This window comes from Dyella japonica DSM 16301 (genome assembly GCF_001010355.1).
In the GTDB taxonomy this organism is placed as follows: domain Bacteria; phylum Pseudomonadota; class Gammaproteobacteria; order Xanthomonadales; family Rhodanobacteraceae; genus Dyella; species Dyella japonica.
On record NZ_JPLA01000002.1, the window covers coordinates 1 to 101,308 of the forward strand.

Sequence of the window (101,308 nt, forward strand, 5' to 3'; positions counted from 1 at the left end):
CCCCAACCCCCTGACCTTTGACACTGTCTCCCCCGTGACTTGCGGCCTAGCCTCAAAAGTCCGAGATACCGTCCGGGTAGCCCTTGGAGCCTGTCTCACGCAAAGACGGGTGCCAAAGGCTGCACGCATTGGTTACCACCATCGGCTGCCGAACGCGGCCCACGACCCACAGAGGGAATTCCATGACCAAACCGTATATGAAGCCCATTGCGCTCGCCGTGAGCCTGGCGCTGTCGCTCAGCGCCTGCGGCAAGCACGACGATGCCGAAAAGGCCCCGGCCGCCAGCAGCACCGCGCCTGCCGCCGCCAGCACCGCCGCCATGGCGGCTGCCGCGCCCAAGAGCGTGTTCGACATCGCCGACCTGGACACCAATACCCAGGCCTGCCAGGACTTCAACGGTTTCGTCAACAGCAAGTGGGTCGCCGCCAACCCGATCCCGAACGACCGCAGCCGTTGGGGTGCGTTCGACAAGCTGGCCGAGGACAGCCTCAACACCCAGCACCAGATCGTCGACGACGCCGCCAAGGGCGCCGCCAACGCGCAGGCTGGCTCGATCGAGCAGAAGATCGGCTACCTGTACGCCTCGGGCATGGACGACGCCGCCATCGAAAAGGCCGGCTTCGATCCGATCAAGCCCAAGCTCGACGCGATTGCCGCGCTGAAGTCCGGCAAGGACGTGGCCGGCTACCTCACCCAGAACTTCACCACGGGTGACATGCAGGTGTTCCAGTTCGGCTCCGGCGCGGACTTCAAGGACGCCAAGATGCAGATCGGCTTCACCCAGCAGGCCGGCCTGGGTCTGCCGACCAAGGACTACTACACCGACGCGAAGTACAAGGACATCCGCGACGCCTACGTCGAGCACATCGTGAAGGTGCTGGAACTGACCGGCGTGTCGGAAGCGGACGCCAAGAAGCAGGCCGCCCAGGTGCTCGCGTTCGAAACGCAGCTGGCGGCCGCCTCGCTGGCGCCGGTGGAACTGCGTACCCCGGAAAACCAGTACCACTTCGTCACCCTGAAGGAAGCGGACAAGATCACCCCGCACTTCAACTGGGAAGATTTCTTCAAGGCCCAGGGCGTGACGGTCGACAAGGGCTTCTCGCTGTCGCAGCCGAAGTTCTTCGCCCAGTTCGACAAGATGCTGGCCAGCACGCCGGCCGACCAGTGGCAGGCCTACCTGCGCTTCCACACCATCGACGACGCCTCGCCGCTGCTCAGCAAGGCCTTCCAGGACGCCCGCTTCGACTTCTACGGCAAGACCCTTTCCGGTCAGCCGGAACAGAAGCCGCGCTGGAAGCGCGTGCTCGGCGGCGTCAACGAGTCGATGGGTGAAGCGCTCGGCCAGCTGTACGTGGCCAAGGTGTTCACGCCCGAAGCCAAGCAGCGCGCCGAAGAGCTGGTGACCAACGTGCGCAACGCGCTGAAGGCCCGCATCGAGAATCTCGACTGGATGAGCGCCGAGACCAAGGAAAAGGCCGTCGCCAAGTGGAATACCTTCCTGCCCAAGATCGGTTACCCGGACAAGTGGCGTGACTGGTCCGGCCTGGACATGAAGCAGGGCGACTACTACGGCAACGTGATGGCCGCCGCCAAGTTCAACTACCAGTACGACCTCAACAAGATCGGCAAGCCGACCGACCGCAAGGAATGGGGCATGACCCCGCAGACGGTCAACGCGTACTACAACCCGACTGACAACACGATCAACTTCCCGGCCGCGATCCTGCAGCCGCCGTTCTTCTATGCCAACGGTGACGACGCGATCAACTACGGCGGCATCGGCGCCGTGATCGGTCACGAAGCCAGCCACGGCTTCGACGACGAAGGCAGCCAGTTCGACGGCGAAGGCAACAACGTCAACTGGTGGACCAAGGAAGACAAGGCGAAGTTCGAGGCCCGCACCGCCAAGCTCGTCGCGCAGTTCAACGACTACACGCCGATCAAGGACAAGCCGGATGCGCACGTCAACGGCCAGCTGACCCTGGGCGAGAACATCGCCGACCTGGGCGGCCTGAACGTGGCGTACGACGCCCTGCAGGAAGCGCTGAAGAAGAACCCGCAGGAAGCCGCCGAGAAGATCGACGGCTACACCGAAGACCAGCGCTTCTTCCTGAACTGGGCCCGCGTGTGGCGCGGCAGCGTGCGCGAGAAGGAAGCCCTGCTCCGTCTCAACACCGACCCGCATGCACCGGCCTCGCTGCGTGCGATCGGCGCACCGTCCAACATGGAAGCCTTTGCTACGGCCTACCAGTGCAAGCCGGGTGACACCATGGTGCGTTCGGGCGATAAGCAGGTGAAGATCTGGTAAGTCTTCACCGCTGACGTTTGGACGTCTGCAACAAGAAAGGGCGCTGCATCATGCAGCGCCCTTTTCTTTTGGACGTCTCTTCAAATTCGCGAAGACACCTGTGGGAGCGCACCCTGTGCGCGACGCAGCGCAACGGCGATATCGATGCATGCGGTTGTCGCGCATAACTCCGGCGACTCGCGTTCTGTAGGAGCGCACTTGTGCGCGACCGCACCCTCCAGGCAATACCGTTGCATGAGGCCGTCGCGCACAGGGTGCGCTCCCACAGGGAAGCGGCGTGGCAGCTCTACCTTCCGCGCATCCGACGCACTTCGTACGCCTTCAAATGCGCATACGCCGTCCGCAGCATCGGCAACGCATCCATCGCCGCATCCGAACGCGCCAACAAATCACCCACGATATGGTCGGCCTCGATCGCCCCGCCCTGCTCCAGGTCGCGCATCATCGAGGCACTGAGGGCCGAGCCCTTCTCGGTGAGCACGCCACGCGCACGCGCCATCACCGCGTCGCTCGGTGCACGCCCGTTGTGCTCGGCCACGCTGCGGCAATCCTCCAGCAATTGCAGCGTCGCCTGCTCACCGCCGGACGCCGCCATGATGTCGCCCACCGGCGCGCGCATCAGGCAGGTGATGCCGGCGAGTGAGGCGAGGAATACCCATTTGTCCCACATGTCCTGCAGGATGGTGGTGCTCAGGCGCGGCTCGAACTTGGCGTTGGACATCGCGGCGAGGATGCGTTCGACGCGCTCCGAACGCGAGCCGTCGCGTTCGCCGAAGGTCAGGCTGTGCGACTGGTTGAGATGACGCACCTTGCCTTCGGCATCGAGCGTTGCCGCGATCACGCACTGGCCGCCGAGCACACGCTGCGCGCCAAAGCGCGCATCGAGCAGGTCCAGATGCCGCATGCCGTTGAGGATGGGCAGGATCACCGTCTGCGGTCCCACCGCGGGGTCCATGTCGTCGATCACCTGCGGCAAGTGATAGGCCTTGCAGCTCAGCAGGATCAGGTCGTAGGGCTCGCGCAGTTGACCGGCCTGCACCGTCGCCGGATTCGGCAGGCTGGCGTCGCCAAAGCTGCTGCGTATCACCAGGCCGTGCTCGGCCAGCTGCGCCGCGCGCTTGTCGCGCACCAGGAACGTCACATCCTGCCCGCTCTCCAGTAGGCGCCCGCCGAAATAGCCGCCAGTGGCGCCCGCGCCAATTACCAGGGTCCGCATCGTTCGACTCCTCGCCAACAAGGGGGAAGAGGGTACGCCATACCGGCGCTCCCGCCCCTCCCCACCTTGGTCTGAGGGCCAGGACAGCAAAATTCTTCGCAACTAATTGCAACTCATTCTCATTGCCAATAACATTTACCGAATGTTGGCCGGCGGGTTCTTGCAGGTGATGGACCACCCGATCAGGCAACAAGGCTTCCCAACCCCTGTTCCCCCGACTTATGCCGCCATCGACGCCCGCCGCCGCTACTCGTCGATATGCCCCGGTCAGCCTCGGCTGATCGCCCCACTTCCCCGACGAGCTACCCATGGCCCACATTAAGAGCCGCAAGCACCCCGTAACGCGCAATGCACTGAGTGTTGCGACCGCCACCCTGATGACCGGCCTGGCGATGACCCACCCTGCCCTGGCGGCGGACACGCCGGCGGATGTCGCCACCACCAACACCACCACCTCGCCCACCGGTTCGGCAAACTCACCCAAGAACCTGGCCGGCGTATCGGTGGAGGCTTCGGCGGTCAGCGACTACAAGATCGACAACCTCTCCTCGTCCAAGTACACGCAGCCGATCCTCGATACCACCCAGACGGTGACCGTGATCAGCAAGGACCTGTTCCTGCAGCAGGGCGCCACCACGCTGACCGAGGCGCTGCGCAACACGCCGGGCGTGGGTACCTTCTACGTCGGCGAGAACGGCACCACCTCCACCGGTGATGCGATCTACATGCGTGGCTTCGATACCTCGGGCAGCATTTTCGTCGACGGCGTGCGCGACCTGGGCACCATCTCGCGCGACATCTTCAACACCGAATCGGTGGAAGTGATCAAGGGCCCGGCCAGCACCGACAACGGCCGCACCGCGCCCACCGGCGCGATCAACATGGTCAGCAAGCAGCCGGAGCTCGGCAACGGCGTGAGCGCGACCGTGGCCTATGGCAGCGCCGACCAGCGTCGCGCCACCGTCGACTGGAACCAGGTGGTCAGCAGCACGTCGGCCTTCCGCCTCAACGTGATGGGCCAGGACTTCGGCGTGCCGGGTCGCGACAAGGTGGAGAACAACCGCTGGGGCGTCGCACCGAGCTTCGCGTTCGGCCTGGGCACAGCCACGCGCGTGTATCTCGACTACATGCACATCAAGCAGAACAACGTGCCTGATGGCGGTGTGCCGACCATTGGCCTGCCCGGCTATTCCAGCCCGGACCCGAAGCGCCCGTTCCTCACCGACGCGCCGGAAGTGGATTCGTCCAACTTCTACGGCACCACGGCCGACCACGACCACGTGAAGGCCGACATGTTCACCGCGCGCATCGAGCACGACATCAACGACCAGATGGTGTTCCACAACACCTTCCGCTGGGGACGCACCACCGAGGATTATCTGCTGACTTCGTTCATGGGTACCGCAGCGAACCTGCTCACGCCCAACCCGAACGATCCGTCCACCTGGACCATCGCGCGCAGCAATCCGACGTTCAAGCATCAGTCCAACCGCATCATCACCGACCAGGCCAACCTCACCTGGAATTTCCAGACCGGCGCCATCACGCACAACCTCAGCACCGGCATCGAGCTGACGCAGGAAAAAGCCACCACCATCGGCATCGTCCCGCTCAACGGCACGACCTGGCCGGCGGCCAATCTGTATGACCCGAACTGGGACGTGAAGGGTCTGATCTACGGCCAGAACGGTGCCTACACGGATGGCCAGACCGATACCGCCTCCGCCTATGTGTTCGACACGCTGAAGTTCAACGAGCACTGGCAGGTGAACAGCGGCGTGCGCATGGACCACTACAACACCGATTACTCCAGCGTGGTGGCGTGCGGCGCGAAGAACGGTCCGACCTGCGGCACGCTGCCCACCGGCGCGCCCGTGCCGGGCCTGACCACCAGCGTGGGCGACAACCTGTGGAACTGGAAGCTCGGCGTGCTCTACAAGCCGATGCCCAACGGCTCGTTCTACGCCAACTATGCCGTGTCGGCCGAGCCGCCCGGCGGCAATACGCTGACCTTCAGCAGCTCCACCAACAGCCTGGACAATCCGAACCTGCAGCCCGAGCGTGCCCGTACCTACGAATTGGGCACGAAGTGGGAACTGCTCGACCAACGGATCCTGCTCACCGGCGCGCTGTACCAGACCACGGTCAGCAACGACCTCGTGCAGGATCCGGTCACCCTGCTCTACTACCAGATCGGCAAGAAGCGGGTGCAAGGCGTGGAGTTGAGCGCCGTGGGCAAGATCACCGAGAACTGGGCGGTGACCGCCGGCTTTACCACCATGAATGCGAGCGTGCTCAGCGGCAGCGCCGTGGCACAGGATGGTTCGTCCGACCTGGCTTATACGCCGAAGAAGGCCTTCACCAGCTGGACCAGCTACCTGCTGCCGTTCGGCCTCACCATCGGCGGCGGCGCGCGCTACAACGGCGAGATGCTGCGCGGCACGGATGGTGCGATCGGCACGCCGGCGTACACGGAGGCCTATTGGGTGTTCGACGCCATGGCCTCGTATCCGATCAACAAGCACTTCGACCTGCGCCTCAACCTGTACAACCTGTTCGACAAGGACTATGTCGCGGCGGTCAACAAGAGCGGCTACCGTTACACCCCAGGCACCCCGCGCTCGGCGATGCTGACGGCCAATATCCGGTTCTGATCAGGCACTGCTGATCGAGCGCAACATGGCCGTCCCGATGGCAGTCGGGACGGCCACGTCACTCTTTCACGTCGAGGCACGCCATGCTCTTGCATATCCCGCAGATCCTGGACCAGGCGCAGGTACGCGCCATCCGGCAGGCACTCGACCAGGCCACCTGGACCGACGGGCGCGAGACCGTCGGTGCCCAGGGCGCCCAGGTGAAGCGCAACCTGCAACTGCCGGATGCCTCGCCGGTCCGCGCCGAACTGGCCCGCATCGTGCTCGATGCGCTCGCACGGCATCCGCTCTATCACGCCGCCACGCTGCCGCTGCGCACCCTGCCGCCACGCTTCAATCGCTACGAAGGCGGCGGGCAATACGGTTTCCATGTCGATGGCGCGGTGATGTCCCTCGCCAACGGCGAACAGCTGCGCAGCGATATCTCCTGCACGCTGTTCCTGGCCGAACCGGAGGAATACGACGGCGGCGAACTGATCATCAGCGACACCTACGGCGAGCACGAGGTGAAGCTGCCCGCCGGCGACATCATCATCTATCCCTCAAGCAGCCTGCACCGCGTGGCGCCCGTCACGCGCGGCGCGCGCATCGCCGCATTCTTCTGGGTGCAGAGCCTGATCCGCGACGACGGTAAACGCCGCCTGCTGTTCGAACTGGATGCGTCGATCCAGGCACTGACACGCAGCAACGCCGATCCACAGGCGCTGCTGCAGCTGACTGGCGTTTATCACAACCTGTTGAGGCAGTGGTCCGAGACCTGAAGTCGTAGCCAAAAAAAGCCCCGCCGAAGCGGGGCTCTTCATTCCATGCCACCCGAACTTACTGCCAGCAACCCGCCGTAGTCGGCGAGCGGGTGCCGGCTTGATCCAGCGTCAGCGCGCCACATTGGGTATCGCGCTTGAGCTGCGCCCCGATGGGCGTGGCCTGAATCGTGTAAGACGTTGCCGAGGAGGCCGGCACGGTATACGCGTAGTTGGTTCCGGTTTGCGATGCCGCCGCGCAGCCCAGCACCAACGTTGCCGGCGACGTAGTGATCGGATTCGGCGTCCCGGCCGCCGTTCCCGAACTGGCCGGAACCTGGTCATAACGCAGGTTGGTGGTGTAGTAGCGCTCCATGTAATTGGAGTACTCCGACAGGCAACCCTCGGCGGCCACGCGGTTGGTCTTGGTGACCTGTTTGATGTAAGAGGGCCATGCGATGGCTGCCAATATCGCGATGATCGCCACCACGACCATCAACTCGATCAAGGTAAAACCCGCCTGCAAATACCCACCCGTCGGGTTGCGTCGATTCAAGCTCACGTTGCTCATGGGTTCACCAGTTCCTTCCAGGAGACGCGCTGCGGAACACCTGCGGCGCCGGAGGTGTTCAAGCTGGACGTTGTACCGTTATCAAAGCTCATCAGCATGTCGCCCCCCACGAAGATGGGATTGTTGGGCAACGCGCTGAAGCCCACACCCGCCACCGGCAAGGTTTTGCCGCCAACCGTGACGGTGCCATTGCCACCATTGGGCAGGAAGAAGCTGCCGCTCGGGTTAGTACCGGTGAACGGATCGACCGCCATCACCCAACCGCTGCCCGACGCATTGCAGATATCGGAGCTGCTTGCCGCCGTGGGAATGCGCGTGGTACCCAGCAACAGGTTGCCCTGGAATTGGTTGGGCGTGACCATGCGTTCGCCCTGCGCGTTGTACTTGGACACATTGCCATTGCTGTCGAGAACGGGCTGCTCCAGGTTCATGTACCAACCGCGCTTGCCAGCCATATCGCTGGGTACAACGTATGTGGTCACGGTGCGCGTCCCCAGAGTGGGTGGCGTGGCATCGGCATTGCCGTCCACTTCCGAAGTGATACTGCGCTGCACCATGCTGGCATCGGTCGTCGACACAGGCAGCTTGGGCATGACAGGCGCCGATGTCCCGGTCCCGACCTTCGTCGCAGCCGTTGGTTGCACGATCACGCCATACCAGGTCTGCACCTGTTTATTGGTGGTGTCGGAACTGGTCAGGTACTTGCCAGTGCCAAAAAATACCCACACGTAGCCCGTCACCGGGTCGCGGCCAGCCAGCATGCCCGACGTGATGGGCTGGGGGGCAAGATTGGGATCGGTCGGATCGACGGCCGTAAATTCCAAGGTGCCCTTCGTCGTCAAATCAGCTGCCCAGGTAGTCGTCGCGCTGGAGCCCGTGCCGGTGGTGCTCGCAGTGGACAAGGGGAGCATCCATACGTTGCCGCCCAGATCCCCGGCATAAGCTTCGGTACTGATGCCGTTGGCCGGGTTGTCCATCCAGGTCACCGGTGCAGCAAGACCAAGGCCGCCGCCATCCGTCGTGTGCACGCTGAGGGTGCCGTTATACAGATTGAACTCCAGCAGGGCCGCGGTGCCACTGCTGCTGTTGTAGCCATTGCCTATGAGCACCTGCCAGTCGTCCGTGGTGCCGGCATCCTGCACCTTGGCGATGACCGGCTTGCCCACCATCTGGCCGATGTAGTTGCTGTTGGTGTTGCCGTCGCCAGCCGAACGTTCCCACAGCGGCGTGATGTTGCTCGGATCGGTGATATCCAGCGCATACACCGCCATCGCCTGGCCTCGACCCGTGGTGCCGACCAGAACGGTATGCCAGGCCGAACTGTAGAACGCATCCGCAATGGTCAGCTCACCATCGTTGAAATACTGATGAGGTGCGGAACTGTCCGTCGTCGAACCGTATTTTTGACTCGACAGCGACTTGATGGTGTTCGCGCCGCCCGCCGTGATGACCGCACCCGGCAGGTAGGCGTAGACCTCCACGCCCGTGCTGGCATTGAACGCATGCAGCATGCCGTCGTTTGCGGCAACGAAGACCAGAGGCGTACGCTTGGACGCTGCACTCTGGGTCGTGGTGGTGCCATTGGTGGTGCCGACCGCGAAAGCCTGGAAGGAGTTATCACCAGTTGTCGCCGTATTGATGATGCCCTTGAACGATTGGTTTTCGAATTCGTTGGGGTTGGGTGCGCCGGCATAAACCGGCTGCGAATCCACGATGTCTCCCATCGGCGTGTTGCGAGTGCGATAAGTGCCGCCCTTCGCCTGTTCCAGCGTGTTGTCGCCGCGAAGGTAATTCACCATCGCCACCTGATCGGCCGCAGTGCTCCCCAACGCAGACAATTGCGCGGAGGACAAGGCCGGCGGCGAGCTGCCGCTGGCAGAAAAGTTCACGAAAGTACCGGACGACGACGACGATGGCACAAAGGTCACTACTTTCCGGTTGGGATAGGTGCTGATCGTACCGTTGACGGTGGCGCTCCCCATCAGCTTGGCCGATGCAGACCACGAAGGCGTCGTGCTGATGGCTCCGGTGCTCGAGTCGACCGCCAGCGCCTGCAGGTCACCCGTCCACTGCACCGTGCGGTACTGCGCCTGATAGGCCACCGTGCCCGTGGTGAGCTGGGTGGAATTGGCCGCAAGGCTGGCGCCGCTGCCCGTTCGCGCAGCGGCTCGATTGAGCGCATTGGTCAGACCACTGGCGAAGGTCTGCGGATTGGTGGCGGAATAGAAACCACCGTGACCGTTTACACCCGCGTGTTCAAGATCGGCAATGTTGTTGATCGTGTTGGACGCGGGAGTCGGCCAACTGAAACCGGTGAGCGTCGTATTGCCGCTGATGGCACCAAAAATGTCGTCCGGGGTGGGAGGCGAGTTCCCCGACGAGGACGTGCCGGCAATACCCGTCGGAGTGAAGCCGAGGCCCATGGTGAAGGTAACCATGTGCTGCCAGAACGCCGGGTCATCATTGCTGATGGGCACTTCGTTGTTGATGCTGGGGGTGCTGTTGTTGCCGTCGGTAAGATCGTGCTCCCAGTAATACAGAGCCACATCGGCCAGCGATGGATTACTGGACGACGGGCTATTACCTCCGATATTGCCACCTGCAAACGGCACGCCCGGCTTGCTTCCCGCCGTGGTTGGCCACGACTGATTGTTGGGTCCGGAAATCTGAGGCCATTTCGCGTTACTTGCACCCGCGATGCTCGACGACGTGTAACTCTCGTTCCAGAAACCGTCGGTGGTCAAGATGGTATAGGACTGGCGACAGGCAATATTGGTGGGTGGGTTAAGCGTGCCATAGCCAGGATCCGTCGACAGCGTCGACCAGGGCTGGCTCGTCGTGTAGTAGTTGCCAACGGCCGCCAAGGCCGCGCGCAAGGGCGTTGAGTTGTTCGGACTCAGCTTCGTCACCCAAGTCCAGAAATTCGCTCGCTGGACGCCCGTCGTTGCGTCGCCGAAAGGTTGCACCTGCGCAAGATAGTTACTGTTTTGCGTCGGCGTGGAAAACGGATAGTTGCTCGTGATGTTCGAGCTGATCCAGCTCGCAGCGCTGCCATTGATCGAACCAAAACCCACACGGAACGACTGGTCTACGGAGGAGAACGCCGTCATCAGGCCGCTCTTGGCCATCAGGATGCGCGTGTGGTAGTACGCAAACCAGTTGGCGATGTTGGTACCCGCCGCCAAGGTGATGGTGTTGCCAGATGCATCCTTGGTCGGCGCCGAGACACCGGTGGTATCGCTAGCCAGCACACAGTTGGCTGGCGTTGGTGCATAAGCGCAGTCGCCGGAATTCTGCGCCACGTAATGGACGGTGTAGGGCCCGGCGGCAGCACCCGTCGAATACTGGAAGAAGTTGACCGTTACCTGGGTCGTGGTTGGGTAGTTGAAAGAGCAGGTACCCTTTGTCCACTTTCCGGTGCTTCCGGTTGTTCCGGTGAACTGATAGTTGGTGTAGCCCGGGTACCCACTAGCCGTGCTCTGACAAACCGCGTCCGCATAAACGACATTGCTGCCAGAACCTGTGGATCTCACGGTCTGGCTATAGGTGCCCGTCGCAGGAACGCTGTGCGTGGTAGACGTGTTGAAAGCGATACCGCCATTGCCAGAGCAAGAACCCGAATCGTTGCACTCGTACGAACCGTTATACGTAAACAAATTGACCAGGTTCGGCGACGTGGCAATGCCATTCTGCGGCACGCTACTCATGTCGGTTTGATTAGTGTAAGCCGTGCCGCTCGCTTGAGGCGGTGGCGTGTAGATCACCAACGGGTTGTAGTAAACACCGTTGTTGTTGGCGTCGATTAACGCGGCATTGTTGGTGTTGCTCTTCAAATAGGTGAAATCAGGCATGTAGTCAGCTGCCATCGATCCCGAGTCGTCGAACATCAATACAATGTTCGGCGGAATCGTGGGCTGCACCGTCAACGGTTGCTGATCCACTGTTACTGCCCATGCCGGCATGTAGAAGGAACCCAGCATCCCTACGACCAGCATGGCGCCCAGCGCCCTGATGGCGGAGCTCCTGCGACGTGGTGCGTGCGGCTTCGTGTTCATCGCGATTTTTCCTGAATTCAATCGGGTTCTCGCCTGCCGAAGAGGGCGGCGAGCGCGGTAAAGGATCAGCCCTGCTTGACGATGGCCTGGATGGTGACCACGGCGCGGTCACCCACCACAGCGGGGTCGCCGCTGCGTGCGGTGATGCGGTAGAACACCGCCGTACCGGAGGTGCCCTGCACGCCGTAGTTGCGCGAGTTGCCGGTCTGGCCGAAGCCGGTATTGGTGGTCTGGTCCACCCAGTTGCCCATGTTCTCGACCACGAACTGCGGCTGGCTGGCGGCCGTCACGGTGGCGGTGTAGTTGCCCGCCGCCGTGCCTTTGGCCACCGTATTGATGTTGCCCGAGGGCAACGTCGGGTCGTTGAATGGGTTGGGCAAGCAGGTGATGCCGCCCGCCTGGCAGTTGTGCCAGATGATCGAAGGCTGGGTCGGGATCAGCGCACTCGCTGCGCGCACCGCCGCTTCGGCGCTCTGGAACGCCTGCTCACGGTCGTACTGATTGGCGGTCATTCTCTGCTGCATGATGGTGCCGTGCACCGCAGCCAGACCCACCATGGTAATCAGCAACAAAAGGATCAGCGCCACGACCAATGCGACGCCGCGCTGCGCGCGGGCGCCGGCCGACGGCGGACAGGTGCGATACGAAGGAAAAATATTAGGCGCGCTCATCTCATAGCACCCGGTTGCGCATGGTGGTGGTGGAAGTGAATTGCCGCACAAGCGGGGCAGCGTTTTTGACGTCCGCCCGACCATTCGCGCTCTGCAAGGTCAGCGTGGCCTGCGCGGCATTGACCGTTGGCCAATTGCCACCCACGCCGGCGGCATTGGTGAAGGCCACCCCTGCCGACTCCAGGTAGGTGATTTGCATGTTGGTGACGTTGCGCACCATTTCCTGCGGCGTGGCCACCGACACGCCAGCGGCGGTGTACGTCACCGGCAGGCGGTACAACGACGTTCCGCCAACGCCGTTGCTGCCGATGTACCAGTCGACGGCAGTCATCAGGTTGATGCGCGCATTGGGCAGAAAGGTGTACGCATTGCCCGAGCTGCCACATTGCGTCGGGTAGCCCAGGCCCGAGGTGCAATTGCCGGGCGCCGGCGTGGTCGTCGTGGCGACTCCGACCGATGTTCCGCCGTACGACGTGACCTGCACCAGCGTGGCATGGTCAAAATCGCACACCATGATGATGTCGCCAGCGGCCAATTGCGTGGTCGCCGCATTGATGTTGAAGGCTGCAGGGTTGCCGGACGCGCTGCCCACCGACACATCCGTATTGGCCGTACCAAGCACACGCACCGAACTGGTCTTGGCGACCGGAGCACCGTTACCCGTGATGCCGGCCAGCGCAGGGTCTTGGGTGGCATCGTCGAATCCCTGCAACGGCACGGCCCAGTTGGCGTACCAGAGATTCGCGCTGTTGTTGATCACGTTGGCAACACGACCGCTGGTGTTGTCGCAGCCGGTAAAGCCCACGTCGCGCAGGTCGCGCGTCAACATTTCGAAGGCGGTGCGCGAGCCGTTTTCCACGTCGCCCAGTGCTTCGTTGGTCCGATACGTCTGCTGGCCGGCGAGGAACACGCTGGTGACGCCACCGATCACGATCGCACCGAGCAGCATCGCCACCATCAGTTCGACCATGGTGAAGCCGCGCGCAAGTCGCGGATAACGGCGCTGTTGCCTACGGGTCATACGCTGCTCGCTCATAGCATGGCCTGCGTGACGACTTGCTGCGTCGGGCTGCTGTTCAAGCCCGCACGACTGTCGTCGAACTGGATGGTGACGGTGCAGAAGGCGGAGGGTGTGCCGGGCGCAGGCTCACAGTCGATCGTGCCGATCGTGCTGGCGCTGACGCCGAGCGGAGCGAGGCTGACGTTGCACCATTGATTGAGCTGGACGCTCGCCAGGCTTCCCGCTGCCGCAGGGCAGGCATTGGCTTTAACAGGGCCGTTATAGGCCTTGCCCACGGCACTATTGAGATCGGCGCGCATCGCATCAAGAATCGAATAGCTCGCCACCGTGGCCATGCTGCGCGCCATCGCACTATTGTTGGTGGACAGCGAGCGCGCCTGTAGTGCCGCGATGCCAATGAAACCGATGGACAGCACCAGCACGGCCACCAGTACTTCGATCAGACCTACGCCGGATTGACGGGCGGCCATCGGGCGTGACCCCGGGCGACGTCCGAACCGGACCAATGGGATGCGCTGCGTCATGGGCAACTCGCCACGGTGGTGGGAGGGAGAGAGGTGATGATGCTGCCGGTGGCCATGGTGACCTGGATATCGTTGTTGGTTTTCAGCGCCGTCGAGCAAAGCTCCACCACCGTGTTGCCGGTGCCACTGCCGAAGGGCGTGGTGGATCCCGGGGCATAGCCGACGCCGGTGCCGTTGAAGCGGATCGCTGCGACGCTGCGCACCTGGATGGAAGGGATCGACAGCGCCGCCGGCGCTGCAAGCAAGGTGGAGGTAGTGGTCGTACCCGTAAGCACGAACACCGCACCGGCATTGGTGGCGCAGGCGCTGCCCAGGGTATCGGTGGTATTGGTGCTCGCCAGGTTGCTGCAGAACTGCACCGAGCCGTTGCGCTTGATCGCTTCCATCCGCGCAGTGTTGAGCGCGCCGATCAAGGCGTTGGCTCCCGTCGTCAGCCGGTTGCTGTTGATCAGGTTGCTGAAGTTAGGAATCGCAACGGCAAACAGGATGGCCGCCACGACCATCGTGATCACCAGCTCCACCATGGTGAAGCCCTGCTCGCGTTGTACGGATGCCTGCTTACCGCGTGGCACAGGCCGTCGCTTGGCAAGCTTGCCAAAGTCCATTCGATTCACGTTGCCCCCTACCCCTGGATCCATCAACGGAGCACTCCGTCGACGAGAGGCCGGCGCGCATGCCCGACCCGTGTAGGCGAACTGTACTCACGTGCTTAGTGGTAACCAGCCGTCAGCCGACGATTGGGGGCATCTTTCCGATAAGCGGTCAGCACCCGCCGCGCATTGGTGACGGCCATCACTGAGGCATTGAGCAGCCGGCGACGGTTTCGCTAGGCATCCACAACCACTGAGCGGATAATTGGCGGTCCTTGCAACTGGCAGGCCCCTCCCCCTGATGTTTGTTCCCGGTCAACGATGGATTTCCACCGCCGAGCCCGAGCTCGGCCTCGGCACTGTGCTGCGCGTCGAAGGGCGTGGGGTGCAGGTATTGTTCGCCAAGGCGGGGGTGCTGCGCCCTTACGCGGTCGACTCGGCGCCCCTGGTGCGCGCGGAGTTTCGCCCCGGCCAGCGCGTGGCCGGCAAGGGCCTGGCGTTTCTGGTCGAACGGGTGGAAGTACGTGAAGACCTGCTGGTCTATCGCGGCGAAGGCCGTGAGCTGGAAGAAGGCCAGCTCGACGACGAACAAAGCGTCAGCCAGGCCGATGACCGCCTGATCGGTGGCCGTACCGACCCCGTCTCCCACTTTGAGCTGCGCCTGGAAGGTCTCAAGCGCCGTGCCGAGGCGCGCCGCTCGCCGGCATGGGGCCTGGGTGCCTCGCGCATCGGGCTGGTGCCGCATCAGTTGCGCGTGGCGGGCATCGCCTCCTCGCGCCGCCCTCCCCGCGTCCTGCTCGCGGACGAGGTCGGCCTGGGCAAGACCATCGAGGCGGGCATGATTATTGCCCGTCAGCTGGCCACCGGCCGCGCCGGCCGCGTGCTGATCCTGCTGCCCGACACGCTGGTCTACCAGTGGTTCGTGGAACTGCTGCGCCGCTTCAACCTGAGCTTCGCCATTTACGACGAAGAGCGTTGCGAATCGCTGGAACAGGGCGGCGACACCTCCAATCCGTTCGAGGACGAACAGCTCGTCATCGCCGACTTCAGTTTCCTGGAGCAATCGCCCAAGCGCGCCCAGCAGCTGCTGGAGGCCCGCTGGGATCTGCTGGTGGTGGACGAGGCCCATCACCTGGCCTGGTCGCCGGAAGCGGCCAGCCCTCGCTACACCTTGGTGGACCAGCTCGCCGCAGCCACGCCTGGCGTGATCCTGCTCACCGCCACGCCCGAACAGCTGGGCCGCAGCGGTCACTTTGCCCGCTTGCGCCTGCTCGATCCGCAGCGCTATCACGATTTGGACGTCTATCTGTCCGAGTCGGACAAATTTCACAGCCTGTCGAAAGTGGCCGATCGCCTGCTTGACGGCAAGGCGCTTGATGACGCGCAGCTCACCGCGCTGCGCGAAACGTTTGCCGGCGACGAAGCCCTGCAGGCACGCTTGGCCGACACCACCAAGCCCGAGCATGCACGCGAGATTCTTGCTGCACTGATCGACCGCCACGGCACCGGCCGCGCGATGTTCCGCAATCGTCGCGCCAGCATCGGCGGCTTTCCCAAGCGTGCGCCGGTGTGGCACCTGATCGATAAGGACACGCTGAGCGAAGACGCACGCCAGGCCTTGCTGGGCGAGTTCCACGCCGATATCCAGCAGCCCTCGCCGTCGATCGAGATCGACTACAGCAACGATCCGCGCATCGACGCCCTGGTCACCCTGCTCGAAGCGCATCCGCAGGACAAGTTCCTGCTGATCTGCCGCAGCCAGGCCAAGGTGCTCGCGCTGGAGGAAGCACTGCGCACCCGCAGTGGCGTGGGCCTGGCCCGCTTCCACGAAGGCCTGGGCATCGTGCAGCGCGACCGCAATGCGGCCTATTTCGCGCAACCCGACGGTGCGCGCCTGCTGCTGTGTTCCGAGATTGGTTCGGAGGGCCGCAACTTCCAGTTCGCCCATCGCCTGGTGCTGTGGGATCTGCCGTTGGATCCGGACCTGCTGGAGCAGCGCATCGGCCGCCTCGATCGCATCGGTCAGAAGCACGACATCAGCATCCACGTGCTCGCCGTCGCCGACAGTGCACAGCATGTGCTGGCCCGCTGGTACGACGAGGGTGTGGACGCGTTCCGCACCAGCCCGGCCGATGGCCGCGAGCTGCTGCGCCGTTTCGGCGATGCGCTCGCCCGCCTCGCCAGCGAGCACGCACGCGGCGACGACAACCGCGACCAGGAACTGGAAGTGCTGCTGGCGGAAACACGCGGCGCCCACGAGGAAATGGCGGAGCTGATCCGCGACGGCCGCGATCACCTGCTGGAACTGGCTGCCAGCCGCGACCTGCATGCGGATGAACTGGCGCAGGCGTTCACGCGCGAAGACAACGATCCGAGCCGTGACGCCTTCATCCAGGGTCTGCTCGAACGCTTCGGCATCCACGCCGAGGAACTGGGCGGCAAGGTGCTGCTGCTCGATCCGCAATACCTGTCCACCGACGCCCTGCCCGGCTTCGCCGAAGGTCCGCAGGCGGTCACCTTTGCCCGCGAAGTGGCGCTGGCGCGGGAAGAACTGCCGCTGCTGCGCCTGGATCACCCGATGGTGCTGGGCGCACTCGATCTCACGCTATCCAACGAGCAAGGCAACGCGGCCTTCCTGGTGGACGATGCCTTGCCGGTACGCAGCGCGCTGCTGCAGGCGGTGTTCCTGATCGAATGCGTTGCCGACCGCAAGCTGGATGCCGAACGCTTCCTGCCGCCGCAGCCTATCGTGGTGACCATCGATACGCGCCTCACCGAGCGCGCCGATTTCCGCCCCAGCGATATCGGGCTGCGCAAGGCCGCTGACCGCAGCATCGAAGTTGCGCGCTACCGCAAATTCCTCGCCAAGCTGGTACCGCCCATGCTGGAGAAGGCGGATGCCATCGCGGCCGAGCGCGCCAAGGCGAATGTGGATGAAGCCGTGGCGATGGCGACGGATACGCTCGATGCCGAACTCTCGCGACTGCTCGCGCTGCGTGCAGTGAATCCAGCCATCAGCGAGGCGGAAATCGCCGCCGTCGCGGACGAGCGCACTGCGTTGCTGCAGGCACTGCCGGGTGCGCGTCTTCGACTAGACGCCGTGCGCTTTGTGGTGAGTCCGGACTTCCTCGCTCTGCGCTGAGGCGGAGCGCCAAGCACGTCATCGAAGAGTCTCTGCCGCCCTGCAGCGCATGCTGCGGGCGGCATCAACTACAGACAGCTTTCGCCCAACGCAAAAGCCACGGCCGCTTCAGCATGCAGCGCTGCCGTATTGAACAACGGCAGGGACACATCGTCCTGCCGCAGCAGCAAGCCGATCTCGGTGCATCCCAGGATGACGCCTTGCGCACCGTTCGCAGCCGCCTCCTCGACGATGGCTCGATAGATCTCCCGCGACGCCTCGTTGATCACGCCGGCGCATAGTTCGTCATAGATGATGCGATGGACGTCCGTGCGCTGTGCACGCGATGGCACCAGGCAATGCACGTTGAATTCTTGCTGCAGGCGGTCGCGGTAGAAATTTTCCGCCATGGTGAATTCGGTGCCCAGCAGCAGGACCGTATGCAGGCCTTGCGCAGCGATGGCCGCGCCTGTGGGATCGGCGATATGGATGAACGGCAGGCGCGTCGCAGCCGTGATGGCATCGGCCATCTTATGCATGGTGTTGGTCGCCAGCACGATGCATTCGGCGCCGCCCGCCTCCAGTCGCCGTGCCGATGCTGCCAGCGCCTCACCGGCGGCGTCCCAGTCACCTTCGCGTTGCCAGGCGGCGATCTCTTGGAAATTCAGGCTGTCGAGCAGCAGCCTGGCGGAATACAGCGGCCCGCATCGATCGCGGATGCCGCGATTGATCCACTGGTAGTAAAGCAGGCTGGACTCCCAGCTCATGCCGCCGATCAAGCCGATAGTGCGCACGTGAAGACTCCTGCGTCGCGGGCGCTCACCCGCAGTGCATCAGTCTAGCTTTGCGTCGCCAGCTGCATGCGTCCCTGCACCTGGAACACGCGGTAGGCGATCGCCAACAGCGCGACCCAGCTTGCGCCGATATAGAGCGCGATGCGGGTATCCGGGCTGACGCCCAGCATCACCACCACGAAGCCCAGGAAGGCCACGCAGACGATGCCGCTGAACGGCCACCAGCGCAGCCGGAACGCCGCCGGCGCCTCGCCACGTTCGCGCAGTTGGCGACGGAAGCTGTAGTGCGCCAGCAGCACCATCGTCCAGGTCCACACCGTGTTGAACGAAAGGATCGACATCATCATGCCGAACACCTTGGCCGGCAGCAGATAGTTCAGCAGCACCGCGAGCAGCAACACCGCCAGCGTCACCAGGATCGCGCGCACCGGCACGCCCTGCCCGTTCACTTCGCTCAGCGCCGCAGGCGCCTGCCCCTTGCAGGCCAGGCTGTACAGCATGCGGCTGCCGCTGAAGGTGGTGCAGTTGAAGCCGGACAGCGCCGCGGTGATCACGACGAAATTGATCAGGCCGGCGGCCTGAGGAATGCCCAGCTTCGCGAAGGTGGTGACAAACGGACTGCCGTGTTCGCCCAGACCCGTCCACGGATAGATGGCCATGATCACGAACAGCGCACCCACATAGAAAATCAGGATGCGCCACAGCACCGAATTGACCGCGCGCGGAATCGTGCGTTCGGGCTGGGCCGCTTCACCGGCGGCGATGCCCACGGTTTCAACGCCGCCAAACGAGAACACCACCACCGGCAGCGCCAGCACCATGCCAAGCAGGCCATGCGGAAACCACCCGCCGTTCGACCACAGGTTCGACAAACCCGTGGGCCGTCCGCCATTGCCCCAGCCAAGGAAGATGATGCTCAATCCGCCCACGATCATCGCCAGCACGGTGATCACCTTCACCAGGGTGAACCAGAACTCCATCTCGCCGTAGATCTTCACGGTGAGCAGGTTCAGTCCACCGATCATCACCACGCTGCCCAGCACCCAGATCCAGCGTGGCCAGTCGGGAAACCATTCGTGCATGTAAGCGCCGACGGCGGTGGCCTCGGCCATGCCCACGCCCACCATCAACAGCCAGTAATTCCAGCCGGTGACGAAGCCGGCGAAGGGCCCAAGATAGCGCTGCGCATACACGCTGAAGGAACCGGCGACCGGATCGCGCACGGTCATTTCGCCCAGCGCGCGCATGATGATGTAGATCATCACGCCGCCGAACAGATAGGCAAACAGCACCGACGGGCCGGCCAACTTGATCGCATCGGCGGAGCCGAGGAACAGGCCGGCGCCGATGGCCATGCCGAGCGCCATGAAGGTGATATGGCGCGGCGTCAGCCGACGCTGGAGATGCTGGGTCATGGAAACTGCCGGAAGACGGGGATTGCAGCGATCAACGGTAGAGACGACGCTGCGGCTTGATGGGGAGCTTGCCCCGCCAGTACTGGATCAACACGAAGCCGCCGAGCATGCCGCCCAGGTGAGCGAAGTGCGCGATGCCTGCCTGCGTGCCGGTCACGCCCATGTACAGCTCGGCCAGACCGTAGAGCGTGACAAACAGCCAGGCAGAGATGGGGATCGGCAGGAAGATCAGGATCATCTTCTCGTGCGGGAACAGCATGCCGAACGCCAGCAGGATGCCGAAGATCGCACCCGACGCGCCCAGCGTCGGATAGAAGCCGCCGGTGAACCAGTTCACCACCACCAGCTGCGCCAGCGCGGCCACCAGCAGGCAGACGAAGTAATAGATGACGAAGTTGCGCGCACCGAACACGCGCTCGATCTGCCCGCCAAACATGAAGAGCGCCAGCATGTTGGAGAACAGGTGGGTCAGGCTGCCATGCATGAAGGCATAGGTGACCAGCTGCCACGGACGGAAGCCCACCGAGACCAGGCCTTGCGCACCCTGGGCGACCTGGTCGGCCCCCCACGGCCACAGCGCGAAATAGGTCAGCAGCGTTTCGCCCATGATCTGCTGCAGGAGATACACCGCCACATTGGCGATCAGCAGGTTGCGAGTGACGGGAGGAAGGTCAAACGGCATATCGGGGCAAATCCGCGGGGCAATATTTCCAAGCGTACCGGTAGCGGCCAGGTACCGCCACGGCCAGTCGACCTAAAGAGCAGCGCGAAAAGCTGCTTATGTGCCCGTCATCCCTGCGAAGGCAGGGATCCAGCGCCTTCGCTTTAAGGCTTGAGAGTCACTGGATTCCCGCATTTGCGGGAATCACCGGCAAGTAGAGGTGCCATTAGGGAGCCCAACGTGATGAGGAGCACTCCCAACAACAGCAGCACGGCCACGCTCAGCCAATGAACGCCGCCGGCTGCAGGATCTCGATCCAGTAATCGTCGGGATCGCGAATAAACGCGATGTGCTTCATGCGCCCATCGCTCAGGCGCTTCTGGAACGTCACGCCCAGGGCCTCGAAGCGGGCGCAGGCTTCCTCCACGTTCGGCACGGAGACGCACAGGTGGCCAAAGCCGCGCGGCTCGGCGTTGCCGTGGTGGTAGTGGAAGGCCTCGTCGTGCTCGGTGCCGTGGTTGTGCGTCAGCTCCAGCACGCCCGGTTGGCCCAGCACCCAGCGCAGGCGGGCGGCATCGTCCTCGGGAATGACCGAGCGATCCGGCGCCAGCACCAGGTACACGATGGTGAAGGCCGCCTCGGCAAAGTCCTGGCGGTGCACCGGCGTGAAGCCCAGTACCCGCGTGTAGAAGTCCAGCGAGCGACCCAGGTCCTTCACGCGGATCATGGTGTGGTTGAACACATAGCCGTGGGTGGCGGCGTCGGGCGCGTGGACGCCCGGCATGGCAAGCAAGGGGGAAAGCGACATCGGGTTTCTTCTGGGGGAAAGCGAATGTCCAAGATGGGGCTCAAGCGCCGCCAGGCAAGCCTTCGCTCGCCATAACAATCCTCGCCATACAATGTCGCCATGAGCACGATGCCGCGCCATGTACTGCTTGCCGGTGCCACCGGCCTGACCGGGCACAAGCTGCTCGAGCTGTTGCTCGCTGATGACTCGGTGGCGCACGTCTACGCCCCTACCCGCCATCCGCTGCCGCCGCATCCGAAACTCGAGAATCCGGTGGGCATGGTCAGCCACCTGATCGCGCAGCTGCACGGACAAGCCGACACGGTGTTCTGTTGCCTGGGCACCACGATTCGCCAGGCCGGGTCCCGCGAAGCGTTCCGCATGGTCGACTACGACCTGCCGCTGTCGCTGGGCAAGCATGCACATGCGCTGGGCGCCAGCCACTACCTGGTGATCAGTGCGCTGGGCGCGGATCCGACCTCGCGCCTGTTCTACAACCGCACCAAGGGTGAGCTGGAACTGGCGCTGCAGAAACAGGAATGGCCGCGACTGACCATCGTGCGGCCCTCGCTGCTGCTGGGCTCACGTCATAAGCCACGCATGGGCGAAGTATTCGCCGCGCCCTTCTCACGCGTGCTGCCGGGACGCTGGCGCGGCATCGAAGCCGGCACGGTAGCCACCGCGATGTGGCGGCTGTCCAAGGCGCCGGGTAGCGGCCTGCGCATCGTGGCATCCGATGAACTGCAGCAACTGGGCAGCTGAAACGTCGGGGCCAGTGGTCAGAATCGCCGCATAAAAAAAGGCCGCCCATGAGGCGGCCTTCGACTGACGGTGACGTCCAAATCAGCTGCGGGCGAGCGCGCCCGGACGCTTGGCACCAGCGAAGCGCTGTGCCCAGTACGACTGGTCCAGGCTGTCCACGCGCACGGTCTTGCCGCGCGAGGGCGAATGGATGAACTGGCCATTGGCGATATAGATGCCCACATGCGACACGCGGCCCTGGCCACGCTTGCCGGCGGTGCGGAAGAACACCAGGTCGCCCGGCTTCATGTCGCCGCGGTTGACGTTGAGGCCAGCCACGAACTGCGAAGCGGAGTTGGTCGGCAGCTCGAGGCCGACGGCATGGGCGAACACGTAGCGGACAAAGCCGCTGCAATCGAAGCCGGTGGACGGATCATGGCCGCCGCGCACGTAACGGATGTCACGCAGCTGCATGGCCATGCCGATCAGGGTCTTGCGCAGGTCGGAGGTGTCGTTGGCGAGCGCGGCGACGGCGCTGACGCCGCTGTCCGGCATGCCGTCGCCATCGGCGTCTTCGTCATCACCCAGGGCGGCGCCGTTGCCGGCCGAGACCTTGGAGGCGGTCTGCGCGGGAGCGGCGGACTGGGCGAGCATGGCTGCCGGCGAGAACAAAGACAGCTGGCCCATCAGATTCGGTGTCACGGTTGCCGACGTCGGCGCGGGAGCCGGCGTGGCGGTCAGCGGTTCAGCAAGAAGCGGAAGGGACGTAAGCAGTGCACCAGCAAGCGCAGCAGCGGCGAAAATTCGCTTTGTTCGCATGTGGGACAAATCCCTTTGCAGTTCGTGGAATCGCCGTTTTCAGGTCAACGGGCCGTGATCGAGGCGTGAACTTAGCAAAGGGTTCTAGATCGTTTGTTCGGATGGGGTTAACTGTACCCTGTCGTTTCGAAACCTGGCACGGCCTATGCTTGAGGGGTGTCACGTGATAAGTGACTGATTTACCGGTGAAAGCTGTGTCAAATTGGTTACATATTGACCAATTAGTGAACTAAATGTTCAGTTCGGTACCGTATGTTTTGTGAGCTGTCTCACACCGAAAATCGCCGTTCCGAGCCGGATTTCGGTGGCGCCCTCGGCAATGGCGAGCGCGAAATCACCGCTCATTCCCATCGAAAGTCGAGCCAAATCATGGCCCTGCTCTAGGCCCGCTGCGCGCAGCTGGCGTAGGTGCCGGAAACAGGCGCGAACAGCCTGGGCATCGTCCGACTGGACGGCCAACGTCATCAGCCCCCGCACCTTCAGGCGGTCGTAGGCACGCAAGGCGTCCAGCAAGCCGGGCAGCTGATCGGGCGGCAGGCCGTGCTTGCTGTCTTCCGGCGAGGTCTTCACCTCGATCAGCACGTCGATGACGCGGTCCTCGATGTCCAGGCGTCGCTGCAGCGCGTCGGCCAGCTCCAGCCGATCCAGCGACTGCACTTCGCTGGCCAGCCGGGCTACGTCTTTGGCCTTGTTGGTCTGCAGATGCCCAATCACCACCCAGTCGATGCGCTCGCCCGCCAGCGCTGCGGACTTGCTGCGGATCTCCTGCACCTTGTTCTCGCCGAAGCGATGCAGGCCCAGCGCCAGCGCGGCACGCACCACCTCCGGGCCAAACGTCTTGCTCACCGGCAGGATCGACACCTCGCCGGGATCGCGCCCTGCGGCCACGCACGCCGCGTCGACGCGCTCGCGCACAGACACCCAGTTCTCGGCGAGATAGGAAAGCTCGTTGCTGGAATCGGACATCGCTGGAAACCCTGCCAGTGACCGCACGGCTTCAGTCCGGCGGCTGCCGGTATCCCGCGCAGTCGGTTGCACCGCCCCGGCAGCACGCCGGGGCGACGATCACGTTCAGGCCTTGGCGCCCTGCGCGTAGTGATGGGCCACCACATCGGCCACCACCATCGACACCTTCTTGCCGGTGGGGATGTGCAGGAATTCGTTCGGGCCATGGGCATTGGAATGCGGACCCAGCACGCCGGTGATCAGGAACTGCGCCTTGGGGAATTTCTCGCCCAGCATGCCCATGAAGGGAATGCTGCCGCCCTCGCCCATGTAGGCCGCCGGCGCGCCGAAATACGTTTCCGATGCCTTGGCCACGGCCTCTTCCAGCCACGGCGACAGCTGCGGGGCATTCCAGCCGCTGCCGTCCTTCTCCAGCTTGAAGCTGACCTTGGCGCCGTACGGCGGATCCTTTTCCAGCAGCTGCTTGACCAACTGGCCGGCCTTGGCGCCGGACAGCGTCGGCGGCACGCGCAGGCTGAGCTTCACCGAGGTCTTGGGACGCAGCACATTGCCGGCGCTCTCCAGTGGCGGCATGCCGTCCACGCCGGTGACCGCCAGCTGCGGACGCCAGGTGCGGTTGAGCACCAGCTCGGTGAGGTCTTCGGTGACCGGGTGCATGCCCGCTACGAACGGGAACTTGTCGTAGATGGCCGTGCCCAGCACTTCCGCCGATTTCTTGGCCTGGTCGATGCGCTGCTGCGGAATGTCGACGTACAGCTCCTTGGGCTTGATCGTGCCGGTTTGCGGGTCTTCCAGGCGGCTCAGCAGCTCGCGCAGGATGCGGAAGCTCGAAGGCACGACGCCGGACGCATCGCCCGAGTGCACGCCTTCTTCCAGCACCTGCACGGTCAGCTCGCCACCGGTCATGCCGCGCAGCGAGGTGGTCAGCCACAACTGGTCGTAGTTGCCGCAACCCGAATCCAGGCACACCACCAGCGAGGGGTTGCCGATGCGATCGGCGAGATGGTCGACGTAGTACGGCAGGTCGTAGCTGCCCGATTCTTCGCAGGCTTCGATCAGCACCACGCAGCGCGCATGCGGCACGCCTTGCTCGTGCAGCGCCAACAGCGCAGCGAGCGAACCGAAGATGGCGTAGCCGTCATCGGCGCCGCCGCGGCCATAGAGCTTGTCGCCCTTCAGCACCGGCGTCCACGGACCCAGCCCCTCGGCCCAGCCGGTCATTTCCGGCTGCTTGTCCAGATGGCCGTAGAGCACCACGGTGTCGTCGCCGCTGCCCGGCACTTCGATGTAGATGAGCGGCGTGCGGCCTTCCAGACGCACTACTTCGAGCGTGGCGCCCGGCAGTGACGAAAGCTTGCTGCGTGCCCAGGTCTCCATCAGCTTCACGGCCGCATCCATGTAGCCGTGTTCCACCCACTTGGGATCGAACATGGGCGACTTGTTCGGAATGCGGATGTACTCGACCAGCTGCGGCACGATCTCGTCATCCCACAGTCCGCTGATGTAACGGTTGAGGCGAGCGGTATCCATGGACGACTCCTACAGCGTGGGAAAAGACCGCCATTGTATCAGCACGTTCGAGAGGGGCTCGGCGTATCGACGAGCGCCCACGCGCCGTGACGGGCGATGCCAGCCCACGGCTGCCTCCGCTGCCGACAGCCACCGGCGCGGCGGCTGGGCACAGTCCTCTGGCGGCCACTTGAAGGCTGCATCCACCAAGGGAGAAGTGATCATGATCAAGCAGATCGCAGTAGCACTATTGGCTTTTGCGCTGGCCTGGCCCGCCTTCGCGGCCACGCCCGTCAACATCAACACGGCCGATGCCGCGACCCTGTCGAACTCGCTGGACGGCATCGGTCCGTCGAAAGCCAAGGCCATCGTGGCGTACCGCGAAGAGCACGGCCCCTTCAAGACCGTCGCCGACCTGTCCAACGTCAAGGGCGTCGGGCCGGCCACGCTGGAGCGCAACCGTGGCGCCATCCTCCTGAGCGGCGCCGGCCCGACGCCGGCGCCGGCCGCAAATGCAGCCGCAAAGCCCGCCGCAGCAGCCGCGCCAGCCAAGGCGGCGGCCAAGCCAGCACCCAAGGCGGCCAAGGGCGGCGGGTAATAAGCAAACTGCGTCAAGTACTTAAGTACACGAATCGCATTCGGCCGGTATGGAAACCCCGGCCGGATGCGCCTACACTCGCCCGCCTTGCCATCGGCATTGGGCTGTCATGATTGTTCCGCGTTACCGCATAGCCGCGTCGAACATCGCCGGCGCGGGCCAGGGGTTGTTCCTATTGGAGGATGTGTCGGCCGGTCAGGTGCTCACGGCACCGGACGCGATTGACCGCACGTATCGCTATGACGAACTGACTGGCTCGCCCGAGTTGTCGGCACAGCTGTATGCAAGCGCCCGCTGGTTCGAGGACCGCTATACCGTGTCCCCGGACTGGCCGGACGAGTGCTATCTCAATCACAGCTTTGAGCCCACCGGGCTGTGGCATCTGGGCTTCGTGTTCGCGGCACGCGATTTGCCTGCTGGCACGGAGATCACCGTGGACTACCGGCACCTGTTGCCGCCGGGTGAGGAAGAGGCTTTCACGGACGCGGCCACTGGCCAGCCGATCGTGGGCCTGTCATGGACCGAAAGCCTGCGAACGAGCACTCACGCTTTGGCGGCCCTGCTCGATGGCACCCGACTTGCTTGCTGAAGATCATGATCGACATACCTGTGATTGAAACGGCGCGCCTGCGCCTTACCGCCCTCGCCGAACGGCATTTCGACGATTACGCCGCCATGCTCGCCGACCCCGCCAGCACCCGCTGGATCGGCGATGGCCAGCCGCTGGACCGCACCAATGCCTGGCGCTCGCTCGCCATGCTGATCGGCCACTGGCAGCTGCGCGGCTACGGCATGTGGGCGCTGGAGCTGAAGGACACCGGCGAGTTCATCGGCCGCGCCGGCCTGATGCGCCCCGAGGGTTGGCCGGACCTGGAACTGGGCTGGATGCTCAAGCCCGAGTTCCGTCATCACGGCTACGCCACCGAAGCCGGCAGCGCCATTCTGGAGTTTGCCTGGCACGCCCTGGGCTCGCCGCGGGTGATCAGCCTGGTGAAGATCGGCAACGAGGCGTCCGATCGCGTGGCCGAGCGACTTGGCGGCGAACACATCGACGACATGGATTTCTTTGGCGCCCACAACCACGTGTTCGCCTATTACCCGCCCTGCACCGAAAAGCGTCGCGCCTGGGCATGAGCCAGCTGCAGCGACTGCCGCTGGAAAGTCTCCATGGCGCGCCCTGCGCCAAGGGCACGGCAGTCATCACCCCGATTGCCTGCGGCCCGGACGACGATGCGTGGCAGTGGCAAATGACCCTGATCGGCATGGAGCAGGAAGTCGACTTTCCAGCACATGCTGACCTCCGCCGGCACTTCGTGCCGCTGGACGCCCCGGTGGACATCGCCTTCCCCGACGGCCGCACGCAACACGTCACCCGTTTCCAGATCGCCCAGTTCGACCAGGGCAACGATCCGCAGGCCTGCCTGCCCACCGCGCCCACCCGCACGTTCAATCTCAAGCTGCGCGGCGAGGCCCAGGGCGAGCTGATGGCCCGTCCGCTGAATGGCGCCATGGTGCTGCTGGCCCCCAACGGCTGGCGCTGGTTCCTGCTGTTGCTGTCCGGCCGCGCCAAGGTGATCGCCGATCACCGCACGCAGTCGCTGGAAGCGAACGACATGATGTGGATCGACCCGATCCCCGGCCATCCGGTGCGCATCGAAGGTGGCGGCGAGATCGTGCTGGCGCGTTTGCCTGCCGCGTGATTCTTCGCCTTCGTCGCTTGCGGACTCGAAAGCGAGATTAGATATCTGCCATTTGCCCAGTCATCTGATCGCGGCTGATGTGCTTCATCGTCGCCATATTTCCGGCGAAGCATTTCTCCAAAGCACGCAGGGCTTCCAAACCTGAAATCAGGTGCAGCCAAATTCAGTGAATGCCTGATCAAGCTCGTGCGTCGTGATGTGGCGTTTGTCCATTTCGCTGGCGGATAGGAAGCGGGCCATCCGGACCTGACTGCAGTTCAAGAATTTCCCACCTTCTTGAAGTATTTGTCTTGGACTCAGCTCCTCACCGACGGAAATAGTCTTTACCAACGTTCGATCAGTGTCGCCCGGAATACGCTGGAACTCTTGAGCGTGAGAACTTCGCTGAGATTCTCTAAACATCGGATTTCCGTAGGGTGCATCAACGGAAGTCAATCCCTGAGGCGCGCTAACGCTTCCCTGATTGTCCCCGTCCCTCGCGTGCAGAATTTCCCCGCGCGATTGAGTCTCCAACGCCTTGGGTACAGACGTTCGCGTCGTCCTTTCGGCTCGAGATGATCGAGGCTCGGTGTGCACCGGAGGCGCGTTTACAGGCGATGATGCAGCAATGGCCGCGAGGGATGGCTCCCTCAGAAACACAAGCTGTAGCGCGCCAGTCCGGCTCAACGTCTTCGCTGAGTTTCTCGAATACTCGGGTGCCGGAGGCATCGTCAGGTACACGAAGATCAGTAGATGAAGCAAAGTCACGACCGCAAATGTCGTGCCTTTCCTTATCGCATGCTTCCAATGCGGCATCAGGCGTGCACTCCCTTCGCTCGTTTGCAGAACGATGCGATGGTGGTGTTGACACCTCAGAGTTGGCGTTGGTTCCTGTGCATCAAAGGCGGCGCGAGATCCCAGCTCGTTTGGCCGCCAGCCACCCGCTGCACTTACAGGCCCGACCGCCGGCCCATGCCGAGCGAGCGCCCCACGTCGGCCAGCGCGAACAATCGCGCGATGCGCATCCAGCCCAAGGCCACCACGATGAGCTGGGTGAGCGTGAATCCCCAGAGCAAGCCCGAGGTGCCGACCGACACGGTGTGCACGCGTGCCAGCCCCAGGGCCAGCGCGATGGCGAAACCGACGGCGGTCAACAGCAGGTAGACGAACAACGTCGACACCGGGCGACGCAGCAGCTGAAGCAGGCCGCGTAGCATGGCGATGGACGCTGAGCGCAATCCGACGTCGGCAATGAACGAGGCGCGAGCGGATTCCACCCAGGCCTGGGCCAGCACAATCACGATACCCGCCGCCCACCAGGCCACCTGTTGCGCGTTATCGGCCTGCGATTGCAGCGTGGCGAGATCGCCGCGATCGTCGGCACGGTCCAGGCCCATCTGCACCAGCAGGCCGGCTAGCGCATACGGCAGCACGGAACAAAGCATCAGGCGGAACATGCGGCCGTATTCGATCAGTCCGCCCTGCAATAGTTGGGCAAAGCCCAGCGTGCGCCCTGCCCGACCGCTGGCGACCACCATGCCGTTGAGCCACGGCAGCCACAGCAGCATGAGCAAGGCGCTGGCCAGTCCGGCGCCATGCAGCGTGGCGTGCTCGCGCGACAAGGCCACGGCCACATCGCTGAACATCAAGCCATCGAAATGGCGCGCCCACTCATGCGTGTGGGTGGAGCGGTCGAGCAAGGCGCCAAGTGACTGCAGCAACGGCAGCGCCGCCACCATGGTTGCGATCAGCGTTGCCAACAGCCACAGCAGCAACAGTCGCCACTGCAGCGCTGCGAACGGCGCCAGCGCCACGGCGCCCATATCGACACGACGAGCACTCTTGTAGGCCATCACAGCGTCACCAGGCATGCATACAGCGACTGCAACAGTGCCGCCAGATCGGCTGTCCAGCGGCGCGAGGCCGAGGGGTCGGCCTTCACCGTGCGACTGTCGTTGAGTTTGTTTTCGTCGAGCAGGATCGTGTGCTCGGGATCCAGCTCGGCGGAGACCACCGGCGAGTCGCCAGTGTGTACGAAACGTCGCCAGCGCCGGTCATCGTCCCATGGAACGTCGACATGCGTGCCGTCCGCATAGGTCACGCGCAACAGCTGCGGAACGACAGCGCCTTCGCGCACCACCGTCACCGTGCTGCGCACCTGGTATGGGCCATCCTCGTGCTTGCCGGCGTTGGGGTGTGACTTCTTCCAGGCATCGCGCTTCTTCTCGACCTCATCATCGCGATCGTCGGCGCTGAGCTCGCTGCGCTGGCCATCCTTCAGCCAGCTGCCCGCTTCGGGCAGCACTTTCACGATGTCGATCGACGTCACGCGATCGTCGATGCGCGCCGTGCCATAGACGTACTGATCGAAGATCTCGTTGACCGCACGCGCATTGCCGGAGACATCGATCAAGGTGGCGCGCAGGTCTGCCGCGGAAGGATGGCGGAAATGCCAGCGGCGATAGTATTCGCGCATGGCGCGGGCCATCACGTCCTTGCCCAGGCGCTGTTCCAGATCGTGCATGGCGGTAGCGGTTCGTGAGTACACCGTGCCGTAGCTTGAGCTGGAGTAGCGGTCCCAGCTGTTCTGTCCCAGCGGGTCGAAGGGATGTTGCAGGCCGGCGTCGAGACGCTCGAACGTAAACACGTCCATCGATGGGGTGATGCCGGCGCGCCGCAACCATGAGCTTGGCGTCAGCACGCGCTGGTTGCGTTCGCGCAGCATGCGTTCGTCCCAATACTCGTTGATGCCTTCGTCCAGCATCGGCTCTTCGAATTCGTTGGAGGCAAGCAGACCGTAGAAGTAACCGTGGCCGAATTCGTGGATGGTCACGAAATCGATGTTCCACTGGTCCATGGTGTCCTTGTCGATCGTCTTGTCGCCTTCGGCGGTGAAGAAGGTCGGGTACTCCATGCCACCGGCTTCTTCCGCATTGAACGGCGGCACCACGGCCGTGACCGTGCGATACGGATACGGTCCCAGCGTGTCGGAGAAATAGCTCAAGGAATCCAGCGTGGCCTTGAGCACCGGTTGCGCGCTGGCCACGTACTCGGGCGGATAGATCACGCGCACCGCCACGTTCGGGCTGCCCGGCCCCTGCCAGCTGCCATCGAGGGTGCGGAAACCCTTGGCAGCCACCCAGGCGAAGTCGTGCACGTCGCCCTGCACGAAGTGATAAGTCGTCTTGCCGTTTTGTTGGGAAGGTTCATCGTGCTGCGCGCCCACCGCTCCAACGGTGTAGTCGGAGGGCACGGTGAGGCGCACGTCGTAGCTGCCGAAATCGGCGTAGAACTCGCTGTTGAAGTGGAACTCGTGTACGTTCCACTGCACTTGCGTGGCGCCACGCTCGCCCGGCAGCTCAAGCACGCCGATCTTGGGAAACCACTGCGCCACCAGGTTGAAGTTGCCCCACCAGCCGGTGCGTTCGATTACGCGCGGCAACTGGCTGACGAAATCGATATCCAGCGTCAGCGTGCCGCCCGCCGGCACGGGCTCGGCAAGATCGATCGCGGCCACGGTCTGGTCGGTGGCCGGGCCGTCGTCGGGATGCACGAAACGCCACTTCAGCGCGGCATTGCCCTGCTGCACGGTCTTGAGGTCGATCCAACCCCATTCGCCCTTCTTCGGCGCCGCCTCGCCACGCGAATGGCCGTGCGCGGTGAGCACGCTGCGTTCGGTGAAGAAGGTGCTGCCTTCGTTCTGGAAGGCATTGAGGTAAAGATGCAGATAAATGCGATTGACCGGCTGGCTGCTGCGGTTGCGCCAGCTCAGTTGTTCGCTGCCGGTGATGCTGTGATGGGCCGCATCCAGCTCGGCATCGATGCGATAGGCGACCACGCGATCGGACAAGGTGGCCTCCTTGCCCGTGCGCACGCCACCCCATGCATCGGGTGAGCTGGCCTCATGCGGTGCATCGGCATGCGGCTTGGCCAGCGGGATCACTGTCGGCACGAGGGTTGTGCTGGGCGCCGGCACCAGTGCGTCCTGCGCAGCGGCCATCGACGACAAGCCCAGGCAGACCAGCGCCAGGCCATGACGCAGCGCGTGTTGCATCCGTGTTCCCATGTAACCCTCCCCCGAAGGAACGCCCAGCCTGCGGCATTCGCGCATGGCGCTCCTATAGGCCAAAGGTCACGGCTACTCAGTAGACGTCGCGTCGGTAACGCCCGGCCTCGCGCAGTTGTTCGACCCTGGCCTCGCCCAGGGCTTCGCGCAATACAGCGTCTACGCCGGGCGCCATGCCGGCGAGGCTACCGCACACATAAATGGCCGCGCCCTGCTCCACCCACTGACGCAAGAGATCAGCGGATTCGCGCAGGCGATCCTGCACATACGTACGCGCGACACCCTCACGGGACCACGCAAGATCGAGTCGTTCGAGCAGGCCTTGCTCCTGCCATCGCAAGATCTCGCCGCGGTGGTAGAAGTCGTGCGCGCTCTCGCGCTCGCCGAACAGCAACCAGTTGCGGTGCCGCCCTGTCTCGATGCGCGTCTTCAGCAGGGCGCGCAAACCCGCCAGGCCGGTGCCGTTGCCGACAAGCACCAGCGGACGGTCGTCGGCCGGCGCGTGGAAACCGGGATTGGAACGAATGCGCAGGGCGATATCGCCGCCCAGCGGCGCGTGTTGCGTAAGCCAGCCCGAGCCGATGCCGAGCGAGCCATCCTCGCGACGCATGCAGCGTACGAGCAGATGCACGCTGCCGTCCGACGGCACCGATGCAATGGAGTACTCGCGGTGCGGCAACGCCTGCAGGGTCGCCACCAGCTGGGCCGGATGGGCGTGCGGTGTTTCCTCGCCCTCCGGCCAGTGACTGGCCGCCAGCCAATCCCGCAACGATGCCTGGCGTCCCTGGTGTTCAACCGAAGCGTCACCGTCGAGGCCGCGCGTCGCCAGCCACTGTTCCACGTCGGTCGCCGCATGTCGCGGACCGATCTCGACCAGATCGCCTGCCTGCCACGTCGCCTGCCCCGCTTGGGGACGCAGCGCCAGATGGAAGCACGGATCGCCCTGGCTCGCCGGATTGAGCAGGACGCGCTCGACCAGTTGCCAGCGCTGATAGTCAGGCTGCTGCCAGTCGGGCAACTCGGCGGCGCCTGAGAGCAGCGCGAGATGGTGCTGCCAATGGCGCAATGCCGACGCGTCGCCATTGTCCACTTCCACCGGATCGAACAGCGGCATGGCGCCGCTCTGCTGCAGCCAGTGCCGCAGCGCGCGGCCAAAGCCGCAGAAATCGTCGTAGTCGCTGTCGCCCAATGCGAGCAGACCGTATTGCAGTGTCGACAGCGCTTGCGCAGTACGCATGCACTGGGTGACAAAGCGAGCCGCACTATCCGGAGCATCGCCTTCGCCGGTCGTGCTCACCACGAACAGGACGCGCTCTTCGCGCATCAGCGTGTCCAGATCCAATTGCCCCAGTTCGGTCAGTCGCACGGAAGTGCCTGCCTGCTGCAGACTTTGCGCGGTCTGCAGCGCCCACTGCTCCGCCGTGCCGGTCTGGCTGGCGAACGCGATAAGGATGGCGTTGTTCCCGGTGGCGCTGGCAGGCGCCATGCGTTGCGCCTGCTGTTGTGCGGTACGACGGCGATGGCCCATCAGCCAGGCGGTGAATCCTGCCCATGCCAACAACACGACGAGCGCACCCAGCCAACGTGTCATACCCGGGTCGTGCCATTCCCATTCGCGCCGATGCAGGCCCATCAGCCCGACGACCAAGACCGCCAGCAAGGTGCAAAGCAGCACATTACCCCAGCTTGGTCGCGTCGACATGGCTGAAGGCACGCTCATGACGCCAGCGCAGCCTCGAAGGCAGGCGACAGGCATTCTTCCAACCCGTTCGCCCCATGCACGATGTACATCACGGCGAGGCCGCGCTCGGCGGCATAGGCCAGGCCTTGTTCCGGCCCCAGCACCGTCATCAATGTACCCAGCGGATCGGCCTGCATCGCGTCATTGGCCAGCACGCTGACCGAGGCCACCGTGTGCGGCACCGGCCAACCGGTGCGTGGATCCACGTGATGCGAGTACGTCACGCCGTCGGTCGTGAACTGGCGGCGATAGTCACCCGAGGTGGCGATGGCCCGACCGGTGAGGCTAACCACCTGGCTGAGCTGGTCAGCATGCTGCACGGCGCCGACGGCGGCGCCGGGACGTTCGATGCCGATGCGCCACGGCAATCCATCCGGCTTCCTGCCCTTACCCTTCAGTTCGCCGCCAACTTCGACCAGCCACGCGTCGATGCCGGCCGCGTCGAGGCAGCGGCCGACCAGGTCGACGCTATAGCCTTTGGCCACCGACGAGAGATCAAGGTAGACACCGCCGGGTTGGTAGATGCTATGGGTGACGGCGTCCAGTTTGATTCGCCACCAGCCGATGCGTTCGCGCGCCGCATCGATCGCCTCGCGCGATGGCGGCTCTCCTCGCGCAGCGTCGGGGCCGAATCCCCACAGATTCACCAGCGGCCCTACCGTGGGGTCGTAGGCGCCATCGCTGGCACGCGCCAATTTAAGCGCGTGCCGCACCACCTCGTAGCATTCGGCCGGCAGCACATGCCAGGTGCCCGCCGGTGCCGCATTGAAGCGCGACAACGACGAGCCGGGCTTGTACGTGCTCATCTGGCCATCGACCAGATCGAGCGCGTCCTGGATGCTCTTGCTGCGCGACGCCAGCGACAACGCTGCCGGCATCACCGCGCGCACCGACCAGTAGGTGCCCATGGTCTCGCCCTGCACGGATTGCACGACCAGCTCGCTCACCGACGCACCCACCGCTTCGATTCAGCACTCACGCCTTGCATTACTGCGGCAGCACTTCCAGCGTGGCGGCGTACGAGAGGCGACGCTGCTTGGCCTGCTTGATGCTGGACTTGTTGTCCTGCGTGCTGGCGTTCACCCAATACATGCCGGCGTGCGGCCAGGTGAGGCTGAACTTGCCGTCCTTGTCGGTGGTGACATCGATTTCTTCCGGCGCGTTGCGATAGCGCGTCTCGCCGGCAATCGCCATCACCTTGAGGTTCGACGCGGGCTTGCCGTCCAGCAACAGCTGGAACGTGGCCGCCTCACCCGAGGCCAGGTCGGTGAAGCGCGTCACCGGCACCAGCTCGAGTCCCTTGCCGCTGGGCTTGAGCGCGCCATCGCTGGGCTTGCCATTGGTGACGAACGTTTCCACGCGGTTGATCGATTCGGAAACCTCGACGTTCTTCGCGTTCGCGGGTATCGCCTTGGCCAGCTCGGCCGCGTCGCCGCGCCAGCGCTTCTTCTGGCCATCCACTTCGTAGTTGGCGAACAGGCCGCCATTCACCGCGGCGATCTTGTACGTGCCCGGCTGGGTCAGATGCACGTCGAACACGCTGCGGTACTGGCCGGTGAGCGCGTTATCCGGTTTGGCCGTCTGGCCGTCCGGCGTGGTGACGACGACGCGATCGAGCTGCACCGGCATGTGGTCGGGATAGAACAGGTCATTGGAGACGGCGGCATCCACCGTCACCCACGGATCGTTGCCGGACACATTGGTGGCCGACGGCACCATCCACATCTTGTGCGCCTGCGCGGTGAACGGCAGCGCCAGAGCCATGGCCAGTGCGCCCCACTTCAACGAATGCTTGATCATGATGTTGTTCTCCTTCGATTACGGGGCGAGATCGACTTTGACGGCACCCAGCTCAGTGCTGCCTTGCGCGGCGAGCTGCTGCGGCGCGGCGGCCGGCCAGGTGAACGGCACGCGCACCACTTCGCGGCCGCCGGTTTCACGGGCGGCTTCAACCACGAGTTCGTACTTGCCCGGCGCCAGCGTCGTCAGCGGCGCCTTGCCTTCGTGGAAGCTCAGCTTCTGGTCGCCGGCCGGACGCGTCGCGCCCGATACGCCATCCACCGGCATCTGCAGGTCGCGGCCGCCGCGACGCCACCACTGACGCAACTCCGGCAGCCACTTGGTGCCGGCGCCTTCCTTCGATTCCTTTTGCGCATACCACACCGCCAGCTGTGCGGCGACGGAGTGGTCTTCGCGCTCCACCCACACGGCGGTATAGGGACGGTGATATTCCGCCACGTTGAGCTGTGGGATCTGCACGGTGACATTGAGATCGGCCGCAGCGACCGGGGCGGCCAGCAGCATCGCGGGGAGAGTCAGGGAGAGACGACGCATGGTTTCCTCGTAAGAGCGGGAAATAGTCAAGGGGAGTGAGCAGTGAGCAGGGCACGCATTCTCTGAATCCTTACTTCTCTTCACTCACTTCTGCATTCAATGGATAAAGATCAGCGCGAGCAACAACGGCAGCACCAGGCCAAAGATCACCAGCGGCCAGGTGGCGCCGCGCTGCGCCGCATGCATTTTCAGCAGCAGCAGCCCGGTGCTCGCGAAAATCACGCAGGCCAGCGCAAACACGTCGATAAACCAGCCCCAGGCGGGTCCGGCATGACGGCCTTTGTGCAGGTCGTTGAGATAGGCGATCACGCCGCGCGAGCTGCGCTCGCTCTCCACCTTGCCGGTTTCGCGGTCGATGCTGACCCACGCATCGCCACCGGGGCGCGGCATGGAGAGATAGATTTCATCGGACGACCAGTCGCCGGTGCGCCCGGTGACGTCGACATCGAGCGTGGACGTCACCCAGTCCGCCACGGCGGCGGGCAGCGGGACGCCTTTGCGTTCGTCGTCGCCGCTCACGGCCTTCAGCAAAGCGGATGGCAGGACAGCGCTGTGATGCACGGTGTTGGCCTGTGCCTCGATCTGTCCGGCGTGATTAAGCGTGAAACCGGTGATCGCAAACAGCAGCATGCCGACCAGACATAGCGCGGAGCTGATCCAGTGCCATTGATGGAGCTGCTTGAGCCAGAATGCGCGGCTCGATCCCATCCGGTTGTTGTGCGACCGCGTCGCTGATTCCATGCCTGCCTTTCAGAGCCTGTTGATGGTCTCTCTTGAATCAGCGCCATACCGCATGACAGGCCATGCAACCGAGTCGCGCGCCCGCTGTCTCAACATCCACCAGGGCGCTAAGCTTCCCACCATTCGGGCCGCCTGCTCCTGACCATAGGGCTGGAATGTTGCCACAAATGAGAATCACTCGCAATTCAACGATGATGGGTCGCACGCCTCCCCAACCAACGATCCATCGCCTCTGCCGGATGACCCCATGCGCATATTGATCGCCGAGGATGACCCCTCCATTGCCGCCGGTGTCAGCGCCGCGCTGCGCCAGGGCGGCCATGCGGTGGACAGCGTCACCGACGGCGCCAAGGCCGATGCGGCGCTGCGCGACACGCCGTATGACCTGCTCATCCTCGACCTGGGCCTGCCCCACCTGGACGGCGCCGACGTGCTGCAGCGCCTGCGCAAGCGCGGCACCGGCCTGCCCGTGCTGGTGATCACGGCCCGCGAAGGCCTGCGCGAACGCGTGCGCGTGCTCGACCTGGGCGCTGACGACTACCTGGTGAAGCCCTTTGCGCTGGCCGAGTTCGAGGCGCGCGTGCGCGCCCTGCTGCGACGCTATACCTCACAAGGCGCCCCCGAGCTGACCATCGGGCGGCTGCGGCTGGATCTTCCCGGCCATCGCGCCTGGATCGACGACAAGGCGCTGGAACTTACGGCGCGTGAATTCGGCCTGCTCGAAGCACTGGCCGCCCGGCCCGACCGCGTGACCAGCCGCGCGCAGCTGGTGGAAGCGCTGTGCAGCTGGGACGAGGAACTCACCGATAACGGACTGGACATCGCCATCTATCGCCTGCGCCGCAAGCTGGCCGACTCGGGCACGCAAGTGCGCACGATCCGCGGCCTGGGTTATCTGCTGGAAGAAGTGAAGGAAGGCAAGGACGCCAAGGCATGAACCGGCCGGCGGCCAAGCAGGACGACTCCTGGCTCTATCGGATCATCGAACCGGATGGCCGGCCCAGCCTGCGCCATCGCCTGCTGTCGTCGCTGCTGGTGCCGCTGATGATGTTGCTGGTGGTCGAGAGCCTGATCACCTACGGCGGCGCGCTGATCTACTCCAATCATGTGCACGATCGCGATCTGGGCGACGATGCGATGACGCTGGCGCAGATGCTCAGCCAGGAAGACCTGGGCGGGCAGATCTCGCCGCAGGCGCGCTTTCTGCTCGAGTACGCGCCCGAAGGCCACAACTATTTCAACGTCAGTAGCCAGAAGCACGGCTTGCTGGCCGGCTCGCCGGAGTTGCAGCCGGCGCCGTTGAGCGGCGCAAGCTCCGACGGGGAGCCGGCGCTTTACACCACCTCGCTGGTCACGACCACGCAGAAGTTCCGCGAGCTGCGCGCGGCGACGGTGCGCATCCCCAACCTGCAGGATCCAACCGATCAGCTCACGGTCACCATGGCCGAGACCTTCCACGATCGTCACCAGCGTGCGCGGGAAATCCTGCTGCTGAGCATTCCGGCCCAGGCGCTGCTGATCGCCAGCGTGTTCTTCCTCGTGCTGTACGGCGTGCGCGTGGGCCTGCGCCTGCTCGATCCGCTCACGGCGCGACTGGCTGCGCGCGAACACGATCTCGCGCCGATCGGCGATGCCGACGTGCCGGTGGAGATCCTGCCGCTCACGCGCACCATCGATGGCCTGTTCGCGCGCCAGCGCGGCATGCTGGCTCTGCAGGAACGCTTCATCGCCGATGCCGCGCACCAGCTGAAGACGCCGCTCGCGGGCCTGCGCGTGCATGTCGAACGCGCCCAGGTCGATCCGAGCAAGGAAACGGTCACCGATGCCTTGCAGCACATCCTGCGGCTCACCCAGCGCGCCAGCCGCACATCCAGCCAGCTGCTCGCACTGACCCGCGCGCAATCGCCGGACCTCAACGAAACCGCGCCCTGCGTGCTGCTGGATCTCGCGCAGTTGATTCCCGAACTGCTGGGCGTGCGCGTGCACGACGCCATCGCCGCAGGCGTGGACCTCGGCTACGAAGGGCCGGCCGGCCCGGTGTGGATCGATGCCGACCGCCTTTCGCTGCAGGAAATGCTCGACAACCTGATCGACAACAGCCTGCGCTACGCGGGCCGCGGCAGCATCCTCACGATAGGCGTGTCGGTACTCGACGAAGGTCCGTGCGTGAGCGTGGAAGACAATGGGCCTGGCGTGCCGCCAGCCTTTCTCGAACGTCTGGGCGAACGCTTCTTCCGCGTACCAGGCATGACGGAGGAAGGCACAGGCCTGGGCCTGGCCATCGTGCAGCGCATTGCCGAGCGCCATCGCGCCACCGTGCGCTTTCTCAACGGCGCCACCGGCGGCCTGCGCGTGGAAGTGCTGTTTCCGCCGGCGCGCACCTCCCGCTCCGTCAGCTGATCCCGCGCCGCGAGAGAGTCGGCGCCCTTTCAGAGCAGTCTGATGTATTTGTCCGGGCGAAGTCGTGGAACATGCATGGCCTCACGCAAGCACCGGGCGTGGCGCGCCTCGACCCGCGGCGCGAGGTCGAACGCCACAGGTCCTTGCCTGTGCAGACGCCACGTACCGCGGGAACGTGGGCACCATGCCACCCACCACTCCCTGCGATGGCCAAGACCAGACAGCGCTCCATTTGGCAACACAAGACGTCGCTGTTTCGACGCGTCGCCGCCGAATTTGGGCGCGACGAAAAATTGCTTGCTGCGCTTCCTCGACTGGCCCTTTCCGATCCGGATCCCTCCGTGCGCCGAGCCGCACTGTCGCGCTGCGCTGATCTTGCCGTAGCCCAGGAAGCTTCATACACCGAAACCGATCCGGAGAATCGGACGCATGCCCGCGCCCTCTATTTCTCCCTGATGGCGGGTACCCATGAGCAAGCGCCATCGCTCGCCACGCGCCAGCGCCTGGTGCACGTGCAGACCGATCGGGCGCTGATCCTGCATGTGGCGATCTACAGCCCCGAACAAGGCCTGCGCGAGCTTGCGCAACAACGGCTCGAGGGCGACCGCTGCGAGGGGACGAGGGAAGTCATCGCAGATCTTGGCCTGTCCGACCCAATCTTCAACAAGCTGCGCTCCCGCGTGGTACTGCGTCGTGCGATTGTCACGGCGGCCTGCGAAATTGAACGCGCCCTGGCCGCCGATAACGCTGATTCAGCGCTCAGCTGGACCGATGCCTTGGAGCGTTTTGTCGGCGACTGGCCGGCACGCTGGCCGTTGCCGCATTACGTGGCGCGTGTGAGCGGCCTGCTGCAGCAAGCCTGGTTCAAGCCGCCAGCACCGCCGCTCACGCCACCGCCGCTGCAGGACACGTATTTCCCGCCATTGCGATTCAATCTCCCGCACAGCGCCACCCACCCGACATGACACCACGTTCCCGCATGTTCAGTCGCAAACGTACCGCCGAAGTCACCCGCACCATCGCCACCAGCCTGATTGCCCACGGGACTCGCGTCATCGGTGACGTCCACTTCGAAGGCAGCTTGTTTCTCGAAGGCCAGGTCGATGGAAAGGTCGTGGCGATCGAGCCAGGCGCATTGCTGACGATCGGCGAACAAGGCCTGGTGCAGGGAGACCTACGCGTGCCGGCGGCGATCATTCACGGCGATGTACGCGGCAATGTGTACGCCATGGAACGACTCGAGCTGGCCGCGACGGCCCGCGTTGCCGGCGACGTTTGCTATAGCTCCATCGTCGTGACGGCCGGCGCGCAGATCCAGGGTCGATTGCAGCACGCCTCTTTGCTCAACGACGAGGACACTGCATTGCACATCGCAGCTGCCCACCTGATCACGGCAGTCATGCCGGCGGAACTTGCTTTGGAAGCGATCGCGACGCCTGCCGACGAAGTGGTCGAGACCAGCTCGACGAACCTGGGTTCCGAGCTGGCAAGCGACTCATCCCTGCCTGGTCTCCAAGTCGACACCGGCTTCGAACCCGTATCGGATAGGCGCTCCCGCAAGCGCGGCCGGCAACATCCGAGCAAGCCCAACGCCTGATACGCCTTGCCCCGCACAAAGGCGGGGCAAGGCTTTCACACATCAAGACTCACACCAGGCTCAGCCGGCGCAGCTGGCGCGAGGTTAGGACTTCAACGCTGTGACCAGCACATCGACGCGGCGGTTCGCGGCCAGGCAGGCAATCAAGGCGCTACGTTCGGTCTGGACGCAATCGGCGACGGGATTGCGCTTGCCGCGTCCCTCAGCCTGAATCAGGCGACTGTCCACGCCGCGCGAGACCAGATAGTCCTTCACGGTGTCGGCGCGCTTCTGCGAGAGAGCATCGTTGTAGGCATCGCTGCCCAGGCGGTCGGTGTAACCGACCACGCGCACGCTTTGCACCTGGCCGGCGTGCAGCGCGATGCCCTTGGCGAGCTGGTCGAGTTTGGCCCGACCCTCGGCCGACATATCCGACAGTCCCGCGCGATCGAAGGCGAACAACGCATCCGAACCCAGCGTAAACCGCTCGGTGCTGGCGGCCGGCGCAACCACGGGCGGCGGCGGCGCCGGTGCCCGTGCGAGTTGCTGGAAGCGCGAACACTCCTCGGGCAACCAGTAAAAGCGCTGGGCCAGCTTGTCGCTGTCAAACAGCACCTTGAACTGGCAAGTCACCACGTGATCGCCTTGCGCGGGTTCGCGGAAGTTGAAGACGTAGTTCCACTCGCGCACGCCCCATACGCCCTCGCTGAAGTGCGGGTAGCCAATGAGGTCGCTGATCTGCTGCTTGTTCAGGCCCGCATGCACGCGGACCAGGTTGTCCAGGCTGGGGAAGGTTCCGCCATGGTGCATCGGCGTAGTGTCGCCGACGTGCGGCCAGTTGATGGAGTCTGCGCCCCGGCCATCCTGGTGGACGTTGCGACTCACGTTGCCGCAGGCCGCCAGTACGAAGGCCGTCGCCAGCAACAACGGCGCGACTGTGAATGACTTGAAATTGATGCGCATGCTTTTTGCAAATCCTGTTGCCGATGAATACAAGAACCATCAATCCCTCTGCCTCAAAGGCAGAGGGATATCCATAGTCAGCCCTTACCAGGCCATACCCGCGCCCACACCCACGCCCAAGCCGTCCTGCTGCGAGCCGGTCGCACTGGCCTTGAAGATGTAGCGACCACTTTCGGTAATCGTGGACATGCCGACCGAGATCGCGTTCTGCCCGTGGTAATTGCCGATGCCCACACCCACTACGCTTTGATTAGGCTGATAGGCCTGCGGAATATTGGCCGTCGCCAGCGCGGAGGCCGTGCCCGCATAAGCACGCTTGCCCATCTGGTTGATCTGCTGGTCGGTGTAGTTCTTCGACCAGTTCTGCGTGTTGACCATTGCGTCGTTGAGCTGACCCACATTCACCGCATCGGTCGTGGCCGTTCCCGCCTGCACATTGTGGATGGCGGTGCTGCCGCCGTTCGGGTTCAGCGTGACCGAGTTGTAGTTGGTGGAGCCATCGCTGTTGATGTCGTACTGCACGCCGCCCGCCTGCGCCGCCTTCAACTGGCTCACGTTCACCGCATCCGTGCCCTGCGTACCTGCAGCGACGTTGGTGATCTGACGCTCCTTGCCCGACGAACCCATCGAGACCGCGTTGGCGCGATCGGCGACGGATGCATTGCCGATCGCGACACTGTTGTCGGCAGTCGCCTGCGAACCATTGCCCAAGGCCAGACTGTTGTCGCCCGAAGCGGCTGCACCCGCACCGCCGGCGGCCGAGTTGTTGCCGGTGGGCGTGGGTGTCGGAGCTTTCTGGTCCACGCTGGTCTGGAACATGCCCGCCTGTCCCGTGCTGATGTTGGTGATGTCGCCGGCGATGTGGTTGACCGTGTTCTCGACCTTGCTCACACGTCCATCGAGCTTGTCGACGGCCTGGTTGGTGGCATACAGCTGCGAGCCATTAACCGCATCGGTGCTGGTGGACGAGAGCGTGCCCGCGGCCACGTTGGTGATGGTGCGCTCCTGCCCTGCCGCACCCACGCTCACGGTGCCCGTCGGATTGGCGCCGGCAAAGGTGTAGTTGTCGCCGGCGATCGTGGCGCCTGCGGTGCCTTTCACCGGTCCCGTGGTGGAGTTCGCACCCAGTGCCACGCTATTGCTGGTGCCGGCCGTCGCGCCATGGCCGATGGCCACGCTATCGGTGCCCGTACTGATCGCCTGGGGACCGACTGCTACCGAGTTCGAACCCACCGCCTGCGAGTCGGCCAGTGACGAGTTGGCGTGGAAGTACTTGATGCCGCCGCCACCGTTGATGTTGTTGATCGTGCCGCTGAGCACGTCCACGGCCTGGTTGGTGGCATACAGCTGCGAACCGTTCACGGCATCCGTGCTGTCGCTGGAGAGCTGGCCTGCCGCCACGTTGGTGACCTGACGTTCATTGCCCTTGCTGCCCACGCTCACCACGCTGGTGGGATTGGCACCCGCGAATTGATAGGTCTGGCCGCCAACGGTGGCGCTGGCAATCGGATTGCTCCTGGAAGTGACGGAGCCCGCGCCCAATGCCACGTCGTTGTCGTTGCTGGCTAGCGAGTTGCTGCCCAACGCGGTGGACGAAGCGCCGATGGCCCTGGCACCCACGCCCGCAGCCATGGCGTTGCCGCCCGTGGCTCCATCGTTGTTGTAGTTGGCTCCTTGCGTACCGTTGTCGTTGACGCTGTAGTAATGCGTCTTCGCGCCGTCCACCGTGGTGGTGAGCTGGCTGAGATTCACCGCATCGGTCGGCGCGGTGCCGGCGGCGAGGTTGGTGATCTTCGTGCCACCGGCATCGACCCCGTTGAGCGTGATGCTGGGGCCGCCGGTGATCACCACACCGTTGCTATCCATGGTGGTATTGCCGGTGGTCACGCTGGTGAATGCCGGCCTGTCGGTCATCTCGATCTGCAGCACACCGTTCGCATCCACCTCGGTCCTGAGGTTGTCGCCAACGTAGGTGCCTGGCGTGGTGCCCTTGCCCTGGATCAGCACCGTGTCGCCCAGTTTCTTCTGCACCGTGCCGCTGTTGCCGGCAAAGCTGAGCGGCGTGTTGGCAAGATCACCCAGCTGCGACACGTTCACCGCATCGCTGGGCGCCACGCCGTCGGCGACGTTGGTGAGCCTGGTGCCGCCGGTCTTGCTCACCGAGTCATACGTAGGTCCGCCCAGCGTGATGCTGTCGTGCGCGCTGCTGTCGTAGAGCACGGCATCGGCGGTGGCGCCCTTGAGCTGGGCCACGTTCACAGCATCACTGTCGGCCGTACCCGCGGCCACGCCGGTGATCTGGCGGAATTTATTGCTGGTGGCATCACCCACGCTGACGGCACCCAGCGTGCTCGTGGTCGCGTTGATCGCCGCAGTCTCCGCGACAGTCGCCGTGGCCGGCACATAGCCAGCCATGCCTGCTGCCGTGTTGGCCACCGACTTGCTTCCGATGGCGACGCCGTCGGCCATAAGGGACTTGGCACTGTTACCCAGCGCCGTCGAATTATCGCCACTGGCGCTGGCGCCATAACCCGCGGCCAACGCCCTGGCTCCAGCCGCATTGGCGCCGTAGCCGACGGCCGTGGCGCCGGATCCGGTAGCGCTGGTGGTCGAGCCCAAGGCGGTGGCCGTATCGGACAGCGCCTGCGAAGCAGCGCCCACACTGGTCGTCATGAGGCCCGTCGACACCGTGCCATCGCCGATCGCAACGGAGGACGTGCCAGACGCATTCGCATCGGTGCCGACCGCCACGGCCAGATTGCCCGCCGCGCTGGCGCTCACACCGGCCGCCAGGGCATGGGCGCCAGTCGCGCCGTCATTGTTGTAGTTGCCGCTCTGCGTGCCGCTGTCATTGACGCTGTAGTAATGCGACTTCGCGCCGTCCACTGCAGTGGAGAGTTGACCCACGTTGACGGCATCCGTGGATGCCGTGCCCGCCGCGACGTTGGTGATCTTCTGACCGCCGGCGTCGACGCCGTTGACGGTCATGCTGGGACCACCGGCGATCACCACGCCGTTGGTGTCCATGCTGGTATTGCCCGTGGTCACACGGGTGAACACCGGCTTGTCGGTCATCTGCAGCTGCAGCACGCCGTTCGCGTCGACCTCGGTCTTGAGGTTGTCGCCAACGTAGGTGCCCGCGCTGGTGCCCTCGCCCTGAATCGACACGGTGTCACCCAGTCTTTTTTTCATGGAGCCCTGGTTGCCGGCGAAGGTCAGCGGCGTACCGGCCAGATCGTCGAGCTGCGACTTGTTCACCGCATCGCTGGGCGCAACGCCATTGGCGAGATTGGTGATCCTGGTGCCGCCGGTCTTGGTCGTCGCGTTGTAGGTCGGACCGCCCAGCGTGACGCTGTCGTGCGTGCTGCTGTCGTAGATCACGCTGTCCGCCGTGGCGCCCTTGAGCTGGGCCACGTTCACCGCATCGCTGTCGGCGGTGCCTGCCGCCACGCCGGTGATCTGGCGGAATTTGTTGGTGGCGGCGTCGCCCACGCTGACGGCGCCGAGCGTGCTCCTGGTCGCGTTGATCGCTGCTGCCTGCGCCGCCGTAGCCGTCGCCGGCACATAACCGGCGATGCCTGACGCGATGCTCGCCACTGACTTGCTGCCGATGGCAACACCGTCCGCGACCAAAGCCTTGGCGCTGTTGCCCAGCGCCGTTGAGCTGTCGCCGCTCGCGCTCGTGCCGTAACCGGAGGCAAGCGATCTGGCGCCAGCCGCGTTCGCGCCGTAGCCGATGGCCGTGCCGCCAAAGCCGGTGGCACTCGTGGTAGACCCCAAGGCAGTGGCGGTATCACCGATGGCCTGCGCACCAGCTCCCACACTGGTGGTCATCAGACCCGTCGATACGGAGCTGTCTCCGATGGCAACGGCCGAAGTTCCGGAAGCACTTGCGTCCGTGCCAACGGCCACGGCCGAACTACCCGCTGCACTGGCATCGAGGCCGGCCGCCAAGGCGCCCGCACCCGTGGCGCCGTCGCCGTTGTAGTTGCCAGCCTGCGCGCCACCATCGTTGACGCTGTAGTAGTTCGCAATGCTTTGCAGGCCACTCTTGATGGCCCCGCCAGCGGCGGACACGGCAGGGGCGGCCATGCCGCCGACCAACAGCGCGCCAGCGATGGCCAGACTCAGCTTGGCCGATCCCGTCTTCTTGTGACCCGTGGCCAATTCAGAAACGACGACGAAGCATTCTTTCTCGTCATCCCAAACGACGTGATAAATTTTGTTCACAACCAAGTCCTTTCCAGCATGAAGGCCGTAACGTGAGATACGGCGTCATGCTAGAAATCACTTTAAGTTGCGAACATAAGGCAGCGTCTTAAAAGCTTGCGACCGGTTTTACCGCCGCTGATAAAACGCCTGCCTTTTCATGGCGCTTCGCTTCGATGTGGGCGAGCGCCCACAAACAGTCGGCCTGCACGCTGTCGCATCCACGGCCCCAACGCACAAAAAAATACGGCGATGCATCAGCATCGCCGTTCGTCACACTTCCCCTGCATGGGAACCACTTGAGACAAACCATAAACAGACACCGCGGGTTTTCACCCGCGGCGTCGTGTTGATTACATTTCCTTCTTGGCCTTGGTCAGCAGCTGATCGAGCAGCGCGATGGCCAGGTCGATTTCTTCGTGCGTGATGTCCAGCGACGGCGCGAAGGTGATCACGTTCTTGTACCAGCCACCCACGTCGAGCACGAGGCCGATCTTCTTGCCGTTGTGCTCCAGGTCGCCGGCCAGACCGATGTCGACCATCTTGTCGAGCAGCGCCTTGTTCGGCGTGAAGCCGTCGTCGGTGCAGATCTCGGCGCGCATCGCCAGACCCAGGCCGTCGACGTCGCCGATTTCCTTGTGGCGCTTCTGCAGGTCGCGCAGGCCTTCGAGGAAGTGCGCGCCCTTCTTCGGCACGCTGGTCTCGTAGTCCAGCTCGTAACCCATCTTGATCACTTCCAGACCCAGCGCGGTGCCGAGCGGGTTGGAGTTGAACGTCGAATGGGTGGAGCCCGGCGGGAAGATGGTCGGGTTGATCAGCTCTTCGCGCGCCCACAGGCCCGACAGCGGGTTCAAGCCGTTGGTCAGCGCCTTGCCGAACACGATGATGTCCGGCGTCACGCCGAAGTGCTCGATCGACCACAGCTTGCCGGTGCGCCAGAAACCCATCTGGATTTCGTCGACCACCATCAGGATGCCGTACTGGTCCAGCACCTTCTTCAGGTCCTTGAAGAAGTTCATCGGCGGCAGCACGTAGCCGCCGGTGCCCTGGATCGGCTCGACGTAGAACGCGGCGTACTCAGCCTGATTGACCTTGGGATCCCACACGCCGTTGTATTCGGTTTCGAACAGGCGGGCGAACTGGCGCACGCAGGCATCGGAATATTCTTCCGGCGTCATGCCCTTGGGGCGACGGAACGGATACGGGAACGGCACGAACATCGCGCGCTCGCCGAAGTGGCCGAAGCGACGACGGTAGCGGTAGCTGGACGTGATCGACGAAGCACCCAGGGTACGACCGTGGTAGCCGCCCTCGAAGGCGAACATCAGGCTCTTGCCGCCGGTGTAGTTGCGCACAAGCTTGAGCGAATCTTCCACCGCCTGCGCGCCGCCGACGTTGAAGTGCACGCGGCCCTTCAGGCCGAACTTCTGCTGCGCATCGACGGCGATGGTCTTGGCCAGCTCGATGCGGGTCTGGTGCAGGTACTGCGAAGCGACCTGCGGCAGCACGTCGATCTGGTTCTTCAGCGTGTCATTGAGGCGCTTGTTGCCGTAACCGAAGTTGACGGCCGAGTACCACATCTGCAGATCGAGGAAGCGCGTGCCAGCGGTGTCGATCATCCAGCTGCCTTCGCCGTGGCGGAAGATCTTCGGCGGATCGACGTAATGCACGGTGTCGCCAAAGGAGCTCCACTGGGCCTCATCGGCCAGCAGCTGGGCGTCGGGAATGACCACGCCAGCGGCGTTCTTGTCGTAAGCGTTCATCAGGAAATCCGGAATAGATCAGCAAGAGGTTGAACCGGCGAGGCCGGTTCAGGGGATGGTGACGGCCAGGGCGGGCTCGCCAGGCGTGTGTTCGGCCAGCAGGCTGCCGTCGAGCAGACGGGGCAGCAGCTCCAGCGCATCCTCGAAGCCGGTGATCGGCACATAGGGGATGCCGGCGGCGCGGCAATGCTCGATCAGGCGATGCTTGGCGAACACGAAATCGACGCGGTCAGCCGCGCAGAAGTCCGAAGCGCCGTCGCCGATCAGCAAGGTCTTGGTGCCCGTCTTGGCGGCCTGGGCCGCCACGGCGCACTTGCACGTGCCGCTGCGGCAACCGTCCGCCTGGAACGGCGAGGTCAGCTGCCACTGACGCGGCGGCGTGGCCGGAGCCAGGTGATTGGCGGCCAGCGGCAGATCGTCCAGGCCGTAGCGGCCGAGGATCTTGTGGATGGCGTAGTCGAGGCCGTCGCTCACCACCCGCAGCGGGGTCGACAACTCGCGCGTCTTGGCCACGAAGGCCGGGAACGCGTGGTCGATCCACAGCGAGGAGAGATGCTTGTCCAGCTCGTCCTGGGTCATGTCCAGCAGACCCACCTGCCCGGTCATGCATTCGCGCGAGCCGATGCGGCCGGCACGCCAATCCTGCTCCAGCGTTTCCCAGCCGGGACGGCCGAAACGGTCGAGCAGGGAGTCGATCACGTCCTCGACGGAAATGGTGCCGTCGAAATCGCAGAGGATGGTCCAGCCTGTCACTCGGTGCAGCTCCGCCAATGCAGTGTGGAGATAAGACTAGAAAGACACCCCTTTCGGCCCCCTTTCTTTCCGAAAGAAGCTGCGCGGACGTCTTCATTCAGACAGACTTCCTCTTCACCCCATAAGCCAGTTGTAGGGAAGGTCCGGTATCCTTTGCCAACCCCGGATCGCAGCGTCGATCGAACCCCCAGGAATTTCGTGCTTCATCGTCGAAACAACCCGGATCTGCCGAACATGGAAGCTGCACCTCGCCGGGATCGCCATCCACTGATGAACGCCCTGCTGGCGTGTGGACTTGCGGTACTGGCCGGCTGCTCGGTGGCCCCGCTGCCCGAGCTCAAGCCGCCCGTCCCCGAGACCTGGCGCAATGCGCCGGCCGGCGTGGCGCCGCCCTCCGCCGACCTCAAGGGTTGGTGGACGGCGCTGGGCGATCCTGCGCTGGACGCGCTGATCGATCGCGCCCTGCAGAACAACCTGGATGTTGCCCAGGCCGCCGAGCGCCTGCGCGCCGCCCGCACCCTGAACCACCACGCCCGCGATCCCTACCTGCCCAGCCTGCATGGGCGCACCAACGACGTGATCGATCCGGATACCACCGCTTCGTATTTCGTGGTCGGCTTCGATGCCGTATGGGAGCTTCCCCTGTTTGGCGCCTGGCAGAGCAGCAAGCGCGCGGCCCAAGGACAGGAAAATAGTGCGGTCGCCGCGTTGCGCGGCGCCCAGGTGTCCCTGGTCGCCGAAGTCAGCCGTCGCTGGATCGAATTGCGCACCGCCCAACAGCAAGCCCAGTTGTTGGGCGGCGTGCGTGATGCCCTGCAGGAAAAGCTGCGACTGCAGCAGGTCCGCGCTCAGCTGAAGCTGGTGGCGCCCGCCGACATCGCCAAGACCCAGGCGGAGCTGGCCCGTTCCGAGGCCGCGCTCACCGAGCCCCAGCAGACCATCATCGCCTGCGTGCAACAACTGGCCGTGCTGATGGGTCAGCCCGAGCCCGATCCAGCCTGGCTCACGCCCGGCCCGCAACCGCAGCTGGGCGCGTGGCAGCTGACCACCGCGCCCGCCGACATGCTGCGTGCACGTCCGGAAATCGCCAGCGCGGAGGCCGAGGTGCTGCGCGCCGCCGGCGATCTGGGCATGAGTCGCGCGGACATCTATCCGCATATCGGCCTGGGCGCGTCGCTGCAATGGTCGACCAATATTCTGTCCAACTACCGCGCGCACACCGGCGAAGCCATTTCCTCGTTCGGCCCGATCATCGACGTGCCCTTGTTCGACTGGGGGCAGCGCGTGGCCGCGGCGCACGCCAAGGATCATCAGCTGAAGGCCGCCGTCTACGCCTATCGCCAGGCGGTGTTGCAAGGCGTCGCGGAAGCGGAAACCGCGATGGGTGATCTGGAGCAGTCGCGCGCACGCGAGGACGCCACACAGCGCGCCAGCGTCGCACTGGACGGCACCATCGCCGCCCTGCGCAAGCGTGAGGAACTCAACCTGGGCAGCAAGCTCGACGTGCAGGACGGCCTGATCGAAAACCAGCGTGCGCAGCTTGAACTGGTCAGCGCCATCGCCGCGCGCGACCTCGCCTATGTCTCGCTGTACAAGGCCCTGGGCGGCGCACCGATGTCCAACCCGCCGCTGCCTTCGGACGCGCCCGTGTCGGACGTGCCCGTGGCAAAGGGCACGGACTGATGGTCGCGCTGGCACGCAAGACGCTCATCTACGAATGGCGCCGCTTTCTGCCGGCGATCCTCGCCGTCGGCTTCGCCGGCCTGCTGCAGCTGCTGCAGGCTGCGCTGGTGCTCGGCATCTTCGGCAGCGCCAGCGTGTACATCACCGGATCGTCGGCGGATTTGTGGGCGGGCTATCCGGGCACGCAGAGCGTGAACCTCGGCCGCTCGATCGATTCGGGCGTGGAAATGCGACTGCGCATGGACCCGGCTGTCACCGCGGTGGAACCGTTCCACTGGGTCGATGCCGACTGGCGCGGACCCAGCGATACGGGCGGCGTGTCGGTGTTCGTCTCCGGCATCAATGCACGCCCCGACGGCATGCTGTTCGCCCATGCCCTGCCGCCTGCCTTGCGTGCACGCTTGAACGAACCCGATGCCGTCATCGTCGATCGCGCCGACCTCGACAGCCTCGGCGTCAAGGTGGGCAATAGCGCCGTCATCAATGGCCATCGCGTGCGCGTGGTCGGCGTGAGCAGCGGCTTGCGCGCGCTCGGCGGCGTGAACGTGGTGGCTTCGCTGGCCACCGCGGCCGAACTCGATACGGATCCATCCAACGCCAACCGCATGACGTATTTCGTGGCGAAGCTGCGCAACCCGGCTGCGGCCGACGATGTCGCGGCGCGCCTGCGCGGCAATGGTGCGTTCGGCAAGTACGACGTGTGGACCGCGCAGGATTTTGCCCGTCGCTCGCAGCTTTACTGGATGTTCGACACCGGCGCCGGCGCCGGCGTGTTGTTCCTTGCCGGCATCGTGTTCCTAGTCGGCGCCGTGATCACCAGCCAGACCCTGGTCGCCGCCGTGATCGGCTCGGTGCGCGAATACGCCACGCTCAACGCGCTGGGCGTCGGCGTGGGCGCGCTGCGTCGGGTGGTGATGGAACAGGCGTTCTGGGTGGGGGCGCTAGGCCTGGTCGGCAGCACCGTGCTCGGCGCCATTGCGCTGGCCATTGCGCGCAGCCGCAGCGTGCCGGTGGCGCTCGATCCATGGACCACGCTGGCCTGCCTCGCGCTGGGCATGGGCCTGGCCATCGTCTCCGGCCTGGCCGCCATGCGCAGCCTGCGCCGCGCCGATCCTGCCACGTTGTTGAGGTAAGCGATGAGCGCGCAGCCACAGGCCATGCCTACGGTGTCGTTGCAGGCACGCAACGTCACCAAGTCGTTCTCGTCGGGACCGATTCACCACACCGTGCTGCACGACCTCACGCTGGACGTGCATGCCGGCGAACTGACCCTCATCTCCGGTCCGTCCGGCTGCGGCAAGAGCACCCTGCTCGCCATCCTCAGCGGCCTGCAGGCGGCCGACAGCGGCCATGTGATGGCGCTGGGCCAGGAGCTGGGCGTGCTCGGAATGCGCGAGCTTGAGCGCTTTCGACTGCTGCATACCGGTTTCGTGTTCCAGGGCTTCAATCTGTTCCCCGCGCTCAATGCGCTGGAACAGGTGGAGCTGCCGCTGAGCTATCTCGGCCTTCCGCCAGGCGAAGCCCGCCGTCGCGCCGTCGCGTCGCTGGAAGAAGTCGGCATGGGCCCGCGCATGGAGCTACGCCCGTCCGAACTTTCCGGCGGCGAAAAGCAGCGCGTGGCGATTGCCCGCGCGCTCGCCAAGGAGCCGGGGCTGCTGTTTGCCGACGAGCCCACCAGCGCGCTCGACGCCGCGAACGGTCAGATCGTCATCGATATTCTTCACCGCATTGCACGCACGCACGGCACCACCGTGTTGTGCGTCAGCCACGATCCCCGGCTGGTGGGCCACGCGGACCGCGTGCTCGCCATGGAAGATGGCCGTATCCTTAGTGACCGTGTGCCCTCCGCGACATTGACGTCGGGGCACGAGGAACCCTCTGCATGACCTTGCGCCCGCTACATTCCCTGCTTGCCCTGGTGCTGGTGGCACCCGTGCTGGCTGCCTGCTCGCATGACGACAGCGGCAAGTCGAACGCCACCAGCGCACCCGCTGCCACGTATGCGGCGGTGGCGCGTGGCCGTGTCGATATCGAAGGCGGCCTGCTCAAGCTCAGCATGCCGCGCGAAGGGGTGGTAGCCGACATCAAGGTGCGCGAAGGCGACCATGTGAAGAAGGGCCAGGTACTGGCCGTGCTCGACACCAAGCCGGCACAGCTTGCCGTGAGCGCCGCCGAAGCCGAGCAGAAGCAAGCCAGGGCGCAGGGCAGCCTGCTGGAAGCGCGCCTGAAGGCTGCACAGCAACGCGCCACGCGATTGCAGGCAGCCGCTGCAGCCGGTGCGGGTGATGGCCAGACTGCCGATGACGCCAAGGACGCCGCCACCCAGCTGCAAGGCGAGCTCGACAACGCGCGCGCCGCCGACGCCATGGCGGCACAGAAACTGGAAGCCGCGCGCTATGAACTGGCGCAGCGCAGCCTGGTGGCGCCGGTGGACGCGCAGATTGTCGAGCGCGATATCCAGCCCGGCGCCACGGTGTCGCCGCAAGGCGGCGCGGCCTTCGTGCTGCTGCCGGAAGGCGCGCGCATCGTGCGTGCCGAACTCAACGAATCGTTCGTGAGCGCCGTGCATGAAGGCATGCATGCCCAGGTCGTGGACGACAGCGGCAGCGGTGTGCCGACGTTGGGCGCACACGTGCAGCGCATCGGCACCGTGTTCGGTCCCAGCGCGCTGGAAGAGGATCCGCTGATCCGCGCCAACACCCGCACGGTCGAATGCGTGCTGGTGTTCGATCAAACGCCGCCGCCGTCGCTGCGCATCGGCCAGCGCGTGATCGTGCAGTTCGGCGACAACGCAGGCGTGCGCGCCAAACCCGGCGCGTGATTCGTATCGGCATGCTGATGCGCCGTGTTGCCGCCAGCGTGCTGCTATCCGGCTGTGCGCTGTGCTCGATGGCCAGCGCGGACGACGCGACCGAAGGTCCGAACATCATTCTCGGTGCAGGCGTGCAGCGCATGCCGGCCTGGCTCGGTTCCAGCGATCACCGCGACCAACCCGTGCCTTATATCGATGCCGAGCTGCCCTGGCACATCACGCTCTCGACGCTCGATGGCCTGACCGTGGATTTCATCCACAGCGGCAAGTGGCATGGCGGCCTTTACGGCAACTACCTGTGGGGACGCGATCGCGACGAGCTGGGGCCCAAGCTGGGCGGCATCGTCGATTCGCTGTCGCCGCGCATCAATGGCGGCGGTTATCTGGAATACCAGGCCACCACGCAATTCAGCGTGGGCGGCAATCTGGCGCATGACACGCAGGGTGCCGGCGCCTACCTCAACCTGTATGCGGACTACGACCTGCCCGTCATCGGTTACCTCAACCATAGCCTTGAGCTGCAATGGCAGGCGATGAACGGGCCGGCGATGCGTCGCTACTTTGGCGTATCGCCCGAGCAGGCCAGTAGGCTCGACATCGCACCGTGGTCACCCGATGCCGGCGGCCAACAGATCTCGCTCGAATACGACGCGTATATGCCGACCAGCCTGCATACCGGCTTCGCCGTGGCGATCAATTACACGCGCCTGCTCGGCGATGCCTCCGGCAGTCCGCTGGTGCGCAGCTTTGGTTCGCCCAACCAGCTCACCACGACGCTGGCCTTCGTCTACCGCCTCTGAGCAGGGCGCTGTCGCTTCAGCGGTCGTCGCGTGTCCAGATCTGGCCGTCGACTTCGTGCACCGGAAAACTAGCGATCGGTTCGTACGCGGGCGGGCAGGTGACGGCGCCCGTGCGCACGTCGAAGCGCGCCCCGTGACGCGGACATTCCACTTCGAAACCGTGCACCTCGCCGCCGGCGAGATCGCCGCCATCGTGGCTGCAGACGTCTTCGATGGCGTAGAGATCGCCGTCGATGTTGTAGACGGCGATGGCAGTGTCGCCGTCCCATACCACCTTGAATTCGCCCGGCAACATCTCGCTGCGCGTGCCCACGAAGATCCAGTCGGCGAGATTCATGCGTACACCTCGCCCAAGGGCTTGCTCATGCACACGAAGTGCAGGTCATCGCGGCGCGGAAGGCCGCAGCGTTCATCGCCATAGGGGAATGGCAGCGTTTCGCCAGTGAGCTGGTAGCCGCGGCGTTCGTACCAGGCGATCAGTTCGGCACGCTGCACGATCACCGTCATGCGCATGGTCGGCACCTGCCACGAGGCGTGCGCCACGCGCTCGGCTTCGGCCAGCAGGGCTCGACCGATGCCGCCCATCTGCAACTCGGGATTCACCGCGAACATGCCGAAGTAACCGGCGCCGCCCTGCCGCTCGATATGGCAGCAGGCGAGCAGGACGCCGTCGCGCTCGGCCAGCAGGATCTTGCTGCCGTCGCGGCCGATCAGCTCGGACACGCTTTGCGGATCGGTGCGCTGCCCGTCCAGCAGATGGCTTTCGGTGGTCCAGCCGCGCTGGCCGGATTCGCCGCGGTAAGCCGATTCGACGAGGGCCACCACGGCCGGCACGTCGGCGGCCATAGCGGTGCGATAAAGGAGTTCAGACGCGGTAATCATTCCCACATGATACCGCCCACCGGCGGATCGCACCGCACAATGACCTTCGACACTGTCGGCTCCCTGACAGCCCTGCCTAGCCTGTGGATTGGGGCCGAGCGCCCTGCGTATGACCACGACCGGATGCATGCCACGCATCCCACCAGGGAGACTCCATGAAGAACCGCATTGTGAAACCGCTCGCGCTGGCCGTGGGCTTGGCGCTGTGTACCGGCGCGCTGGCCGCCCCCGGCGGCTCCTTCGACGTGAAGGAGCTGGACACCAACAAGAGCGCCTGCAACGACTTCAACGGCTTCGTCAATGCGAAGTGGCTCGCCGCCAATCCGATCCCTGCCGACCGCACGCGCTGGGGTTCGTTCGATGCGCTGCGCGAAGGCAGCCTCAACGTGCAGCACAGCATCGTCGACAAGGCCGCCAAGGATGCCGCCAGCGCGCAGCCGGGCTCGATCGAACAGAAGATCGGCTACTTCTACGCCTCGGGCATGGATGAAACCGCCATCGAAAAAGCCGGCTACGACCCGATCAAACCGGAGCTCGCGCGCATCGACGCGCTGAAGAACAGCAAGGACGTGGTGGCCTATATCACCGACAGCTACGCCCGCGGCAACCCGGTGACGTTCCGCTTCTACGGCAACGCCGACTTCAAGGACTCCAGCCGCCAGATCGCCTACGCCAACCAGGGCGGCCTGGGCCTGCCGACGGCCGATTACTACAGCAAGCCGGACTTCGAAAAGATCCGCACCGCCTACGTCGCGCATATCGCGCGCACGCTGCAGCTGGTGGGCGTGAGCGAAGCCGACGCGCAGAAGCAGGCCAAGGCCGTGATGGCGTTCGAGACGCGCCTCGCCGCCGCCTCGCTGGTGCCCACCGAGCTGCGCCAGCCGGAAAACCGCTATCACTTCGTCAGCATCGCCGAAGCCGACAAGGCGACGCCGCACTTTGAATGGGCCGCGTTCTTCAAGGCGCAGGGCGCGGACGTGAAGGATGGCTTCTCGCTCTCGCAGCCGAAGTACTTCGCCGAGTTCGACAAGATGCTGGCCGACGTACCGACCAACGACTGGCAGGCCTATCTGCGTTTCCATGCGATCGACGCAGCCGCACCGTATCTCTCCACGCCGTTCCAGCAGGAAGACTTCGCCTTCAACGCGCAGACGCTCAACGGCCAGAAGGAAATGAAGGCGCGCTGGAAGCGCACGCTCGACAGCGTGGAAGGCGGCATGGGCATGGCACTGGGCCAGCTCTACGTGGCACAGACCTTCTCGCCGGAATCCAAGGCACGCGCCGAACAGCTGGTCGGCGATCTGCGCGCGGCCTACAAAAACCGCATCGAAAACCTGCCGTGGATGAGTGAAGCGACCAAGAAGAAGGCGCTGGAAAAGTGGGCCACCTTCACCCCGAAGATCGGCTATCCGGACAAGTGGCGCGACTGGGCCGGCCTGACCATTCCCAGCGGCAACAGCTATTTCCAGAACGTGCAGGCGGCCGACAAGTTCAACTATGACTACATGGTCGACAAGATCGGCAAGCCGGTCGACCGCACCGAATGGGGCATGACGCCGCAGACGGTGAACGCGTACTACAACTCGCTCAAGAACGAGATCGTGTTCCCTGCAGCCATTCTGCAGCCGCCATTCTTCGACGCCAAGGCGGATGACGGCCTGAACTACGGCGGCATCGGCGCCGTGATCGGCCACGAAATGGGCCACGGCTACGACGACCAGGGCAGCAAGTTCGACGCCCAGGGCAACAACGTCAACTGGTGGACCGACGAAGACCGCAAGGCCTTCGAAGCGCGCACCGACCGCCTGGCCGACCAGTTCAACCACTACGAAGCGCTGCCGGGCAAGTTCGTCAACGGCAAGCTGACCATGGGCGAGAACATCGGCGACCTGGGTGGCCTCAATGCCGCCTACGACGCGCTGCAGATGGCGCTGGCGCGCAATCCTGCCGAAGCGAAGAAGAAGATCGACGGCTACACGCAGGACCAGCGCTTCTTCCTCAACTGGGGTCGCGTGTGGCGCGGCAGCATCCGCCCGGAAGCGCAGCTCACCCTGCTCAACACCGATCCGCATGCACCGGCTCAGTTCCGCGCCATCGGTGCGCCGTCGAACATGCCGGCGTTTGCACAGGCGTTCCAGTGCAAGGCGAACGACGTCATGGTGCGTTCGGCCGATAAGCAGGTGAAGATCTGGTAACGCTTGTCACCTGGTAAGCAAACGAAACGCCGCGGTCATGCCGCGGCGTTTTCGTTGGTGTGGCTAGCTAGTCACCAGATATCGTGCGGATAGCTAAATGCGTGGCGCCGAACGAGGCGAATCACTGACACCACGCGTTCACAACAGCAGCTTGCGCACCTTGAGCAAGGCCGTGATGAAGGCATCGACCTCTTCGCGGGTGTTGTAGAACGCGAGCGAAGCACGCAGCGTGGCCGGCACCTGGAAGAACTGCATCAGCGGATGGGCGCAATGGTGGCCCGAGCGCACAGCAACGCCCTGCAGGTCGAGCAGCGTGGCCAGGTCGGTGGCTTGGGCGCCCTCGATCAGGAACGAGATCACCGGCTCCTTTTCCTTGGCCTCGCCAAACAGGCGCAGGCCGGGAATTTCGCGCAGGCGCTCGGTCGCATAGGCCAGCAGCTGCTGTTCCCAGGCGTGGATGGCTTCGAAGCCCACGGAGTCGTAATAGTCGATCGCTGCCGTGACACCCGCGAAACCGGCGATATTCGGCGTGCCCGCTTCGAACTTGTGCGGTGCGGCGGCAAACGTGGTGCCGGAGAAACTCACCTCACGGATCATCTCGCCACCGCCAAAGAACGGCGGCATCGCCTCGAGCAGTTCCTTGCGCGCCCACAGGCCACCGGTGCCGGTGGGCGACAACATCTTGTGGCCGGTGAAGGCGTAGAAATCGCAACCCAGCGCCTGCACATCCACGGGGCGATGCGGCACCGCCTGTGAGCCGTCCACCACCAGCGGAATGCCACGCTTGCGGCATTCGCGCGCAATCTCGCGCACCGGATTGACCGTGCCCAGCACGTTCGACACATGGGTGACGCAGGCCAGCTTCACGTCGGGCGTGAGCATCTCGATGTACTTCTCGAGGATCAGCTCGCCGCGCTCGTCGATTGGCGCCGCCTTGACCGTGGCGCCCGTGCGCGAGGCGACGATCTGCCACGGCACGATATTGGCGTGATGCTCCATCACCGTGGTGAGGATGCTGTCGCCTTCCTTCAGGCGCGGCAGCGCGTAGCTGTAGGCGATGAGGTTCATCGCCTGGGTGGTGCCGGAGGTGAGGATCAACTCGTTGCGCGAGGTGGCATTGATGAAACGAGCCAGCTTGTCGCGCGAGCCTTCATAAGCCGCCGTCGCCTCTTCGCCCAGCAGATGCACGGCGCGCGACACGTTGGCGTTGTGATGACGGTAATGCGCGTCCACCGCCTCGATCACGCTCTCCGGCTTCTGGCTGGTATTGGCGTTGTCGAAGTAGATCAGCGGCTTGTCGTGCACGGTGCGCGAGAGCAGCGGGAAATCCGCGCGGATGCGCTGCACATCGAAAACGGTCGGGCTCGGCTTGGTCTGTGCGTTCATCGTGTTCGTTTCGCCTGCACTGTCGGGCCGCCGGTCAGGCGGAAGGCAATTGCGCCATCAGTCGTTCGTTGATGTGTTCGCGCAGCCCCTCGTCCGGCAGGGACTCGAACACGGCACGGCAGAAGGCCGCGGTAAGCATCGCGCGCGCTTCGGCCAGCGGAATGCCGCGCGAGCGCAAGTAGAACAGCGAGCGCTCGTCGAGCTGGCCTACGGTGGCGCCGTGCGCCGCCTTCACTTCGTCGGCGTAGATTTCCAGTTCGGGCTTGGTGTCGATTTCGGCCTGCGCGGAGAGCAACAGGTTCTTGCTGCTCAGGCTGGCGTCGCTGCCATCGGCGCCTTCGGCCACCACGATGGCGCCGCGGAACACACCGCGCGAACGCTCGTCGGCCACGCCACGCCATACCGACTCGGAGGTGGTATTGAGCGCCTGATGGCGGATCGACATCTGCGTATCCACGTGCTGACGACCGCGCAAGGCAAACACGCCGCCCGTATCCAGGCGCGACTTGTCGCCGGCCAGCACCGCGTGCAGATCGTGGCGCACCAGCGAACCGCCAAGCTCCAGCGCATACATCGCCGCGTGCGCTTCGGCATCCAGCTGGAGGCTGTCGTGGCGCACCAGCGTGCTGGCGTCGGAGGCATCCTGCAGCGTCACATGACGCAGCTTGGCGCCCTGGCGCAGCACGATATCGGTGACCTGGGTGCCGAGGTTCTGATGGGAATCGGTGGCCACGTGCTGCTCGACCAGGGAGAGCTCGGCGCCCTCACCCAGTTCGATGACCTGGCGCACATGCGATGCAAGCGCCGCATCCGCCGGCGCACCAACGAACAGCAGGCGGACGGTCTGGGCAATCTTTGCGTTCGCAGCCACGCGCAGCACCACGCCATCGCCGGCAAGCACCGCGTTGAGGCGGGCGAACACATCGCCGCCATCGCGGTAGTGGCGCGACAAGGCGAAACGCAACGGCTCGGCATCACCCTTCAGCACCTGCGACAGCGGCTGCAGCGTCAGGCCGGCCGGCAGGTTGTCCGCACGCGACAGATCCTGGCGGAACACGCCATTGACGAACACCAGTGAGGGACCGTCGATTCCAGCCAGCGCATAGCGATCCATCTCGATCGCACGCGTGGACGCCTGGGCGTCACCGGCAGCGAAACGGCGCTGACCCAGCGCGCGCAGTGCGGTGTACTTCCACGCCTCCATGCGCGTATCCGGCAGACCGCCCGCCACGAAGGCATCGAGGTTCTCGCGGCGCGCGGCATCCAGCCAACCGATACCGCTGCCCGGCAGCTGCGCCTGCGCGGCAGCCTCCAGCAGCGATTCGACGAAGGGCGTGCGCTGGGCCTCGCTCATGCCGAGGCTCCAGTGAGCGCGGGATCCTTGTCGTTCACCCACGCATAGCCCTGCGCCTCCAGCTTCAGCGCCAGGTTCTTGTCGCCGCTTTCCACGATGCGGCCATCGGCCAGCACGTGCACGAAATCCGGTTCGATGTAGTCGAGCAGGCGCTGGTAATGCGTGATGACCAGGAAGCCGCGCTCGCTCGAACGCAGCGCGTTGACGCCCTGTGCCACCTGCTTGAGCGCATCGATGTCCAGGCCCGAATCGGTTTCGTCCAGGATCGCCAGCTTGGGCTCCAGCACGGCCATCTGGAAAATCTCGTTGCGCTTCTTCTCGCCGCCGGAGAAACCTTCGTTCACCGCGCGATGCAGCAGCTCGTCGGAGATCTGCATGATCTTGAGCTTCTCGCGCACCAGCTTGAGGAACTGCATGGAGTCCAGTTCCTTCTCGCCGCGCTGCTTGCGCTGCGCATTGAGTGCGGCACGCAGGAAGTAGGTGTTGTTGACGCCGGGGATTTCCACCGGGTACTGGAACGCCAGGAACACGCCGGCAGCAGCGCGCGCTTCGGGTTCCAGCGACAGCAGATCGACGCCGTTGAAGGTGACCGAGCCTGCGGTCACTTCGTAGCCGTCACGGCCGGAAAGCACGTTGCCCAGCGTGGATTTGCCGGCGCCGTTGGGTCCCATGATCGCGTGCACTTCGCCCGGGTTCACGCTGAGCGTGAGTCCCTTGAGGATGTCCTTGCCCTCGACGCGGGCGTGCAGGTTTTCGATCTTCAGCATGACGGTTTCTTCATTGGGCAGCACCGGAGCGCCGCGTGTTCAAAATAGGATCGGATGCAGCGTTGGCGGCGATCAGCCAACCGCGCCTTCCAGCGACACTTCCAGCAGCTTCTTCGCTTCCACCGCAAACTCCATCGGAAGTTCGCGGAAGACCTGCTTGCAGAAGCCGTCGACGATCATCGACACGGCGTCTTCCTCGCCGATGCCGCGGCTGCGGCAGTAGAACAGCTGGTCGTCGGAAATCTTGGAGGTGGTGGCCTCGTGCTCGACGATGGCGGTGGGATTCTTCACTTCCATGTACGGGAAGGTGTGCGCGCCGCACTTCTTGCCGATCAGCAGCGAATCGCACTGCGTATAGTTGCGCGCGCCTTCGGCACCCTTCTCCACCTTCACCAGGCCGCGATAGCTGTTGCTGCTGCGGCCGGCGCTGATGCCCTTGGAGACGATCTTCGACTTGGTGCCCTTGCCGATGTGGATCATCTTGGTGCCGGTATCGGCCTGCTGACGATGATGGGTGAGCGCGACGGAGTAGAACTCGCCCACCGAACGATCGCCGCGCAATACGCAGCTGGGATATTTCCAGGTGATCGCCGAACCGGTTTCCACCTGGGTCCAGGAAATCTTCGAATCGTTGCCGCGGCAGTCGCCACGCTTGGTGACGAAGTTGTAGATGCCGCCGACGCCGTTCTCGTCACCCGGGTACCAGTTCTGCACGGTGGAATACTTGATCTGCGCGCGCTCCAGCGCCACCAGTTCCACCACCGCGGCGTGCAGCTGGTTCTCGTCGCGCATCGGCGCCGTGCAGCCCTCGAGGTAGGACACGTAGGCATCGTCTTCGCACACGATCAGGGTGCGCTCGAACTGCCCGGTGTTGATGGCGTTGATGCGGAAATAGGTGGACAGCTCCATCGGGCAACGCACGCCCTTGGGGATGAACACGAACGAGCCGTCGGAGAACACGGCCGAATTGAGCGCGGCAAAGAAGTTGTCGCCCGTCGGAACCACGCTGCCCAGGTACTTCTGCACCAGTTCGGGATGTTCGCGGATCGCTTCGCTCATCGAGCAGAAGATCACACCGGCTTCGGCCAGCTCCTTGCGGAAGGTGGTGCCCACGGAGACCGAATCGAACACCGCATCCACCGCCACGCCGGCGAGCTTGGCGCGCTCATGCAGCGGCACGCCGAGCTTGTCGTAGGTTTCCAGCAGCTTGGGATCGACTTCATCCAGCGACTTCGGGCCCGACTTGGGCGCGGCGTAGTAGCTGATCGACTGGTAGTCGATCGGCTTCAGGTTCAACTTGGCCCAGTCCGGCGTCGGCATGGTAAGCCAGTGGCGATACGCCTTGAGGCGCCACTCGGTCATCCACTCGGGCTCTTTCTTGAGCGCGGAGAGCTGGCGCACGATGTCTTCGGACAGGCCGGGCGGCAGATACTCCGTCTCGATGTCCGTGACGAAGCCGGCTTCGTAGCGACGGCCCAGCGCCTCGGCGACTTCGGCGTTGTCGCGCAGGGTCGTGGCGGAGAGGTCGCTGCGTTCAGTGGTTTCGGTGGTCATGGTGTTCTTCGTGTCGTCGTGGGCGTTCGTCATGGATGGCCTGGCGGTCATCCGATCAGGTTGGCGTCGATACGACGACTGGGTGGTTTGAGCATGTCGGACAGGCTGACCGCACGCAGCGCGCTATCGACCACGCTGTTGACGTGTTGCCAGTTGGAGCGGACCCCGCAAAGCGATTCGCGGTCGCATTGACCTTCGGCGAGGCTGCATTCGGTCATGCCGATGGGGCCTTCCAGCGCTTCCACGATCTGGGCCAGGGTGATGTCGTCGGCCGGGCGTGCCAGGCGGTAGCCGCCATTGACGCCGCGAAAGGACTCCACCAGGCCCGCATGGCCCAGCGACTTGAGCAGCTTGCTGACGGTGGGCAGCTCCAGGCGCGCCTCATCGGCGATCTGCGCCGTGCTGAGCACGTCGTCAGGATGGGCGGCGATGCAGGTCATCACCACGGTGGCGTAGTCGGTGAGTCGGCTGACGCGGAGCATGGGGGGCGGCCAGGGAGACTGCGGGGAATCGGTACCAAAATGGTACTGATTAATGCCCCTGGGGTCAAACCGCGGCAATGCACCAAAAGCGGGAATCGTCCGGGACAGAACGCCCCCATTCCGGGCAAGGTCACCCTGCCGGCTTACGAAAACATCCCCCTTCCCTCACCCTCATCCCTGCGAAAGCAGGGATCCAGTGCCTTTGCCTCTCCTCCAACCCATTGAAAGTCGATGGATTCCAGCTTTCGCTGGAGTGACGGTGGGAGGCGCGAGCACTCCCTGGCACGCATCCTGCTGCACCGCGACATATCGACCGCACGGGGAGCGTTGGGGATGAAGTGGATTACGGCGATTATCAAACCGTTCACGCTGGACGATGTCCGCCAGGCGCTGACCGAGGTGGGCGTGACGGGCATGACCGTCACCGAGGTGAAGGGATTCGGGCGCCAGCACGGCCATACCGAGTTGTATCGCGGGGCGGAATACGTGGTGGATTTCCTGCCCAAGCTCAAGCTTGAAGTGGCGGTGGCGGACGAACAGCTCGACAGGGCCGTGGAAGCCATTGTCAGCGCCGCGCGCACCGGCAAGATCGGCGACGGCAAGGTGTTCGTGAGCGAGCTGGAACAGGCCATCCGCATTCGCACGCAGGAGGTCGACGTCGATGCGCTTTGAGCTCAAAACCCTGCGCCCTGCCCTCACCCTCATGGGGCTGCTGGCCACCTCGCCCGTCTGGGCGCAGGCCGCCGCCGCGCCCACGCATATCGACAGCGGCGACACCGCGTGGATGCTCACCGCCACCGCCCTGGTGCTGCTGATGACCATCCCGGGCCTCGCGCTGTTCTACGGCGGCATGGTGCGCGCGAAGAACCTGCTGTCGGTGCTGATGCAGTGCTTCGCCATCACGGCGATGGTGTCGGTGCTGTGGATGGTCTACGGCTACTCGCTGGCCTTCAGCACGGAAGGCATGCAGGCCGGCGTGACCAATCTGCATTCGTTCATCGGCGGACTCGATCGCGTGTTTCTTGCGGGCCTCAAACCCGATTCGCGCTATCAGACGGTGCCGGAAAGCGTGTTCGTGATGTTCCAGCTGACCTTCGCCATCATCACGCCTGCTCTCATCATCGGCGCCTTCGCCGAGCGCATGAAGTTCAGCGCGCTGCTGTGGTTCAGCGGCCTGTGGCTGACCATCGTCTACCTGCCGGTGGCGCACATGGTGTGGAGCGGGCCGGGTTCCTTCCTTGGCGATCTGGGCGTGCTCGATTTCGCCGGCGGCACGGTGGTGCACATCAACGCGGGTATCGCGGGCCTGGTGGCCTGCCTGGTGATCGGCAAGCGTCGCGGTTATCCGAACGTGCCGATGCCGCCGCACAACCTGGGTTACACCGTGGTGGGCGCCAGCCTGCTGTGGCTGGGCTGGTTCGGCTTCAACGCAGGCTCCGCCGTTGCGGCCAATGGCAGCGCCGGCATGGCGATGCTGGTGACCCAGATCGCCACCGCTGCTGCCGCACTGGGCTGGCTCGCCATCGAATGGATCGTGCACGGGCGGCCCAGCGTGCTGGGCATTGTTTCCGGCGCCGTCGCCGGACTCGTGGCGGTCACGCCGGCCGCCGGTACCGCGGGGCCCGGCGGCGCACTGGTGCTGGGCCTGATTGCGGGCGTCGTCTGTTTCTTCAGCGCCACGCGCCTCAAGCACAAGCTCGGCTATGACGACTCACTGGATGTGTTCGGCGTGCACGCCATCGCCGGCATCATCGGCGCCCTGCTCACCGGCCCGCTGGCCTCGCCCAAGCTGGGCGGCTTCGGCACGGTGGAATCGCTGTTCGGGCAGTTGTGGATACAGGCCAAGGGCGTGGGCTTTACCGTGGTGTGGAGTGCCGCGCTGAGCCTGCTGATCCTCAAGCTAATCGACTGGACGCTGGGCCTGCGCGTGGATGACGAGCAGGAGCAGGTAGGTCTGGATCTCTCGTTGCACGAAGAGAAGGCTTACAACCTGTCGTGAGTGTACGCGTGCCCCCTCTGACCGGAGAGGGGGCACGCTCGTTTGTGGGAGCGCACCCTGTGCGCGACTGCCACGCCTAGGTGTACCGCTCCGTAGGTTTGTCGCGCACAGGGTGCGCTCCCACAGTAGATTTTCCACCGTAGATTCCGACCCAACTCTGGATCCCGGCATGACGAGGCGAATACCCGCTAAGCTTCTCTCATTGCCATTTCCAGCCCACCATGACCACCGTTCCCGACCGCGCCGCCGCCCGCCTCGCCTGGACCCGCTCCGCCCTTGGCGACCCTTCGCTCGAACTGGTTTCCGCCTCATCGGACGCCAGCTTTCGCAGCTACTGGCGCACGTATCACGACGGCAAGAGTTGGGTGGTGATGGATTCGCCGCCCGCGCTGGAGGATCCACGCCCCTGGATGGCCATGGGCGAAAGGCTCACTGCAGTCGGTGTCCATGTACCGGCCGTGCATGCGACCGATCTCGAGCAAGGCTTTCTGCTGATCGAAGACCTGGGCACCCAGCTCTATCTGCCGGCCTTGAACGACGACAGCGCCGACCGCCTCTACGGCGACGCCATGGACGCACTGCTGCTGATGCAGACGCGCATGGCACACGACGATCTGCCGCGCTTCGATCACGCGCGCCTGGTGAGCGGACTGGAAGTGATGCCGGAATGGTTTCTCGGCAAACACCTCGGTCACACGCCCAGCTGCCACGAATGGGATGTGCTCGAAGCCGCGTTCAGCGTGATCATCCGCAATGCGCTGGAACAGCCGCGACGCTTCGTGCATCGGGACTACCACAGCCGCAACCTGCTTATCGTCGATCACAACAATCCCGGCGTGATCGATTTCCAGGGCGCGCTGTCCGGCCCGATCACTTACGACCTCGCCTCGCTGCTGCGCGATGCCTATATCGTGTGGCCGCGCGAGCGCGTGGAAGGCTGGGTGGCATCGTATCGGCAGCGTCTGCTCACGGCCGGCGTGATCGACGAAAAGATCGACGGCCAACGTTTCCTGCGCTGGTTCGATCTCACCGGCCTGCATCGCCATATCCGCGTGCTCGGCCAGTTCTATCGCCTGTGGTATCGCGATGGAAAACCCGGCTACCTCGCCGACGTGCCGCGCGTGTATCACTACGTGGTGTCGGTGGCGGAGCGCTATCCGGAGCTGGCGGATTTCGTGGGGCTGCTGAAGCAGCACGCGGAGGGTCGTGATCTTACGCAGGTGGCAGCCGCATGAGACACGCCCTGATCTTCGCCGCCGGCCTCGGCGAGCGCATGCGTCCGCTTACGGACCACACGCCCAAGCCTTTGCTGGAAGTGGGCGGCAAGCCTCTGATCGAATGGCACCTGGAAAGGCTCGCGGCGATCGACGTGCGCTACGTGGTGATCAATACCTCGCATCTGGCGGATCAATTTCCCGACGTGCTCGGCGATGGTTCGCGCTGGGGGCTGCGTATCCGCTATGCCTACGAAGGTCCGACGCCGCTGGAAACCGGTGGCGGCATGCTCAACGCGCTTCCGCTGTTGGGCCCGGAGCCATTCATTGCCGTCAGCGCCGATATCTACAGCGACTACGACTATGCGGCGCTGCCGCTTGAGCCTGCCGGCCTGGCACACCTGGTGATGGTGCCCAATCCGGACTGGCATGCCACGGGCGATTTCGTGCTGGACCAGGGGCTACTTCACGAAGACGGCCCCGGCGCGCGGCTCACCTTCGGCAATATCGGTCTCTATCGCCCGGCGTTCCTGCATGGCCAGACGCCTGGTCGCTTCAAGCTGCTGCCGCTGTATCAGCAGGCCATGCGAGACGGCCAGCTCAGCGGCGAGCACTACGACGGCTTCTGGCGCAACCTGGGCAACCCGGCGCAGCTGGCGGAGCTGGACGCGCATTTGCGCGGCAGCTAAGCGAAAGGTGGCCTGCCGCAAAATCCTGCCGGATGGATGCGGCCGGCAGCCGGCGGTATCCTGAACTGCCCGGTTCTGTAGCGCCCCGCTCCGCTCCCCGCCTGCAGGACCGACACGTTTTCTCGCAAGGTGTAGCCGATGTCCGAACTGTGGTCCCATCTGGTCAGCTGGTTCGCCAGCCACGGCGTACTGCCGGTGCTGCAGTTCCTGCATCTGGAAGGCCTCGCCGGCGATCCGATCGACATCTCCGGCTCGCTGCTGATCGCCGCGTTCCAGTTGTGCGTGATCGGCCTGATCTTCCGTCCGCTGGAAAGCGTGGTGCCGGCCGAGCGCTGGGAGCACCGCAAGCTCACCAAGGTCGACTTCCAGTACACCGTGTTGATGCTGGTCGGCATCTTTCCGATCTTCAGCTATCTGATCCTCACGCCCATCGCCAATTACTTTGGCGGGCCGGACACCGGCCCCGGCGACGCCAGCGCCTCGCCGCTCGCCATCACCCACTGGGTGCCATGGCTGAAGCAGCATCCGTGGCTGCTGTTCGGCTGCTACTACGTGATCTACGACCTGGTGTACTACTGGATGCATCGCCTGCAGCACGCCTTGCCGTGGTGGTGGGCGCTGCACAGCATGCACCACAGCACGCGCCAGATGAGCTGCTGGACGAATGACCGCGGCAGCCTGATCGACGGCTTCATCCAGTCGATGATCCTCGCCAGCGTGGGCATCGTGATGGGCGTGGAGCCCGAGCAGTTCGCCTGGCTGGTGCTGATGGGCGAACTGGTGCAGAACTTCTCGCACGCCAATGTGCGCATCGCGTTCGGCCCGGTGTTCAACCGCGTGTTCGTGTCACCGAAGTTCCACCGTCTGCACCACATGCTGGTCGACCCCACCCGACCGACCCTGCACAACTGCAACTTCGGCCAGGTGTTCTCGATCTGGGACGTGCTGTTCGGCACCGCGCTGTACAACGAACCGCTGCGCCCCACCGGCGTGGGCGATCCGATGGTGGATGACGACAACAACCACGGCCTGGTTGGCCTGCACTGGAATGCGGCCAAGCGGTTCTGGGGCGCGGTGCGCCGGCCGTCGGGATGGAAGTTCGGCGAGGTGGCGTTTGGCCCGGACTACCGACCGATACCGGTGGATCAGCTGGATCTGCATGGGTTGGCGCATCATGTGTTGCAGCCGGCGCATTCAAAGGAAAAGCCCGCGCTCGACCTTGCCGAAACAAACGAATCGATCGAGCCCGCCTGATTGTGCCCGCTTCCGCCTTTAAGATGGCGCGCTCTCCGCGCCGATCTCCGGCTGAATAAGAGAGCGGACAACTCGATAGGCGGGGAATGGAATGGAGCTCAAGTCGGAAGTTTGGGATCGCGTCATGGAGTTCGCCTCCCTGCTCGCACAAGAAGACAAGCGCGATAGGTTTTGGGTCAACTACAACGCGCTGAAGGACTACTGCGAGGCGCAGAGCCTGGACGGTTACGACCATCCATTCCTGTGGGAGAGCCTCGCGGATTTCACCATTGATGATCGCGCTGCCATACCTCTCTATCTCCGCGCTCTAAGCCGAGCCATCGGTGACGAGGCACGTGACTATCGCGTATCGATCAAATTCGCACTGGCGGAGCGCCATAAAAACATGGGTGAGACAGAACTGGCGCGCCAGTACGCCATCGAAGCGGATGATGAAGCGAAACAGATTGACGATCTTGACCTGCGACGCCGCATAAGCAGATTCCTGCTCTCCGAATGAGGAAAGTGCAATCCCTTCGCTTCAAACGAGCTGGGCACGTGAGCAGCCCCCCCCCTTTGAAGCTCGATGCAACGCAAACAAAAAGGCCCGGGAAATCCCGGGCCTTTTCTTTTCCGTCGAATCAGCGCGTCACTTACGGACGACGCGCCAGCTCCGGATTTTCCTTGGTCCTGGGCATCAGGTCCTGCTTGGACACGCCCAGCCACAGCAGGATCGGGCTCGCCACGAAGATCGAGGAGAGCGTACCCACCAGGATGCCGATCAGCATGGTGATGGCGAAGCCGTGCACCGCGGGACCGCCGAAGAAGTACAGCGCGGCCATGGTGATGCCGGTGAACAGCGCGGTGATGATGGTACGCGACAGGGTGTTGTTGATCGAACGGTTGAGGATCTCTTCCGGCTCGGCCTTGCGGGCCAGGCGGAACAGTTCGCGCACGCGGTCGAACACCACCACCTTGTCGTTGATCGAGTAACCGATCACCGCCAGCACCGAGGCAAGCACGGTCAGGTCGAACTCGCGCTGGGTCAACGCGAAGATGCCGACCGTCACCAGCGCATCGTGGGCCTCGGTGGCGATGGCCGCCACGGCGAAGCGCCATTCGAAGCGGATGCCCAGGTACAGACCGATGCCGAGCACCACCACGATGGCGGCCACGATACCGTCGCTGCGCAGCTCCTCGCCCACGGCGGAGCCGACGTAGTCGCGGCTCTTGAGCTTGGCATCCGGACGCGCAGCCTGCAGGGCTTTGGTGACGTCTTCGGCGATCTTGTCCAGGTTCACCTTGCCGCCGTCGGCGACGCCCGAGTGCGGGTCGTCCTTCGGCTGCAGGCGGATGGACACTTCCTTGGTGCCACCCAGGCTCTGCACCAGGGTGTGCTCCATGCCGCCCTTTTCCAGGGCGTCGCGGACTTCGCCGACCTGCACCGGGTTGTCGTAATCCATCACCAGCGACACGCCGCCGGTGAAGTCCAGACCGTAGTTGAGGCTCTTCACCGTGATCAGCGCGATGGAGGCGACCATCAGCAGAATCGCGATGCCCACGCTGAACTTCCTCATGCCGAGGAAGTTCACGTTCGCGTTGTGATTAAAAATTTCCATCTGTGTCTCTTCCTCAGACCGACAGCGTCTTGAGCTTGCGATGACCATGGATCAGCGCGGTGATCGCGTGCGTCACGGTGACCGAGGTGAACATCGAGGTCAAAATACCGATCAGCAGCGTGACACCGAAGCCCTTGATCGGGCCCGAGCCCATCGTGGTCAGCGCGAGTGCGGCGATAAGGTGGGTGACGTTGGCGTCGAGAATGGTGGCCCACGCCTTGTCGTAACCGGCGCGGATCGCCGCGTGCGGCGAGGAGCCGTTGCGCAGTTCTTCGCGGATGCGTTCGCAGATCAGCACGTTCGCGTCGATCGCCATACCCAGCGTCAGCACGATACCGGCAATGCCCGGCATGGTCAGCGTCACGCCGACAGCCGACATCACCGCGATCAGGATCACCAGGTTGAAGAACAGCGCCACGTCGGCCACCAGGCCAAACAGCTTGTAGTAGAACGCAGCGGCCAGCAGCACCAGGGCAAGGCCGAGCGTCACGGCGCGCAGACCCTTCTGGATGTTGTCCTGGCCCAGGCTGGGACCAATCACGCGCTCTTCGACGATGTCGACCGGCGCCGCCAGCGAGCCGCCCTTCAGCAGCAGCGCGAGGTCCGACGCTTCCTTCGGGCTGCGCAGGCCGGTGGTCTGGAAGTTCTTGCCGAACACGCCGTTGATGGTGGCGTAGTTGATCACTTCTTCAGTGACCTTGGGCGTGCGCACTTCCTTGCCGTCGACGACCTTGGTGTCGACCACGCGCTCCACGTACACCACGCCCATCGGCTTGCCGACGTTGCCGGTGGTGAAGTCGAGCATCTTCTTGGCGCCGGCCGCATTGAGCGTGACCGACACCGCCGGGCTGCCGCTCTGCTGGTCGAAGCTGGAGGACGCATCCACCAGCTGATCGCCGGTGACGATGATGTTCTTGCTCAGCAGGTACGGACGGCCGTCGCGATCCTTGTACAGGCGCGCGTCGGGCGGAACGATGCCGGTGCGGGCAGCGTCCACCGCCTGCTGCGGCGTGCCGTAACCGGAACGGTATTCCAGCGTGGCCACGGCGCCGATGATCTTCTTGGCTTCGGCCGTGTCTTGCACGCCGGCCAGCTCGACCACGATGCGGCTGTCGCCCTGCTGCTGGATGATCGGCTCGGACACACCCAGCGCGTTGATGCGGTTGCGCAGCGTGCCCAGGTTCTGGCGGATGGTGTTGAGCGAAAGCTCACGCGCCTTGTCCGGACGCACCGCGGCGCTCAGCGGGAAACGGTCGCCGGTGGCGCTGCCATCGGTGATCGCCAGGTCCGGATAATCCGCGACGATGGCGTTGGATGCAGCGGTGCGGTCAGCGGCGCTCTTGAGCACCACCATCACGCCCTGTCCGCGCTGCGGGTTGCGCACCACCGACTCGTAACGGATGTTCTTTTCGCGCAGCAGGCTGCGGATGTCGTCCGCGTAACGCGTTTCCTGCTTGTCGATCACATCGTCCTGATCGACCTGCATGAGGAAGTGCACGCCACCCTGAAGATCCAGGCCCAGCGGCATCGACTTCGCGCCGATGGAGGTGAGCCAATGCGGCACCGTGGACTTCAGGTTGAAGGCCACCGTGTAGTCGTCGCCCAGCGCACCCTTGATCGCGTCGGCGGCGCTCTTCTGCACGTCGGCATTGGCGAAGCTGGCCAGCAGATGGTCGCCATTGAGCTCGACGCCGGTGCTGACGATGTTGGCCTTCTTCAGCGCGTCGATCGCTTTCTGTTCGATCGCCTGGTCGACCGTGCCATTGCGGTTGGCCGTGACCTGCACGGCAGGCACCGGCAGGAACACATTGGGTAACGCATAGACAATACCGAGCACCAATACGATGGCGACCAGCGCATATTTCCAGCGTGGAAAATCACTCATGCCTTGAATCCGTCAGAAGCCACGGCAGAGGCGGCCGTGGCGAGCAATGCTTTGGTGGACCGGAGCCCCTCCGCTCCGGCAAGTCGTCAGGACGACTTCAGCGAGCCCTTCGGGAGGACCTGCTGCACGGCGCCCTTCTGCACCTTGATCTTCACGTTCGGGGCGATTTCGACCGTGATGAAGCTCTCACCGATCTCTTCCACCTTGCCGGCGATACCGCCGTTGGTTACCACTTCGTCACCCTTGGACAGGGCCGACAGCATGGCGCGGTGTTCCTTCTGACGCTTCATCTGCGGGCGGATCATGACGAAGAACATGACCACCAGCAGCAGGATCGGCAGGGCCAGGCTCATCAGGGGATTACCCCCCGGAGCGGCTGCGGGAGCGGCCTGGGCAATCACATAGGACATCGGAAAAGTCATCAGCTCGTCTCGCAAGTAGCGGTATTGCCAGAGTTTTCTGACAACACCTGATAAAAGATCGTGGATTATGCCACGCGCCCCCGGCCCCTGCATGCGCTGCAAGGCCCGCCCGTGAAGGGTTCTGGCGCCGGGAGGCGTGGATTGCAAGGGCTGGACCGGGGCGGAAGGGCGAAGGTTCCCTGGCCGGCTCCTATTTCGTCATTCCGGCGCAGGCCGGAATCCAGTAGCGGCGGGACTTGGTTCTCGCGCCACGGTAAGGGCTATATCGGGCTTTGGCGACAACCCATCACCTCGCCGCTGGATCCCGGCCTACGCCGGGATGACGAGCATGGGGGCTAGCCTCAAATTAGACGCCGCCTCGGCGACGAAGGCTCAGGCCACCACCCCGCCCGCCCTGCGCGCATAGAACTCCGCCACGAAGTCCTCCAGCTTCCCCGCCGCGATGGCATCGCGCAGCCCCGCCATCAGGCGCTGGTAATGCCGCAGGTTGTGCATGGTGGCCAACTGGCTGCCGAGGATCTCGTTGCAGCGGTCAAGATGCCGCAGGTAGGCGCGGCTGAAGCCGTTGCTGCAGGCGTAGCAGTCGCAGCCTTCCTCGATCACGCGGGTGTCCAGCGCGAACTTGGCGTTGCGGATGCGCAGCGTGCCCTCGGCGGTGAACAGGAAGCCGTTGCGTGCATTGCGGGTGGGCATGACGCAGTCGAACATGTCGATGCCGCGGCGCACCGCTTCCACGATGTCCTCAGGACGGCCCACGCCCATCAGGTAGCGCGGCTTGTCGGCCGGCAACATGGGCACGGTGAAATCCAGCGCGTGGTTGCGCTCGGCCTCCGGCTCGCCCACGGCAAGGCCGCCCACGGCGTAGCCATCGAAGCCGATGTTGACCAGGCCCTCCGCCGAGCGGCGGCGCAGGTTTTCGTAGACGCTGCCCTGCACGATGCCGAACAGCGCGTTGGGATTGTTCAGATCGTCAAACGCACGGCGCGAACGCTCCGCCCAGCGCAGGCTCAGTTCCATCGAGGTGGACGCCACCTTCTCCGTGGCCGGATACGGCGTGCACTCGTCGAAGATCATGGCGATATCCGAATCGAGCACCGTCTGGATACGCATCGACTCTTCCGGCGACAGGAACACCTTGGAGCCATCCACGGGCGAGGCGAAGGCCACGCCTTCCTCGGTGATCTTGCGCTTGTGCGCCAACGAGAACACCTGAAAACCACCCGAATCGGTGAGTATCGGCTTGTCCCAGCCGATGAACTTGTGCAGCCCGCCAAATTGTTCCACCACCTCGAGACCGGGGCGCAGATACAGGTGGAAGGTATTGCCCAGGATGATCTCGGCACCGATCTCGCGGACGTCCCGCGGGGTCATCGCCTTGACCGAGCCATAGGTGCCAACCGGCATGAAGGCCGGCGTTTCCACCGTGCCGCGGTCAAACGTCAGACGGCCACGACGGGCCGCGCCATCAGTGGCCTGGAGTTCGAAAGTCAGAGAAGTCATAGGGGGAATTATCGCCTGTCCGGCGATTTCGTGCTTTGGGGGCCAAATTGCCCCTCCTTGTGGGAGCGCACCCTGTGCGCGACAAACCGACGGAGCGGTGCATCGCAAGCTTGCTGTCGCGCACAGGGTGCGCTCCCACAGGTGTGGGCGGCGTTGTCACTCAGCCCTTGGGCAAAATCAACATCGCATCGCCATACGAGAAAAACCGGTACTTCTGCTCCACCGCATGCCGATACGAGCCCAGCATGAAGTCGCGCCCCGCCAGCGCGGACACCAGCATCAGCAGGGTCGATTGCGGCAGGTGGAAGTTGGTCAGCAGGCCGTCGATGCTGCTGAACTGGTAGCCGGGGAAGATGAAGATCTGCGTTTCGCCCGCGAACGGCTGCAGTTCGCCATCGCGCACGGCGCTTTCCAGCGCACGCACCACGGTGGTGCCCACCGCGATCACCCGACCGCCGGCCGCGCGCGTGCGGCGGATCTGCTCCACCAGGCTCGCGCCCACGTTGAGCCACTCGCGATGCATCTGGTGATCCTTGATGTCATCGGCGCGGATCGGCTGGAACGTGCCCGCGCCCACGTGCAGGGTCACGTAGCCGAACTGGATGCCGCGCTCGCGCAGCGTCGCCAGCATCGCCTCATCGAAATGCAGGCCGGCGGTGGGCGCCGCCACGGCACCCGGCTCGCGCGCGAACACCGTCTGATAGCGCTCCATGTCGCTGGCGTCGGCGTGGCGTTCGATATACGGCGGCAGCGGCATTTCGCCGAGTTTCAGCAGCAGCCTTTCCAGCGGCTCGGGCGATTCGAAGTGCAGACGGAAGAACGCGTTGTCGCGCCCCAGCACCACGGCATGGCTGCCGTCGGCCAGCTCGATGCGGCCACCTTCTTTGGGCTTCTTGCTCACCCCCAGCTGCACCGTGGCCTCGTGCGCACCGGTGACGCGCTCGATCAGGATCTCCACCTGGCCACCGGTGTCCTTGCGGCCGTACAGGCGCGCAGGCAGCACGCGCGTGTCGTTGAACACCAGCAGGTCGCCCTCGCGCAGGAACGCCGGAAGCTCGCGGAACATGCGGTCCTGGCGCGACTGCGCATCCACATCGAGCACCAGCAGACGGCTGGCCGAACGCTCGGACAGCGGCGCCTGCGCGATCAGCTCAGGCGGCAACTCAAAATCGAAATCGGTCTTCTTCACGGCGGGATACTGGCGTCGAATAGGCCATTATCGCCCAAAACCCGCGGCCGGCCCCCAGGCGTGGGGCAGGCGCGGCCGGGAAAACCTGTTCCCGCGCCCTATCGGGCCAGCTACAGCCAACCCTTCTGCCGGGCCAGCCGATAGGCCTCGATGCGATTGGCGGCGCCGAGTTTGCCGATCGCCTCGGACAGGTAATTGCGCACGGTGCCATGCGAGAGGTTGAGCTGGGTGGCGATATCGTTGGCCGACTGGCCCTCGCCGGCCAGGCGCAGCACCTGGCGCTCGCGATCGTTCAGCGGATCGGCCTCCGACCAGGCCTCCAGCGCCAGCTGGGGATCGATGGCGCGACCGCCGCGATGAACCATGCGCAGCGCCTCGGCCAGGTTTTCCGCCGGTGCGTCCTTCAGCAGATAGCCGGATACACCGGCATCCAACGCACGGCGAAGAAAGCCCGGCCGCGCAAAGGTCGTCACGATGATCACCTTGATCGGCATCTCATGGCGCTGGATGCGCTGCGCCAGCTCCAGTCCGGTGAGCCCCGGCATTTCGATATCGGTGACCAGCACATCGGGCTTGATGCGCTGTACCTCGCGCCACGCCGCCTCACCATCCGCCGCCGAACCAAGCACCTCGATATCACTTTCGAGATTGAGCAGCGCGGACAACGCGCCACGCACCATGGCCTGGTCTTCGGCCAGCAATACACGAATCATGCAGCACTCCTGTTGTTCAACTCGATGGCGGGCGCATCGGATGCAGCGACCGCCACCTGCTCCTTGCCCAAAGGCACCTGCACGGTAAGCACCGTGCCGTGCCGCAAAGGCGAATCGATCTGCAGGCTGCCGCCCAGCGCACGCACGCGTTCGCGCATGCCGCTCACCCCATTGCCATGCACGCTCAGGCCGCCGCAACCGTCGTCCGTGACCTGCATGCGCAAGCCATGCTTTTCGATGGTGAAGTCGACGCGTGCTGCATTCGCTTTGGCGTGACGATGGATATTGGTCACCGCTTCGCGCAGCACCAGGGCCAGCGGCGCTTCGACCTGGGCGGGCAGTTGGGTATCGCAAGGGAAGGCGCCGTGGAAGCCGACGCCCGAGGCTTCCAGCATGAGACGCGCCGAAACCAGCTCCGCGGCCAGGTCGCCGCGTCGCATGCCGGTCACTGCGGTGCGCACCTCGGCCAAGGCATGACGCGCGACACGTTCGACTTCTTCCATCTCGCGCTGTGCACGCTCGGGATCAATCAGCGCCAGCTTGCGCGCGAGTTCCGATTTCAGCGCAACCAGCGACAAGGTATGTCCAAGCAAGTCGTGCAGGTCGCGACCGATGCGCTCGCGCTCCGCCAGCGTGGCGAGGCGCCGTACTTCTTCCTGCGACAGACGCAGCGCCGCATCCTTGCGATGGTTGTTCATGCGCAGGAAATGGCCAAAGCCGGACGTCAACGACACGAACACGATCAGCAGCATGACCCACGGCGAGACGTGCAGCTCGTAGGCGACGATGGCCGTGGGAACGACCAGGATGGCCAGCGCCGTGAGCCAGCGGCGCAGCGAGGACAAATAGGCGAAGCACATGGCCGCAGACACCACGTAGCCGATAGCCACGCCGTTGAATGGCCATACGATCAAACCAAGCACCGCAATGCCCGTGGCATACCAGGGCAGTTGCCGATACGGCGCGGTATAGACTTTGAGGTGGAAATACAGATACAGCGGCGCGGAGATCAGCGTGGGGATCAGCCAGCGCGTCCATACCGCCCTGGGGTCGGCCATCGGGCCGATCAGCAGCGCGGCGACCCACACCAGGTTGGCCATCGCCTCCCAGCGCAGATAGCTGGGCGAGCCGAGTTTGCCCAGCAGGGAATCGGGGTGCGGTTTGAACCAGCTGCTCATGTTGCCTGCCGCTCCTGCGGTGACCAACCCGTGGCCGGCGTATCGGGCGTCCCATCCAACTGGCCCACGTCGCGCAACACCGTGCGTGAACACAACGGCACCGTGATGTTCAGGCGCGTGCCCTGGCCGGCCGGCGAGAGCACCTCGAGCGTGCCGCCCAGCGCCCGCACGCGTTCGACCATGCCTTTGAGCCCATTGCCGTGTACATCGATGCCGCCGCGTCCATCGTCCTGGATGCACAGCTTCAGCGTCTGATTGGCCACTTCGGTCAGCACGCGCGCACGACTGGCTCGAGCGTGCCTTGCGATATTGGTCACGGCCTCGCGCAGCACCAGCGCGAGTCCACGCTCGACCTCGACCGGCAAGGATGGCGGCAGCTCGCCGCATTCGAACGACACCGCCGACGACTCCAGCATCAGTCGCGCCGCGGCGAGTTCGGCGGCCAGATCGGTGGCGCGTATGCCGGACACCGCCGTGCGCACCTCCGACAAGGCGTGCCGCGCCACGCGTTCGGCTTCGGCCATTTCGCGCTTGGCCGCCTCGCTGTCGCGATCGAACAGCTTGCGCGACAGCTCCAGCTTCAAGGTGATCAGCGACAGCGTGTGGCCAAGCAGGTCATGCAGGTCGCGACCGATGCGCTCGCGCTCGGCCAGTGCCGCCAACCGGCGTACTTCATCGTGCGAAAGACGAAGCTCGGCCTCCTTTTCCTCACTGAGGCGCTCGGCGTGCACCACCAGGCCGACAATGATCGAGGTGACGGGTATCCAGATGATGGCCTGCCACGGATAGTGCAGCAGCCGCACCTCGACGATGAGCATCACGTTGAGCAGGGCCAGCAAGGCCATGTAGAGGCTCAGCCGCATGCGGCAGCTGCGCAGCATGATGGTGCCGTACACGAAATAGGTCAGCCCGCTGGGATACCAGCGCAACAGCAGCATCGACATGGCAACCAGCGCCAATGCGTAGTAGCGCGACTGCCGGCGGGAGGCGATGCAGGCCTGTGCATACAGCAGCAGGAACAGCGGATAGCTGAAGAGGGTGATCCAGGCCCACTGCCAGGTGTAGTGATCGAACGCCGGTATCACGAACACCCAGACCGACCACAGCAGATGCACGGCATCCACCCAGGGCGACTTGCCCTTGTGCATGCTGATCGCCGCCAGAGAGTCCGGCGCCGGCGTAAACCAAGCTCGTAGCCACTGACGCACCGTGTCCCGCTCCCCGTGATCCGTCCGCCCTTCGTGCATGCTACTTCAACCCACCCGACGCAGGCGCCGGGCCGCCAGCAGGAAGAAACCCACGCCATAGGCCAGCAGCACCAGCAGATGTGGCCATGCCGGCGACTGGCCCATGCCGAGCGATCCCAGGGCAAGCTGTTGCAGATGGGCGCTGGGCCAGATCGGCGCGATGCGCTGCAACGCCTGCGGCAGCGCGGAGAGCGGTATCCACAGGCCCGACAGGAAGGACATCGGCAGATAGATGAGGTTGATCACGCCCGGCGCACCCTGCCCCTTCACCAGCGTGCCCACCAGCATGCCCAGCGCGCAGAACGGCAGCACACCCAACATGCCGGTGACGATGAATACCAGCGCCTGCGACACGCCCAACTGCACGTGCGCCAGCCCGATGCCCAGCGCCAGCAGCAACAGCATCACGATCGCCGCGGCCAGCATCGCCATCACCATCTTGCCCAGCAGATAGGCGCCGGGTGGCATCGGCATCGCGCGCTTGAGCGTCAGCAGGCCGTTCTCGCGCTCCATCGCCAGCGAGACGCCGAAACCGAACAGGCCCGGGCTCATCACGCCAAACACGCCATAGCTGGCCAGCAGATAGCGCGCCGTGTTCGCATCGGCGTTGTGGTTCATCACGATGCCGAACAGCAGGTAGAACATGGTGGGAAACAAAGTCACCGGCAGCAGGAACCCAGGCGCGCGGAAGTAGCGCAGGCATTCGCTGCGCGCCTCCATCGCGTAGGCAGCAAGCAGGCGGCGCGAGGTCATGCCTTGGTACGGCACGGTGGCGATCGCGGTCACGGACATTACGCAGCCTCCTTTTCGGCGGCGCTCTCGCGGGTCAATTCTGTGAACGCCTCGACAAGACCGGCGCGGCGGACTTCCAGTTCCGACAGCAGGGGATCGGCATCCAGCAGGCGGCGCAGCACGCGTTCGGGCGCATCGCTGTGCAAAAGCAGGTGCGTGCCATCGCGTTCTGCACGCGATATGTGCGGCCATTGCGCCAGGGCATGCACATCCAGATCGCTGATGCAGCGGATGCGCGTCACGGCCACGTGCGCACGCAATTCGTCCACGCTGCCCTGGCTCAGCACGCGGCCCTTGCCGAGTACGACCACCCGTTGCGCCAGCGCCTCGGCCTCTTCCAGGTAATGCGTGGTGAGCACGACGGCGCAGCCTTCGGCGGTGAGTCGTCGAATCGCCGCCCATAGCTTTTGCCGCGCATCGATATCCATGCCGACCGTGGGCTCGTCCAGAAACAGCAACTCCGGCCGGCCACACAGCGCCAGCGCAAACTGCACACGACGCTGCTGGCCGCCGGAAAGCGCCGCATAGCGACGTGAGAGCAGATCGGACACACCGGCCATCTCCGCGCTTTCCGCCAACGAACGCGGCGCGGGGTAGTAGCTCATGGTGAGGCGTAACAGTTCCGATACAGTCAGCGTGGATGGCAGAAAGGCCGATTGCAGCATCACGCCGATGCGGCGGCGCGCATCGATCGCCTGCGGATCCTGGCCAAACAATTCCACCCTGCCCGCATCGGCGCGTATGAGCCCCAGCAGCAGGCTGATCGCCGTGCTCTTGCCGGCGCCGTTGGGGCCGAGCAAAGCGAGCAGTTCGCCGCGGTGCAGCATGAGGTCGAGACCATCCAGCGCCGTTAAAGCGCCGTAACGTTTGACTACGCCAGACAGGCTGGCCACCACGGCGACGGACGGGTTCATGGCTCCTCCTTGTTGCCTGCCATGCTAGGCAGCGCAAGGGTTTGCCGGCAGTTGCCCCCGTCAGCTACCACACATGACAAGCGTCACCCGGGGTACCGGCGGCGACACCGCCGCGCTATGCTCAGGTTGCCGTTGCATTGCACATCCGTGATGGATCGCAGTGCGGCACGGCTCTCACGAGCCACGAGAAACGCTGAACAACATCGCGTTTCCGCAACGCATTCGTAGACATTCGATGCGCATGCCATCAGGACGGCAGGCAAGTCGACTTTGAAGGAGTTACCCATGGGCGTGATTGATCAGCTGCGCGAAATGCGCGAATTCGGCGGCGCACCGCAGACCAGTGGCCTCGATGACGCCACCATCGAACGCTACGCGGCCAGTCATCCTGACCTGGTGCAGGCGATCAGCGATGCGGTGACGCGTCATCGTGAACTGCGCGGCGAGCTCGGCGATTTCCTCAAGCTCGACGAAGCCGAACAGATGGCGCAGGTGCAGTCGGAATTCGTGAACTTCTATCCCGACGATGCGATCAACCCGTACCTGCCCGCCGCTGCGCGCGGCCCGTGGGTGGTGAGCTTCAAGGGCGCCGTGATCCACGACAACGGCGGCTACGGCATGCTGGGCTTTGGCCACAACAACGCCTCCATCGATGCCGCACTCGCGCGTCCGCAAGTGATGGCCAACGTGATGACGCCGAGCATCTCGCAGATGCGTTTTGCCAAGGCGATGGATCGCGAACTGGGCCGCCACCGCGACGGCAATCCGTATACGCGTTATCTCGCGCTCAATTCCGGTTCGGAATCGGTGGGCCTTGCCTGCCGCATTGCCGACGTCAACGCCAAGCTGCTGACCGATCCGGGCGCACGTTATGCCGGTCGCGCCATCAAGCGCCTGGTGGTCAAGGGCGCCTTCCACGGCCGCACCGACAAGCCGGCGCTCTACTCCGATTCCACGCGCAAGACCTACCTGCAGCATCTGGCCAGCTATCGCCACGAAGACACGCTGCTTACCGTGCAGCCTTACGACATGGCGCAGCTCGAAGCCGTGTTTGCAGACGCGGACAAGAACGGCTGGTTCATCGAGGCGATGTTCCTGGAACCGGTGATGGGCGAAGGCGATCCGGGCCGCGCGGTGACGCCGGAGTTCTATCAGAAGGCCCGCGCGCTCACCGAAGCACACGGTTCGCTGTTGCTGGTCGACTCCATTCAGGCGGGCCTGCGTGCGCACGGCGTGCTGTCGGTCACCGATTATCCGGGCTTCGAGAAACTCGCGCCGCCGGATATGGAGACCTTCTCCAAGGCGCTCAATGCCGGCCAGTATCCGCTGTCCGTGCTGGCCGTCACGGCACGCACCGCCGAGCTGTACCGCAAGGGCATCTACGGCAACACCATGACGGCCAACCCGCGTGCGCTCGACGTGGCGCTCGCCACACTCGACCTGCTCACCGATGAGGTGCGCAACAACATCCGCGAGCGCGGCAAGGAATTCGTCGACAAGCTCAACGTGCTCAAGAACGAACTTGGCGGCCTGATCACCAAGGTGCAGGGCACCGGCCTGTTGTTCTCATGCGAGCTGGCACCGGAGTTCAAGTGCTACGGCGCCGATTCGATCGAGGAATACATGCGCGAGCGCGGCGTCGGCGTGATCCACGGCGGCACCAACTCGCTGCGCTTCACGCCGCACTTCCTGGTCACCAGCGACGAAGTGGACCTGGTCGTGTCGCACGTGCGCCAGGCCTTGCTGCAGGGGCCGCGCAAGCTGAAAGCCGAAGCGAAGGCTGAAGCAGCCTGAAGCAGCAAGATGACCGGCATCGTTCACGCCACGTCGACGATGCCGGTCACACCACAGAACGCATAGCGCTTCGCAAAATGAAGCGCCGCCGCAACTTCCTTCGCAAAACTGTCGCAATGCCTGCTTAGCCTCTCCCTGTTGGGGTCCGCCCCGGACCCAGGAAGGGAGTGGTCAATGAAACCAGCGCACATTCGACGTGCCCTTTTAGTCGCACTGTTGCTCGCCCTGTCGGCAACCGCTGCGCAAGCGGCAGATCTCAGCATCAGCCAGTTTCGCGTCCGCGGCCCGGCCGGCGGCAACGACGAATTCGTCGAGCTGTTCAACAGCGGCAGCAAGGCGCTGGATCTGTCGGGCTACAAGTTCAACGCCTCCAACGTCAGCGGCACCACGGGCACGCGCCTGACGCTGCCCAGCGGCACCTCCATCGCGCCGGGCTGCTATCTGTTGCTCACCAACAGCGCGAGCAGCGGTTACTCCGGCAGCGTGGCGGGCGACCTGAAGTACAGCACCGGCGTCACCGATGACGGCGGCCTTGCCATCCTCGATGGCTCGGGCCAGCTGATCGATCAGGTGGGCCTCTCCACCGGTTCGGCGTATAAGGCCGGCACCCCGCTGGCGTCTCTCGGCACCACCAATGCCGACAAGGGCTATGGCCGCAAGCCGACCGCTGCGGGCCTGCCGCAAAACACCGGCGACAACCAGGCGGATTTCAACGTCGTGTCTCCCACGACGCCGCACAACAGTGCGAGCAGCTGCGTCGTGCTGGGCCAGGCCTTGTCCATCGCCGATGCAAGCGCCACGGTGCGCGGCGCTGCGGACGTCCAAATGCCGTTCACGGTCAGCCTCATCCAGCCGGCGCCCACGGGCGGCGTATCGGTGCACGTGGCGACGCTCGATGGCACCGCGACCGTCGCCAATCATGACTATGACGCGCTCGATACCAACGTCAGCATCGCCGAAGGGCAGATGCAGGCAGGCTTCAACGTGGTGGTGCACGGCCGCACCACGCCGAGCGACGACAAGGCCTTCGAGGTCAAGCTGAGCCAGCCCAGCGGCAATCTTCCGCTGTCGCGCGATACGGCGATCGGCGCCATCCTCTATGACATCCCGGTCGCCGCCGAAATCTGGCAGATCCAGGGCCACGAGCAGATATCGCCGCTACTGGGCAAACCGGTAAAGACCACGGGCAACATCGTCACCGCGGTGGGCCCGGAAGGCTTCACCATGCAGACGCCTGATGCGCGCGCCGATGCCGATCCGCTCACCTCCAACGGCATCTACGTGTTCACCTCCAGCGCACCGACGGTGGCCGTGGGCGATGTGGTGAACGTGGACGCCAGGGTCGCCAACTACTTTCAATTGCCCGAGCTCACCAGCCCAGCCGTCACGGTGACGTCGCATGGCGCACGCCTGCCCAAGGCAGTGGTGTTTGGCGAGGCGGTGCCTTCGTCCGATCCCGCCAAGCTGTCCTGCGGCGCGACCAACTTCCAGTGCTTCGTGGGCATGCGCGTAGTGATCGAGAACGGCATGATCAACACGGGCAACAAGCGTTTCAGCGGCGAGCCGTTTGCGGAAGTGAGCATCACCGCGAACGGCAAGCGCTCGTTGCGTCTCCCCGGCGTGCGGTACAGCGTGCCGGTACCCGACGGTGTGCAGCTGCCCAACTGGAGCGGCAATCCGGAAGTGTTCAAAATGAACACGGCGGACTTCGGCGCCGTGCCGCTCAACACGCCGTTCGTGGCGGGCACCACATTCCGTGCCGAGGGCATCATCTCCTACGACTTCGGCGCCTACACCTTCATCCCGACCAAAATCACCTTGAAGCACGTCGCGGAGATGCCGCGCGCCGTGTCGCCCACGGCACCGCATGCACTGCGCATCGGTGCGTTCAACACCGAGCGCTTCTGCGACACCGACTTCAACACCGTCTTTACCTGCAGCGGCGGCAGCAAGGAACCAACCGCCGATGAAGTGGCAGTAAAGACGCAACGCCTGTCCGCCTATATCGGCAGCGTGCTGCAGCTGCCCGACGTGCTGTCGGTGGAGGAAGTGAAGAGCCTGCCGCTGCTGCAAGGCCTGGCCACGCAACTGGGTGACGATTACCGCGCCAAGTACCAGGCCTACCTGGTGCCCGGCCACGATCCCAGCGGCATCAACGTGGGCTTCCTGGTACGCAGCGACCGTGTACGCGTGGTGTCCGTGCAGCAGCTGGCCGCCGATGAAACATGGAATGACAACGGCCAGACCGCGTTCGTACACGACCATCCGCCGCTGCTGCTCACCGCCGAAGCACGCGGCGTGCGCTTCCAGGTGATCTCCGTGCACATGAAGGCCCGCACCAATGTCGACGACAACGACGACAGCGCCGTGCGCGACCGCCAGAAGCGCTTCCTGCAGGCCAGCTCGCTGGCGCGCCAGGTGCAGAACCTGCAGATCACCAACCCGTGGCAACCGTTGATGGTGGTGGGCGACTTCAATGCCTACCAGTTCAGCGATGGCTGGGTGGACGTGGTGGGACTGGCTTCGGGCAAGTACAAGGACAGCGAAAACCAGCTGAAACTGGGCCAGAACATCGTGCGGCCGGCGCTGTGGAATGCGGTGGAATCGGTGCCGCAGAACGATCGCTACTCCTTCCTCTACACCGAGGCGTTCGGCCCGATCCAGGGCTATACCGCGGCAGGCTCAGGCAACTCGGGTCGCGAGGTGCCGACGGTGCAGGTGCTCGATCATGCGCTGATGAACGACGTCGCCCGGCTGCGTTTCCTGAAGATGCAGTACGGTCGCGCCGATCTCGACGCGCCGGTGCAGACGGAGGCCGATGCCGTCACCGCCACCGATGTGCGCAAGGCGATCGGCGTGTCCGACCATGACGGCTTCGTGGTCGACCTGTTCGTGCCGGGACGGTTCGGCGAACAAGGCCATGGTCATCACGATGACGACGACCACGGGCACGGCCATCACGACGACGATGACCAGGGCGAAGGGCACGGCCACGGTCACTGATCGGTAGCTTCACATCCCTGGGAGGCCACGCCCGGCGACGGGCGTGGCCTTTGCTTTGGCGCCCCGCCAGGCTGAGAAAAGTCCGCAAGCCAGTCGTCCACCAACTTGCTGAACGGGATGCCTTGGCGATCACGCGTGTCCTCCCACGCCGCCTGCCAGCAGGCATAGACTTGCGACGCCGGCGTTCGCCGGTCATGTCATCCAGGAGGGTACCCGCATGTCTTCGCGTTTGAGTCTGATGGTTGCCAGCGTTGCGCTGGCCTTCGCCGCCTCCACCGCCTTTGCCGCGCCGCAGGCGGCGAGCAGCAGCGCGCCCGCCAAGAATTCGCAGCAGCAGCGCATGACCGACTGCAACAAGCAGGCCACGGGCAAGACCGGCGACGAGCGCAAGACCTTCATGAGCAGCTGCCTGAAGGGCGAAAGCGCCGCACCGGCCAAGATGACCCAGCAGGAAAAAATGAAGGCCTGCAATGCCGATCCGCATGCCAAGTCGCTCAAGGGCGACGAGCGCAAGCAGTTCATGAGCGCCTGCCTCAGCGGCACGCCCAACGCGGGCCACTGATCCCTTTGGCATCATCCACCAGGGCGCCGGTGGCTATCGGCGCCCTTTTTATTTGCGCTTAAGCATCGGCTGTTATTCTGCGCACTCTCAACCTCCAGGGATTCACCGCCGACATGCGCCTCTAAGCCGCTCGCCTGCCAACCGATCGCTCCCACCTTGGGTGCGTTGCGTCTGGCCACGAGTGACAGGGCGGTCGACATCCCTCAGCGCGCTCAAGCGCCCGACCCCTTGTCGTATGCCACTCCCCTGCCGGAGGGTCTATGACAGCCATAGCCATATTTATCCACCAGCTCGGCTTTGCTTTGCCGGGTCGCGATCCCGTTTTCAAAGAACTCGAGACCTCCTTTTCCGTTGGCCGCCATGCGCTGGCTGGACGCAACGGTAGCGGCAAGTCCGTGCTCGGTCAGATCGTTGCCGGCCGGATCGAGCCCACCCACGGGCATGTCATTCGCCATGTCGATCTCGACTATCTACCGCAACGCTGGCCAGCATTCGGCGGCAGCATCGCCGCGGCCCTAGGCCTGGAGGACAAACTCGAGGCCTTGCGCCGGATCGAGGCAGGCAGCGTTGATCCTGCGGACTTCCAGACGCTTGCCGACGATTGGACCGTGCACGAACGGGCCACCCGATGGCTTGAACAGGCCGCGCTGCCGGGCGAGCTGGCACGGCCATGGGAGAGCCTCAGCGGCGGTGAACGCGTTCGCCTAAAGCTCACTCAGATACTCGAACGCGACCACCACTTTCTGATACTCGATGAGCCTAGCAATCACCTGGATCGTCGCGGCCGGCATTGGTTGCGCGAAAAGCTGACGACACACGCGGGCGGCTATCTGTTGATCAGCCACGACCGTGCACTGCTGGCCGACGTGGAAAGCATCGACGAACTCTCGCCGCAAGGCTTGCGTCGCTATGGCGGCGACTACGCCGCCTATGCCGCGCGACGTGATGCCGACCAACAGGCGGCCGGGCGGCAGTTGGACCAGGCGCGACGCGAGCAGATGATGCTCGAGCGCAAACAGCACGAAGAGAGGCAACGTTTCGCCAAGCAACAACAGAAAGCCCAGCGCGAACGTGCAAACGCGAACATGCCCACCATCCTGCTGGATCGACGCAAGCAGCGCTCGGAAGACACCGGTGCCCGCGTGCTCACCGCGCAGCGTTTGCAACAAGCCAGGCAACACGAACAACTCTCCGAGGCCCGTGCTCGCGTGGACGTGCATCGCGCCCAGCGTTTCGACCTGGGTGAGCATGCGGCGACACGTGCATCGCTCCAATTGCACGACTTCATACCGCCCTACGGACATGACCAGCCGATCAATCTGCATCTCGCACCGGGCGAACGCCTTTACCTGCACGGCGACAACGGCAGCGGCAAATCCAGTCTGCTCGCCGCCATCGCCGGGCGTTTGCCCCCACGCGGTGGACAACTCCGGCGTGGCGAACGGTTGCTGCTGATCGACCAGCACTACAGCTTGCTGGATGACCAACACAGCGCTCTGGAGAACCTGCGCGAGCTATCACCCGGCCATGCACCGACGCGCTATCGCGAATATCTCGCGGGCATCGGCCTGCGTGGCCAGCGTGCCGACGTGGCCGCCGGTGCGCTGAGCGGGGGCGAACGCGTGAAGCTCGCCCTGCTGGCACTCGACAGCGCGCGTGAACCCTATGATCTTTTGCTGCTCGACGAGCCGGACAGCCATCTGGATCTGGACAGCCGCCGGCTGCTCGAGCAGGCATTGGCGACCTATCGCGGCTCGCTGATCCTGGTCAGCCACGATGCGGAACTGGTCGCGAAGGCGGGTATTGATCGCGAGCTTCGGCTGGACAAACCGCTCGCCCTCATCACGCCACGTGAGTGACAATTCACCGACTCTGCCGCCAGGTCTGCCCATGAACATCGTCGAAGTCCGTCACCCTCTGATCCAGCACAAGCTCGGCCTGATGCGCCGCGCCGGCATCAGCACCAAGGAATTTCGCGAGCTGGCCTCGGAAGTGGCTTCGCTGCTGACCTACGAAGCCACTAAGGATCTGGAAACCGTCGAGCAGCGCATCGACGGCTGGGCCGGCCCGCTCACCGTGCATCAGATCAAGGGCAAGAAGGTCACCATCGTGCCGATCCTGCGCGCGGGCCTGGGTATGCTGCCCGGCGTGCTCGACATGATTCCCGCCGCCAAAGTCAGCGTGGTTGGCCTGCAGCGCAACGAAGAGACGCTCGAGCCGATCACCTATTACGAGAAGCTCACCGGCCGCATGGACGAACGCATCGCGCTGATCGTCGATCCCATGCTGGCCACCGCCGGCACCCTGGTTGCCACCGTGGACATGCTCAAGGCCGCCGGCTGCAAGCGCATCAAGGGCCTGTTTCTGGTCGCTGCGCCCGAGGGCCTCAAGCGTATCGAGGCGGCGCATCCGGATGTGGATATCTACACCGCCTCCATCGACGAGCGCCTCAACGAGCACGGCTACATCCTGCCCGGGCTTGGCGATGCGGGCGACAAGATTTTCGGCACCAAGCAGCTGCCGGCGAGCTGAGCCTCGTCATCTCGCGGTCGGACAAAACCCCGCTCTCACCGGCGGGGTTTTTCTTTGGCTGGCACCTGTGAAGTGCAGCACATAAGTCACGGAGCCGACATCTTTCCGTGCCATCATTTCCGCGTTGCCTCGACCCCACGAGGCAGTCATAACAAGCTGAATATAAAACGTTTTTTCTGCACTTTTGGCTAAAGTTACCGCGCGGTGAGCCGACAGCTCTTGCAGTTCCCTCACCCCGGACTTCCCCATGTTCAAGTTCTCCAAGCCGACCTCCGGATTGACGCTACGCCAGCGTCTGCTGTTTCGCCTGCTGGCCATCGTGTCGCTGCTGGCGATCACCTGCGTGGCCGGCATGGTGCAGTTGCGTCGCGCCGATACGCGTATCCCTCAGCCCAGTCGCCGACGTGGGCCGCGTGCAGAACGACTACAACAGCACGTTACAGGTGCTGGTCCATGCCGTGATGTCCCAGCTGCCGTCCGCCGTGGAAGACGCGCACACGCGCATCCACGCCGACCGCATCGATGCCGAGCGCCACTGGAAAACATTGCTGGGCAGCGAGCTGGCACAGGAACAGGCGCAGACGCTCAAGCTCACCGTGGCGCATTGCGCCGAAGCCGACCGCATCATCGACGAGACGCTCGCCCTGCTCGATGCCGGTCAGTTCGATATCGGCGGCCTCAAGCTCACCACGGAAGTGCAGCCGGCCTATGAGCCGCTGCAGAGCGACTTCGCCAACCTGTTCCAGTCCGCGCTGGCCAAGGGCAACCAGCAGGTAGCCATGCAGCGCGCGGCCGATCGCGACGGCATGGTGCTCTTGCTGGTGCTGCTGAGCGTGGCGCTGGCCGTCACCATCGTGATGGATGGCGCGCTGATGCGCTCGCTGATGCAGCGCCTCACGCGCGCCACGCAGGTGGCCCAGCGCATCGCTGCCGGCACGCTGGGCGAAGCGATCGAGGTCGGCGCCAGCGACGAGCTGGGCAAGTTGCTGCGCGCGCTCGCCTCCATGGATACCCAGCTCACCCATGTGCTGACCGAAGTGCGCGTCGGCGCCGCATCGGTGGGCGAACGCGCGCGCCGTCTTGCGCTGGACAACGAAGCGCTGAGCTCGCGCACGCAGGCGCAGGCCGCCAGCCTGGAACAGACCACCGCCTCGATGACCCATATGGCGGACACCGCCACGCTGGGTGCGGGCCACGCCGATGGCGCAGCAGCCGCAGCACGCGATGCCTTGGAGCACGCCGAGCACGGACGCCAGGTGGCTGACGAAGCGATCGACTCCATGCGCGCCATCGAAAAGGCCAGCCGCGATATTTCCGAGATCGTCGACCTGGTCGACAGCATTGCCTTCCAGACCAATCTGCTCTCGCTCAATGCAGCCATTGAAGCGGCCCAGGCCGGCGAGCGCGGCCGCGGATTCGCGGTGGTGGCCAGCGAAGTGCGCCAGCTCGCGCGCCGCTGCGTGGATGCCGGCAAGGACATCCGTCGCCTGGTGGAACGCAGCGGCGACGCGGTGGACACCGCGCGCGAACGCGTGACGCGCTCGAGCGAGGCGCTCGACGGCATCGTGCTCAGCATCGCCAACGTGTCCACGCGCGTCTCGCAGATTTCCGGCGCCACGCTGTCCCAGGTCAGCGGCATCAGCCAGGTCAATCGCGCGGTGATGGCGATGGATGGCATGACCCAGGCCAATGCCGAGCTGGTGGAAGACATCAAGCACACCGGCCGCGCACTGGCCACCGATGCCGACACGCTGATGCAGCAGGTCGCCTTTTTCCGCCTTCCCCAAGCGGAAGGCCAGCATGGGGCGCCGCATGATGCGCGCCTCTCATCCGACATGACGCATCCAGCTCGGGCCGCGGCCTGACATCGAACAGGGCATGCCAGCCAGACCCCTCCCCCACTACACGCCACAGGCCATGCTTGAGCGCGCGCTCGCCGCAGGAAGCCTGCAGCCAGTCTTTCAGCCGGTGGTGCGCGTCGACACGCTCGAAGTGGTGGCGCACGAGGGCTTGAGCCGTTGCGCCTTCATGCCGGGCCAGCTGTCCATCCTGGATCTGCTGGACCTGGCCCGCATGGAAGGCCGGCTGGCCGAACTGGAACTGCACGCCGCGCGCACGCTGTGCAGCGCGTTCGACGCGCAGGCGGCCTCGGGCCGCCTGCTGGTGAACCTGAGCGCACATGCGATCCTGCACGACACGCTGCGTCCTCACGACGTGCTGCTGGCGTTGTCGGCGTGCGGACTCGATCCCGCGCGCGTCACCATCGAAGTGACCGAGCGCGACGTGGTGGAAAGCCCTGCCCGCCTCGCCCATGCGCTGGGCTATCTGCGTGCGCATGGCATCCGCATCGCGCTGGACGACTTCGGCAACGGCCATTCCAACTTCGAGATGTGGAACGAGATCCACCCTGACGTGGTGAAAATCGACCGCTACCTCATCAACGGTATCTCGCGCAGTGCAGGACGCCTCGCCATCGTGCGTTCGCTTTGCCAGGTCGCCGAATCGCTGGGCACCGACCTGGTCGGCGAAGGCGTGGAAGACCCGGCCGACCTGCGCGTCCTGCGCGACCTGGGCATTCCCTATGCGCAAGGCTTCCTGATCGGCCGCCCTGCCGAACACGTCGTCCGTGAAGCCAGCGCCGAATCCCGCCAGGTGCTGCGCACGGCGGCGGTATCTGTGCTGCCGCGCCCGCGTGGCCCGGTCACGCAGCGTCCCACCCAGGTCAGCCATCTGTTGATCGAGGCGCCGGCCGTGCAACCGCGCCAGACCAACGAGGAGGTGATGGCGCTGTTCGTCGATCATCCCGAGCTGCATGCGGTGGCAGTGGTGAAGGACGGGCAGCCGATCGGCCTGATCAATCGCCGCCTGGTCAACGAACGCATGGCCCAGCCTTTCGCCCGCGAACTGCTGGCGCGCAAGTCGTGCACGGCGCTGATGAACAGCGCGCCGCTGGTGTGCGATGAAAACCGCAGCCTCGAGAGTCTTGCCGACGTGCTGCGCGGCGAGGACCAGCGCTATCTCGCCGACGGTTTCATCGTGACGCGCAAGGGCGTCTATCTAGGCCTGGGCACGGGTGAAGCCCTGGTACGCCGCGTGAGCGAGCTGCGCATTGAAGCGGCGCGGCACGCCAACCCGCTGACCTTCCTGCCCGGCAATATCCCCACCACCGAACACCTGGAGCGGCTGATCGACGGCGGCGAGTGCTTCACCGTGGTGCACGTGGATCTCACCGACTTCAAGCCGTTCAACGATCACTACGGCTATTCCCGCGGCGACGAGATGATCCGCCTGCTGTCAGGGCTGCTGAGCGAGCATGTGGATCCGGCGCTGGATTTTATCGGCCATATCGGCGGCGACGATTTCGTGGTGCTGTTCCAGAGCAGCGACTGGGAAGTGCGCTGCCAGCGCGTGATCGATACCTTCAATGTGCGGGCGCCACAGTTGTTTGATGCGATCGACATCGTCCATGGCGGTCTGCATGGCAAGGACCGGCGCGGCGAGCCACAGTTTTTTCCGTTCACGACGGTGGTGATGGGGGCCGTGGAACTGGCGCCCCCGCTGCCGCAGCGCGCGCAATCGATCGCCATGCTTGCAGCGCGTGCCAAGCGCCAGGCCAAGCGTGCGCATGTCAGCCTGCACGTGTTTCCAAGGCTGGCGGTGTCGCAGGCATAAGAAAACCCCGGCGGTCACCCACCGGGGTTCGTGGTCACCCATCACGCTCGATCAGCTACGAAAACGATCCGTCGCCTTGATCAGTTCCGAGATATTGCCCGGCTCGAACGCCGAGTGACCGGCATCCTGCACGATGCGCAGGTCGGCTTCCGGCCAGGCACGATGCAGATCCCAGGCGCTGCGCATCGGGCACACCACGTCATAGCGGCCCTGCACGATCACCGCGGGGATCTTGCGGATGCGATCGACGTTGCGCAGCAACTGGTCGTCGTGCTCGAAGAAGCCGCCATGCACGAAGTAGTGGCATTCGATGCGGGCGAAGGCCAGTGCGAATTCGTCTTCGCCACTGGACTGGATGTGGCCTTCGTCCTGCCACAGATAACTGGTGGCGCCTTCCCACACCGACCACGCACGCGCCGCTTCCACGCGTTCGATCGGGTCGCTGCTGGTCAGGCGGCGGTAGTAGGCGCTCATCAGGTCGCCGTGTTCGACCTCGGGGATCGCTTTCAGATAGGTTTCCCAGGCATCGGGATACAGCGCATCGCAGCCCTTCTGGTAGAACCACTCCAGCTCCCAGCGGCGCAGCATGAAGATGCCGCGCAGCACCAGTTCGGTCACGCGCTCGGGATGCGTCTGCGCATAGGCGAGCGCCAGCGTCGAACCCCAGGAGCCGCCGAACACCTGCCAGCGATCGATGCCCAGATGCCCGCGGATGCGCTCGATGTCGTTGACCAGGTTCCAGGTGGTGTTTTCGTGCAGCTCCGCGTGCGGCGTGGACTTGCCGCAGCCGCGCTGATCGAACAGCACGATGCGGTACACCGCCGGATCAAAAAAGCGCCGGCACTTCGGATTGGTGCCGCCGCCTGGGCCCCCATGCAGGAACACCACCGGCTTGCCGTTGGGGTTGCCGCTCTGTTCGTAGTACAGCGTGTGCAGGTCCGACACCTTGAGCATGCCGGTGTCATACGGCTCGATCTCGGGATACAGGGTGCGAAGTTCCTGCGACATGCTCGATGCTCCAGAAGCGAACGGGGACGGCCTATAAGGCTATCACGCCGTCCCTGATCACCTCTGCGCCGGCGCACCTCTCAGTGCGCCGGAGGCAGCCTCAGGGTGCGCCGACGGTCAGCACCGTGAAGCTATCGGGCACGATGTCCGGGCGAGCGCCCTCCTTCGGTGCGGACGCCCACTTGGCCGCCGAGAGGTAGAGCCGATGCAACTTGGGATCGAGCGCGAGCGTACGTGCGCTGGGCTGGGTGGGAATGGCAGCGACCACGCTGTAGTGGTCCGCATCCTTCTGGCGTATCGCGGTGATGTCGCCGCTCTCGCCATTGGAGCTGTACACCATCGACGTGGCTTCGTCGAACACCACCGCATCCGGGCCCTCGCCGATCGGCACCCGCGCCACGACCTGGCCGTTGTCGGCATTGGTCACGGCCATCTGCTTGTTGTCGCAGACCGAAAACAGGCGATGCAGCTTGCGGTCGATGGCAAGGCCACTCGGCGATTCGCAGGTGCCCAGTGACCAAGTCGCTGCCACCGTGTTGCTGCGCGTGTCGATCTTCACCAGCTGAGCCGTGTCTTCAATGTTCACGTAGATCGATCCGGCCTCATCGCTTTGCGCAAATTCCGGCTTGCCGGGCAAGGCCACCGTGCTCGTCACCGTTTGGGTGGCGGGATCGATCACGCTGAAGGAATGTCCCTTGCCGTTGAACGTGAACACGTGCTTCGACGCGGGGTCGTAGGCAATGGCGTCGGGCTTCTCGCCCGTACCGCTGATGGTCGCCACGACGTCGAAGGTGTCGAGATCAAACACCGTGACCGAGGCAGACTGCCCATTGCTGGCATAGCCGCGATGCGCCGACTGATCCAGCGCCACGCCGTGCACGCCCTTCGTACCGGGGATCGCACCGATGCGTTTGTGCTGATCCACATCCACCACCTCGACATGGTCGCCACGCGTCACGAACAGATGGCGGCGCTGCGCATCGAAACTGAGGTAATCCCAGCCGCCGGCGCCGCCGAGCGGCAGGCGGGCGAGCACGCGCATATCGGTCGGCGCCTGGGCGGCCGACGCATGGCCGGCAAACGCCGCCGCGAGGGCGCAAAACAGCAGGGTGGGCAAAGGACGCATGGGGAAACCCGTCGGAAGTGAGGTCTGCACAGCATCCCTGCGCCGACTTAGGTCCTGCTTAGCCAGCGCCCCTGGGCGCCATCGAGCCCTTAGACAAACAGCTTGCCTGGATTGAGCAGGCCGTTGGGGTCGAACACCTGCCGCACGCCGCGCATCAGGGCGATTTCCGCCTCACTACGCGTGCTGCCCAGATACGCGCGCTTGACCAGGCCGATGCCGTGCTCGGCGGAAATGCTGCCGCCGTGCCGCTGCAGCGTTTCGGCCAGCAACTTGGTGACGTGCTCGCACTGGGCGATGAAATCGCTGTCCGACAGATCGTCCGGACGCAGCACATTGATATGCAGGTTGCCGTCGCCGATATGGCCAAACCAGACCACGTCGAAGTGCGGATACTCACGACCCAGCAAAGCCTGGATCTCACGCAGGAAGGCCGGCAGCGCGCTGATGCGCAGCGAGATGTCGTTCTTGTACGGGCGATGCGGCGCAAGGCTCTCGGTGATGCCTTCGCGCAGTCGCCACAGCGCGGCCGCCTGCGCGTCGCTCTGCGCAATGACACCGTCGCTGATCCAGCCGTGGTCCACGCCCGATTCGAATGCAGCGAGAGCGGCATCCTGCGCCGATTCGCTGCTGTCGAACTCGGTCACCACGTAATACGGATGCTCGCCATCGATGGCCCGCTGCGCGCCGTGCGCCAACACATGGCGCAGCGCTGCATCGGTGAAGAACTCGAACGCCTGCAGGGTGAGGCGCGAGCGGAACAGCGCGAACACTTCCATCAGCGCATCCATGGTGGGCAGCGCCAGCAACATCACCTGCGAGGGCGGCGGCGGATCGGTCAAGCGCAAGGTCGCCTCGACCACGACGCCCAGCGTTCCCTCCGAACCGATCAGCAACTGGCGCAGGTCGTAGCCGCTGGAGTTCTTGATCAGCCCGCGATTGAGCTGCAGCAGCTCGCCGTTGCCGGCCACCACGGTGAGCCCGGCGATCCACTCGCGCGTGTTGCCGTAACGGATCACCCGGATGCCGCCCGCATTGGTGGCGATATTGCCGCCGATGGAGCAGGAGCCGCGCGCGGCAAAGTCCACCGGATAGAGCAGGCCTTGCTCCTTCGCAGCCTCGTGCACCGCATGCAACGTCATGCCGGCCTGCACGGTCAGTGTGCGGTCCACACCATCGAATCCGAGCACGCGGTTCATGCGCTCCAGGCTGAGCACCAGCTCGCCGTTCGCCGCCACTGCGCCACCCGACAGGCCGGTGCGCCCGCCCGACGGCACGATCGCCACCTGCTGCTCGTTGGCCCAGCGCACCACCGCCTGCAGTTCGGCGACGTCGGCCGGCAGCGCAATCGCCAGCGGCGCGGGCGTCCAGCGGCGCGTCCAGTCGCGGCCGTAGTGCTCCAGATCGGCCGGATCGGTCAGCAGGCGAAGATTGGGCAGCCGGGCGGCGAGCGCGGCCAGTCGAGCATCAGTCATGCGGTAGTCCCCGGGTGTGCTGCAAGCCTGCCAGCGCCGCTTTGCATCGTCCAGTGTTGCGACGCCGCAAAAGCGCTTCAAGCCGTGGCATAGTGCAGGCGTACTCCATTGCGCAACGGCCCATGAAGACCTCGTTCCCGAAACAAGACATCAAGGTACTCCTGCTCGAAGGCGTCAGCCGCAGCGCCGTGGAAAGCTTCCAGCGCGCGGGCTACAGCCAGATCGAATACCACGAAAAAGCCTTGCCGGAGGCCGATTTGAAGGCCCGCATCGCCGAGGCCCATATCGTCGGCATCCGCTCGCGCACGCACCTGACCGATGAGGTGCTTCAGCAGGCTAAACGGCTAATCGCGGTCGGCTGCTTCTGCATTGGCACCAACCAGGTGGACCTGGGCAGTGCCCGCCGGCTTGGCGTACCGGTGTTCAACGCGCCCTACTCCAACACGCGCAGCGTGGCGGAATTGGTTATCGCTGAAACCATCATGCTGCTGCGCGGCGTGCCGCAGAAGAACGCCTTGTGCCACCGCGGCGGCTGGACCAAGTCCGCCGCAGGCAGCTTCGAGGCGCGCGACAAGGTGCTGGGCATCGTCGGCTACGGCCATATCGGCACCCAGGTCGGCGTGCTGGCCGAAAGCCTGGGGATGCGCGTGATCTTCCACGACATCGAATCCAAGCTCTCGCTGGGCAACGCCCGCGCCGCCAACAGCCTGGAAGACCTGCTCGAACGCGCCGATGTAGTCACCCTGCACGTGCCCGAGACGCCCGCCACGCAACTGATGATCGGCACCCGCGAACTGGCCCGCATGCGCAAGGGCTCGCTGCTGATCAACGCCTCGCGCGGCACCGTAGTGGATATCGAGGCGCTCGCCACCTCGCTGCGCTCGGAGCACCTGGCCGGCGCCGCCGTGGACGTGTTCCCGGTGGAGCCCAAGGGCAACGACGATGCGTTCGTCTCGCCCCTGGTGGGCATGGACAACGTGATCCTCACCCCACACATCGGCGGCAGCACGTTGGAAGCGCAGGACAATATCGGCATCGAAGTGGCCGCCAAGCTGGTGCGCTACAGCGACAACGGCTCCACCCTCTCGGCGGTCAACTTCCCCGAAGTCTCGCTGCCGGAACATCCACGCAGCCGCCGCCTGCTGCACATCCATCGCAACGTGCCGGGCGTGCTCTCGCGCATCAACGAGCTGTTCTCCGCCGGCAACATCAACATCGATGCGCAGTTCCTGCAGACGGACAGCGAAGTGGGCTATGTGGTGATCGACGTGGCCGCCGACGAAAAGCAGTCGGGCGAGCTGCGCGACCGGCTCTCGGCCATTCCGGGGACGCTGCGCAGTCGCGTGCTTTATTGAGCAATAGCCGTTGGGCGGTGCAGATTCAGTAGTGGAATCTGCACTGCACGATCTGGATCATCCGTATGGTCGTACTGGCCTGCTTCCGCCCTGGCGTGGGGATGTCCAGCAGCCGATAGACCAGGCGGTGCTCCAGGGTGATGCGCCGTGACCACCAACCGGACCAGTTCTCCCTCAAAGGCTCTGGCTTGCCCAGCCCCGTGAAGGGAGTCTTGCGAATGTCTTTGATCAAGTCGTTGATCGCCACGACCTTGGCGGCATCGCGTGCCTGCCAATAAAGGTAGTCCTCCCAGCCCCGCTTCGACCACCACAGATCATCCCTGTTCCTGTCTTGGTCCACGGCGCGTCACGCCTTTTTCTTGGGCTTGGAGGCCGGCTTCGCTGGCGTGGCCTTGGAAGATTTCTTGGGTTTGCCAGACGTGGCGGACGAGACCCGGCTGGCCTTCGAGTCACCAGCCTTGACCTTGGTCTCTACGCCGGTGTGGCGGCGAATCAGCATAGGGGCCGGATGGCTGGGCTCGTCCATGACCTTGCCGGCCTGGCGCTTGCGTGGGGCCAGATCTGCCAGATCGTCCGGAGTAAGCACGCGGGCGGTAGCCGGCAGGCCGGCATCGGCCTCTTCCATCGCCTCGTTAAGGCGCGCTGCGTTCGCCCTGGAGCTGAGCAGATACAGCATCTCTTGAATGGAGTTGTAGTCGCTGGCCGAAAGCATCACGAGATCCTCGGCATCGCGGCGCGTGATGAGCGTAGCGGTATGGTCTTCCGCCACCTGATCGGCCACGGCCTTCAGATTGTTTCTTGCCTCCGTGAAGTTCACGGTCCTCATGGGGGACTCTCCCGACATGTACGTGATATTGCACATGTTCAGTCTAGGACTTGTCCATCGGGCCAACAAGCTAGGAGCCGTGCGGTTATTCCTGCGAATGAGATAGGGCTCTGCTGCAGCGAAGCCTTCTTCGCGTGCTTTTCGGACCCGCTCAGGGCCGCTGCAAAAAGGCTTTGGAGTGGCGCAAACAGCGGGCAAAAAAAACGGCGCCCAAGGGCACCGTTTTCCTATCTATTGCCGAATTGGTCGGGACGGCGGGATTCGAACCCACGACCCTCTGCCCCCCAGGCAGATGCGCTACCAGGCTGCGCTACGCCCCGATGATCGGCAAGACGACAAGTCTACCAGCTAAGCCGGTAGTACCGGAAGTCGTGATGAAAGTTCAGCGACGCAGCAGCGCGAGGACTTCTTCCAGCTCCATGCGCACCTGGCGCACGATCTGGTGGGAAATGCTCGACTCCATGCGCGCCTGCGGGCCTTCCAGCCGGGCGCGGGCGCCGGTGATGGTGAAGCCCTCGTCATACAGCAGGCCACGGATCTGACGGATCATCAGCACGTCGTGACGCTGGTAATAGCGACGGTTGCCGCGGCGTTTGACTGGATTGAGTGCGGGAAATTCCTGTTCCCAATACCGCAGCACGTGCGGCTTGACGCCACACAGTTCGCTTACCTCACCAATCGTGAAGTAGCGCTTCGCCGGAATGGCGGGCAGCTCGGTGTTATTCCCTTGGTCCAGCATAGCCCTCGACTCGCACCTTGAGTTTCTGACCCGGTCGGAACGTCACCACGCGGCGGGCGGAAATCGGAATCTCTTCGCCCGTCTTCGGATTGCGTCCCGGTCGCTGGTTCTTCTGGCGGAGGTCAAAGTTGCCGAACCCCGACAGCTTCACCTGCTCGCCCTTTTCCAACGCTTCGCGGACCACCTCGAAATAGGCGTCCACGAATTCTTTTGCCTCACGCTTGTTGAGGCCCACCTCGAGAAAGAGGCGCTCGGCCATCTCTGCTTTGGTCAGCGCCATCTTATCCTCGCAACTTCGCCTTGCATGCCATCTCCAACGCACCGACTGCTTCACGAATGTTACGGTCGGCGTCGTCGTCAGTAAGGGTGCGTGAAGCGTCCTGTAAAATCAAGCCCATAGCGAGACTCTTTCGGCCTAGTTCGACCCCCTTGCCGCTATAGCGATCGAACAGGCGCAGCTCCTTGAGCTGGCCGCCCAGGGTGGTGCGAACCACTTGCTCAATTTGTGACCAGCTCACCTCTTCCGGCACGTCCACCGCAATGTCGCGGCGCACGGACGGGAAGCGCGGCACGGCCACGGCCTTGGGCAGGCGGCGGGCGAGGACCGGGTCCAGCTCCAGTTCGAGCACATGGACATCGGCACCCAGGTCCAGGGCTTTAGCCAGCTGCGGATGCAGGGCACCGAGGTAACCCACGGTCTGGCCGTCGCGCGCCACGCGGGCGCCGCGGCCAGGGTGCAGCCAGCCCGGCAAGCCGTCGGCATGGAAGGCCCAGCGATCGGGCTCGCCGCCCCAGGCGATGAGGGCATCGAGGTCGCCCTTGATGTCATGGAAGTCCAGCGTGCGCGAGGCTTCGCCCCACTGCTCCGCATGCGCGATGCCGCTGGCGACGATGGACAGGGTCGGCGTCTCGGTCGGCGCATGCTTGCGGGCGGCAGCCTCGGCACTGATGCGGAAGGTACGGCCCAGCTCGAACAGGCGCACCCGCTCCTGCTGGCGGGCGCGGTTGTGCGAGAGCGCCACGATCAGCCCCGGCAGCAGGGACGGGCGCATGATCGCCAGTTCCGCCGATAGCGGGTTGGCCAGCGGCACCAGTTGCTCGGTCATGCCCCAGCGCTGCAGCACGTCGTTGCCGATGAAGGCCAGGTTGACCGCCTCGTAGTAACCGCGGGCGGCCAGTTGCTCACGCACGGCCAGCTCGTTGAGGCGTGCTTCCGGCTCAGCCGCCAGGGTCAGCGCGCCGGCCGGCGTATGGGTCGGGATATTGTCGTAGCCGTGGATGCGCGCGACCTCTTCGATCAGGTCTTCTTCGCGCTCGATATCGAAGCGGCTGCTGGGTGCGGTGACCTGCCAGCCATCGGCCTGCGGCACCACCTTCATGCCCAGCGCAGTGAAGATGCGCACGACTTCGGCATCCGCCACCTCGATACCCAGCACGCGCTTGAGGCGCGCACGGCGCAGCACGACGGTGGCCGGCGTCGGCAGATCCGCAAGGTTCTCGGCGATCAGCACGGGACCGGCCTTGCCGCCCGCGATCGCGAGCAGCAATTCGGTGGCGCGTTCCAGCGCGCGCTGCGGCAGCGCCGGATCAACGCCGCGCTCGAAGCGATGCGAGGCGTCCGTATGCATGCCCAGCTTGCGCGCGCGACCCATGATGGCCGCCGGTGCGAAGTGTGCGGATTCCAGGAACACGTTGCGCGTATCGTCGGTGACACGCGAATCGAAGCCGCCCATCACGCCGGCCACGGCCAGGCCGCTGGTAGCGTAGGCGATCAGCACGAAGCCCGGGTCGAGCTTGGCTTCGGAACTGTCGAGCAGCTTGAGCGTTTCGCCATCACACGCATGACGAACGACGATATCGCCGTGCAGCGTATCGTTGTCGAACGCATGCAGCGGCTGGCCGAGTTCGAGCATCACGTAGTTGGTGACGTCGACCACGGCACTGATCGGACGCAGGCCCGCGCGACGCAGACGCTCCGCCAGCCACAGCGGCGTGCGCGCCTTCGCGTCGATGCCTTCGATGATGCGGCCGAGATAGCGCGGCGCATCGGCGCCCGCTTCGAGGCGGATGCCGCGACGCGCTTCGCTGCTCACGGGCGCAGCCGCCTGTTCGCCCGTCTTCACGCGGCTGCCGAACAAGGCGGCCACGTCGTGGGCGAGGCCGTAGAGGCCGAGGCAATCGGGACGGTTCGGCGTGAGCTTCAATTCGAAGCTCGCGTCAGGCAGGCCAAGGTAGGCAGCCAACGGCTTGCCCACCGGCGCATCGGCTGGCAGTTCAAGCAGGCCCGACGCATCGGCGTCGATGCCCAGCTCCTTGGCCGAGCACAGCATGCCGAACGATTCCACGCCACGCAGCTTGGCGGCCTTGATGTTGATGCCGCCGGGCAGGGTCGCACCGACCATCGCCAGCGGCACCTTGATGCCCACGCGCGCATTCGGCGCGCCGCAGACGATCTGCAGCGGCTCGCCCTGCCCCGCGTCCACCTTGCACACCTGCAGGCGGTCGGCTTCAGGATGTTTTTCGGCGCCGATGATCTCGGCCACCACCACGCCGTCCAGGCCTTCACCCAGCGGCGTGAGTTCTTCCACTTCCAGGCCGGCCATGGTCAGTGCGTGCGACAGCGTCGCGCGGTCTGCCTGGATCTCGACCAGTTCGCGCAACCAGTTCTCGGAGAATTTCATGCGTATCGGTTCCTGCTGCGTTTACGCGAACTGCTTGAGGAAGCGCAGATCGTTCTCGAAGAACGCGCGCAGATCGGAGACGCCATAGCGCAGCATCGCAAAGCGCTCCACGCCCAGGCCGAAGGCAAAGCCGGTGTAACGCTCCGGATCGATGCCGCAGTTCTTCAGCACGTTCGGATGCACCATGCCGCAGCCCAGTACTTCCAGCCAGCGCGTGCTGCCGTCTTCGGCATCCCAGCGGATGTCCACTTCGGCCGAGGGCTCGGTGAAGGGGAAATAGCTGGGGCGGAAACGCATTTCGAAATCGCGCTCGAAGAACGCGCGGATGAATTCGGCCAGCGTGCCCTTCAGATCCGCAAAACTCGAGGTCTCATCGACCAGCAGGCCTTCGATCTGATGGAACATCGGCGAGTGGGTCTGATCCGAATCGCTGCGATAGACCTTGCCCGGCGCAATGATGCGGATCGGCGGCTGGCGTCCCTGCATCGAACGCACCTGCACCGGCGAGGTATGCGTGCGCAGCAGGCGGCCATCGCCAAAGTAGAAGGTGTCGTGCATGGCGCGCGCCGGATGATGCGGCGGGAAATTCAGCGCCTCAAAGTTGTGCCAGTCGTCTTCGATTTCCGGACCGTCGGCGCGCTGGTAACCCAGGCGCGCGAAGATCGCGCTGATGCGCTCGAGCGCGCGCGTGATCGGATGAATGCCACCACGCTCGCCGTTGCGGCCGGGCAGCGTGATGTCGATGGTTTCGGAGGCGAGGCGATGATCGAGTTCCGCCTGCTCAAGCACCTGCTTGCGCGCGGCCAGCGCGTCGGCAAGACGATCCTTGATGCGGTTGACCTCGGCGCCGCGCGCCTTGCGCTCGTCGGGCGACAGCGCGCCCAGCGCTTTCAATGCGGCAGTGACTATGCCGCTCTTGCCCAGCAGGCTCACGCGCAGCGCATCGAGCGCCTCGAGCGTGTCGGCCTTTTCGATATCGGCCAGCGCTTGCGCGGCGCGGCTGTCCAAGTCATCCATCGATGCGACTCTCGCTTCTGCCCCCTCTCCCCGGCGGGGAGAGGGTTGGGGTGAGGGGCGGCTCTAGCGATATCGCTGCATCGAAGCGTGCTTCGATTGAGAATCGGGGCAAGTCGTGTCCCCTCACCTCAGTCCTCTCCCCGGCGGGGAGAGGAAGCAAAGTCGCGAGCAACCCAAACAAAAACGGGGAGGAGGCGTGTGGCCTCCTCCCCGCTTGATCACATCATATCGTCAGGGCGCCAGGCGCCAGACGATCAAGCGGCCAGACTGGCCTTCGCTTTCTCTGCGATCGCGCCAAACGCCTTGATGTCGTGCACGGCGATATCAGCCAGCACCTTGCGGTCGACGGTGATGCCGGCCTTGGCCAGACCGTTGATCAGGCGGCTGTAGGACAGACCGAACTGACGAGCGGCGGCATTGATACGAACGATCCACAGCGCGCGGAACTGACGCTTGCGCTGCTTACGGCCGATATAGGCGTACTGACCAGCCTTGATGACGGCCTGGTTGGCAACGCGGAAGACTTTGCGACGGGCGTTGTAGTAGCCCTTCGCGCGGCCAATGATCTTCTTGTGACGACGACGGGCGGTAACGCCACGCTTTACACGAGCCATGGTTTATCTCCTCGCCTTACAAGTACGGCAACATGCGTGCTACACCCTTGGTGTCGCAAGCCTTGACGTGGTTGGTGGCACGGAGACCGCGCTTACGCTTGGTCGACTTCTTGGTCAGGATGTGCGACTTGAAGGCGTGACCGGCCTTGAACTTGCCCGACGCGGTCTTGCGAAAACGCTTCGCCGCCGCCCGGTTGGTCTTGATCTTGGGCATGGGAATGCTCCTTGATGGGGCTTGAACCCCGGTTTCTGACTGATCTGGCGGCGACCCGTAAGGCCACTCTTTCCGTCCTGCCACGATCGGTTCACGACCCGTCCTGGTGGGTCGAACCGGCGATTATACGGAGGGATGGGAGGATTTGCCAGTCTTGGGCCGTGCCTCAGTCAACCCCCCTCTCCCCGCCGGGGAGA

87 protein-coding genes and 1 tRNA gene are annotated in these 101,308 nt (G+C 64.5%); 33 read left to right on the forward strand and 55 right to left on the reverse strand.

Translation table 11 applies throughout. The annotated features are described in order from the left end of the window. Positions 1-182 precede the first annotated feature (182 nt). Positions 183-2,309, forward strand: coding sequence for a M13 family metallopeptidase (locus tag Y882_RS00765; RefSeq protein ID WP_046969969.1), 2,127 nt, complete (start codon positions 183-185; stop codon positions 2,307-2,309). Between the two features lie 286 nt (positions 2,310-2,595). Here Y882_RS00765 and panE read toward each other — a convergent pair whose 3' ends face one another. After that, entirely contained in the window at positions 2,596-3,525 is a 930-nt protein-coding gene (panE, locus tag Y882_RS00770) for a 2-dehydropantoate 2-reductase (RefSeq protein ID WP_046969970.1), read from the reverse strand. A gap of 308 nt (positions 3,526-3,833) precedes the next feature. On the opposite strand from panE, the gene Y882_RS00775 reads away from it, so the two are divergent. Continuing rightward, positions 3,834-6,179 (forward strand): catecholate siderophore receptor Fiu, encoded by a 2,346-nt coding sequence (locus Y882_RS00775; protein WP_046969971.1) that lies wholly within the window; start codon positions 3,834-3,836, stop codon positions 6,177-6,179. 83 nt (positions 6,180-6,262) lie between these two features. After that, positions 6,263-6,940 (forward strand): Fe2+-dependent dioxygenase, encoded by a 678-nt coding sequence (locus Y882_RS00780; RefSeq protein ID WP_046969972.1) that lies wholly within the window; start codon positions 6,263-6,265, stop codon positions 6,938-6,940. A gap of 58 nt (positions 6,941-6,998) precedes the next feature. On the opposite strand, the gene Y882_RS00785 is transcribed toward Y882_RS00780, so the two are convergent. The 6 genes from Y882_RS00785 to Y882_RS00810 all read right to left on the reverse strand — a co-directional run bounded on the left by Y882_RS00785 (position 6,999) and on the right by Y882_RS00810 (position 14,333). Continuing rightward, entirely contained in the window at positions 6,999-7,490 is a 492-nt protein-coding gene (locus Y882_RS00785) for a type IV pilin protein (RefSeq protein ID WP_046969973.1), read from the reverse strand. Further along, positions 7,487-11,545 (reverse strand): pilus assembly protein, encoded by a 4,059-nt coding sequence (locus Y882_RS00790; protein ID WP_046969974.1) that lies wholly within the window; start codon positions 11,543-11,545, stop codon positions 7,487-7,489. Before Y882_RS00790 ends, Y882_RS00785 begins: the two co-directional genes overlap by 4 nt. A gap of 65 nt (positions 11,546-11,610) precedes the next feature. Then, the gene (locus tag Y882_RS00795; protein ID WP_082120881.1) at positions 11,611-12,216 is read right to left on the reverse strand and encodes a pilus assembly PilX family protein; all 606 of its coding nucleotides are present in this window, start codon (positions 12,214-12,216) and stop codon (positions 11,611-11,613) included. A gap of 1 nt (position 12,217) precedes the next feature. Continuing rightward, complete coding sequence (locus Y882_RS00800; RefSeq protein ID WP_046969975.1) at positions 12,218-13,237, reverse strand: prepilin-type N-terminal cleavage/methylation domain-containing protein; 1,020 nt, start codon at positions 13,235-13,237, stop codon at positions 12,218-12,220. An 11-nt stretch (positions 13,238-13,248) separates the two neighbouring features. Then, complete coding sequence (pilV, locus tag Y882_RS00805; protein ID WP_156171288.1) at positions 13,249-13,707, reverse strand: type IV pilus modification protein PilV; 459 nt, start codon at positions 13,705-13,707, stop codon at positions 13,249-13,251. Between the two features lie 50 nt (positions 13,708-13,757). Next, positions 13,758-14,333: a GspH/FimT family pseudopilin gene (locus tag Y882_RS00810; RefSeq protein ID WP_211259099.1), complete on the reverse strand. Its 576-nt coding sequence runs from the start codon at positions 14,331-14,333 to the stop codon at positions 13,758-13,760. A 319-nt stretch (positions 14,334-14,652) separates the two neighbouring features. On the opposite strand from Y882_RS00810, the gene rapA reads away from it, so the two are divergent. Next, the gene (gene rapA / locus Y882_RS00815) at positions 14,653-17,493 is read left to right on the forward strand and encodes an RNA polymerase-associated protein RapA (RefSeq protein WP_046969977.1); all 2,841 of its coding nucleotides are present in this window, start codon (positions 14,653-14,655) and stop codon (positions 17,491-17,493) included. Positions 17,494-17,561: 68 nt separating this feature from the next. On the opposite strand, the gene Y882_RS00820 is transcribed toward rapA, so the two are convergent. The 4 genes from Y882_RS00820 to gloA form a co-directional block, all read right to left on the reverse strand. Beyond that, the gene (locus tag Y882_RS00820) at positions 17,562-18,266 is read right to left on the reverse strand and encodes an aspartate/glutamate racemase family protein (protein WP_046969978.1); all 705 of its coding nucleotides are present in this window, start codon (positions 18,264-18,266) and stop codon (positions 17,562-17,564) included. A 44-nt stretch (positions 18,267-18,310) separates the two neighbouring features. Beyond that, complete coding sequence (locus Y882_RS00825) at positions 18,311-19,681, reverse strand: amino acid permease (RefSeq protein ID WP_046969979.1); 1,371 nt, start codon at positions 19,679-19,681, stop codon at positions 18,311-18,313. Between the two features lie 31 nt (positions 19,682-19,712). Further along, positions 19,713-20,363, reverse strand: a complete 651-nt coding sequence (locus tag Y882_RS00830; RefSeq protein ID WP_046969980.1) for a rhomboid family intramembrane serine protease — start codon at positions 20,361-20,363, stop codon at positions 19,713-19,715. 259 nt (positions 20,364-20,622) lie between these two features. Beyond that, positions 20,623-21,150, reverse strand: a complete 528-nt coding sequence (gene gloA / locus Y882_RS00835; RefSeq protein ID WP_046969981.1) for a lactoylglutathione lyase — start codon at positions 21,148-21,150, stop codon at positions 20,623-20,625. Between the two features lie 99 nt (positions 21,151-21,249). Here gloA and Y882_RS00840 point away from each other — a divergent pair, with 99 nt between their 5' ends. Beyond that, positions 21,250-21,891: a Rossmann-fold NAD(P)-binding domain-containing protein gene (locus Y882_RS00840; RefSeq protein ID WP_046969982.1), complete on the forward strand. Its 642-nt coding sequence runs from the start codon at positions 21,250-21,252 to the stop codon at positions 21,889-21,891. A gap of 81 nt (positions 21,892-21,972) precedes the next feature. Here Y882_RS00840 and Y882_RS00845 read toward each other — a convergent pair whose 3' ends face one another. From Y882_RS00845 to Y882_RS00855, 3 genes are all read right to left on the reverse strand, one after another. Beyond that, the gene (locus Y882_RS00845; protein ID WP_425479381.1) at positions 21,973-22,557 is read right to left on the reverse strand and encodes a C40 family peptidase; all 585 of its coding nucleotides are present in this window, start codon (positions 22,555-22,557) and stop codon (positions 21,973-21,975) included. Positions 22,558-22,926: 369 nt separating this feature from the next. Continuing rightward, positions 22,927-23,655 carry a YggS family pyridoxal phosphate-dependent enzyme gene (locus Y882_RS00850; protein WP_046969984.1) on the reverse strand — a complete coding sequence of 243 codons (729 nt, stop codon included), beginning with the start codon at positions 23,653-23,655 and terminating at the stop codon, positions 22,927-22,929. A 105-nt stretch (positions 23,656-23,760) separates the two neighbouring features. Beyond that, positions 23,761-25,185 (reverse strand): M20 family metallopeptidase, encoded by a 1,425-nt coding sequence (locus Y882_RS00855; protein ID WP_046969985.1) that lies wholly within the window; start codon positions 25,183-25,185, stop codon positions 23,761-23,763. A gap of 202 nt (positions 25,186-25,387) precedes the next feature. Here Y882_RS00855 and Y882_RS00860 point away from each other — a divergent pair, with 202 nt between their 5' ends. The 4 genes from Y882_RS00860 to Y882_RS00875 all read left to right on the forward strand — a co-directional run bounded on the left by Y882_RS00860 (position 25,388) and on the right by Y882_RS00875 (position 27,462). Then, a complete protein-coding gene (locus Y882_RS00860; protein ID WP_046970039.1) occupies positions 25,388-25,762 on the forward strand; it encodes a ComEA family DNA-binding protein in 375 nt (124 codons plus the stop codon). A 109-nt stretch (positions 25,763-25,871) separates the two neighbouring features. Continuing rightward, complete coding sequence (locus Y882_RS00865) at positions 25,872-26,351, forward strand: SET domain-containing protein (protein ID WP_046969986.1); 480 nt, start codon at positions 25,872-25,874, stop codon at positions 26,349-26,351. Between the two features lie 5 nt (positions 26,352-26,356). Continuing rightward, on the forward strand, positions 26,357-26,896 hold the full coding sequence (locus tag Y882_RS00870; RefSeq protein WP_046970040.1) for a GNAT family N-acetyltransferase: 540 nt from the start codon (positions 26,357-26,359) through the stop codon (positions 26,894-26,896). After that, complete coding sequence (locus Y882_RS00875) at positions 26,893-27,462, forward strand: HutD family protein (protein ID WP_046969987.1); 570 nt, start codon at positions 26,893-26,895, stop codon at positions 27,460-27,462. Before Y882_RS00870 ends, Y882_RS00875 begins: the two co-directional genes overlap by 4 nt. 929 nt (positions 27,463-28,391) lie before the next feature. Here Y882_RS00875 and Y882_RS00885 read toward each other — a convergent pair. The 7 genes from Y882_RS00885 to Y882_RS00915 all read right to left on the reverse strand — a co-directional run bounded on the left by Y882_RS00885 (position 28,392) and on the right by Y882_RS00915 (position 36,323). Continuing rightward, the gene (locus Y882_RS00885; protein ID WP_046969989.1) at positions 28,392-29,294 is read right to left on the reverse strand and encodes a hypothetical protein; all 903 of its coding nucleotides are present in this window, start codon (positions 29,292-29,294) and stop codon (positions 28,392-28,394) included. Next, on the reverse strand, positions 29,294-31,507 hold the full coding sequence (locus Y882_RS00890; RefSeq protein ID WP_244466141.1) for a M1 family metallopeptidase: 2,214 nt from the start codon (positions 31,505-31,507) through the stop codon (positions 29,294-29,296). The genes Y882_RS00885 and Y882_RS00890 overlap by 1 nt, the downstream gene beginning before the upstream one ends. A gap of 76 nt (positions 31,508-31,583) precedes the next feature. Further along, a complete protein-coding gene (locus Y882_RS00895) occupies positions 31,584-33,209 on the reverse strand; it encodes a sulfite reductase subunit alpha (protein WP_244466143.1) in 1,626 nt (541 codons plus the stop codon). A 14-nt stretch (positions 33,210-33,223) separates the two neighbouring features. Continuing rightward, positions 33,224-34,207 (reverse strand): FAD:protein FMN transferase, encoded by a 984-nt coding sequence (locus Y882_RS00900; protein WP_425479385.1) that lies wholly within the window; start codon positions 34,205-34,207, stop codon positions 33,224-33,226. Between the two features lie 28 nt (positions 34,208-34,235). Continuing rightward, positions 34,236-35,048 carry a DUF4198 domain-containing protein gene (locus Y882_RS00905; RefSeq protein ID WP_046969991.1) on the reverse strand — a complete coding sequence of 271 codons (813 nt, stop codon included), beginning with the start codon at positions 35,046-35,048 and terminating at the stop codon, positions 34,236-34,238. Between the two features lie 18 nt (positions 35,049-35,066). Next, positions 35,067-35,582: a DUF2271 domain-containing protein gene (locus tag Y882_RS00910; RefSeq protein ID WP_046969992.1), complete on the reverse strand. Its 516-nt coding sequence runs from the start codon at positions 35,580-35,582 to the stop codon at positions 35,067-35,069. A gap of 96 nt (positions 35,583-35,678) precedes the next feature. Continuing rightward, positions 35,679-36,323 (reverse strand): PepSY-associated TM helix domain-containing protein, encoded by a 645-nt coding sequence (locus Y882_RS00915; RefSeq protein WP_046969993.1) that lies wholly within the window; start codon positions 36,321-36,323, stop codon positions 35,679-35,681. A gap of 247 nt (positions 36,324-36,570) precedes the next feature. Between Y882_RS00915 and Y882_RS00920 the strand changes: the two genes are divergently transcribed. The 4 genes from Y882_RS00920 to Y882_RS18685 all read left to right on the forward strand — a co-directional run bounded on the left by Y882_RS00920 (position 36,571) and on the right by Y882_RS18685 (position 40,320). Continuing rightward, positions 36,571-37,260 carry a response regulator gene (locus Y882_RS00920; RefSeq protein ID WP_046969994.1) on the forward strand — a complete coding sequence of 230 codons (690 nt, stop codon included), beginning with the start codon at positions 36,571-36,573 and terminating at the stop codon, positions 37,258-37,260. Beyond that, positions 37,257-38,723, forward strand: a complete 1,467-nt coding sequence (locus Y882_RS00925; RefSeq protein WP_046969995.1) for a sensor histidine kinase — start codon at positions 37,257-37,259, stop codon at positions 38,721-38,723. Before Y882_RS00920 ends, Y882_RS00925 begins: the two co-directional genes overlap by 4 nt. Before the next feature lie 341 nt (positions 38,724-39,064). Then, positions 39,065-39,688: a hypothetical protein gene (locus tag Y882_RS00930; RefSeq protein ID WP_156171290.1), complete on the forward strand. Its 624-nt coding sequence runs from the start codon at positions 39,065-39,067 to the stop codon at positions 39,686-39,688. Between the two features lie 14 nt (positions 39,689-39,702). After that, positions 39,703-40,320 carry a bactofilin family protein gene (locus Y882_RS18685; protein ID WP_052949553.1) on the forward strand — a complete coding sequence of 206 codons (618 nt, stop codon included), beginning with the start codon at positions 39,703-39,705 and terminating at the stop codon, positions 40,318-40,320. A gap of 84 nt (positions 40,321-40,404) precedes the next feature. Here the strand turns inward: Y882_RS18685 and Y882_RS00940 are convergent, their stop codons facing one another. The 4 genes from Y882_RS00940 to Y882_RS00955 form a co-directional block, all read right to left on the reverse strand. Continuing rightward, positions 40,405-41,262, reverse strand: a complete 858-nt coding sequence (locus Y882_RS00940) for an OmpA family protein (RefSeq protein ID WP_046969997.1) — start codon at positions 41,260-41,262, stop codon at positions 40,405-40,407. Positions 41,263-41,346: 84 nt separating this feature from the next. Continuing rightward, positions 41,347-45,492 (reverse strand): YadA-like family protein, encoded by a 4,146-nt coding sequence (locus Y882_RS00945; protein ID WP_046969998.1) that lies wholly within the window; start codon positions 45,490-45,492, stop codon positions 41,347-41,349. Positions 45,493-45,824: 332 nt separating this feature from the next. Beyond that, entirely contained in the window at positions 45,825-47,234 is a 1,410-nt protein-coding gene (locus Y882_RS00950) for an aspartate aminotransferase family protein (RefSeq protein WP_046969999.1), read from the reverse strand. 48 nt (positions 47,235-47,282) lie between these two features. Next, positions 47,283-47,987 (reverse strand): MtnX-like HAD-IB family phosphatase, encoded by a 705-nt coding sequence (locus Y882_RS00955; protein ID WP_046970000.1) that lies wholly within the window; start codon positions 47,985-47,987, stop codon positions 47,283-47,285. Positions 47,988-48,221: 234 nt separating this feature from the next. On the opposite strand from Y882_RS00955, the gene Y882_RS00960 reads away from it, so the two are divergent. The 5 genes from Y882_RS00960 to Y882_RS00980 are packed head-to-tail and all read left to right on the forward strand — an operon-like array spanning position 48,222 to position 53,282. After that, positions 48,222-49,670: a TolC family protein gene (locus tag Y882_RS00960; protein ID WP_052949555.1), complete on the forward strand. Its 1,449-nt coding sequence runs from the start codon at positions 48,222-48,224 to the stop codon at positions 49,668-49,670. Beyond that, positions 49,670-50,803 carry an ABC transporter permease gene (locus Y882_RS00965; protein ID WP_046970002.1) on the forward strand — a complete coding sequence of 378 codons (1,134 nt, stop codon included), beginning with the start codon at positions 49,670-49,672 and terminating at the stop codon, positions 50,801-50,803. The genes Y882_RS00960 and Y882_RS00965 overlap by 1 nt, the downstream gene beginning before the upstream one ends. 3 nt (positions 50,804-50,806) lie before the next feature. Next, positions 50,807-51,556, forward strand: coding sequence for an ABC transporter ATP-binding protein (locus Y882_RS00970; RefSeq protein WP_046970003.1), 750 nt, complete (start codon positions 50,807-50,809; stop codon positions 51,554-51,556). Beyond that, positions 51,553-52,491, forward strand: coding sequence for an efflux RND transporter periplasmic adaptor subunit (locus Y882_RS00975; RefSeq protein ID WP_046970004.1), 939 nt, complete (start codon positions 51,553-51,555; stop codon positions 52,489-52,491). The genes Y882_RS00970 and Y882_RS00975 overlap by 4 nt, the downstream gene beginning before the upstream one ends. A gap of 11 nt (positions 52,492-52,502) precedes the next feature. Next, complete coding sequence (locus tag Y882_RS00980) at positions 52,503-53,282, forward strand: MipA/OmpV family protein (protein WP_244466145.1); 780 nt, start codon at positions 52,503-52,505, stop codon at positions 53,280-53,282. A gap of 16 nt (positions 53,283-53,298) precedes the next feature. Here Y882_RS00980 and Y882_RS00985 read toward each other — a convergent pair whose 3' ends face one another. Together Y882_RS00985 and Y882_RS00990 are read right to left on the reverse strand one after the other, a co-directional pair. Next, positions 53,299-53,619 (reverse strand): non-heme iron oxygenase ferredoxin subunit, encoded by a 321-nt coding sequence (locus Y882_RS00985; protein WP_046970005.1) that lies wholly within the window; start codon positions 53,617-53,619, stop codon positions 53,299-53,301. Further along, positions 53,616-54,164 (reverse strand): GNAT family N-acetyltransferase, encoded by a 549-nt coding sequence (locus Y882_RS00990; RefSeq protein WP_046970006.1) that lies wholly within the window; start codon positions 54,162-54,164, stop codon positions 53,616-53,618. The genes Y882_RS00985 and Y882_RS00990 overlap by 4 nt, the downstream gene beginning before the upstream one ends. 155 nt (positions 54,165-54,319) lie before the next feature. On the opposite strand from Y882_RS00990, the gene Y882_RS00995 reads away from it, so the two are divergent. After that, on the forward strand, positions 54,320-56,359 hold the full coding sequence (locus tag Y882_RS00995; protein WP_082120884.1) for a M13 family metallopeptidase: 2,040 nt from the start codon (positions 54,320-54,322) through the stop codon (positions 56,357-56,359). Positions 56,360-56,497: 138 nt separating this feature from the next. On the opposite strand, the gene Y882_RS01000 is transcribed toward Y882_RS00995, so the two are convergent. The 5 genes from Y882_RS01000 to Y882_RS01020 all read right to left on the reverse strand — a co-directional run bounded on the left by Y882_RS01000 (position 56,498) and on the right by Y882_RS01020 (position 61,902). Beyond that, positions 56,498-57,745, reverse strand: a complete 1,248-nt coding sequence (locus Y882_RS01000) for an aminotransferase class V-fold PLP-dependent enzyme (protein WP_046970007.1) — start codon at positions 57,743-57,745, stop codon at positions 56,498-56,500. A gap of 34 nt (positions 57,746-57,779) precedes the next feature. Further along, the gene (gene sufD, locus Y882_RS01005) at positions 57,780-59,099 is read right to left on the reverse strand and encodes a Fe-S cluster assembly protein SufD (protein ID WP_046970008.1); all 1,320 of its coding nucleotides are present in this window, start codon (positions 59,097-59,099) and stop codon (positions 57,780-57,782) included. Then, positions 59,096-59,866, reverse strand: a complete 771-nt coding sequence (gene sufC, locus Y882_RS01010; RefSeq protein WP_046970046.1) for a Fe-S cluster assembly ATPase SufC — start codon at positions 59,864-59,866, stop codon at positions 59,096-59,098. The genes sufD and sufC overlap by 4 nt, the downstream gene beginning before the upstream one ends. Positions 59,867-59,938: 72 nt before the next feature. Further along, a complete protein-coding gene (gene sufB, locus Y882_RS01015) occupies positions 59,939-61,420 on the reverse strand; it encodes a Fe-S cluster assembly protein SufB (protein WP_046970047.1) in 1,482 nt (493 codons plus the stop codon). Positions 61,421-61,467: 47 nt separating this feature from the next. Next, complete coding sequence (locus Y882_RS01020) at positions 61,468-61,902, reverse strand: SUF system Fe-S cluster assembly regulator (protein ID WP_046970009.1); 435 nt, start codon at positions 61,900-61,902, stop codon at positions 61,468-61,470. Between the two features lie 333 nt (positions 61,903-62,235). Between Y882_RS01020 and Y882_RS01025 the strand changes: the two genes are divergently transcribed. The 6 genes from Y882_RS01025 (at position 62,236) to Y882_RS01050 (ending at position 67,557) form a co-directional block, all read left to right on the forward strand. Beyond that, positions 62,236-62,574, forward strand: coding sequence for a P-II family nitrogen regulator (locus Y882_RS01025; protein ID WP_046970010.1), 339 nt, complete (start codon positions 62,236-62,238; stop codon positions 62,572-62,574). Beyond that, on the forward strand, positions 62,564-63,901 hold the full coding sequence (locus Y882_RS01030) for an ammonium transporter (protein ID WP_211259100.1): 1,338 nt from the start codon (positions 62,564-62,566) through the stop codon (positions 63,899-63,901). Before Y882_RS01025 ends, Y882_RS01030 begins: the two co-directional genes overlap by 11 nt. A gap of 221 nt (positions 63,902-64,122) precedes the next feature. Further along, the gene (locus Y882_RS01035) at positions 64,123-65,136 is read left to right on the forward strand and encodes an aminoglycoside phosphotransferase family protein (RefSeq protein WP_046970011.1); all 1,014 of its coding nucleotides are present in this window, start codon (positions 64,123-64,125) and stop codon (positions 65,134-65,136) included. Then, positions 65,133-65,804, forward strand: coding sequence for an N-acetylmuramate alpha-1-phosphate uridylyltransferase MurU (gene murU / locus Y882_RS01040; protein WP_046970012.1), 672 nt, complete (start codon positions 65,133-65,135; stop codon positions 65,802-65,804). The genes Y882_RS01035 and murU overlap by 4 nt, the downstream gene beginning before the upstream one ends. A 138-nt stretch (positions 65,805-65,942) precedes the next feature. Further along, positions 65,943-67,058, forward strand: a complete 1,116-nt coding sequence (locus tag Y882_RS01045; RefSeq protein WP_046970013.1) for a sterol desaturase family protein — start codon at positions 65,943-65,945, stop codon at positions 67,056-67,058. 124 nt (positions 67,059-67,182) lie between these two features. After that, positions 67,183-67,557: a hypothetical protein gene (locus Y882_RS01050; RefSeq protein WP_156171291.1), complete on the forward strand. Its 375-nt coding sequence runs from the start codon at positions 67,183-67,185 to the stop codon at positions 67,555-67,557. Between the two features lie 133 nt (positions 67,558-67,690). Here Y882_RS01050 and secF read toward each other — a convergent pair whose 3' ends face one another. The 10 genes from secF to Y882_RS01100 all read right to left on the reverse strand — a co-directional run bounded on the left by secF (position 67,691) and on the right by Y882_RS01100 (position 78,496). Beyond that, complete coding sequence (gene secF / locus Y882_RS01055) at positions 67,691-68,656, reverse strand: protein translocase subunit SecF (RefSeq protein WP_046970015.1); 966 nt, start codon at positions 68,654-68,656, stop codon at positions 67,691-67,693. A 13-nt stretch (positions 68,657-68,669) separates the two neighbouring features. Then, the gene (secD, locus tag Y882_RS01060) at positions 68,670-70,541 is read right to left on the reverse strand and encodes a protein translocase subunit SecD (RefSeq protein WP_046970016.1); all 1,872 of its coding nucleotides are present in this window, start codon (positions 70,539-70,541) and stop codon (positions 68,670-68,672) included. An 86-nt stretch (positions 70,542-70,627) separates the two neighbouring features. Next, a complete protein-coding gene (yajC, locus tag Y882_RS01065) occupies positions 70,628-70,963 on the reverse strand; it encodes a preprotein translocase subunit YajC (RefSeq protein ID WP_046970017.1) in 336 nt (111 codons plus the stop codon). A 372-nt stretch (positions 70,964-71,335) separates the two neighbouring features. Then, the gene (gene tgt, locus Y882_RS01070) at positions 71,336-72,463 is read right to left on the reverse strand and encodes a tRNA guanosine(34) transglycosylase Tgt (RefSeq protein WP_046970018.1); all 1,128 of its coding nucleotides are present in this window, start codon (positions 72,461-72,463) and stop codon (positions 71,336-71,338) included. A 160-nt stretch (positions 72,464-72,623) separates the two neighbouring features. Further along, the gene (gene queA, locus Y882_RS01075; RefSeq protein WP_046970019.1) at positions 72,624-73,652 is read right to left on the reverse strand and encodes a tRNA preQ1(34) S-adenosylmethionine ribosyltransferase-isomerase QueA; all 1,029 of its coding nucleotides are present in this window, start codon (positions 73,650-73,652) and stop codon (positions 72,624-72,626) included. Between the two features lie 110 nt (positions 73,653-73,762). Beyond that, positions 73,763-74,365: a response regulator transcription factor gene (locus Y882_RS01080; RefSeq protein WP_046970020.1), complete on the reverse strand. Its 603-nt coding sequence runs from the start codon at positions 74,363-74,365 to the stop codon at positions 73,763-73,765. Then, positions 74,362-75,543 carry a sensor histidine kinase gene (locus Y882_RS01085; RefSeq protein WP_046970021.1) on the reverse strand — a complete coding sequence of 394 codons (1,182 nt, stop codon included), beginning with the start codon at positions 75,541-75,543 and terminating at the stop codon, positions 74,362-74,364. Before Y882_RS01085 ends, Y882_RS01080 begins: the two co-directional genes overlap by 4 nt. After that, complete coding sequence (locus tag Y882_RS01090; RefSeq protein WP_052949557.1) at positions 75,540-76,691, reverse strand: sensor histidine kinase; 1,152 nt, start codon at positions 76,689-76,691, stop codon at positions 75,540-75,542. Before Y882_RS01090 ends, Y882_RS01085 begins: the two co-directional genes overlap by 4 nt. Positions 76,692-76,796: 105 nt before the next feature. Further along, a complete protein-coding gene (locus Y882_RS01095; RefSeq protein WP_052949559.1) occupies positions 76,797-77,582 on the reverse strand; it encodes an ABC transporter permease in 786 nt (261 codons plus the stop codon). Next, on the reverse strand, positions 77,582-78,496 hold the full coding sequence (locus Y882_RS01100; RefSeq protein ID WP_046970023.1) for an ABC transporter ATP-binding protein: 915 nt from the start codon (positions 78,494-78,496) through the stop codon (positions 77,582-77,584). Before Y882_RS01100 ends, Y882_RS01095 begins: the two co-directional genes overlap by 1 nt. A gap of 285 nt (positions 78,497-78,781) precedes the next feature. Between Y882_RS01100 and Y882_RS01105 the strand changes: the two genes are divergently transcribed. From Y882_RS01105 to upp, 5 genes are all read left to right on the forward strand, one after another. After that, complete coding sequence (locus Y882_RS01105) at positions 78,782-80,290, forward strand: aminotransferase class III-fold pyridoxal phosphate-dependent enzyme (protein ID WP_046970024.1); 1,509 nt, start codon at positions 78,782-78,784, stop codon at positions 80,288-80,290. A 174-nt stretch (positions 80,291-80,464) separates the two neighbouring features. After that, positions 80,465-83,293, forward strand: coding sequence for a lamin tail domain-containing protein (locus tag Y882_RS01110; protein ID WP_046970025.1), 2,829 nt, complete (start codon positions 80,465-80,467; stop codon positions 83,291-83,293). 217 nt (positions 83,294-83,510) lie between these two features. Further along, positions 83,511-83,855 carry a PsiF family protein gene (locus Y882_RS01115; RefSeq protein ID WP_046970026.1) on the forward strand — a complete coding sequence of 115 codons (345 nt, stop codon included), beginning with the start codon at positions 83,511-83,513 and terminating at the stop codon, positions 83,853-83,855. 260 nt (positions 83,856-84,115) lie between these two features. Continuing rightward, positions 84,116-85,714, forward strand: a complete 1,599-nt coding sequence (locus tag Y882_RS01120) for an ATP-binding cassette domain-containing protein (RefSeq protein ID WP_046970027.1) — start codon at positions 84,116-84,118, stop codon at positions 85,712-85,714. Between the two features lie 31 nt (positions 85,715-85,745). Then, the gene (gene upp, locus Y882_RS01125; RefSeq protein ID WP_046970028.1) at positions 85,746-86,387 is read left to right on the forward strand and encodes a uracil phosphoribosyltransferase; all 642 of its coding nucleotides are present in this window, start codon (positions 85,746-85,748) and stop codon (positions 86,385-86,387) included. Between the two features lie 6 nt (positions 86,388-86,393). Here the strand turns inward: upp and Y882_RS01130 are convergent, their stop codons facing one another. After that, positions 86,394-86,741 carry a hypothetical protein gene (locus tag Y882_RS01130; protein ID WP_046970029.1) on the reverse strand — a complete coding sequence of 116 codons (348 nt, stop codon included), beginning with the start codon at positions 86,739-86,741 and terminating at the stop codon, positions 86,394-86,396. Between the two features lie 59 nt (positions 86,742-86,800). On the opposite strand from Y882_RS01130, the gene Y882_RS01135 reads away from it, so the two are divergent. Both Y882_RS01135 and Y882_RS01140 read left to right on the forward strand, forming a co-directional pair. Beyond that, on the forward strand, positions 86,801-88,252 hold the full coding sequence (locus Y882_RS01135; protein WP_162207378.1) for a methyl-accepting chemotaxis protein: 1,452 nt from the start codon (positions 86,801-86,803) through the stop codon (positions 88,250-88,252). Positions 88,253-88,265: 13 nt separating this feature from the next. Next, entirely contained in the window at positions 88,266-90,059 is a 1,794-nt protein-coding gene (locus Y882_RS01140; protein ID WP_052949563.1) for an EAL domain-containing protein, read from the forward strand. A gap of 51 nt (positions 90,060-90,110) precedes the next feature. Here Y882_RS01140 and pip read toward each other — a convergent pair whose 3' ends face one another. From pip to Y882_RS01155, 3 genes are all read right to left on the reverse strand, one after another. Continuing rightward, entirely contained in the window at positions 90,111-91,067 is a 957-nt protein-coding gene (pip, locus tag Y882_RS01145; RefSeq protein ID WP_046970031.1) for a prolyl aminopeptidase, read from the reverse strand. A gap of 100 nt (positions 91,068-91,167) precedes the next feature. Further along, positions 91,168-92,193, reverse strand: coding sequence for a YncE family protein (locus tag Y882_RS01150; RefSeq protein ID WP_046970032.1), 1,026 nt, complete (start codon positions 92,191-92,193; stop codon positions 91,168-91,170). An 89-nt stretch (positions 92,194-92,282) separates the two neighbouring features. Then, positions 92,283-93,665, reverse strand: coding sequence for an FAD-binding oxidoreductase (locus Y882_RS01155; RefSeq protein WP_046970033.1), 1,383 nt, complete (start codon positions 93,663-93,665; stop codon positions 92,283-92,285). 122 nt (positions 93,666-93,787) lie between these two features. Here Y882_RS01155 and serA point away from each other — a divergent pair, with 122 nt between their 5' ends. After that, positions 93,788-95,020, forward strand: coding sequence for a phosphoglycerate dehydrogenase (serA, locus tag Y882_RS01160; protein ID WP_046970034.1), 1,233 nt, complete (start codon positions 93,788-93,790; stop codon positions 95,018-95,020). A 25-nt stretch (positions 95,021-95,045) separates the two neighbouring features. Here the strand turns inward: serA and Y882_RS01165 are convergent, their stop codons facing one another. From Y882_RS01165 to rpmI, 9 genes are all read right to left on the reverse strand, one after another. Further along, on the reverse strand, positions 95,046-95,360 hold the full coding sequence (locus Y882_RS01165) for a Txe/YoeB family addiction module toxin (protein WP_082120885.1): 315 nt from the start codon (positions 95,358-95,360) through the stop codon (positions 95,046-95,048). 6 nt (positions 95,361-95,366) lie between these two features. Next, the gene (locus Y882_RS19110; RefSeq protein ID WP_082120886.1) at positions 95,367-95,846 is read right to left on the reverse strand and encodes a type II toxin-antitoxin system Phd/YefM family antitoxin; all 480 of its coding nucleotides are present in this window, start codon (positions 95,844-95,846) and stop codon (positions 95,367-95,369) included. Between the two features lie 243 nt (positions 95,847-96,089). Further along, positions 96,090-96,166: transfer RNA gene (locus Y882_RS01175), tRNA-Pro, on the reverse strand. A gap of 62 nt (positions 96,167-96,228) precedes the next feature. Continuing rightward, positions 96,229-96,585, reverse strand: coding sequence for a MerR family transcriptional regulator (locus Y882_RS01180; RefSeq protein ID WP_019467383.1), 357 nt, complete (start codon positions 96,583-96,585; stop codon positions 96,229-96,231). Then, positions 96,566-96,865: an integration host factor subunit alpha gene (ihfA, locus tag Y882_RS01185; protein WP_019467382.1), complete on the reverse strand. Its 300-nt coding sequence runs from the start codon at positions 96,863-96,865 to the stop codon at positions 96,566-96,568. The genes Y882_RS01180 and ihfA overlap by 20 nt, the downstream gene beginning before the upstream one ends. A 1-nt stretch (position 96,866) precedes the next feature. Next, positions 96,867-99,266: a phenylalanine--tRNA ligase subunit beta gene (gene pheT, locus Y882_RS01190; protein WP_046970035.1), complete on the reverse strand. Its 2,400-nt coding sequence runs from the start codon at positions 99,264-99,266 to the stop codon at positions 96,867-96,869. Between the two features lie 21 nt (positions 99,267-99,287). Next, a complete protein-coding gene (gene pheS, locus Y882_RS01195) occupies positions 99,288-100,283 on the reverse strand; it encodes a phenylalanine--tRNA ligase subunit alpha (protein ID WP_046970036.1) in 996 nt (331 codons plus the stop codon). A 254-nt stretch (positions 100,284-100,537) separates the two neighbouring features. Then, complete coding sequence (rplT, locus tag Y882_RS01200) at positions 100,538-100,897, reverse strand: 50S ribosomal protein L20 (protein WP_017463630.1); 360 nt, start codon at positions 100,895-100,897, stop codon at positions 100,538-100,540. Between the two features lie 16 nt (positions 100,898-100,913). Beyond that, positions 100,914-101,111, reverse strand: coding sequence for a 50S ribosomal protein L35 (rpmI, locus tag Y882_RS01205; protein WP_038615747.1), 198 nt, complete (start codon positions 101,109-101,111; stop codon positions 100,914-100,916). Positions 101,112-101,308 lie beyond the last annotated feature (197 nt).

Coding starts and splice junctions, on each gene's coding strand:
- Y882_RS00855 (WP_046969985.1), bottom strand. CDS start 25,185: ATGGATACCGCTCGCCTCAACCGTTACATCAGCGGACTGTGGGATGAC.
- Y882_RS01180 (WP_019467383.1), bottom strand. CDS start 96,585: ATGCTGGACCAAGGGAATAACACCGAGCTGCCCGCCATTCCGGCGAAG.
- Y882_RS01050 (WP_156171291.1), top strand. CDS start 67,183: ATGGAGTTCGCCTCCCTGCTCGCACAAGAAGACAAGCGCGATAGGTTT.
- yajC (WP_046970017.1), bottom strand. CDS start 70,963: ATGACTTTTCCGATGTCCTATGTGATTGCCCAGGCCGCTCCCGCAGCC.
- Y882_RS00920 (WP_046969994.1), top strand. CDS start 36,571: ATGCGCATATTGATCGCCGAGGATGACCCCTCCATTGCCGCCGGTGTC.
- Y882_RS01115 (WP_046970026.1), top strand. CDS start 83,511: ATGTCTTCGCGTTTGAGTCTGATGGTTGCCAGCGTTGCGCTGGCCTTC.
- Y882_RS01100 (WP_046970023.1), bottom strand. CDS start 78,496: ATGAACCCGTCCGTCGCCGTGGTGGCCAGCCTGTCTGGCGTAGTCAAA.
- Y882_RS00985 (WP_046970005.1), bottom strand. CDS start 53,619: ATGAATCTCGCCGACTGGATCTTCGTGGGCACGCGCAGCGAGATGTTG.
- Y882_RS00895 (WP_244466143.1), bottom strand. CDS start 33,209: ATGTCGACGCGACCAAGCTGGGGTAATGTGCTGCTTTGCACCTTGCTG.
- Y882_RS00875 (WP_046969987.1), top strand. CDS start 26,893: ATGAGCCAGCTGCAGCGACTGCCGCTGGAAAGTCTCCATGGCGCGCCC.
- secD (WP_046970016.1), bottom strand. CDS start 70,541: ATGAGTGATTTTCCACGCTGGAAATATGCGCTGGTCGCCATCGTATTG.
- gloA (WP_046969981.1), bottom strand. CDS start 21,150: ATGTCGCTTTCCCCCTTGCTTGCCATGCCGGGCGTCCACGCGCCCGAC.
- Y882_RS00865 (WP_046969986.1), top strand. CDS start 25,872: ATGATTGTTCCGCGTTACCGCATAGCCGCGTCGAACATCGCCGGCGCG.
- Y882_RS01155 (WP_046970033.1), bottom strand. CDS start 93,665: ATGACTGATGCTCGACTGGCCGCGCTCGCCGCCCGGCTGCCCAATCTT.
- Y882_RS00765 (WP_046969969.1), top strand. CDS start 183: ATGACCAAACCGTATATGAAGCCCATTGCGCTCGCCGTGAGCCTGGCG.
- Y882_RS01025 (WP_046970010.1), top strand. CDS start 62,236: ATGAAGTGGATTACGGCGATTATCAAACCGTTCACGCTGGACGATGTC.
- Y882_RS00785 (WP_046969973.1), bottom strand. CDS start 7,490: ATGAGCAACGTGAGCTTGAATCGACGCAACCCGACGGGTGGGTATTTG.
- Y882_RS00840 (WP_046969982.1), top strand. CDS start 21,250: ATGAGCACGATGCCGCGCCATGTACTGCTTGCCGGTGCCACCGGCCTG.
- ihfA (WP_019467382.1), bottom strand. CDS start 96,865: ATGGCGCTGACCAAAGCAGAGATGGCCGAGCGCCTCTTTCTCGAGGTG.
- pheS (WP_046970036.1), bottom strand. CDS start 100,283: ATGGATGACTTGGACAGCCGCGCCGCGCAAGCGCTGGCCGATATCGAA.
- panE (WP_046969970.1), bottom strand. CDS start 3,525: ATGCGGACCCTGGTAATTGGCGCGGGCGCCACTGGCGGCTATTTCGGC.
- rplT (WP_017463630.1), bottom strand. CDS start 100,897: ATGGCTCGTGTAAAGCGTGGCGTTACCGCCCGTCGTCGTCACAAGAAG.
- Y882_RS00970 (WP_046970003.1), top strand. CDS start 50,807: ATGAGCGCGCAGCCACAGGCCATGCCTACGGTGTCGTTGCAGGCACGC.
- Y882_RS01110 (WP_046970025.1), top strand. CDS start 80,465: ATGAAACCAGCGCACATTCGACGTGCCCTTTTAGTCGCACTGTTGCTC.
- Y882_RS00870 (WP_046970040.1), top strand. CDS start 26,357: ATGATCGACATACCTGTGATTGAAACGGCGCGCCTGCGCCTTACCGCC.
- Y882_RS18685 (WP_052949553.1), top strand. CDS start 39,703: ATGTTCAGTCGCAAACGTACCGCCGAAGTCACCCGCACCATCGCCACC.
- Y882_RS00790 (WP_046969974.1), bottom strand. CDS start 11,545: ATGAACACGAAGCCGCACGCACCACGTCGCAGGAGCTCCGCCATCAGG.
- Y882_RS00990 (WP_046970006.1), bottom strand. CDS start 54,164: ATGATTACCGCGTCTGAACTCCTTTATCGCACCGCTATGGCCGCCGAC.
- Y882_RS01085 (WP_046970021.1), bottom strand. CDS start 75,543: ATGAGCAGCTGGTTCAAACCGCACCCCGATTCCCTGCTGGGCAAACTC.
- Y882_RS01130 (WP_046970029.1), bottom strand. CDS start 86,741: ATGCCGGCCACGCAGGTGATCGCCAGCAGCGACACGATGGCCAGCAGG.
- pheT (WP_046970035.1), bottom strand. CDS start 99,266: ATGAAATTCTCCGAGAACTGGTTGCGCGAACTGGTCGAGATCCAGGCA.
- sufD (WP_046970008.1), bottom strand. CDS start 59,099: ATGAGCGAGGCCCAGCGCACGCCCTTCGTCGAATCGCTGCTGGAGGCT.
- Y882_RS00915 (WP_046969993.1), bottom strand. CDS start 36,323: ATGGAATCAGCGACGCGGTCGCACAACAACCGGATGGGATCGAGCCGC.
- pip (WP_046970031.1), bottom strand. CDS start 91,067: ATGTCGCAGGAACTTCGCACCCTGTATCCCGAGATCGAGCCGTATGAC.
- Y882_RS00780 (WP_046969972.1), top strand. CDS start 6,263: ATGCTCTTGCATATCCCGCAGATCCTGGACCAGGCGCAGGTACGCGCC.
- Y882_RS01120 (WP_046970027.1), top strand. CDS start 84,116: ATGACAGCCATAGCCATATTTATCCACCAGCTCGGCTTTGCTTTGCCG.
- Y882_RS00995 (WP_082120884.1), top strand. CDS start 54,320: ATGAAGAACCGCATTGTGAAACCGCTCGCGCTGGCCGTGGGCTTGGCG.
- rpmI (WP_038615747.1), bottom strand. CDS start 101,111: ATGCCCAAGATCAAGACCAACCGGGCGGCGGCGAAGCGTTTTCGCAAG.
- Y882_RS00795 (WP_082120881.1), bottom strand. CDS start 12,216: ATGAGCGCGCCTAATATTTTTCCTTCGTATCGCACCTGTCCGCCGTCG.
- Y882_RS00830 (WP_046969980.1), bottom strand. CDS start 20,363: ATGCCGTTTGACCTTCCTCCCGTCACTCGCAACCTGCTGATCGCCAAT.
- Y882_RS00965 (WP_046970002.1), top strand. CDS start 49,670: ATGGTCGCGCTGGCACGCAAGACGCTCATCTACGAATGGCGCCGCTTT.
- Y882_RS01000 (WP_046970007.1), bottom strand. CDS start 57,745: ATGAACGCACAGACCAAGCCGAGCCCGACCGTTTTCGATGTGCAGCGC.
- Y882_RS01105 (WP_046970024.1), top strand. CDS start 78,782: ATGGGCGTGATTGATCAGCTGCGCGAAATGCGCGAATTCGGCGGCGCA.
- Y882_RS00940 (WP_046969997.1), bottom strand. CDS start 41,262: ATGCGCATCAATTTCAAGTCATTCACAGTCGCGCCGTTGTTGCTGGCG.
- Y882_RS00890 (WP_244466141.1), bottom strand. CDS start 31,507: ATGGGAACACGGATGCAACACGCGCTGCGTCATGGCCTGGCGCTGGTC.
- Y882_RS00910 (WP_046969992.1), bottom strand. CDS start 35,582: ATGCGTCGTCTCTCCCTGACTCTCCCCGCGATGCTGCTGGCCGCCCCG.
- Y882_RS19110 (WP_082120886.1), bottom strand. CDS start 95,846: ATGAGGACCGTGAACTTCACGGAGGCAAGAAACAATCTGAAGGCCGTG.
- Y882_RS01080 (WP_046970020.1), bottom strand. CDS start 74,365: ATGATTCGTGTATTGCTGGCCGAAGACCAGGCCATGGTGCGTGGCGCG.
- Y882_RS00975 (WP_046970004.1), top strand. CDS start 51,553: ATGACCTTGCGCCCGCTACATTCCCTGCTTGCCCTGGTGCTGGTGGCA.
- Y882_RS00825 (WP_046969979.1), bottom strand. CDS start 19,681: ATGACCCAGCATCTCCAGCGTCGGCTGACGCCGCGCCATATCACCTTC.
- tgt (WP_046970018.1), bottom strand. CDS start 72,463: ATGACTTCTCTGACTTTCGAACTCCAGGCCACTGATGGCGCGGCCCGT.
- Y882_RS01150 (WP_046970032.1), bottom strand. CDS start 92,193: ATGCGTCCTTTGCCCACCCTGCTGTTTTGCGCCCTCGCGGCGGCGTTT.
- murU (WP_046970012.1), top strand. CDS start 65,133: ATGAGACACGCCCTGATCTTCGCCGCCGGCCTCGGCGAGCGCATGCGT.
- secF (WP_046970015.1), bottom strand. CDS start 68,656: ATGGAAATTTTTAATCACAACGCGAACGTGAACTTCCTCGGCATGAGG.
- Y882_RS00950 (WP_046969999.1), bottom strand. CDS start 47,234: ATGAACGCTTACGACAAGAACGCCGCTGGCGTGGTCATTCCCGACGCC.
- Y882_RS01030 (WP_211259100.1), top strand. CDS start 62,564: ATGCGCTTTGAGCTCAAAACCCTGCGCCCTGCCCTCACCCTCATGGGG.
- Y882_RS00980 (WP_244466145.1), top strand. CDS start 52,503: ATGCTGATGCGCCGTGTTGCCGCCAGCGTGCTGCTATCCGGCTGTGCG.
- Y882_RS00860 (WP_046970039.1), top strand. CDS start 25,388: ATGATCAAGCAGATCGCAGTAGCACTATTGGCTTTTGCGCTGGCCTGG.
- Y882_RS01035 (WP_046970011.1), top strand. CDS start 64,123: ATGACCACCGTTCCCGACCGCGCCGCCGCCCGCCTCGCCTGGACCCGC.
- Y882_RS00845 (WP_425479381.1), bottom strand. CDS start 22,557: ATGGGCCAGCTGTCTTTGTTCTCGCCGGCAGCCATGCTCGCCCAGTCC.
- rapA (WP_046969977.1), top strand. CDS start 14,653: ATGTTTGTTCCCGGTCAACGATGGATTTCCACCGCCGAGCCCGAGCTC.
- Y882_RS01045 (WP_046970013.1), top strand. CDS start 65,943: ATGTCCGAACTGTGGTCCCATCTGGTCAGCTGGTTCGCCAGCCACGGC.
- sufC (WP_046970046.1), bottom strand. CDS start 59,866: ATGCTGAAGATCGAAAACCTGCACGCCCGCGTCGAGGGCAAGGACATC.
- Y882_RS01020 (WP_046970009.1), bottom strand. CDS start 61,902: ATGCTCCGCGTCAGCCGACTCACCGACTACGCCACCGTGGTGATGACC.
- Y882_RS00925 (WP_046969995.1), top strand. CDS start 37,257: ATGAACCGGCCGGCGGCCAAGCAGGACGACTCCTGGCTCTATCGGATC.
- Y882_RS00960 (WP_052949555.1), top strand. CDS start 48,222: ATGGAAGCTGCACCTCGCCGGGATCGCCATCCACTGATGAACGCCCTG.
- Y882_RS01090 (WP_052949557.1), bottom strand. CDS start 76,691: ATGCACAAGGGCAAGTCGCCCTGGGTGGATGCCGTGCATCTGCTGTGG.
- Y882_RS01095 (WP_052949559.1), bottom strand. CDS start 77,582: ATGTCCGTGACCGCGATCGCCACCGTGCCGTACCAAGGCATGACCTCG.
- upp (WP_046970028.1), top strand. CDS start 85,746: ATGAACATCGTCGAAGTCCGTCACCCTCTGATCCAGCACAAGCTCGGC.
- pilV (WP_156171288.1), bottom strand. CDS start 13,707: ATGGCCGCCCGTCAATCCGGCGTAGGTCTGATCGAAGTACTGGTGGCC.
- Y882_RS01140 (WP_052949563.1), top strand. CDS start 88,266: ATGCCAGCCAGACCCCTCCCCCACTACACGCCACAGGCCATGCTTGAG.
- Y882_RS00775 (WP_046969971.1), top strand. CDS start 3,834: ATGGCCCACATTAAGAGCCGCAAGCACCCCGTAACGCGCAATGCACTG.
- Y882_RS00800 (WP_046969975.1), bottom strand. CDS start 13,237: ATGACCCGTAGGCAACAGCGCCGTTATCCGCGACTTGCGCGCGGCTTC.
- sufB (WP_046970047.1), bottom strand. CDS start 61,420: ATGACCACCGAAACCACTGAACGCAGCGACCTCTCCGCCACGACCCTG.
- serA (WP_046970034.1), top strand. CDS start 93,788: ATGAAGACCTCGTTCCCGAAACAAGACATCAAGGTACTCCTGCTCGAA.
- Y882_RS00850 (WP_046969984.1), bottom strand. CDS start 23,655: ATGTCCGATTCCAGCAACGAGCTTTCCTATCTCGCCGAGAACTGGGTG.
- Y882_RS00885 (WP_046969989.1), bottom strand. CDS start 29,294: ATGGCCTACAAGAGTGCTCGTCGTGTCGATATGGGCGCCGTGGCGCTG.
- Y882_RS00905 (WP_046969991.1), bottom strand. CDS start 35,048: ATGATCAAGCATTCGTTGAAGTGGGGCGCACTGGCCATGGCTCTGGCG.